This window comes from Gammaproteobacteria bacterium, assembly GCA_019911805.1.
GTDB lineage: Bacteria > Pseudomonadota > Gammaproteobacteria > Thiohalobacterales > Thiohalobacteraceae > JAHJQQ01.
Genome location: JAIOJV010000048.1, coordinates 1 through 114,535 on the forward strand (window position 1 = coordinate 1; position 114,535 = coordinate 114,535).

Consider the following 114,535-nt stretch of genomic DNA (forward strand, 5'->3'; position numbering starts at 1 on the left):
CGGCGTGCCGCTCGAGCTGCCGTCCGCATAACGCTGATAGATGTGTGTCTCGTCGTACCGCAGCCCCGCCTGCCCCAGGGCCTCCGCCACCGCGACGCCGGCGAACGGCTGCCCCGGCGGTGCGACGACATAGAGGGCGACGATCTTTTCTTCCGCCGAAGCCGGCGGCGCGGTGGCGGAGGCCCTGGGGCAGGCGGGGCTGCGGTACGACGAGACACACATCTATCAGCGTTATGCGGACGGCAGCTCGAGCGGCACGCCGGTCTTCGGCGTCGCCAATCTGGTCGAGCCCGGGACCCTGGAACCCGAACTGCTGGCCGGGAAGGGTACGCCCGGCCTGAGCCTGTTTCTGCAGCTTCCCGGCCCGATGAGCCCGCTACGCGCCTTCGACGTGTTCGCCGCGACCGCGCAGCAACTGGCCGGGCAGCTCGGCGGTGAGTTGCGCGACCGCAGCCGCAGCGCGGTGAGCCGCCAGTCCCTCGAGCATCTGCGCGACGAGGTGCAGCAGTACGAACGCCGCCTGCGCCTGCCCCGGTCCCCCTGAGCACGCCATGGGCACCACCACGTCAGCCGTACAGCGCAGCGCTGAACTGCGCCGGCTGCTGCAGCATCACGATCACCTTTATTATGCACTCGACGCCCCCGAGATCCCGGATGCCGAATATGACCGCCTGTTCCGCGAGCTGCAGCAGCTCGAGGCGGAACACCCCGAGCTGATCACGCCCGACTCACCCACCCAGCGCGTCGGTGGCGCGCCGCTGGAACGTTTCGCGTCGGTGCGTCACGCCGTGCCGATGCTCTCCATCCGCACCGAGACGGATACCACGGCGAGCGGCGCCAGCAGCTTCGATGCACGCATCCGGCGCGAGTTGCAGCTGGATGCCGATGATCCACCGGTCGAATACGCCGCCGAGCTCAAGTTCGACGGCCTCGCCATCGGTCTGCGCTACGAGCGGGGCGTGCTGGTACAGGCCGCTACCCGCGGTGACGGTCAGGTCGGCGAGGACGTCACCCAGAACGTGCGTACCGTTGCCAGCATTCCCCTGCGGCTGCAGGCCATCGACGCACCGGTGCTGGAAGTGCGTGGCGAGATCTATATGCGCCGTGACGACTTCGAGCGCCTCAATCAACGGCAGCGGGATACCGGCGGGAAGGCCTTCGTGAATCCGCGGAATGCCGCCGCCGGTTCGATCCGCCAGCTCGATCCGGCGATCGCCGCCGGCCGGCCGCTGAGCTTCTTCGCCTACGGCCTGGGTGAGGTACAGGGCTGGGCCGTGCCGGAGACCCACAGCGCCGTGCTCGACGCGCTCATGGGCATGGGCGTACCGGTGTGCACGGACCGCGCCGTCGTGCTCGGTGCCGAGGGCTTGATGGGTTTCCATCGGCAGATCGCCGCCCGGCGCGACGCGCTCCCCTTCGACATCGACGGTGTGGTCTACAAGGTCAACAGCCTGGCCCTGCAGGCGCGGCTCGGCTTCGTCACCCGCGAGCCGCGCTGGGCGGTGGCGCACAAGTATCCCGCCCAGGAGCAGCTCACCGTGGTGCGCGACATCGACATCCAGGTCGGCCGCACCGGCAGGCTCACGCCCGTGGCCAAGCTGGAGCCGGTGTTCGTCGGCGGGGTCACCGTCACCAACGCCACTCTGCACAACGAGGACGAGGTGCGCCGCAAGGATGTGCGCCGCGGCGACACCGTGATCGTGCGTCGCGCCGGCGACGTCATCCCGGAGGTGGTCAGCGTACTGCTGGAGCGGCGGCCGCAGGACGCGGGCGGCCCCTTCGATCTCTACCAGCGGCTGCAGGGCCGCTGTCCCGTGTGTGGCAGCGCCATCGCCCGTGAGGAGGGTGCGGCCGACTGGCACTGCACGGCCGGGCTGTATTGCCCGGCGCAGCGCAAGGAGGCGATCCGGCATTTCGCCTCACGCCGCGCCATGGACATCGAAGGCCTCGGCGACAAGCTGGCCGATCAACTGGTGGAGCGCGGCCTGATCACGGACGCTGCCGACCTCTACGCGCTGACCGCCGCGCAGCTGGCCGGGCTGGAACGCATGGGGCCGAAATCGGCGGAGAACCTGCTGGCCGCACTCGAGCAGAGCCGTGCTACGACGCTGGCGCGCTTCCTGTTCGCGCTGGGTATCCCGGATGTCGGGGAGGCAACCGCCGCCGCGCTCGCGGCCCACTTCGGTAGCCTTGAGGCGCTGGTCGACGCTGCCGACAGCTACGCCCGGGCGCTCGCCGAGGATGACGACGAGACCGCCGCCGCGCGCGCCCGGCGGCTCCAGGCCGAGGCCCTGCAGCAGGTTCCCGACGTCGGCCCCGAGGTCGCCGAACGCATCACCCGGTTTTTCACCGAGCCCCACAATCTGCGCGTCATCGAACGATTACGCGCGGCCGGCGTAGGCTGGCAGGACGTGAAGGTCGTGCCAGCCGCGGTACTGCCGCTCGTCGGCAAGACCTTCGTCCTTACCGGTTCCCTCGACGGTATGACCCGCGACGAGGCCAAGGCGCGTCTGCAGGCACTAGGCGCCAAGGTCAGTGGCAGCGTTTCAAAAAAGACCGATTACGTCGTGGCCGGTGCCGACCCCGGCTCCAAGCTCGCCAAGGCGCAGGAACTTGGCGTCACGGTGCTGGACGAGGCCGGTCTGCGCGCGCTGCTGGGCGGATGACGCCCTGGCGGGCTGTCGATGGCGTCCTTCGCAAACCCAAAACCCAATGCAGCCACGGAAGCACACGGAAGGCACCGAAATAAAACAAACATGTGAAGCCCGGGCTCAGCACCTGACGGGTGAAGAGGGCTGCTGCGTGATGCGCATGATCTCGTCCGTGTTTTTCCGCGTACTTCCGTGGCAAATACGATTTTCGGGTTAAAGCTGGTGATCCGGCGGCCGATTCCTGTGTCTCGAAGACACCGTCTGAGTGTCCGATGTGGCCCCCATCGAGCACAGGAATGCCATGAGTACCCAAGGACCCACCCGCAGCACACCGTTGCCCCCGCGTTTCAAAGACCTGGTACAGGGCTGTCGCCAGATGGCCCGCACCCACCTCGTGCCGCTGTTCGCGTCGGTATTCGACAATGCCGATGTGGCGCTGCTCGAGTTCGCCTCCAAGGCGGAGAGCAATGCGGCCCAGGCCAGGTTTTTCGCCGCCATGCAGGAGTTCAAACGCAAGCGCGGTGATCTGGAACAGGTTTTTTTCAAAGCCGTGGATACGGGCTTTCGCGATTTCATCAAGGGTGAGGCGGGTGAAGATGGGGCTGGTACGGCGGTACCCCCGGCACTGGGCGGACTCCGCCTGGTGGATAAAGGCGAGGTCGAGGAATCGCTGCCGCTGCAGAACATGACGGCCAAGGCCCAGGCGACCTACAGCGAACCGCTCTATGGCTTGAGTCAGCGGCTGGCGGTCGTGAACGGCGGTACCCGCCTGCAGGATGAGCAGCTGCCCGGCGGACCGGCGCAGATCGCCCGGGCGGCCCGTGATGCCTTCCGGCTGCTGGATATGGATGGCAAGACACGCATGGTCGCCTATGCCGTGTTCGACCGCGCCGTGATGGGTGAGTTGCTGGGCCTGTATGAGGAATACAACCGCCGGTTGGTCAACGCGGGTATTCTCCGCAACCTCAAATACGAGATCCGCAAGCAGCCTGATCCGCGCCAGGTGAAGTCGGGCCCGGGTGCCGCAGGCACTGATTCGGGCGCCGCAGGCGCCGGTTCGGATGCCGCAGACGCTGGTTCGGACGCCACCGGCGCCGGCCCGACGGCCCGCGGCTCGTCCGGGCGGGCCGCGGCTGGAGTGCTTGGACAGACCCTCGGCGAAGAGACCTTCGAGACGATCCGCGAGCTGCTGGCGGTACGCCGCACCGCACGCGGCCGGGAGGCCAGCATTCCGCCACCGACCGAGGCGGTCGCAGCCAATTCGCGGACGGCCATCCTCGGCACCATCGATTCGATCCAGCAGGCGCACAGCGAGGCAGAGGTCACCCGTCGCTTCAACGCCGAGATCTTCGAGACGGTCAGTGTCGATCAGGCCTTGCTCGAAAAACTCAAAATCGCACTCGTCGACGAGCGGCAGCGGCTCTACGGCGGCGTCGACCGGCGCCGTGTCGCCAGTGCCGATGCGGATGTGATCGATCTGGTCGGCATGCTGTTCGATTACATGTTGCAGGATGAGCAGTTGCCCAATGTCGTGAAGGCGTTGCTCAGCCGCCTGCATACCCCATACCTCAAAGTGGCGATCCTGGATCAGCATCTGTTCACCGACCGACAGCATCCGGCACGACGACTGCTGGATGTCATGGCCGAGGCCGGCGCACGCTGGGTGAGCGAGGACGACCTGGAGCGTGGCATCTTCCCGTGCATGCGTCATCTGGTCGAGCGCATTCTGGCTGAATTCAAGGATGACCTCAGCCTGTTCGACGCACTGCAAGATGAGTTCACCACCCATCTGCGGGAGGTCGAACAGAAGGCGGAGATGATCGAAAAGCGTTCGGTCGAGATGGCGGACGGTCAGGCCAGGCTGCAGCATGCGCGCGTACGCGCCCAGGAGGAGATCGATGCACGGCTGCGGCACAGCTTGCTGCAACCGGAGGCACAGGATTTCCTGCGGCAGGTGTGGATGGAAAAACTGACCTTCATCCTGCTGCGGGAAAAATCCGGCGAAGACAGCGCGCCCTGGCGACTGGCACTGACGCTGGCGGACGACATTGTGTTCAGCCTCGACCAGCGTGGCGGCGAGGCCGCGCGGGCGGAGCTGCGTGCGGCACTGCCGGCCTTGCGCGCGCGGCTGCGCGAAGGGTTGGAGGCCTTGCGCGCCTACGGCCGCCGGGACAATGACCGGCTGCTGGCGCAGCTCAGCCAGTGGCAGGACGAGCTGCTCACCCGGGCAGAGGTGTCGGCACAGCCGTCGCTGGAGCCGGTGCCGCCACCGGTAACGGCGTCGCCAGCGGTAAAGGCGTCGCCAGCGGTAAAGGCGTCACCAGCGGTAAAGGCGTCACCAACGGTGGAGGTGGTGCCGCCTCCAGTGAAGAAGGTAGCACCGCCCCGTTCACCCGAGCTGGCAGCGATGCTCGAACGGCTCGGCTCGCTGGCGTTCGACACCTGGTTCGAATTCAAGGAAGCCGGCGGGGTGCGTACCCATCGGTGGAAGCTTGCCTGGCACAGTCAGATTTCATCGAATTATATGTTCGTGGACGCCATGGGGGTGAAGGCGGCCGAATATCCAAAGATGGAATTGGCGCAACGGCTGTGCGACGGCCAGGCACGTATCCTCATCATGGAACACAAGCCGTTTCTGGATCGGGCCCTGGAGAGCATCCTGGCATGGCTTGGACGAGACAAGACGCAGTCGGCCTCCTTGACGGCCGCAAGGGGGGAGTGACATGTCCGAGAAGCGCGGTGCCATACGCAAAGATGTCGCGGCCGATCTGCCGGTCACCGATGTGAATACCGGACGAGTGGTGGGCGAGTTGGTAAACATCTCCAGCACGGGTTTCATGTTGTTCGCCGCCACACCTCTGGCGCCGCACTCGATCTTTCAGCTGAGCCTGCAGGTCCCCAGACCCGTCCACGGCATCGATACCTTGTATTTCGGTGCAGAGTGCCTCTGGTGCGCGCCGGCGGACCGCCCGGAACGCCACTGGATAGGGTTCCAGCTGATTGATATTTCTCAGCAGGAACAGGAGGCACTGGAGTACTTCGTAGAATCCATCTGAACTGCGCGGCTTCACGGCGCGATTGGCAGGGGGTGGCGAAATCACTAAACTAGCGCCTCATTTCGGGCCAGTTGGAGTCGCCATGCAAGTTGCCAAGCACAAGGTCGTGTCCATCGACTACACCCTGACGGATGCACAGGGGGAGGTCATTGACAGTTCCACGGGCGGGGAGCCGCTCGTCTACATCCAGGGCATGAACAACATCATTCCGGGCCTGGAGAATGCACTTGCCGGAAAGCAGACGGGCGACAGCCTGAAGGTTACCGTGCCACCGGCCGAGGGCTACGGCGAGCGCAACGACGCCATGCAGCAGGAAGTCCCGCGGGAGATGTTCGACGCCACCGACACCATCCAGGTCGGCATGCAGTTTCACGCCAGCGATGGTGAACACCAGCATGTCGTGACCGTGATCGGCGTCACCGATACCCATGTCACCGTCGACGGCAATCATCCGCTGGCGGGCGAGACCTTGAATTTCGACGTCACCGTCGTCGCGGTCCGCGACGCCACCGCCGAGGAACTCGACCACGGTCATGCGCACGGTCCAGGCGGACATCAGCACTGATGCTGCAGGTGGGTCCGGTGCGGGGGTGCAGGCGCCCCGCCGCGCTGCCACGATCCACTGAAACCGTCCGGCAGGGCATCCATACCCGGTCCCCGGTCCGATCTCTGAGCGTTGCCCCGCTGGGGCCATGACGCGTGGCACGCGCGGCGGGTGTCCCGCGGATGCCGCGTCACGGTCACGTATCGAGCAGCTCGATCCAGTGTCTCACCGGTACGCGGGCCGCACCTTGCAGGTGCAGCTGACAGCCGACGTTCGCGGTGGCGATCAGTTCCGGGCCGGGCCGTTCGAGATGGGCGAGTTTGTCGTCGCGCAGGCGTGTGGACAGGGCGGGTTGCAACAAGGAATAAGTGCCTGCCGATCCGCAGCACAGGTGACTGTCGCGCACTTCGGTGAGCTCGAAGCCCAGTCTCGTCAGGATACCTTCGACGGTGCCGGCAAGTCGCTGGCCGTGCTGCAGCGTGCAGGGCGCATGAAACGCGATGCGGCGGGGTTGCCGTTGCTGCAGCAAAGGCAGCAGCTCTTCTGCACCGAGCACCTCACCCAGATCGCGCGTCAGCGCGCTGATGCGCGCGGCCTTCCCGGCATAGGGTGCGTCATGGGCCAGCAGCACGCCGTAGTCTTTCACCATCACACCGCAACCACTCGCCGTCGTTACGATCGCCTCGATACCGTCTTCGACATACGGCCACCAGGCATCGATGTTGCGGCGTATGAATGCGTGCGCCTCGGCCGTGGCGCTGAGGTGATGGCTGAGTGCGCCGCAGCAACCGGCCGCCGGCGCGACGACCAGCGAAATGCCCAGCCGGTCCAGCACCCGGGCGGCGGCGGCATTGGTGTTGGGGGTCGTACTCGCCTGCGCGCAGCCGGCCAGCACCAGCATCCGCCGCGCATGGCGCGGTGGCGGCCACGCCCCCGCGTCCTGCCGCACCGGGATCTGGTCCTGTAGTGCCCGTGGCAGGGCGGGGCGTACGGCCTGGCTGATACGCAGCAGCGTACCGAAACGTCCCGCATGCGGGATCAGCGTACGCAGCAGCCGCCGATAGAGTCGTTCCCGCCAGGGACGCGCGATCCGCTGCTCGGCGACGGCCCGGCCGATATCCACCAGGCGACCGTACCGCACACCCGAGGGGCAGGTGGTCTCGCAGGCACGGCAGGTCAGGCAGCGATCGAGGTGCAACTGGGTCGCACGGGTGGCGACCTGGCCCTCCAGCATCTGCTTGATGAGATAGATTCGTCCACGCGGCCCGTCGAGTTCGTCGCCGAGCAGTTGGTAGGTCGGACAGGTCGCCGTACAGAAACCGCAATGTACGCAGCTGCGCAGGATGGCGTCGGCCTCACGGCCTGCGGGCGTATCCAGTACCTCCGGGGTGAGTGAAGTCTGCATAGCTCAGAGATCCGGATAGAGTTTGCCGCGGTTGAGGATGCGGTGCGGATCGAAGGCCAGCCGGAGGCGGCGCTGCAGGACGAGCAGCGTCGCCGGTAGCGGCTGGAATACCGCGCCGTCCTGTGCGCCGCGAAAACGCATGGCATGACCGCCGCCGGCCGCCGCCGTGGCGAACAGGGTGTCGGCAGGCGCCGTGGTCTTCAGCCAGTGCAGGGCACCGCCCCAGTCGATGAGCTGTCTGCCGCCGAGGGCCGGGGTACGCGCCGCCACCGGCATCGAGACCCGCCACAGCTCGCCGCTGCCGGTGAAGAAGGGGCTGCGCTGTTCGCGCAGGGTTTCCCAGAAGCCCGTGCCGGTGGCATCGGTCGCGCCACCGACACGCCGTCGGGCTGCCTCGACGGCGCGCTCGGCGCCGGCCAGACGCACATGCAGACACTCGCCGTCGTAGCACAGACCCGCCAACGGCAGTGGTTCGCGCTGCCATTCGAGCATACGCCCCCTGGCAACCACAGCATCCAGTTCCAGGGCCAGAAAGGCCTCAGCCGCCGGGCGGGGCAGCACCTTCAGTGAGACCTCCAGCAGCACGCCGAGCGTGCCGTAGGCGCCGCACATCAGCCGCGATACGTCGTAGCCCGCGACATTCTTCATGACCTCGCCGCCGAAACGCAGTATCTCACCACGGCCGTTGATGATCTTCGTGCCCAGTACGAAATCGCGCGCCGCGCCGCGGAACGGCCGCGCCGGTCCCGACAGCCCGCAGGCGATCGTACCGCCGAGCGTCGCTGCCGATCCGAAGTGCGGTGGTTCGAAGCCGAGCATCTGTCCACGCTCCGCCAGTGCCGCTTCGACCTCGGCGAGTGGTGTGCCGGCGCGCGCGGTGATCACCAGTTCGGTGGGCTCGTACTGGACGATGCCGCGCAGTCCCGAGATATCCAGCAGATCGCCCTCGATGCGCCGACCGAGAAAGTCCTTGCTGCCGCCCCCGCGGACGATCAGCGGCGCTTTCCGTGCGACAGCGGTACGGATGCTCTCGGCTATCTGCGCTTCTGTTACATTCATCGACATGAGAGCCATTAACCACAAAGGACACTAAGGACACAAAGTAGAATCATGGGAAAATAACGTGGAGGTTTCCTTGGTGTCCTTGGTGTACTTCGTGATGAAAATGTTCAAAACCGCTCCAATTCGGGGTGCTTCAGCTGCCCGCGATGCACGTGCATGGCGCCGAATTCGGCGCAGCGGTGCAGGGTGGGCACGGCCTTGCCGGGGTTGAGCAGACCGTCCGGATCAAAGGCCGCCTTTACCGCGTGGAACTGCTGCAGCTCGGCGGGCTGGAATTGCACGCACATCTGGCCGATCTTCTCCATGCCGACACCGTGCTCCCCGGTGATGGTGCCACCGACCTCGACACACAGCTCCAGGATCCGGCCGCCGAATTCCTCGGTACGCTGCAGCTCACCGGGTTGGTTGGCGTCATAGAGGATCAGCGGATGCAGATTGCCGTCACCGGCATGGAAGACATTGGCGACCGCCAGATCGTATTCACGCGACAGTTCGCCGATACGCCTGAGCACCTGCGGCAGATGACGGCGCGGGATGGTGCCGTCCATGCAGTAATAATCGGGTGCGATGCGGCCCACTGCGGGAAAGGCGGCCTTGCGTCCTGCCCAGAAGCGCAGACGCTCGGCCTCGTCGCGCGCCGTGCGCACCTCGGTCGCGCCGGCGGCGAGCAGTAGTTCGCGTACCTGCAGGATATGCTGCGACACCTCCTCGTTGGTGCCGTCGATCTCACATAGCAGGATCGCCTCACAGTCGGGATAGCCGGCGTGCACGAAATCCTCCGCAGCGCGGATGGCGAGGCGGTCCATCATCTCCAGGCCGGCGGGAATGACGCCTGCGCCGATGATGTCGCCGACGGCCTGGCCGGCCTTCTCGATATCGTCGAAGGCGGCGAGCACAACCTGGGCGCGTTCCGGCAGCGGCAGCAGACGCACCGTGATCTCCGTCAGCACGCCCAGCATACCTTCCGAACCGGTCAGCAGCGCGAGCAGGTCATAGCCGGCAGAATCCAGGGCCTCGCTGCCGATGCACACCAGTTCGCCCTCCGCAGTGAGCATCTCCAGACGCAGGATATTGTGTACCGTGAGCCCGTACTTCAGGCAATGCACGCCACCGGAATTCTCTGCGACATTGCCACCGATGGTGCAGGCGATCTGCGAGGATGGGTCCGGCGCGTAGTAGAGCCCGTACTCTTTGACGGCGTCGGAGATGGCAAGATTACGCACGCCGGGTTGCACCCGGGCGATGCGCTGCTCGGGGTCGATGGAGAGGATCCGGTTGAAGCGTGCGAGGCTCAGGACCAGTCCATCGGCGTGCGGCAATGCGCCACCGGACAGCCCGGTACCGGCGCCGCGCGCAACGACCGGGATTCTGCGCGCATGGCAGAGCCTCAGCACCGCCTGCACCTGCCCGATCGTTTCGGGCAATACCACGGCCAGCGGCAGCTCGCGGTAGGCTGACAGCCCGTCGCATTCGTAGGGCCGCAACGCCTCGTCGCTGGCCAGCACCGCGGTCGCAGGGAGGATCGCGCACAGCGCATCGGCCAGCGTGCGCTGCTGCTGTCTGCGGTCCAGGTTGTCCATGTTATGCGGCATCGTCACATCAACTTTCAGCAGACTGAAGATTTAACCACGAAGGACACCAAGGACACGACGGAACTGAACGAAATTGCTTTGTGTCCTTCGTGGTTGATCAACAGGAGGTGGTGATCCTGTTGCGGTTCGTTGTGCTCACCCCGATTTACGGTGGTCGGCGATCACCGGCCCGGCCAGACGCCGAAACACGGTCGCGAGTGCATCGTCGTCGCCGACATTGCCAGGAAAGATTACCACCGGCAGATTCGGGTATTGGGGGTGATCGTCCGGACAGCGTACCACCGAGCAGCCGGCCAGGATCTGGCCCAGTACCCGGGCCGTGCGCAGCGCCAGTCCCTGGGATAATACATCGTTCGAAGTAATGCCGCCCTTGCTGATGAGGAAGCCGATATCGGCCGGGAGGCGATGAATGATCGTCATCAGGAACGCGGACACCACCTCGCCAAAGTCCAGGCGGGTCTGTTCATCGGTGAAGATCATCTCCTTGCGGCTGGTGAAGATCACCATCGTCAGACGCCGTGCATGTGCGGCCTCGATGCGCTCGAGCACACTGCCGAGCAGTTGCTGGTCCTGGTCGGGCAGGCGCGTGACATCGACCTCGATGGGCGCAACGTCGGGTTCCTCCAGCAGGCGCTGCAACTGGCGCGTGGTCTTGCCGACATGCGAGCCGACCACGACCGCGCCGGGCCGGTCGCTACGCACATAGCGGTGCATGTCTACGGCGGCGACCGGCTGCGGCGGCAGCGCGGCCAGGGCGCTGACGATACCGGCGGCGGCGCGGCAGAGGAAGCGCTTGCCGCACCTGGCAGCCGCGTTCAGGTCCGTGGCGAAGGCGGTGAGATCGGCATGGGTTTCCGCGTCGACTGCGCAGGCGACATTGCCGGAGAGCGCCAACAGACGGTCGAGACAGCCAGCACGGATCTCGTCAAGGCCAAAATGCTCGACCTGGTCGGCACGGATACGCCCATGGGTCTTCTCTTCGACATAGTCCGGCAGAAAGGCGTGTTGGTAGCCGAACACCGAGTCGCGCGCGAACTCGGTCTCGTTAACCGGCACCGGCCGGCCGTCGACGAGCAGGTAGTGCACACCGTCGCGGGTGATGCGCCCGCCCTCGATGAAGGCGGGGATCAGGAAATGTGCATCGAAAGGACCCAGCTCCTCGGCGATGACGTCCGTCTCGACCGGATAGTGGCCACGCAGGGTGGAGTCCGAGCGGCTGATGATGATCGGTTCGACAGCGCGTCCGGTCCGTGCGAGTTCGTCCAGTGCGATCCTGAGATTGCGGCAGACCTCGCGCGTGATGTCTGCTGCGCGGCGGGCAGCCATGCCACGCGTGTTGGTGAGCACGAAGAACAACGGTGCCGCATCTGTCAGCGCCATGTACAACGTATCCACATCCCAGCGCAGCAGCAGCAGACAGCCATGCACCGTCTGCGAGCCGGTCGGATCGTCATCGAGCACCACGAGTCTGGTTGCGGTCATCGGCCTGCCTCGTTTGATGTTGTAAACCACCAGATCATTTGAACCGCCAAGACGCGGAGGACGCCAAGAAAAACCTTTTTTGAACCGCCAAGGCGCCAAGACGCCAAGACATCAAGGATATTTGAACCGCCAAGGCGCGGAGGACGCCAAGAAAAGCCTTTTTTAAACCGCCAAGGCGCCCAGACGCCAAGACATCAAGAATGTTTGAACCGCCAAGGCGCCAAGAACGCCAAGAGAGAGTTGATGATGTAAGGATCAGCCGGTTGTCCAGTGTCGCGTGTTCTCCTGTGGCTGCCTGTCGGTTTTTACATTCAACCAGCTTTATCTTGGCGTCTTGGCGCCTTGGCGGTTCAATACTCTTTCTTGGCGTCCTCCGCGTCTTGGCGGTTCATAGCGGTTCATAGCGGTTCATGAAAGAGTTTAATCACCGTCCCAACAACACCCGCGCCCGTGCCTCGATCACCGGGGCGTCCACGCCGTTGAAATTCATCAGCTCACCGGGCGTGGCGACGGTCTCGCCGCGTTGCCAGCACAGGGCGTCGCGCTTGGTCGAACTGCGCAGCAGCACCGGTTCCAGCGTCGCGCTCGGGCCGCCGCTGACGGCGAGCAGGGCGTCGGCGTCGAACAGCTGCGCGAAACACGTGTCGTCCATGAACTTTCCGTCCGGTTCGCTGACAGTGTCCCAGCTCACGTCGCCGGGGCGATACAGTCGGCGTGGGTTGGCCACGCTGACGATGCGTACGCGCACGCCGGTCTGCTCCAGGCGGTCTTTCGCCGTGAACACCGGCAGCAGGATCATGTCGCCGGCCACCGCCATGACGATCAGCGGGCCGGTGCCATGCGCGGTCTCGTACAGTGTTACGGCACCGTCTTCGATGGCCGCACGTGCCTGTGCGAGGGTGATGCGCACCGGCAGCGCCGTCTTCGAAGCGAAGATGGCGATGGATTTGTTGTGGGTGCCCAGCGCCCAGTCGTAGGCCGCCTGGATCATATTGGCGTCGCACGGGAACAAGGGGTAATGATTGCCGTTGCGCATCATTGCGGCACAATACGCTTCGAGCTCGGGGCGTTGATGTGTCCAGCCGTTACGACCCTGTTCCAACGCACCGGCAGTGAACATGTTCACCTGCGAGGGTGTCCTGCGGCGTAGTTCGGCCAGCGCCTGTGAAACTGTTTGCACGATCGGCCAGCCGTTGATGGCGAAGCTCTCGTAGGACAGCCACAGTGAACGGCCACCGAACAGGGCGATGGCCGCGGCCAGGCCGGCGCACGCGTCTTCGCTCAACGGTTCGTAGACCTGCCCGTGCGGCGACTGGTTGTACAGCGGGTCGGTCGTCGGATGGCGGATCTTCAATGCGTCGTTGATATTCTTCATCGCCGAGGCCTCGTTGCCGTCGGCATTGCTTACGATGAAAGACGGATCGCGCTGGCCCACGGCGGCGACCACGGCACCGAAGGCGGTGGCCGGCACCTGCTGCTCACCGACCGGGAATTCCTGCAGCGGCAGCACGCCGAGATCGGGCAGGGTGCGCTCACGCTCAGTGGCCACGGTCTGGCCCGCGGGACCGCCGCCGGCACGGGTGAGATTCGTGCGTACCAGTTCCCAGGTATCCATGGGCAGTGCACGGCGCTTGAGGCCGTCCATGATGCGCTCGGCATCCAGGGTGTCGGCCGGATACAGGTTATGCGCCTTGGCGCCGAGGGCGTGCACGCCCGCCCCCTTGAGCTGTTTGATGATGAAGGCTGTGAGCCGGCCGCCCAGTGCCTGCCTGGCCGCGCGCTCGATACCTTCGAGCACAGCGCCCTGGAAGGCCAGCCGCTGCGTGGGCGAGAAGCGTGTGCTGTCGACATAGGCACCGTCCTGATCGCGGTCGTCGAAATCCTTGGCATCGACCAGAATCACATCCTCGAAACCATGTGCCTTCCAATAACCGATCATCGCCTCATTGGACAGCAGCGACACCATGGAATGGTGCTCCTGGCTGTAGCCGTTCCACACCAGCACCGGCAGGAAGTTGGTCACCTGCGGGAACGCGGTCTTGAAGTGCATGAACGCGGACATGATGTAGGGCTCGCCCAGGCCGCCGTCACCGAGGGTCACGGGGAACAAGGTGCCGGGGTTGAGCAGGGCGCCGCCCATGGCGAAGTGCTGGCCCTGACCCAAAGGACCGGCCGGGGCGAGCAGACCGGGGATGGCGCCGGACAGGTGGCCGAGCAGACCATGACGTTCGCGGAAGCGTGCGCACAGATCGGCCACGGTGCGGATATCCATCGCCGCGAGTGAGCCGTCGAGAAACATGGCGCTGTAGAAGCCGGGGGCGTGGTGACCCACCTCGGTGACGATGTGTTTGTGACCGAGCATCAGCAGCGCGGCATGGGCCTCGGCCGAGGAGGCATAGCCGCCCGGATGGCCGGAGGCCTTGCTGCCGCAGACCTGCAGGGTGAGGTAGCGCAAGGCGTCGGCTGCCAGCAGGGTCTGGAATACTGCGGCCGGGTCGGCCGGGTCGGTGATGGCGGTCGCGCCTGCGGCGATGGCCGGCGTGGCGGCGAACCGGTCGGCGCCCGGCCAGGGTTGGCCGTAATAGTGGATGCCGTCGCGGAAGTCGCCTGTGGTCAACGTGAGTTCGGGGGTACTGCTCATGGGTGGACTCCTGCTGAAAATCTCAGTTGCACGTACGATACGGGGTCGGCTATGATTCCGCAATCCGCAATCGATTCCGTATCGTGAAATTTATGACAACAAAATCTCCTGAGTCCCACACCGGTTCGGTCCAGGTCATCGATCGTTTGACCGCGCTGTTGGAGGCCCTCGCCCGCCAGCGGGATGCAGTCAGCCTGAAAGTGCTGGCTGCCGACACCGGGCTGCATCCGTCCACGGCCTTCCGCATCCTGGCCGCGGCCATCGAGAACGGCCTGGTCGCGCGCGAGGGCAGCCACTACCGGCTGGGTATCCGCCTGCTGCAATGGGGCAACCGCGTGGCCTCGCACCAGGATCTGCGCCGCGCGGCACGGCCGTTGATGGAGGCCTTGCGCGACCGCATCGGCGAGACGGTGAACCTCACCGTGCGCCAAGGCGACGAAGTGGTCTATCTCGATCGGGCGCTGCCCGAGCGCATGATGCGCGTGGAACAGCGCGTCGGCAGCCGCGCGCCCCTGCACGTGACCGCGGTCGGCAAGCTGATGCTGGGCGAGGGTGGCGCCGACGCGTGCCGGGCATATGCGCAGCGTACCGGTCTGCCGGGCTACACGCGCTACAGCCTCATTGACGAGGAACAGCTGGTGCAGCATGTCTCCGGTTGCCTGCGTGCCGGCTTCGCCTATGATGACGAAGAGGCCGAGACCGGGGTCGGCTGCATCGGTGTGCTGGTGCATGACGACAGCGACGAGATCGTCGCCGGCCTGTCGATCTCGGCGCCCATCGAACGGCGCCGTGATGAGTGGGTGGAACTGCTCCAGGACACCGCGCGCGAATTGTCTGCGCGGCTGGGCTGAGCGGTGATCCGGTCACCTTCCGCAGCCAAGCGTTTCTGGCCACGGAATCCACGGAACAACACGGACAAGGGCAAAATACCGGCAGTCTCACCGAGAATGTACGTCATGTGCGCGATCGGAGCTGGCGTCATTTTAAAAGCCAACTTTTACCGCGAAGGACACAAAGGATTTCGAAATGATTGGTGCTTGGAGTCTGGACAGGTGTTGCGCTACGCCGTCACTCGATTATTGGCCACGGAAACACACGGAACAACACGGAAAGAATCCTAATGGGGAGCCTCTGATTAATTCGTCGTACCGTCATTGCTTCGCTTCGCTTGCAATGACGGATTAATCAGAGGCTTCATAGGTAAACCCCGGATCATTCCCCGCGGTTTGGTTTTCGGGTTTTACACAATGAACCTTTGCCGTGTTGTTCCGTGTGTTTCCGTGGCCAACAGTATTTTTGATTTTTGACTGAGGACTGTGCATGGATCCAAGTTTCTGGCTTGCGCGTTGGGAGGCCAACGAAATCGGTTTTCATCAACCGGATATCAATCCATATCTGCCGCGCTACTGGCCGCGGCTGCAGGCACCGCACGCCGGGCGTGTGTTCGTGCCACTGTGCGGCAAGAGCCGCGATATGCTGTGGCTGACGGGCGAGGGCTACCGTGTCATTGGCGTGGAGATCAGTCCCATCGCCGTACAGGCCTTCTTCGCCGAGAGCGATCTGCAGCCGCAGGTGGATGCAGACGACCGTTTCCGAGTGCATCGGACCGCCGAGATCACGCTGCTGGAGGGTGATTTCTTCGATCTCCGGCAGGCGGATCTCGGCCATCCGGTGGCGGTGTACGACCGGGCATCGCTGATCGCGCTGCCACCGGAGATGCGCCAGCGCTATGCGCGGCAGCTGGCAGCGTTGCTGTTGCCCGGCACCCCCGTGCTGCTGATCACGCTCGACTACCCGCAGGCGGAGATGGATGGCCCACCGTTCGCCGTCACGTCGGCGGAGGTGGCAGAACTCTACGCCGCGCATTTTTCCATCGCCGCGCTCCCCGGTCAGGATATCCTCGCCGAGAGTCCCGGCTTCAAGGCGCGTGGCCTGACGCGCCTGACTGAACAGGCCTATCAGCTGGTGCGTCGCTGAGGGCGGTGTGCCGTCAAGGCGAATCGATCGCCTTGTCCGCCTGTCCTGGCTTGGCTCTTGCAGGTAAATCTTTGAATTACTGTCGGATCTCACGGTCGTTACCGTCACCACGCTGTGGCCAGGGTAGCGCTGCCGTTATTTAAAGACATGATTTTAAAAGATTTACTGAAGAGGTGCTGGCTATGACGAATGACAGCGCAGCGCGACGCAAGCACTGCGGCCGTCGCCGACCGCGCAGGTCCTCTGGCGCCCGCATCGGCTGCATCTGGATCGTCCTCAGCGGAATTCTGGCGGTACCGGCGTCGTTCGCGAGTGCCCCGGCGACGGCGGGCCGATCCGGCGTCGACGCGGTGCTCGTCATCGATAGCTCCGGCAGCATGCGGGAGACCGACCCGCGGCGCTTGCGCGTACCGGCGGCGAAACTGTTCATCTCACTACTGGGCGTCGAGGACCGCGTCGGACTGGTCAGTTTCAGTGATGCCGGCTATCCGGTGACGCGGCTCACGCCGACCACCGGCGCCAATCGCGAGCGGCTGCTGCAGGGTGTCGACAAGGTCTCGGCCAAGGGCGCCTACACCAACCTGCATGCCGCATTGACGGCGGGCGTGGCGCTATTGCAAGGCGATGATCTACCGGATCGCAGCCCTGATCTGGAACGCCGTCGCCTGCTGCTGCTGATGTCCGACGGCCGCATGGATACCGGCGACTTCGAGCGTGACCGGGCGTTGCTCGACAAGATCCGTGGCGAGACACTTCCCGCCCTGGCTGCGGCCGGCATCGAGGTCTACACCATCGCCTTCACCGAGGCCTCGGACATGGCGTTACTGCACGAGATGGCGGCGCGCACCGCGGGCATGTCGCGCCTGGCCTCCAACGATCACGAACTGCAAGCGGCCTTCAGCCAGATCTTCGAGCGTGCCAAACAGCCCGACATGCTGCCCATCCGCGGTGGCGAATTCCAGGTCGACGCGGCCGTTGCCGAGGTCACGGTCGTGGCCTCGAAGGCCACGCCTGCGGTGAAGATCCGCCTGGAGACACCAGAGGGCCGGACGCTCGCTGCGACCGCTGCGGGCGAGGGGGTGCGCTGGTTCGAATCTGAGCAGTTCGACATGATCACCGTGCCGCGGCCGCAAGCCGGCCGCTGGCGTCTGCTGGCCAGCGACGATCGCGACAGCCGTGCCTATATCGTGACCGATCTCGGCATGGATGCGTACCTTGGCGAGACACCCGTCTATGTGGGCAGCGAACAGGCCGCCGAGGCCTGGCTGGTGCAGAATGGCGAAATCATCACCGCAGATGAATTGCTCGCGCAGACGCGCTTTCAGCTGCAGATCTTCCATCCCGACGGCACGCTGAGCGAGGTGGCGCTGGCGGACACGGGCCTGAACGGTGACCGTGCCGGTGGCGATGGTGTGTTCAGCCAGCCCGTCGTCTTCACACAGCCCGGGCAACAGCGCGTGCGGGTGACCGCCAGCGGCGGGACCTTCGAGCGGGAAAAGACCCTGTTCGTGGAGGCCGTGGCAGCAGACGTCGCGGTCGCGCAGACGGCGGCACCGGCCGTCGCAGACGAGCCGGCTACGGTACCTGCAGCAACCGAGCCGGAGGTTGCATCCGCGGCCGAGGCGCAGGCCGCCGGCACAGCGCCCGAATCCGGGATCAATATCGGTCTGGTCGTCTCGCTGTTCGTGTTGGTCAACGCGTTGATCGCCGCGTTCGTCGGCGGCGTGATCTTCTGGCGCCGGCGCCGCGCGGCAACGACGGCACCGGCCGCGCAGGACGTCGACTGAGGCGCGGTGGTGACCGCGCCCGCGTTCTACGCACTGCTCGGCCTGCTCGAGGCGTTGGTGGTCCTGGGCGTGGTCGTGGGGGTGCTGTTCTACCGGCTGCGGCGCAGTCGTGCCGAGACTGCGGCGCTTCGATGCCGTCTCGAGCCGGCCACACCGACGGATGCGGCCACGGCCACGCTGTCTGATTATGCCGGCTTTCTGCGCCAGCAGATTGAGCGGTCGAACCGCCTGTTGGGCGAGACGACCGAGGCCGTCGCAGGCACCGCTGTAGCGACCGCGGCCGATCCACAGACCGACCCCCATATCGACCCCGAGACCGACCCGGAAGTACGGCAGATGCTGGCGCTGCGACAGCAGTTCCTGCAAGTGGAGCTGACCGCTCAGGGCCCAGCCGCCGCGGGAGATACGCTCGCATGGCGGACGCGCCTGGTCGAGGGACTGAATGCACTGGTCACCAGCTGGTGTTCACCGACGGACGCGCCGGAGGGCGTCGCCTCCGCGGCACGTGATGAACTGACCCAGTTACGCGAGCAGATCGCCCACCTGAGATCCGTGATCGACAACCAGCACGCGGTCATGCGCGAACTGCGCGAGTCGCTCGAAGCGCATGGTGGAGAGGACGAGGCGTTGCAGACGATGGTACAGCGACTCGCTGTCGTGGGGCGTGAGGGCGAGGCACTGCAGCTGCGTCTCGGCGCCAGGGCGCGGGAGGAGGAACGGGCGCTGCGTGCCCATCCGGATGCCGAGCCACTGCGCGACCTGGTCGGCAGTCAGCAAAATACCATCCAGCATCTCCGACAGCTGCTGGCGCAGCTCGCCCCCGCAGGCGACACGGCCGAGGCGGTGCAGGCCACCATCGGTACGATCCAGCGCACCAACGATGAATTGAACGGTTGCATTGCGGTACTGGAAGACGAGAACACCATGCTCCGCGCCCGGGTCGAGGATCTGCAGGTACAGCTGGCGGGACTGGATGGGCAGACGGAAACGCCTCCCCGGCAGACCGCGGCCGACACCAACGACCTGCTGAAGACGCTGTTCGACCAACCGGATACCTGATCCGGCGGGTCGGTGACCCCGGTGCGGCCCGGTGCGGCGCCCGAAGATTCCTAGGGAATTCTGAAATAATGTCCGGCGCCGACGATGCGGTCTCGCCAGTAGGGACTGGCGAGGGACTCTACGCTGACGCGCTTGCCGGTGCTCGGCGCATGCACGAAGCGCCCATCGCCCACGTAGATACCGACGTGCGAGATCCGCCGCCCTCCGATGTCGAAGAAGATCAGGTCACCCGGGAGCAGATTGCGGTCGCCGACCGGGCGAGAGGCGCGGAACTGGCGGTCGGCGGTGCGCGGTACCGGGATACCCGCCTGCGCGAAGCTGAAGCTGACCAGGCCGCTGCAGTCGAAGCCGCGCGGGCTGGAGCCGCCGTAGCGGTAGGGCGTGCCCACCATGTTCTTCGCAGTCTGCACCACCGCGCCCCGGGACCCCGACGGCACGGGGTGTGCGGTGCGCACGTCCTCCGGTGTGATCACCGTCACCGGCGGTCGGCTCGCGCAGCCGGACAGCGCCAGCAGTACTGCGGCCAGCCACAGCAGCGGTGGCAGGTGGAGTCTCGGCCGATGAGGGGCTGGATGCAGATTCATGGCTGACAGCGGGACGCGGGTCGCGTACCCTTAGGCGCGCTCGTTGAAGGACATGAGATACCCCGTTTAGCCGGACCACAGTCCAGATTCTTTAGCCTCGACCGATCCCTATGGCCGTCCGCCGCCGCAGTTCGCGCAAGCGAAGATCCAGCCGTCATGCCTCACGCCGCCGCTTCCCCTGGCTGCGGCTGCTGATCGTTTTGTTCGTCATCCTGGCAGGTTACATCGTTTACCTCGACATTATTGTACGTGACCAGTTCGAAGGCAAACGCTGGGCGCTGCCGGCACGCGTCTATGCGCGGCCGCTGGAGCTGTATGCCGGACGACCGCTCACGCCCGATCAGCTGACCGGCGAGCTGCAGCGGCTCGGCTATCACACGGTGCGCGAGCCGACGCGTTCCGGCGAGTACAGCCGCAACCGCGAGACCTTCCATCTCCAGACACGTGGCTTCACCTTCTGGGATGGTCCGGAGAGCTCGCAGCGGTTGCGGGTCGAATTCGCCGGCGGCCAGATCGGCCGGCTGATCGACCGCGCCCAGAACCGTGAGCTGGATCTGGCCCGCCTCGACCCGCTGCAAATCGCCAGCATCTATCCGGCGCACAAGGAAGACCGCCAGCTCGTGCAGCTCGCGCAGGTACCACCGCTGCTGATCCAGACCCTGCTGACCGTCGAGGATCGACAGTTCTACGCCCATCACGGCATCTCGCCACGTTCTGTACTGCGTGCGATGTTCGCCAACCTGCGCGCCGGCAGCGTGGTGCAGGGCGGCAGTACGCTCACCCAGCAGCTGGTCAAGAACTTCTTTCTGAGCAACGAGCGTACGCTGACGCGCAAGGTCAACGAGGCCTTCATGTCGTTGCTGCTGGAGGCGCATTATGCGAAGGACGAGATCCTCGAGGCCTACCTCAACGAGGTCTATCTCGGCCAGGACGGCCCGCGCGCCGTGCACGGCGTGGGGCTGGCCAGTCATTTCTATTTCGAGCGGCCGCTCGAGGATCTCGCGCCCGATCAGATCGCGCTGTTGGTTGGCATGATCAAAGGACCCTCCTATTACGATCCGCGCAGGCATCCGCAACAGGCGCTGGAACGGCGCAATCTGGTGCTGGACCTGCTGGTCGAACAGCAGGCGTTGAGCGCCGCCGAAGGCGCCCGCGCCAAGGCGCGGCCACTGGGCGTGCTCAAGCGTCGCCCGTTGGCGGCCAATGCCTATCCGCACTTCCTGGAACTGGTGCGCCGCCAGTTGTATCGCGATTACCGCGAGGAGGACCTGACCTCGGAAGGCCTGCGCATCTTCACCACCCTGGACCCACAGGCGCAGACGGCAGCCGAGGCGGCGGTCACGAACCGTCTGACGCAGCTGGAGCGCAGCCGCGGCCTGCCGGAGAACAGTCTGCAGAGCGCAGTGATCGTGACGGCCGCCGACAGCGCCGAGGTCCTGGCCGTGGTCGGCGACCGCAATCCGCGCGCCGCCGGTTTCAACCGCGCCCTGGATGCGGCACGGCCCATCGGTTCGTTGGTCAAACCGGCGGTGTACCTCGCCGCCCTGGGTGCGCCGGACCGCTACACCCTGGCGACCTGGGTGGACGACACCCCGCTCACGGTGCCGACGCGCGTCGGCGAACCCTGGGAGCCGAAGAACTACGACAAGCAGTACCGCGGTCGCGTCCTGCTGTTCGATGCGCTGACCCATTCCTACAATATTCCGACGGTACGTATCGGCCTCGATATCGGCGTGGACAAGGTCGTCGCCACGCTGCGCCGGCTCGGTGTGCAGGGCGAACTCCATCCCTACCCGTCGCTGCTGCTGGGCACAGTGGATCTGTCGTTGCTGGACGTGACGCGCATGTACCAGACTCTCGCGGCCGACGGCTTTCGTTCACCCCTGCGCGCCATCCGTGCCGTGGTCGCCGCCGACGGCACACCGCTGCAGCGCTATCCGCTGGAGGTCGAGCGGGTGGCCAATGCGGAGCAGGTATTCCTCCTCGACTCGGCCCTGCAGGCGGTGGCGACCGAGGGTACCGCGGCCGCGCTCGGGGCGCGTTTCGGACGCGACGCCGGCATCGCCGGCAAGACCGGTACCACCGACGAGCTGCGCGACAGCTGGTTTGCCGGCTTTACCGGCAATCAGCTCGCAGTGGTGTGGATCGGGCGTGACGACAATCAACCGATGGGGCTGACGGGCAGCAGCGGTGCGGTGCCTGTATGGGGTGATTACATGGCCGGCGTCGGTGTGCAGCCCCTGGTGCTGTCCCCACCGGAGCGCGTGGAGCTGGTCTGGATCGATCGTGCCACCGGACTGCGCGCCGACGCAGGCTGCGAGGATCGCGTACAATTGCCCTTCCTGAACGGCAGTGCCCCGCAGGCGAACGCGCCCTGCAGCCGGGGCGAGCTGCCCAGACCCATCGACTGGTTGAGAGGTATCTTCCGGTGACGTTGCTGTCGCGACTGTTTCTGATCTCTTGCTGCGTGCTGCTCGCCGCCTGTGCCGGAGTGCCGCAGACCCGCAGCACACCCGCCCCGGTGATTTATCCGGATGGGATGCCGCGAGACAACCGCGGTGTCGAGACCTATCCAGGTGGTGCCGGTGGTGGCGTCGAGACCTTCCCCGGCGCGGAGACCTACCCCGGTGTCCCCGCCGATCGCGGCAGCGTCACTGCCCCTGCACCGGCCGGCAGCCCGGCCGTGATCGCGCTGCTGGACCGCGCCGATCAGCAGTATCAGGCACACGACCTGGATGCGGCCGCCGCCTCGCTGGAGCGCGCCCTGCGCATCGAACCGCGTAACCCGCGTCTCTGGTATCAGCTGGCCGCCATACGACTGGAGCAGGGGCAGTACGGTCAGGCCATACAGATGGCGGGTAAGTCCAACAGCCTCGCCGCCGGCGACACGCGCCTGCAGGTGCGCAATTGGCGGTTGATCGCCGCGGCGCGCCGGGCACAGGGCGATGCCGCGGGCGCGCGCGCCGCCGAGGAACGCGCGAGCCGGCTCGAATAGGCACCACCGTGCCGCCGTCAGGTGGCAGGACCGGCGGTATGCCACGGGCATTCGTGTACAATCACCCCAATTCGTCGCGGGCATCGCCGCGGGCATACCTGCAGGCAGCGGTGAGTTGCAGGGCAGGGGGCCCGACGGGCGCGACCTGAGCCAGGGGGGCAGGGTGACCGTCTACGCCGTCGACAAACTGATCAGCGAAGCGCGCCGGCTGGCCGCCGAGTACCGACGCACGACCGGCAAGCCGTTGCCGGGTATCAGCGCTGAGATCGCCGAGAACGATGCCGCCCGCCTGCTCAATCTGGAGCCCGTGAAGGATGAAACGCTGGGGTATGATGCCGTCGGTCGTGGCGGCTCACGCCAGGGTAAGCGCATCCAGATCAAAAGCCGCACCATCTTTGACGACACCAAGGGCGGACACCGCATCGGCCAACTGAAGACCGGCCAGGACTGGGACAGCGTCCTCCTGGTACTCATGGACGAGGAGTACGAACCCTTCGAGATCTACGAGGCGGAACGTGATGATCTGGTCGCGGCGGTCGCCGACTCCGAAGGCAGCAAACGCGCCAAACGCGGCCTGCTCTCGGTGGCCAAGTTCAAGATCATCGGCCAGCTGGTGTGGACGCGTGAAGAGGGCGAGATCGGCGACGGGGTCTGGGATAACCGCTCCGAGCGTTGATCGCGATGCCGAGCCCGAACAGGTGTTTTGGCCACGGAAACACACGGAAAACGGGTAAGCGTCGTGAGCCATGGTAGCGGCCGGCCGGGTCCTGTGACGGCTGGCACCGTGGCACCTGCCTCACATGGTATCGTCGGTGTGTTTCCACGGCCTAAGCCGGTTTTCAGGATTTGCATCTGCTAAAGCCATTTCAGCCACAGAAACCCGATCTCGTCCCGCAGCGGCTGCTCACCGCCTCCGGGTGATGGAAGCGCTTGGGTGAAGCCTATGATCTTATCCGTATTCTTCCGTGTCTTTCCGTGGCCACTGCGGTTTTTGGGTTGAATGGACCTCAACGACGTCTTCGCCGCCACCGGTTTACTCGCCCGCGCGCTGCCCGGCTACGCACCGCGCGCGGCCCAGCGCGACATGGCCGAGGCGGTCGCCGCCAGTCTCCGTGACGGGGCGACGCTGATCGTCGAGGCCGGCACCGGCACCGGCAAGACCTTCGCCTATCTCGTGCCGGCGCTGCTGTCGGGCCGCAAGGTCATTGTCTCCACCGGCACCAAGCATCTGCAGGACCAGTTGTTCGACCGTGATCTGCCCGCGCTGCGCCAGGCGCTGGGCGTCAGCGTGCGCAGCGCGTTGCTCAAGGGGCGGGCGAATTACCTGTGCCTGCACCGGCTGGACCTCGCGGCGGTGGACGGACGCTTCGCCAGCCGCGCGCAGGCCGCCGAACTCGAGGCGGTGCGCAGCTGGGCGGGACGCACCCGCAGCGGTGACATCCGTGAGCTCGTCGAGGTCGCCGAGGATTCGTCGCTGTGGCCGCGGGTCACGTCGACCAGCGACAACTGCGTGGGCGGCGACTGTCCGAGCTTCAACGACTGCTTCGTCGTCAAGGCGCGGCGTGCGGCGCAGGACGCCGATCTGCTGGTGATCAACCATCATCTGCTGTTTGCCGACATGGCGCTCAAGGAGGAGGGTTTCGGCGAACTGCTGCCGGGTGTGGATGCCGTGATCGTCGACGAGGCCCATCAGATCGCTGACGTGGCCAGCCAGTTCTTCGGCATGAGCCTCGGCAGCCGCCAGCTCACCGGCCTGGCGCGCGATGCGGTGCAGGAACATCTGCGTGAGGCCGGTGACATGGCGGATCTGCCCGCGGCCGCGGCCGCGCTCGAACGATCCGTGGCGGATCTTCGCCTGGCGCTGGGCACGGGTACTCGCCGTCAGCCCTGGGCGGCCGTGGCCGGCGATCGCCGGGTGCGCGCGGCGGTGGCTGCAGTTGGCGAGCAGCTGGAGGTGTTGCGCGCCTGGCTGGAGGTGGCGGCACCGCGCGGTCGCGGATTGGAGAACTGCTGGCAGCGCGCTGAACGTATCGCCGAGCGCCTGCAACTGACTGCCGGCCAGCCGCCGCCGGACCATGTCCATTGGTTCGAGACCTTCACGCGCAGCTTCGCCATCCATTGCACGCCGCTGTCTGTCGCGCCGCAGTTCCGCGCGCGGCTCGAGGCGCTCGACAACACCTGGATATTCACCTCGGCGACGCTGGCCGTGGGCGACAGCTTCGACCACTACATCGCGGCGCTGGGGCTCGACCGGCCACGTACTGCGTGCCTGGAAAGTCCGTTCGATTATGCGCACCACGCACTGCTGTACCTGCCGCCGGATCTGCCCGACCCGCGTGCCGACACCTATACGGCCGCGGTGGTTCGGGTCGCGGGCGCGGCCATCGCTGCCAGCGAGGGGCGCGCCTTCCTGTTGTTCACCAGCCACCGTGCCCTGCAGGAGGCCGCCGCCGCACTGCGCGGCAGCATCGAGTATCCGCTGTTGGTGCAGGGCGAGGCGCCGCGCGCGGAACTGCTCACGCGCTTCCGCCGGCTGGGCAATGCGGTACTGCTCGGTACGGGCAGCTTCTGGGAGGGTGTGGATGTGCGCGGCGCGGCGCTGTCCCTGGTGCTGATCGACAAACTGCCGTTCGCGTCGCCGGGCGAACCCGTGCTGCAGGCACGCATCGATGCCCTGCGCGCGGCCGGCGGCAATCCCTTCGTGGACTTGCAGATACCCAGCGCCGTAATCGCACTGAAGCAGGGTGTCGGCCGGCTGATCCGCGATGTCGACGACCGCGGTGTGCTGGTGCTGTGCGATCCGCGACTGGTGGGCAAGAGCTACGGGCGCATCTTCCGCACCAGCCTCCCGCCCATGCCGGTGACACAGCGGCTGGACGACGTGCAGACCTTCTTTTCCAACGGGGACACGCGCACCGCGCAGGCGTGAAGAGGGGTGTGAGAATGAGCGTGAAGATTCTGGCCCTGGAGACGGCCACCGAGGCCTGCAGTGCGGCACTTTTGATCGACGACCAGATGCTGGAACGCTTCGAGATCGCACCGCGGGGTCACGCACGGCTGCTGCTGCCGATGCTGGACGAATTATTGGCCACCGCCGGACTGCAGCCGGCACAGCTCGACGCCGTCGCCTTCGGCCGCGGGCCCGGCAGCTTCACCGGCCTGCGCATCGCCGCCGGCACGGCCCAGGGCATCGCCTTCGCCACCGACCTGCCGGTGCTGCCGGTCTCGACCCTGGCGGCGCTGGCGCGTCCCGCCCTGTTGCGTGCCGGCGTTGAGCACGTCCTGGCCGCCATTGATGCGCGCATGGGCGAGGTCTATTGGGCGCCCTATGGACGCGGCGCGAACGGCGAGCCGGAGGCGCTGGGTGCGGAGCGGGTATCCGCACCGGAGCGCGTTGACATATCCGGGGTACCCGGGGGTGCCGCATGGTCCGGCGTCGGCAGCGGCTGGGCCGCCTATGCGGCACCATTGCGCGCACAACTGGGCGACCGGCTCGCCGGGATCGATGCCGACGCGCTGCCGCGCGCCGGCGATATCGCCCGCCTCGCCGCGCTCGATTTTGCCGCCGGCCGTGTGGTCGCCCCTGAACACGCCCAGCCCATCTATCTGCGCAACCAGGTGGTACAGCGGCCGGGGGGATGATCCCCGTCGAGAAGGCGCCACGGAAAGCCCGGGCGCATTCCGTGGCCACGAAACCCACGAAAGAATCGTAATGCGGGTCACTTCTGTCCCATTAGTTCTACCCTGAAAACACTCATTTCAGCCACGGAAGCACACGGAAAAACACGGAAAAATGCTGTTAGAATCGTAGGCTTCACACGACATCCCAGGTCACTCGCCAAGTATTGAGACAGAACTTTGTGATGCGGTTTCATTTCAATGCCTTCCGTGTGCTTCCGTGGCAAATATGGTTTTTGTGTTTTTGAGACAGCAGTGAATGCGGGTGAACCGTTCGTGTTTTTCGTGGGACTTTTTTTGACAAACAGGGCAGGGGCGGTATGAACGCATTGGATGAGCTGCTGGAGATGATTCGCGGCAAACCCCACGGGGCCGCGTCGCTGGTGCTGTTCGCGCTGGTCAAGACACTGTCGGCGAAGCAGGGTCAGTACCTGTTCCTGCTGAACAAGCTCAGGGACTTGGACACGGCGCAACGGCAGCTGGCCTACCGGCTGATGGAACGGATGGCCGCAGGCGATAACGAGCTATCGGACTGGCAGGCCAAGGTGCAGGCGATGGAGGACGCCATCCGGCGCGGCTGAACCGCTCTTCAGAGGTAGCTCTTGGCCTCTTCGCCCGGATTGGGCAGGCCCGCGATGCGCCAGAGTTCCCGCCCGGTGTCCTTGAACAGCCCCGCCACGCAATGCGGATCGAGGTGATTCTCCACGCAGACATGGCGTAACGACGGGACCCCGCCGTTGGCATAGTAGTGCCTGCGCAGGCTCTGAATCACCGACCAATGCGCCTCGGTCAGTGGTCCGATGCCATCGCGTTCGGCCAGCTGGCTGGCGATGAGTTCGTTCCATTCCTCGGGGTGAGCCAGAAATCCATCGGTATCCAGCTCGACCGGAATGTCGCGGGCGATGTCCGACATATGCGGGTGCTCCCATAGCGGTACGACGGCCGCCTCGCGCGGTGTCAAGGCGGGGTGCCAGGAGTGGTCCTACTTCTATAGGTGAGCAGATCAGGCACGTCAAGGTACGTTCGGCCTGGGGTTTTACCTGCCATCATCGGGGCGCCATCGATCGAATTTCCATGAGTACCCGCGCGTTGCCGGCGGGGGCCGGGCTCAGTGATGCCCGTCCTCATCCGTAAACGGCCCGTCCTGGTGCTCGATGTAGTTCGCCAGATCGTCGGGATGCACATAGGTCTCGCTGATGACCTTGCCGCGGACGGAGATACCGGCCCGGTGGACGCTCTCGGGATCACCGCTCACGAGTGGGTGCCAGTCCGGCAGGTCGTGGCCCTCGTTGAGCAGCCGGTAGGCACAGGTCTCAGGGAGGAAGTCGATGCCGTCGAGGTTGTCCGGCGTCAGTACCAGACAGTCGGGCACCAGGCGGTTGCGGTCGGCGTAGTGCGTACAGCGGCAACGCTTGTCGTCGAACAGGTGGCAGACCACGCTGGTATAGAACAGTTGTCCGGAATCGATGTCCTCGAGCTTGTGCAGGCAGCAACGGCCGCAACCGTCGCACAGGGATTCCCACTCGGCCCGCGACATCTGTGCCAGGGACTTGGTCTTCCAGAAAGGGGTGGTGCTCATCGTCGGTCTGCGGCAGTCGGCACTGGATCAGGATGGCCCGGATCGAGGCCGGCCGCGTCGAGCAGCAGGTCGGTGATGCCGATACTGGCGCCAAGATAGGGTGCGATGCGGATGTCGGCCTGTGGATACTGCGCCTGTTTGCCGGCCACTGCCGCCGGGATATCGGTGACCACATGACGACCGGCGGAGAGAAAATAGGGCAACACCACCACCGCGGTCGCCCCCTCCCGGATGCATTGCTCGATGCCATCCGGGATGGAAGGTTCGGCGAGTTCGAGGAATCCACAGCGCACGATGGGGATGGCCGGCTGCGCGCGGACTGCCAGTCGCGCGGTGAGTTCGCGTACTTCGTCATTGGATGCCGCGCGGCGACTGCCGTGGGCGACGAGGAGGAGGGCCTTCATGGCGGGCTGCCTGGGATTATGTGTCTGGGGCCATTATCGACCATCGGGGCGCCCCGGGACACACCCGGATATACCGCTATGTTCCGATGGGAAATATGGGCTTTGTCGCGCCCGCCCCACCCCTCGAGGGTGTATCCGCCTCAGGCCTTTTTCAGCAGGACGTAGAGGGCCCCGGTGCCACCGTCGACGGGGCGTGCCGAGCAATAGGCGAGTACCTCGTCGCGCTGGCGCAGCCAGCCACCGACCTTGCCCTTGAGCACGGGTATGCGCTGCTGCGAGCCGTGGCCCTTCCCGTGGATGATGCGCACGCAGCGCCAGCCCTGGGCGAGGCAGTCGTGCAGGAAGGCAGCCAGTGCCTGGCGCGCCTCGACGACCGTGAGGCCGTGCAGGTCGCATTCCGCCTCGCGGGCGAATTGGCCGCGGCGCAGTCGCTTGAGGATGCGCTGCTGCAGGCCGGTGCGTGCGAACCAGAGCTCCTCGCCAGTCAGGTAGTCATCGGGGTCGAAGGCGTCTGACAGGGAGTCGCGCAGCACGGCACCTTCGTCGCGCTCGCGGAACGTAGCCCGCACCGGCGGGCGGGGCAGCCGCGGTTCGACACGGTCGTGGTGGAGCTGCCTGACCGGGCCGACCGCCGTCTGGAAGAGTTCGCGGTCCTCCGGGCTGATGCCCGGCGCGGCGGGGTGTTTGGGTTGTCTGCTCATGGGTCCCGTCTCGGTCCAGGCGGTCAGGATACGTCAAGTGCGTGCGACAGGCGACCGGTCCAGCCGGCTGAATGACGTGCAGTCAGCGCGGTAGTTACCCTGAAAAACCGCAGTGGCTATGGAATCACGCGGGGAAAACACGGATAAGATCATACGCTTTACACCACAGGGTCTCTTACCCGTCAGGTACCGGGCCGCAACCTTGGGACGCCGCGGTATTGCAGCGCCTTCCCTGTGCTTATGTGGCGGAAATGAGTCCTTTTGGGGCTAAAGTTTCCCGGCTTCCGGCCAGGCTATATGCACCGTCGGCGTTCCAGTATAGTGTCGCCCCAATGCGTACCACAGATATGCCAGCGGGCCACACGTCTTCATGAGGATTCTGATCAGCAACGACGATGGGTATCAGTCCCCCGGCATCCGCGCCCTGGCCGAGGCGCTGGCCGAGTTGGGTGAGATCACCGTCGTGGCGCCGGACCGTGACCGCAGTGGTGCTTCCAATTCCTTGACCCTCGATTACCCGATCCGGGCGACCCACATGCCCGACGGCTTCATCCGCATCGACGGCACCCCGACCGACTGCGTTCACCTGGCCATCACCGGCCTGCTCGACGAAGAGCCCGACATCGTGGTGTCGGGCGTGAACGCCGGCGCCAACATGGGCGACGACGTCCTCTATTCCGGCACGGTGGCCGCGGCCATGGAGGGGCGCTTTCTCGGCCTGCCGGCCATCGCCGTGTCCATGGTCGGGCATGCGCCGAGGCATTTCGCCACCGGCGCGCGCGTTGCGCGCGAACTGGTGCTGCGGCTGTGCCGCGATCCGCTGCCCGCGGATACGATCCTGAACGTGAATGTGCCGGACCTGTCCTACGCCGAACTCGCCGGCTTCGAGGCGACGCGCCTGGGGCACCGGCACAAATCCGAACCGGTGATCAAGCAGGAGGACCCGCGACACCGGCCCATCTACTGGGTCGGCCCGCCCGGTGCCGAGCAGGACGCCGGGCCGGGCACCGACTTCCATGCAGTGCGACGTCACTTCGTCTCCGTCACGCCCATCCAGGTCGATCTGACCCGTTATGATGCGCTCGACAAGGTGGCCGGCTGGTTGACCGGTGGCTGAAGCGTAGATGCGTCCGCACATCCGTGGCATCGGCATGACCTCGCAGCGTACCCGCGACCGGCTGATCGACCGGCTGCGCGAGAAGGGCATTCGCAGCGAGGCGGTGCTGGAGGTGATGCGCCGTACGCCGCGGCACCTGTTCGTGGACGAGGCGCTGTCCAGCCGCGCCTACGAAGACACGGCGCTGCCGATCGGCTTCAACCAGACCATCTCCCAGCCCTACATCGTTGCGCGCATGACCGAGGCGCTGCTCGCCGAAGGCATTCCCACCAAGGTGCTGGAGGTCGGCACCGGTTCGGGCTACCAGGCGGCGGTGCTCGCGCAGCTGGTGCCGCGGGTCTATACCGTCGAGCGTATCGACGCGCTGGTGCGCAGCGCACGGCAGCGCTTCCGCACGCTGGAACTGCGCAATATCCAGCTCAAACAAAGTGACGGGTCCTGGGGCTGGCCGCAGCAGGCGCCCTTCGACGCGATCCTGGTCACCGCGGCACCGGCGGAAATCCCGCGACCACTGTTGGAGCAACTGGCCGACGGCGGGCGTCTGGTGATCCCGGTGGGTGGTGCCAGCGGCCAGACGCTGACGGTGGTCACGCGGCGCGGCGATGTCTACGAACGCGAGGATCTCGAGCCGGTGAGTTTCGTGCCGCTGGTCGGAGGCGCGGGCTGATGAGGCTGTTCGACGGGCTGTATCAGCGTGCCATGCGCTGGGCCCGTGCGCCACGCGCGCCCTGGTACCTCGCCGGACTCAGCTTCGCGGAGTCGTCCTTCTTTCCCATCCCTCCGGATGTGATGCTCGCGCCGATGAGCCTCGCACAGCCGGCGCGTGCCTGGCATTTCGCCTTCATCACCACCGTCGCTTCCGTGGCGGGCGGGCTGTTCGGGTATGCCATCGGTTTTTTCGCGCTGGATCTCATCGAGCCGGTGATCCGCGGCACACACTACTGGGACGGCTATCTCAAGGCACGCACCTGGTTCGACACGTGGGGCTTCTGGGCGGTGTTCGTCGCCGGCTTCTCGCCGATCCCCTACAAGGTCTTCACCATCGCGGCCGGCAGCATGGCGATGGCACTCGGCCCCTTCGTGCTGGCCTCCGCCATCGGCCGCGGCGCGCGTTTCTATCTGGTTGCCGGTCTGTTAGCCTGGGGTGGGGCGCGTATGGAACGCGCCTTGGTGCGCTATGTCGAATGGCTCGGCTGGGGTGTCGTGGCGCTGCTGGGGCTGGCGTATCTTGCGTTGCGAGGCTGAGGTGGCGCTGGTCAGATTCGGAACGGTCCTCGAGCATGTGCCGACGGTAGTGGCCGGCAGCGTGCGACAGGCGCTGAGGGTGCGATGGTGAATCCCGCGATCACGATGCCGTATGTGATCCATGGTGCTCACGCTGCATGTCGTCGGACTGATGTGTGAGCGCCGCCGGCGGCTCGGTGCTGTCGTTCTGGTGGGGCTGGCGCTGGCCGGGTGCAGCACCTCCAGCGTGCGCGCCCCGATCGGTGAACGCAGTCATACCGTGTCGAGTCCAGCGACCGGCGTGTACGTGGTCCGCCGCGGTGAAACACTGTTTTCCATCGCCTGGCAGCGCGGCCTGGATTACCGTGCAGTCGCTGCCTGGAATGGTATCCGTTCGCCTTACACCATTTATCCCGGCCAGCGGCTGCGGCTGAATCCTCCCCCCGTCACCAGAACCGCAAAGCCATCGGCGCCAGCCCGTGCGCCTACGGCCACGACACGCGCCACTCCGGCGCCGGCGCAGAGCGCCACCCCGAGTGCGCGGCCGCCGGCGAAGCCCGTACCCGCGCCGCAGCCGGCCGCGGCGATGGGTCCGCCGCGCTGGCAGTGGCCCGCGCAGGGGCAGATCCTGCGGTCGTTCGACGCCAACGTCTCCGGCAAGCGGGGCATAAGCATCGGCGGTACGACCGGTGATCGGGTCCGCGCGGCGGCGGCCGGCCAGGTGGTCTACGCGGGCAGTGGACTTGCCGGTTACGGGCAGCTTATCATCGTGAAGCATAACGATACCTATCTAAGTGCCTATGGACACAATCGCACTCTGCTGGTGAAGGAAGGCGACGTGGTACGTGCCGGGCAGGTGATCGCTGAAATGGGTCACAGCGGCACCAACCGTACACAGTTGCATTTCGAGATCCGACAGAATGGGAAGTCGGTGGACCCGCTCCGCTACCTGCCACGCCGCGGCTGACGCGGGGGGGACTCGACCTGAAAATGGATGAGCTGCGGCCAGGTAGGGCCGCGGCCAGGCGAGGAGGTATGCATGACGAAGAATCACAACCTGCGCAAGGGAAGCGCGGCAGGCGATGCCGAAGGTCGTGGTCCGGCCTTCAATACCCTGCAACGTGTGCCGGATGACCTGAAATCCGAGGGTGGAGACGTCGAACTCGGTGCGGAGGCCGTGGCCGACGAGCCGGATGCCGAAGAAAATATTGTCTTCGAGCCAGGCGACATACCCGGTTCCCACCTGGACGCCACGCGCCTGTATCTGAACGAAATCGGGTTTTCCCCGCTGTTGTCGGCCGAAGAAGAGGTCTATTACGCCCGCCTCACCCAGCAGGGTGAGGAAAGTGCGCGGCAGCGCATGATCGAATCCAATCTGCGTCTCGTCGTGAAGATCGCGCGCCGCTACATGAACCGTGGTCTGGCACTGCTCGATCTCATCGAGGAAGGCAACCTCGGCCTGATCCGCGCCGTGGAGAAGTTCGATCCGGAGCGTGGCTTTCGCTTTTCCACCTACGCGACCTGGTGGATCCGGCAGACCATCGAGCGCGGCATCATGAACCAGACGCGCACCGTCCGTCTCCCGATCCACGTGGTCAAGGAAATCAACCTCTATCTGCGTGCTGCACGGAAACTCGCGCAAATCCTTGATCACGAACCGTCGGCCGACGAGATTGCGACACTGCTCGACAAGCCGCTGCCGGAAGTCGAACGTATGTTGGGCCTCAACGAGCGGATCGCATCCGTGGATTCACCGATCGGCTATGACAACGACCGGTCCCTGCTGGACGCGATCCCCGATGACAACAATTCAGATCCATACGAGCTGCTGGCCGACGACGACGTCTATGCCAACCTGGAACAATGGCTGGAACAGCTCAACGAAAAGCAGCGTGATGTGGTCGAACGCCGCTTCGGTCTGCACGGTCACGAGATCTGCACCTTGGAGGAAGTCGGCAACGAGATCGGCGTCACCCGCGAACGCGTGCGCCAGATCCAGATGGATGCACTGAAACGCCTGCGCGAGATCATCGAACATGAGGGCTTCTCGTCGGATGCGCTGTTCCGCTAGCCGGGAAGGCGGTCGCGAGATACGCGAATAGTCGACGCTCATGCAGGGTGCATCGGCGCAGCCTTGGGCTCGCTGCCAGCCCGGCGCTGCAAGTGAGCTCCGCCATCCCGGATACAGTAGATGCGATGCTCACGGGATGCTGCCCACTGGCTCCTGCAGGCTCACTGGCCAGGCATGCTTCGGCGGCCCCGTTCGTCGCTCCGCCTCCGGCTGTCGCAAGTCAGCTGCGCGACGAACGGGACCGCCGAAGTCTTGAGTCCCACGCAAGAGGTGAATCTGCGCGGGGGTAAACCACGGTGTCCAGCCGCCGGCCGGCAGCCTCGCGCCGCACATTTCGCGGCTAGACGCTCTCCGTCTCCGCCGGCTCGACATCCGGCCCGAGCAGGATCGCGATCCAGCGCGTTTCCTCGTTGGCATCCAGCGCCAGTTTGGCGGTCATGGTGAGCGGCACCGACAGGATCATGCCAACCGGCCCCAGCACCCAGCCCCAGAATACCAGGGACAGAAACACCACCAGCGTCGACAGCCCCAGACCGCGACCCATATAGCGCGGTTCAACGACGTTGCCCATCACCAGATTCACCGCCACATACCCGACCGCGACCAGCGCCGCCGAGTCCCAGCCGAATTGCAGCAGGGCCAGCAGCACCGCCGGCACCGCGGCGATGATGGAGCCGATGTTGGGGATGTAGTTCAGCAGAAAGGCGAGTGCACCCCACAGCAACGGGTAATCCACGCCGAGGATCGCCAGCCAGATGGCGATCAGGGCGCCGGTAGCCAGGCTGACCAGTGTCTTGATGACGGCATACCGTTTGAGATTCTCAGTGAACGCCGCAAAATGCGTGAAGGTCTTCGCCGGATCATCCACTGCCCGGCTGATCTTGTGCGGAAAGCTCGAGGCCTCGAACAGCATGAAGATTACGGTGAGCATGATCAGCAGGGCGTTGGTCATGACGTTACCCACACCCGCCAGCACACCGGTCGCGAGCTGTAGCGCCGCCCCCGGATCGATGATACTGAGCAGCGTCTCCCGCGGCAGGTCGATGCCGTGGGCATTCAGCCAGCCGATCAGGCCGCCCAGCTCGCCCTGCAGGCGCACCTGGTAGCCTGGCAGGGCACGATAGAAATCGTCCAGCGAGGTCCCGGCCAGTACCAGGAACAGCAGCGTTATACCGACGATGCCGACGAGTACGATGGTAATCGCGGCCGCCGTGGGCAGACCGCGGCGTTGCAGCCAGTACATCGGTGGCACACTGATAACGGCAATGAACAGCGACAGCAGGAAGGGCACCAGCATCGCCTGCGAGGCGCGCATGCCGGCGATGACGACCACCAGGGCGGCGAGGATCAGCAGCGTGCGGGCAACGGTCTGGGAGCCATCGGGCAGCATCGAACCACTCATCCTAAGAACTCATTTCAGCCACGGAAGCACACGCAAGACGCTGCAATGAAACAGCGTCGCAAAGCGCCGTCCAGCACCTGACAGGCGTGAGGGGTTGTTGCGTGAAGCATACGATCCTGTCCGCGTTCTTCTATAGTGTTGCCGTGGTGAATACGGTTTTCGGGTTCATTATCGGACGGCGTCGGTCGAGGGTTCAGGAGCCGTCGGCGTTCGCATTATGTGCGCGGATGATACCGGCGAGCGCGTGCAGCATGTCTGCTGCGACATGGTACCGCCCGGCCTCGTTCAGATGACCGCCGTCGTCGGTGTAGGCGCCGACCAGGCTGTAATACGTTATGCCGTCCTTGACGAAGCTCTCACGCCGGCCATCCGGATAGATTGATTCACTGGCAGCGATATCGAACATCGCATCACCGGCGTAGGTGCTGCGTAGCCGTTCATTGAATTCGTTGCGCTTGATGTTGGCGAGCTTGGCACGGTTCGGCTTACCCATGAGCTCGCGGATCCATACACCAGGACCGCTCGCGGTATGGCGCAGCGGCGACGTGACGTGTACGAAGGTGATGTCCGGGTATCGGGTCTTGAGGTCATCCAGGGTGCGGCGGTAATAGCCGAAGATGGTATCCACGTCGGAATCCTCGCCGATGTCGATGTAGCAGAATTTCAGCATGGCATATTCAATCTTGCCGGCCAAGGCATCGACGTGCTGTTTGAAGTCATCGCACTTGCTGGCTGGCTTGGAGTTCTCGCCGATCTTGGAATGCAAGAGGAAGGCATCCGGCAGTTCGGGAATGGTCTCACCCATTTCCACCAGCGTGATCCTGGACCCGTCGACGCCGTTCTGGATTTCCTGCAACCCCTGTATGACATTGCCGCCCACCGACTGGTGGCCGAAATAGATGCGGGCGCCGCTCACGGTCGCCAGGTCCTGCTGAAGTGTATCGGTCATACGGAAGGGCTCTGCGGTCGGTTCGGGTTGGCAGGCGGTCAGCGTCGCCAGCATGAGGATCATGGTAAAGCGGGTCAATGGCTTCATGACGGTGGGTCTCGCGGGTCTGGGTCTGAGTTGAGGTCGGGTGCTGACGAGTATCAGATCATCAGCAAGGCGGCTGCCACCCGCCGCTGTTCGTCGAGCAGGACATTATAGGTGCGGCAGGCGGCCGGGGTATCCATCACCTCGACGCCGATACCACGCCGTTGTATCTCGCCGGTCAGGCGCGGATGTGGAAATCGCAGCCGCGCACCAGTGCCGATGAGCAGGATCTCCGGTTCGAGGGCCAGCGCCAGGGCCAGATACGCGGCGGTGAGGTCCTCGAATGCCCGCGGCGGCCAGTCGCGGATCAGGCGGTCGGGGGCCACGATCATACTGCAGGTCAGGGTCTCGTGATTCACCGTGACCTGTCCGGCGGCATAGGCCTGAATACGGTACCGCCCGGTCGTGTCGTCTTCGGTGAAACGCATGGGGTTCAAAGGACTTGGGTCGAGTGGGTTTGCGTGCCCAGCGTAACACCTTGGCCGGGGAGGATCACCCGCCCCCGTGCGGCCCCGGACCATGACCGCGCCCGTCCACGGACACAGCCTTGTTCTCCCATACATTTCAATGAGTTTTGCCGCTACCTGCTTGTATCCTGAGAGTGATTTCAGTACTCTTCGCAGGCTCATCAGGTCCCCGGCCGTAGTTGGGCTGGGGACGTGTCATCGGCCATTCATCCAGGGTATTGCCGCCTTGTTCGACGAATTCCAGCGCATCAAACGCCTGCCGCCGTATGTCTTCAACATCGTCAACGAACTCAAGGCCAAGGCCCGGGCCCGCGGTGAGGACATCATCGACTTCGGCATGGGTAACCCCGACCAGCCGACGCCGGGCCATATCGTCGCCAAGCTGGTCGAGGCGGCACAGCGCGGCGATACCCACCGCTATTCCGTCTCGAAGGGCATACCGCGCCTGCGCAAGGCCATCGCCGGCTGGTATCAGAATCGCTACGGCGTGACGCTCGACCCCGAGACCGAGGCGATCGTCACCATCGGTTCGAAGGAGGGTCTGGCCCATCTGGCGCTGGCGACGCTGGGCCCGGGCGATGCCGTGCTGGTGCCGAACCCCGCCTATCCGATCCATCCGTACGGCTTTGTGATTGCCGGCGCCGACATCCGCCACGTGCCGCTGGTGCCGGACATCGACTTCTTTGCCGAACTGGAGAAGGCGATCAAGGACTCCTGGCCCAAGCCCAAGATGCTGGTGCTCAACTTTCCCGCTAACCCCACCACCCAGTGCGTGGAACTGGAGTTCTTCGAGCGGGTGGTGGCGATCGCCCGTGAGCACGGTATCTGGGTGGTCCATGACCTGGCCTATGCCGATCTGGTGTTCGACGGCTATGTTGCGCCGTCCATCCTGCAGGTACCCGGCGCCAAGGATGTGGCGGTGGAGTTCTTCACGCTGTCCAAGAGCTACAACATGCCCGGCTGGCGCGTCGGCTTCATGTGCGGCAATCCGACCCTGGTTGCCGCGCTGGCACGTATGAAGTCCTACCTCGACTACGGCATGTTCACACCCATCCAGATCGCAGCCATCACGGCACTTGAAGGCCCGCAGAACTGCGTGCGCGAAATCGCTGAACTGTATCGCAAGCGCCGCGATGTGCTGTGCGATGGCCTGCAGGCCATCGGCTGGCAGGTCGAGAAACCGCGCGGCACCATGTTCGTGTGGGCACCGATCCCGGAACCGTACCGGCACCTCGGTTCGTTGGAGTTCTGCAAGCGGCTGTTGGCAGACGCCAAGGTGGCGGTCGCGCCGGGCGTCGGCTTCGGCGGCTATGGTGACGATCATGTGCGTTTCGGCCTGATCGAAAACGAACACCGTACCCGTCAGGCGGTACGCGGGATCCGCGATATGTTTCGTAAAGACCAGAAAAAACTGCATCCTCAGGGGGATAGGACGTGAAACCGGTAAACGTTGGCCTGCTCGGCCTGGGAACAGTCGGCGGCGGTACCTTCAATGTGCTGCGCCGCAACGCCAGTGAGATCGCCCGTCGCGCGGGCCGCGGTATCCAGATTACCCATGCGGCCGCACGTGACTACGATCCGGCGCGCCTGCCCGGCATCGGCGACATCAAGGTCACGGCGGATGCCTTCGCCGTCGTCGACGATCCGGATATCGACATCGTCGTCGAACTCATCGGCGGCTACACGCCGGCACTCGAACTGGTGCTCAAGGCCATTGCCAACGGCAAGCATGTGGTCACCGCCAACAAGGCGTTGATCGCGCTGCACGGCAACGAAATCTTCAAGGCGGCGCAGGACAAGGGCGTGGTGGTGGCCTTCGAGGCGGCCGTCTGCGGTGGTATCCCCATTATCAAGGCCATCCGCGAAGGCCTGGCGGCGAATCGCATCGAGTGGCTGGCCGGGATCATCAACGGCACCGGCAATTTTATTCTCACGGAGATGCGTGACAAGGGTCGCGACTTTACCGATGTGCTCAAAGAGGCACAGGCACTGGGCTATGCCGAGGCCGATCCGACCTTCGATGTCGAAGGCATCGACGCGGCGCACAAGCTCACCATTCTGGCATCCATCGCCTTCGGTATCCCGTTGCAGTTCGACAAGACCTACACCGAAGGCATCAGTCGCATCACCCGCGCCGACGTGGAATACGCCGAGGAACTCGGTTACCGTATCAAACATCTGGGCTTCGCACGGTATACCGAAAAGGGCATCGAGCTGCGGGTGCATCCGACTCTGATTCCGGAGCGCCGCCTGATCGCCAATGTCGACGGTGTCATGAATGCCGTGTTGGTGAAGGGTGATGCCGTCGGGTCGACGCTGTACTACGGCGCCGGTGCCGGCGCCGAGCCGACTGCCTCGGCGGTGGTCGCCGATCTGGTCGACGTGACCCGCATGCTCACCGCCGATCCCGGCAACCGCGTGCCGCACCTCGCCTTCCAGCCCGACGCACTGTCGGACATCCCGGTGCTGCCCATGGAGGAGATCGATACTGCCTATTATCTGCGGCTGCTCGCCCAGGATCGGCCCGGTGTGCTCGCCGACATCACCCGCATCCTCGGCGACCGCGGCATCAGCATCGAGGCCATCGTCCAGAAAGAAGCCGCAGCGGAGGAGACGCGCGTGCCCATCATCCTGCTGACCCACGTCGTGCGCGAAGGCCAGATGAACCAGGCCATCGCGAGTATCGAGGCGCTGGATTCCATCGAGGGCAGCGTGACGCGCATCCGCCTGGAATATCTGAGCGGGAAGTGATGCGAAGTTTTTTGAACCGCCAAGACGCCAAGGGCGCCAAGAAACACAAAGGCAATTGAACCGCCAAGGCGCCAAGAACGCCAAGAGAAATCAATGTAACGGCTGGTTCATTTTTTTCATCAAGTGTTCTTGGCGCCCTTGGCGTCTTGGCGGTTCGTAAAAGGTTTTCTTGGCGCCCTTGGCGTCTTGGCGGTTCAAAACTACTGACTCAAGGTAACCACTCATGCCCTTTCGTCCCCGTTATACCGGCCTCATCGAACGTTATCGCGACCGTCTGCCGATCCATGACGATACGCGCATCATCAGTCTCGGCGAGGGCAATACGCCGCTGATCCGGTTGAACAACATTCCGCGCAGCATCGGCAAGGATGTAGACATCTACGTCAAGTACGAAGGCCTGAATCCGACCGGTTCCTTCAAAGACCGTGGTATGACCATGGCCGTGACCAAGGCAGTGGAGGCGGGCAGCCGTGCCATCATCTGCGCCTCGACGGGTAATACCTCGGCGGCAGCGGCCGCCTATGCGGCGCGTGCCGGCATTACCGCGTTCGTGCTGATCCCGGAGGGTAAGATCGCCATGGGCAAGCTCGCGCAGGCGATGATGCACGGCTCCGTGGTACTGCAGATCCGTGGCAACTTCGATGCCGGCATGCAACTGGTGAAGGAGGTCGCCGAGCAGGCGCCGGTGACGATCGTGAATTCCATTAATCCGTTTCGCCTTCAGGGCCAGAAGACCGCGGCCTTCGAGATCATCGAGGAACTCGGCCGCGCCCCCGACTACCATTGTCTGCCGGTCGGCAACGCCGGCAATATCACTGCCCACTGGATCGGCTATTGCGAGTATTCCTCGGCCTCCGGGGATCACGTCACCGCCGCCTGCACCTATTGCAACGGTCACTGTGCCTACGCCGGCGGTGCCATCGCCGGCAACCGGCCAAAGATGGTCGGCTATCAGGCCACGGGGGCGGCACCGTTCCTGCGCGGTGCGATGGTCGACCATCCCGAGACCGTCGCCACCGCCATCCGCATCGGCCATCCGCAGTCCTGGGAGCAGGCCTGGAAGGTCAAGGAGGAATCCGGCGGCTGGTTCGACGAATGCACCGACGCCGAGATCCTCGCCGCGCAGAAGCTGCTGGCCGAGCAGGAGGGCGTGTTCTGCGAACCGGCCTCGGCGACTTCGCTGGCCGGCGCCCTGCGCGATGTGAAGCACGGCAAGATCCCCGCGGGCAGCTCCATCGTCTGTACGCTCACCGGCCACGGTCTGAAGGATCCCGACACCGCCATTCAGCAGAGCACCGGCAACGTCCACACCGTCGACGCGACGCTGGATGCCGTGCGCAGGGCGATCCTCGACAAGATGGTGTGACGGGCGACCCCGTGCGCCTGACACTGCTGGTACCGGGCCTGTTCGGGCCCGGCACCGGCCCTGCTGACGGGCGCGCGCCGGGTGGTCCGGGCTTGGCGGGCCTGCCAAACCCGTCAGGCGCACGTCGGACGGCACTCGCGCAACTGCTGACCCGCGCCGACCGGTGGCCGGAGCCGGCCGATGCCGATGCGTTGCGCTACCGGCTCTGCGGCTATGCGCTGCCGGAGGGACAGGACCGCCCCGACGCCTGGCTGAGCTACCAGATGGACGTCGGCGCGACCGTGCCGGACGCGCTGTTACGCGCCGATCCGGTGCATCTGCGGGCCGATCGGTCGCACCTCGTGCTGTTCGATGGTGCGCACCTGCAGATCGTGGACGCCGAGGTGCAGGCCCTGGCCGCTGCTTTCAACATGCACTATGCCGCGGACGGCATGCGTCTGGAATTCGCCACACCGGTGCGTGGCTATCTGCATCTGCCGCGGCAACCGGACATGCGTACCACGCCGCTGGCACGCGCCAGCGGCCACGATATCGACGCGTCCCTCCCCAGCGGACCCGACGCGCGTGACTGGCATCGATTCCTCAATGAAGTGCAGATGCTGTTTCACGAGCACCCGGTCAACCGTGAGCGCGAGGCGCGCGGCCGGCCACTGATCAACAGCCTCTGGCTATGGGGCGGCGGTCCGCCGCTTGCGGCAGAGGCGAGCGACTGGCAGGGCGTGTGGTGTGAGGATACCGTCTTGCAAGGCCTGGCCAGGCTGAACGGTATCCCGTGTGCCGACCCGCCGACGGATGTGCGCGCCTGGCTGCACGAGCTTGTCGGTGGCAACCACCTGGTGTGCCTGGATGGTCTGCGGTCGGCCGTCGCCTATGGTGATGTGGAATCCTGGCTGGCGGAGACCGGGCGGTTCGAGCAGGACTGGTTCACGCCGCTGCTGCAGGCACTGCGCGACCGGCGCTTGCGGGAATTGACGCTGTATCCCGATGACGGTCAGGGCTACCGCATTACGCGTGGGGCCTGGTGGCGCTTCTGGCGAAGGCCCTGACATCCGGTGCCAAGAGCGGCGCGACCTGCAGCCGTGCACCGGCGTCATACACGAGCCGGCACGCCAGCGTGGGCGTCGCCACCCCACGCCGCAGGGATTCCTGCCACCACCGCCCCGGCCTTGAGAGCGAACAGGAACCATATCATTAAAAACACTGATTTCAGCCACGGAAGCACACGGAAAAACATGGGCCGGATCACAGGCTCATACAACGGCCCGCGGTACCTGCCCAGTGTTGGGGCAGGGCTGCATGACGCGGTTTCATTTCCGTGCCTTCCGTGTGCTTCCGTGGCAAATATAGTTTTTGGATTTATGGGACAGTAGTGGAACCATGCATAAACGCATCATTCGCCGCGAACCGAAGGCCGACGCTGCGCACCTGCCCATCGAAATCCCCGCCGTGCTGCGAAGGATATACGCGGCGCGCGGTATCGCCGATCCCCTGCAGCTGGACACGGGCATCGAGCGCCTGCTGCCGCCCCAGCGTCTGGGTGGGCTGGAGCGGGCATTGGATCTGCTGGAACAGGCACTGACCCAGGGGCAGCGCATCGTCATCGTCGGCGATTTTGACGCCGACGGCGCGACCAGTACGGCACTGATGGTACGCGCACTGCGCGCTCTGGGCGCACCGCAGGTCGACTACCTCGTGCCCAACCGCTTTGATTTCGGCTATGGCCTGACCCCGGAGATCGTCGCCGTCGCTGCGCAGCGGCACCCCGATCTGCTCATCACCGTCGACAGCGGCATCGCCTGTCTCGCCGGTGTTGCGGCGGCGCGCGCGCACGGCATGCGCGTGCTCGTGACCGACCACCACCTGCCCGGCGCGCAGCTGCCCGAGGCCGATGCCATCGTCAACCCGAATCTGCCCGGTGATGACTTCCCGAGCAAGCACCTCGCGGGCGTGGGCGTGGCCTTCTATCTCATGGTCGCGCTGCGCGCGCGTCTGCGTACGACCGACTGGTTCACGGCGCGCGACCTGCCGGAACCGAATCTGGCCCGGCTTCTCGATCTCGTGGCCCTGGGCACCGTCGCCGACGTGGTGCCGCTGGACCACAACAACCGCATCCTGGTCGAGCAGGGTCTGCGGCGCGTCCGGGCCGGGCGTTGCGTGCCGGGTATCAGCGCGCTGTTGCAGGTCGGCAAGCGCAATCCCGCACGGGTGGTGGCGAGCGACCTGGGTTTCACCGTGGGGCCACGCTTGAACGCCGCCGGGCGGCTGGAGGACATGGCGCTCGGCATCGAGTGCCTGCTCGCGGACGACGCGCAGACCGCGCTGACCATGGCACGGCAGCTGGACGAACTGAACCGTGCCCGGCGCGAGATCGAGGCCGACATGAAGGCACAGGCGTTGGCAGCACTGGAAGCGCTGCATCTGGAGGCGGGCAGTCTGCCGACCGGGCTGTGCGTTTTTGATCGTGCTTGGCATCAGGGTGTGATCGGGATTCTTGCCGCGCGTCTCAAGGAGAGTCTCCATCGCCCTGTGATCGCCTTTGCCGCGGCCGGCGACGGTGAGATCAAGGGCTCGGCGCGTTCGGTGCCGGGCTTCCACATACGCGATTGCCTGGAGGCGGTCAGCACGCGCCATCCGGGCCTGATCCGCAAGTTCGGTGGGCATGCGATGGCGGCCGGGCTGTCGCTCGCCGAGCAGGACTTTACGCGCTTCCATGCGGCGTTCGATACCGAGGTGAGCCGGCATCTGGGCGCGGACGATTTGCAGGGCGTGATCCACAGTGACGGCGAGCTGCAGGCCGACGAACTCACGCTGGAACTGGCCGAGGCGCTGCGCACTGCCGGGCCCTGGGGGCAACACTTCCCGGAGCCCGTCTTCGACGGGGTCTTCGAGGTGCTGTCACAACGGCTGGTGGGCGACTGTCATCTGAAGCTGACGCTGCGTCAGGCCGGTCGCGCCGGCATCGATGCCATCGCCTTCAACCAGGCATCGATCGGCGATCTGACCGGACGCCGGGTCACCCTGGCCTATCGTGTCGATGCCAACGAGTTCCGCGGCATGACCAGCTTGCAGTTGGTGGTGGAGTATATCGAACCGGTGAGTGAGGCGTGAGGCGTGAGGAGTGAGGCGTGAGGCGTGAGGCGTGAGGCGTGAGGCGTGAGGAGAGAAAGGCAAACCCTTTGTTGGCCACGGAAACACACGGAAAGAGGGCAATGCAAAACCTCGAAAAGCAGACGGCGCAGGGGGTCCCTATATGCGTCGGCGCAATGACCTACACGGTAGTCGACGCGATGCGTTCAGGCGGGCGGCTGTTCAATCCACCCTGGGCTGTTGGTCTTCTCTGGCGGATAGGCCACCGCGCAGCTAGGATTGTCGATGTATCGTCCTCGCAGGAGAGTGTACCGATGAACCACACACGACACGCCCTTGTGACCGTCCTCTGGCTGGCTGCATCGGTGGGGATCGTGCCTGTTTCCTGGGCCCAGGATTTCGGCAAGGCCGAGCGGCTGTACGATGAGCATTGCGCAGTGTGCCATGGGGCGGACCGCAGTGGATACATCGGGCCGGCATTGAATCGTGATGACACCAAGCTCACCCGGGAGCAGGTCAGTGCCAAGATACAGGTGGGGGGCGTTACGACCTTGATGCCGCAGCATCCTACGTGGTTCGGCAAATTATCGGTCAAGGACATGGACCTGCTGGCCACGCTCATAACGAAACGCCCGCGACGCTCCCTGTCCTGGGGGTTGAACGACATACGGGATTCACTCGAGGTGCTGGTCGCCGATGAATCAAGCTTACCCGACAAGCCGACCTATCCGATAGAGGACCTCGATGATCTGATGGTCATCATGGTACGCGGACACTTCGCCGCCGGAGATGCCGCCAAGGTCGTGTTCTTCGATGGTAGAACCAACCGGAAGGTGGGTGAAGTGCCCACCGGTTTTGCACCGCATTTGATGGACTTCCACCCCAAGGAGGAGCGCTGGGCCTATCTTCGGGACGATATCGGCTACATCTTCAAGATCGATCTCTACTCGCTGCAGGTCGTGCGGAAAGTGCGGGCTGGACTGAATGGCACGTCCCTCGCGGTATCGCGTGATGGGCGCTACCTGGCCGCGGGTTCCTACGTCCCGGATACAGCGGTGATCCTGGATGCTGCGACCCTGGAGCCGGTCAAGCTGATGGAGCTGCGTGGCATCGATCCGGATGGCAATATGGTCGAGGCCGACTCGGGCATGATCACCGGCACGCCGTACGCAGATGTCTTCGTGATCGCGCTCGAACAGGCCGGCCACGTATGGATCGTGGATCTGGATAAACCGGACATGCCCATCACCAGGATCGCCGACGTGGGCCGGCATCTGCATGATGCATTTCTGTCGCCGGATGGCCGTTACGTCGTGGTTTCCTCGTACGATGACGATATCAACGCCGTCATCGACCTGGCCGAACGACGTATCGTCAAGAAGATCCCGGCCGGCTGTCAGCCGCACCTCGGCTCGGGTGCCGTGGTGCGCTCGCATGGCCGGCTTCTGGGCATCGGCACCAATATCGGTACACGTCCCTGCGAGCCGTACGAGGTGACCGTGTTCGACATGGATACCTTCGAGGTGGTCAAGCGCATCCCCGTCCTGGGTCCCACCGAGTCACCCGCCGCGCACCCCGATGCCCCGTATATCGTGGTCGACATCGTCGGCACGGGTCCGGCTGCGAATAAGATCCAGCTCATCGACAAGCAGACACTCACGGTCGTCAGGACGCTGACGGTCGCAGGCACACTCGGTCATTCGCACTTCCCGGAATACACGGCACGGGGTGAATATTTCTATGTCAGTGCCAGACAGGGCGGTGATCGGACCGCCGGACGTGACAGTGGCCAGCTGGTGATCTACGACGCACATACCCTGAAGCAAGTGAAGACGGTACCGATGGAGGTGCCCGCAGGTGTGTTCTCACATGTACGCGCGCGCACGGTGGTGGTGGGACTCGAGAGTATGGCGCAGTGACCATCTACTGAAAAACGTTCGGTAATTCCCCATCCGTACGCGGATTCCGCGGCCAGGAACGGGTTTCCCCTCACTTCTCACTCCTCACCCGAAACTGTCCGCCACGATGCTCGCGTACCAGCCTTCGGCATAGACCGCCTCGCGCTTGCGGAAGTTCGCGTCGGCATCAGCGGGACTGACACCGCCCGAACCCTCGACGGCCTCGATCTTGCCGTTCTTGAGGTGATAGACCGCCGCGACCGAGATGCCGTAGTCAGGCGCGACCAGGCTGTAGCAGGTGTTGACGTGGGACGGGATCGGTATGGTCTGCTCCCGCAGACTCGCGATGACCGCGGCCGCGCACATCTTCGCATGGTTGTTGGCGGAGTGCCCCGACTTGGGCATGGCACCGGCGATGCAGGCATCGCCGATCACATGGATGTTGGGATGGAGCGTGGACTCGAAGCTGGCCTGATCCACCGGGCACCAGCCGCTGTCATCGGTCAGCCCGGCGGTGTGAGCCAGGGCACCGGCATGGTGCGGGCAAATGACGTTCACCACAGCCCCTTGATGCGATTCCAGGCCGGCTTGCGTATAGACAGTGCGGGTCTTGACGTCGACGCGCTCGACCTTGCCGCCCTGCGTGCCCGGCACCCACTCGATCATGCCTGGATAGCGCGCCTTCCACGCCGCCTGGAACAGCCCCTGCTTGGAGAAGCTGTCCTTGGTATCGAGCAGCAGCAGCTTCGACCTGGGTTTGTGTGTCTGCAGATAGTGCGCGATCAGGCTGGCCCGCTCGTACGGTCCCGGTGGGCAACGGAAGGGATTGCCGGGGATGGCGATGATGACCACGCCGCCGTCGGGCATGGCCTCGAGCTGACTGCGCAACAGCTCCGTCTGGGGGCCGGCCTTGTAGGCATGAGGGAGGATCTCGGCGGCCTTCTCATCGTAGTCCTCGATGCTTCCCCATTTGAAATCGATACCCGGCGCGACCACCAGCCGGTCGTAGACCAGCGTGTCGCCGTTGTCGAGCGTGACACGGCGCTTGCCCGGATCGATGCCCTGGACGCGCGCGGTGACGACATCGATGGCGTGCGCCTTGAGACCGTCATAGCCGTGGGTGATATCGGTCATGCTGCGTAAGCCACCGAGCACCCAATTGCTGGCCGGGCAGGTGACGTAGTGCGGGCTGGCCTCCACCAGGGTGATGCCGATGTCCGCATCATAGCGGCGCAGATACTTTGCGCAGGTGGCGCCACCGAATCCGCCGCCGACCACGACGATGCGGGCCGGCGCAGCGTGCGCTCCGCGCCATACGGGCAGCGCCGCCAGTGCCGCGCCTGTGCCGAGGTAGCCCAGAAACTGCCTGCGATTGACCGTCATGTCGGACCCTCCTGCGTGGATGCGGGGCTACTGGATACGACTCAGATAATCTGCGATGGACGCGAGCTCCTCGTCGCTGTAGCCGGTGGCATGGCGTCCCATCACCGTGGACGGCCGGCGCCCGTCACGGAATTCCTGCAGGGTGCGGCGCAGGGAGTCGGCCGGGATGCCGGCAATGGATGGGATCGCCCCGGGGCTCTTGCCGTCGGTGCCGTGACAGGTGAAACAGGTGCTCGCGAGTATCTCGCCGCGCAGGATCTCGCCGGTCTCCTGGGTCGCTCCGGGACCGGAGACCGCGATCAGCACTGCGGCCGAACCGAGCAGAAGGACTGGGCGCATGTGAACCTCCAGCGCTACCCGATGATGCGGGGATGCCTCTTTACCGTAGTTCACGGCAGGGAATCGCACAAGACAACTGAGGCGGTTGCCGGGGAGGTTGTCAGCGGCGCGACGGCTGTGGCAGGCTAGCGATGGGATGTCGCTCTCGACCAGGGATGGATCACCGGTACGGCACGGAGTCCGTGTCGACCATCCCTGCTGTGAGGTGCGTGATGCCGTATCCCTACCCGATCGCCGATCTGCCGCGGGAGCGGCGCGATGCCGCCGACCGCCGGAACTTCACCCTGCATACGCTGTGGCACGGTATGCGACGGCAACGGCGGCGCCGGTCACGGCGGGACGGCGAGGCAGCCGTGCTGGACGTCCACCCGCCGCGCTATCGGTACTGGATTCTCGGCCTGCTGGGCCTGTCCTGTCTTGACGCGATCTTTACCCTGCAGCTGCTGCAAAGGGGTGCGACCGAGGTCAATCCCTTCATGGCCTTGCTGATCGGTATCGACCTTCGGCTGTTTGCGTTCATCAAGACGCTGGTTACCGGCATCTGTGCCGGCCTGCTGGTGATCCTGGCGCCGCAGCACGTCTTTCGCATCCGCGGCGACGTATTGCTGCGCCTCGCCGTGCTGGCCTACCTCGTGCTCATCAATTGGGAACTCGCGCTGCTGGGTGGCTTTGCTGGTAGTGCCTGATGGTGCCGGCAGCGGCAGGTATTGTCGGAATAATTAACGAATAAAAAGCGGCTGTCGTATGTGTGATAAGTAACTATTAAACAATGAAAACACATCTGCTGCCCGGCCAAAACAGGCAGGACGCTGTCGGATTAGTTTCCAGTTCAGGCCAGCCCGATCCCGGTGCGTTTAAATAACTTGCTGTAATTCAAGTAAATAGCCTATCATGGTACGGAAGCTGCTTACTCCCGCCAGTGGCCGAGGGGGTGTCTGTGCCGTACCTCATGCATACCCGGGAGAGTGGTCGCTGGGGCACGGGGGTGCGGGCGATCCAGGCAAGAACCCGATCAAGAAGATACAGAATAAGCTCTTAAAGAAGCGTTGCGGAGAGGACAAGAAACCATGTCGATGTTCACAAAAGCGAATTGTACCGCCTTGGTTGCCTGTTGCCTGACCGTGGGGACGGTCGGCGCCCAGGCGGCCCTCGTCAACTTTACGCTGATGGGTACGGTGAACCCCACGGCGGACCCCGGCAACGTATTCGGTGTGAGTCGCGGCGATGACATCACCGTCACCGGCACCTTCGATGACAGCGTCCTCAGTGGCGGGACCGGCACCATCTCCTTCACTCAGGGCAGCGGGAACACCCTGTCGTTTGGTTTCGCCGGTGTATCTTTCACCGAGCAGAGTGACTCCAATTACACCGTCGTCAACAGCCGCCCCAACCTGACCTTCAATGGCGGCGCGTTCACCGGGTTCAATTTCGTGGCGTATTTCGGCGGCGAGGCCGGTCATGAGTTCAACGCGCAAGACTACGCTTTCAATGGCTACGAGTACGGTCATGATATGACCGTCTCCGGCACTTGGCTCCGCTTTGAGACCACGCCCGTACCCGTACCCGCCGCCGTCTGGCTGCTCGGCTCCGGGCTGCTCGGGCTGGTGGGCGTCGCCCGGCGTAGGCGCCTGGTCTGAACGCGACCGGGTGACGCCGGCGCACGACCGGTACCGGCACGGTTCGATATGAAAAAGCGGCCCCCGGGCCGCTTTTTCATTCAAGTCGCTCGAGCCGCTGCGGGACATCGGCTCCGGGACGCTCTCCGTCAGTGGACCGACCGGCGTGTCGCGCAGCCGGTGCACCTCGCGCTGCGGCGTACGTCTGCACTCATTCGACCACCTCCACTCTGAGCCACAGCGTCTGCTGTGTCGCGTCGCGGTTGCGCGTGCTGCGCAGCAGGCCACCGCCTTCCTGCGTGTGCCGCTGATGGGTGCCGCCGAGTTCCAGCCAGTCGCCGAGGCGGCCGCGCACGGTGGTGATCAGTGCGGTGGTCTGGATACGGCCGCTGCCGCGCGGGTCGAGGACCTCGCGCTGCGGGCTGATGTCCACGGTGACCTCGCCGTCGTGGGTACGGGCCAGGGCGTAGAAGCCGGAGCTGAGTTCCTGGTAGTCGATGCCCTCCGTGATGACGACGCGGCCATCGCGGACGTGGCCGCTGCGGGTGGGCACCGGAAAGGCCTCGCCGGTGAGGATATACGCGGGCGTGCCTTCGCGGGCGGTGACTTCGTAGTGGTTGCGCTCGCCACCCTTGTCGCGGGTACTGCGGAGGATGACACGGCCACGGGCCTCGACCGCGCCGGCGGCGGCGCCGAGGTCGACCGTGCCCTGGATCCGCTCGCGTTCGATCTCCTCGTGGGCGGCGCGGCGCACGCTGATACGCAGTTGCCGGGCGGCCTGGTCGAGTTGCGCGATCAGGGCACGCAGCTCCTCCTGGCGCTGCGGGGTGGCGCGCACGATGAGCTGATAGCCGGTGCCGCTCAAGGCCTCGTTCCGATCCAGCAGCGGGCGGATCAGCGGCATGAGTTCCTCGGCGCTGCGATTCTGCAGCGGAATGAGTTCGATGCGATCGGCCGCACGGCCGGTCGCACTCAGCAGCATCAGCAACAGCGTGCACAGTACGGCGAGGGTGCGGGCGGTGGTCACAGGTGCAGGCGCCGCAGATCGGCGTGCGGTTCGCTGCGGCCCCAGACCTCGTCGAAGAAGGCCCGCAGGCGCCGTACCTCCGGTGGCGCCTTGCAGCTGCAACTACCTTCGAAGCGTGCCGCATATGGGCGGTGCAGCAGCCCGTGGTCGTCGACCAGCAGGAAGGCTTCGTTGTTGTCCTGATAATCGGCATGTACCTTGCGCAGCTCGATATAGCTGCTCAGCCGTCGGGCGAGTTCCACCAGACGGTGACCGTCCCTGACTGTGCGTTCGAAGTCCCTGGCCAGCACGCGCACCCGGGCGCGAGGGCTGCTCAGGCACAGCTGGGTGAGGGCGTCGAGGAAGGGTGACTGGTCGTACAACACCGGTTCCAGATCGGGTGTGAACAGGTCGACCTGCCGGCGCGCCTGGGCGGCGAGCAGGGCGGCCACCTGACGGTTGTCGTCGCGGCTGGTGAGCGCGTAGCTACCGGCAGTCGCGCCGAGGACGCAATCACCGTCCGGGCGTTCATTGAACGGGGGCAGGGGCATGGTGGCGTTCCTCCCGGGCGTCTCAGGGGTCGGCCGTGAAACGGGTCATACGGATATGCGGGATGCCGGCCGTCTCGAACGTATCGCCCGAGGCGATGAATCCGTGGCGGTGATAGAACCCGGCCACCGCCGTCTGGGCGTCGACGAAGACCTCGTCGAGGCGGTGGGCGGCCGCGCGTTCGATCAACATCAGCAGCAGCGCACTGCCGACGCCCCGTCCGCGCCAGCCCGGCAGTACGGCCATGCGGCCGATATGTCCGTCGGTCTGCAGGCGTGCCGTGCCGATGGGCCGGCCGGCCATGTCGTAGGCGATCAGATGCGCACAGTCGGGGTCGAGGCCGTCCCATTCCAGCGCCTCGGGGATGCCGAGTTCGCGCACGAACACGGTAGTGCGGAGGGCACGGATGGCATTTTCGTCGCCCGGCCAGTCGGCGGGTGCGACCAGATAACCGGCGTCTTCAGTGTCGGCGGAATCGGCTGTCATAGGCCGATGATGCCGCAAGGGCGGGATTTTTGAAACTGCGTGGTGTTGTCGCTTGACCACGAAGGGCACGAAGGGCACGAAGAAAATCCAAATCCAAACAAATCAGCAAGATGCTGCGCCCCTATTGTCGGGGGTGTGCCTGCGATCTGGAATCCTGTTCACAAAAACTTTGTGTCCGTCGTGTCCTTCGTGGTTCAAAGCAGGATATTCAGATCCTGCGCGCCTGCTCGGCCGCATTGCCGATGTAGCCGGCCGGGGTGAGGTTGCGCAGGTGCTGCCGGGCCTCGGCGGGGATGTCGAGGCCGTCGATGAAGGTGCGCAGGGAGTGCGCATCGATGCCCTTGCCACGGGTCAGTTCCTTGAGCTTCTCGTAGGGCTGCTCGATACCGTAGCGCCGCATGACCGTCTGCACCGCCTCGGCCAGCACCTCCCAGGTGGCATCCAGGTCGGCGGCAATACCCGTCGGGTTGGCCTCCAGCTTGCCGATGCCGCGGAGCAGGGATTCCAGGGCGATGACGGTGTGGGCGATGCCGACGCCGAGGTTGCGCAGCACGGTGGAGTCCGACAGATCGCGCTGCCAGCGTGAGACCGGCAGCTTGGCCGCCAGGTGGGCGAACAGCGCGTTGGCGATGCCCAGGTTGCCCTCGGCGTTCTCGAAGTCGATGGGATTGACCTTGTGTGGCATGGTCGAGGAGCCGACCTCGCCGGCCACGGTCTTCTGCTTGAAGTAGCCGAGTGAGATGTAGCCCCAGATATCGCGCGCGAAATCGAGCAGCACAGTGTTGTAGCGGGCGATGGCATCGAACATCTCGGCGATGTAGTCGTGCGGTTCGATCTGGATGGTATACGGGTTCCAGTCGAGGCCGAGGTCGGTGACGAAGCGCTCGGCGAAGGCCTGCCAGTCGATCTCGGGATAGGCGATCAGGTGTGCATTGTAGTTGCCGACCGCGCCATTGATCTTGCCGAGCATCGGCACCTGGGTAAGCTGCTCACGCTGGCGGCGCAGGCGATAGGCAAAGTTGGCCATCTCCTTGCCGACCGTCGTCGGTGTGGCCGGCTGGCCGTGGGTGCGTGACAGCAATGGCAGTTCGGCGTTGGCGTGCGCCAGCGCAACGATGGCGTCGATGACCGTGTCCAGCAACGGCAGCAACACCTGACCGCGCGCCTCACGCAGCATCAGGGCGTAGGCAAGGTTGTTGATGTCCTCGGAGGTGCAGGCGAAATGGATGAACTCACTGACCGCATCCAGCTCGGTGTTGCCGGCGATCTTCTCCTTGATGAAATATTCGACCGCCTTGACGTCGTGGTTGGTGGTGCGCTCGATGTTCTTGACCCGGCGGGCGTCCTCTTCACTGAAGTTGGTGAAGATGCCGTTGAGGATATGCGTCGCATGTGCGCTCAGTGCCGGTACTTCCGGGATGCCTTCGTGCGCAGCCAGCGCCTGCAGCCAGCGGATCTCCACCAGCACACGGTGACGGATCAGCCCGTACTCGCTGAAGATCGGCCGCAGCAATTCGGTCTTGCCGGCGTAACGCCCGTCGACGGGGGAAACGGCAGTAAGGGATGTCAGGTCCATGGGTTTTCTCTTGAGGTCTTTAGTTTTGAACCGCCAAGACGCCAAGGGCGCCAAGAAAATCAGATGCGAACCGCCAAGGCGCCAAGAACGCCAAGGAAACATAGTTTGAACCGCCAAGACGCGGAGGACACCAAGAAAATCCGGGGTGAACCGCCAAGAACACCAAGGCGCCAAGAATGATTAATTGAAAGGCAAATACGAGGTCGCTTTTACAATAATTTTTCTTGGCGCCTTGGCGTTCTTGGCGGTTCAAAAAGTATTTCTTGGCGTCCTCCGCGTCTTGGCGGTTCCCAATACCAAAACCAAATTATCACGCCGCCAGCTGGCGCAGTACGTATTGCAGGATGCCGCCGTGGCGGTAGTATTCGATCTCCTGCGGGGTGTCGATGCGTACGCGGGCGCTGAAGGTCTGCACCGAACCGTCCTCACCGGTGGCCGTTACGGTGACGCGCTTGGCGGTGCCGTCATCCAGGCCTTCGATGTCGAAGACTTCGCGACCGGTCAGTCCCAGCGACTGCGCATTCTCGCCAGCGACGAATTGCAGGGGCAGGATACCCATCCCGATCAGGTTGGAACGGTGGATGCGTTCGTAGCTCTCGGCGATGACGGCGCGGATGCCGAGCAGGCGCGGGCCCTTCGCGGCCCAGTCGCGCGAGGAGCCGGAGCCGTATTCCTTGCCGGCGATGACGATCAACGGGACGTTCGCGTCGCGATACTTCATGGCCGCAGCGTAGATCGACATCGGCTCGCCGTCGGGCAGGTGCAGGGTGACGCCGCCCTCGGTGCCGGGTGCGAGCAGGTTGCGCAGGCGGAGGTTGGCGAAGGTGCCGCGCATCATGACCTCGTGGTTGCCGCGGCGCGAGCCCAGCGAATTGAAGTCGGCCTGTTGCACACCGTGTTCCAGCAGGTATTTTCCGGCGGGGCTGTCGGGTTTGATGGCACCGGCCGGTGAGATGTGATCGGTGGTCACCGAGTCGCCGAGCAGGGCGAGCGCGCGTGCGCCACGGATATCGGTGACTGTCCCCGGCGTCTTGCTCATGCCCTCGAAGTAGGGCGGATTCTTGATGTAGGTCGAGGCGTCATCCCAGGTGAACAGCTGGCCTTCCGGCGAGGCGAGGCCGGTCCAGCGGTTCTCACCCTGGAAGACATTGGCGTAGATGCGGGTGAAGTCCTCGCGATTCACGGCACTCGCGACGATATCGCTGACCTCCTTCTGCAGTGGCCAGATGTCCTTCAGGAAGACCTCGTTGCCCTTCCGGTCGACCCCGAGGGGATCGTTGTAGAGATCGATATCCATGGTGCCGGCCAGGGCATAGGCGACCACCAAGGGCGGCGAGGCCAGATAGTTCATGCGCACCTCGGCGTGCACCCGGCCCTCGAAGTTGCGGTTGCCGGACAGGACCGAACAGGCCGCAAGCTGGCCTGCGGCGATGGCCTTGGAGACCGGTTCCAGCAGCGGCCCGGAATTACCGATGCAGGTCGCACAGCCGTAACCGACCACGTGGAAGCCGAGCGTCTCGAGTTCCTCGAGCAGACCGGCCTGTTTGAGGTATTCGGTCACCACCTGTGAGCCGGGCGCGAGCGAGGTCTTCACCCAGGGTTTCACCTTCAAGCCCAGCGCGGCGGCCTTCTTGGCGACCAGGCCGGCACTGAGCATCACCGAGGGGTTCGAGGTGTTGGTGCAGGAGGTGATGGAGGCGATCACCACGGCGCCGTCGGTGAGAGTGTGCGTGCCGCCGCCGATGTTCGCCAGCGCCGGCTTGCTGCTGAGATTGCGTTCCGCTTGCAACGCCGCGAGCGCCTCCTTGAACATCGCCTGGGACCGCTTGAGCGGCACGCGGTCCTGCGGGCGTTTCGGGCCGGCGAGGCTGGGCTCGACCGTGCCCATGTCGAGTGCAACCGTGCTGCTGTAAATGGCGTCGGGCTTGCCAGGGGTACGGAACATGCCCTGTTCCCGGGCGTAGGCCTCGACCAGCGCGACCTGGTCGTCGGGGCGGCCGGACAGGCGCAGGTAATCGAGCGTCTCGGCGTCGATGGGGAAGATCCCGCAGGTCGCACCATACTCGGGTGCCATGTTGGCCAGCGTGGCGCGGTCGGCCAGCGACAGGTGATCCAGACCGTCGCCGTAGAACTCGACGAACTTGCCGACCACCCCGTGCTTGCGCAGCATCTGCACTACCGTCAACACCAGGTCGGTCGCGGTCGCGCCTTCCGGCAGCCGGCCGCTGAGCTTGAAACCGACCACCTGCGGGATGAGCATCGACACCGGCTGGCCGAGCATGGCCGCCTCCGCCTCGATGCCGCCGACGCCCCAGCCGAGCACACCCAGGCCGTTGACCATGGTGGTATGCGAATCCGTACCGACCAGCGTGTCCGGATAGGCCTGGAGTACGCCGTCGTTCTCTTGTGCGAACACCGTGCGGGCGAGGTATTCGAGATTCACCTGATGCACGATGCCGGTGCCCGGTGGCACCACCTTGAAATTCGAGAAGGCCTTCTGGCCCCATTTCAGAAAGGCATAGCGTTCCCGGTTGCGTTGGTACTCCAGCTTGGCGTTGAGGTCCAGTGCATCCTTCTGGCCGAAGGCGTCGATCTGCACCGAGTGGTCGATGACCAGTTCCGCCGGCTGCAGCGGGTTGATCCGGTCGGGATCACCGCCGAGGGCCTGCATGGCATCGCGCATGGCCGCGAGATCGACCACCGCCGGCACACCGGTGAAGTCCTGCATGAGCACGCGCGCCGGACGGAAGGCGATCTCGCGGCCGCCGCTGACGTTGGGGTCTGCCTGCGGATCCCAGGACGCAAGGGCACGGATGTCCTCGCGGGTGACGGTCTTGCCGTCCTCGAAGCGCAGCAGATTCTCCAACAGTACCTGCAGTGAGAAAGGCAGGCGAGAGACCTTGAATTCCGCCTCCAGGGCCGGCAGACGGAAGATTTCGTAGTGGCGTCCGGCGACACTCAGGCTGGTGCGCGCAGAAAAGCTGTTAGACATGCGTACTCCTGAAATTTGGTGTGCTGAATCCGTAGCTTGATTCGGTCGCGTCGGGGCGCGTCATTATGCGGTATTTGTCCGGGACCGGCCAGTTCCGCGGGGTGTAGCCCCGCTCCCATGTAAGTGCTGTCATCCGCGTCAAGCTCTGTACTGCGCTGGATGTGTCGGTGTGCCGGGTGGCCGTGATGCAGGGCTGCCAGCCGACAGCTGCAACCCGTGGGTTTGCCCCTTGGCAGATTGGCCTCCTGCGTGAGGCTCGGTGCTCCGGTGGTCCCATTCGTCGCGCAGCCGACTTGCGACAGCCGGAGGCGGAGCGACGAATGGGACCGCCGGAGCATGTCCGCCAACGAGCCTGTAGAGCACAAGGAGCACGGTACATTACGGCCGTCAGCCTAATGCACTTTGCTGCAGCAGCTGCCGGGCGGTATCCAGGATCCGTCGGCGGCCGAGCAGCAGCTGCCAGCGGTTGCCGCCCAACTGGCGCCAGAGGACGGCTGCGCGGATGCCGGCGAGCAGCAGGGCGCGGATCAGGTTCGCCCGGGCGGTATCGGTGAGATAGGCTGGTTCGCCCTGCACCATGATACGCGGCTGGAGCGTGCTGATGGACTGCTGGTACAGCTCGCCGAGCGCAGCGATGACGGTCGCGTGGGTGGACGCGGCGAAATACTCGGCCTGACCGGCGACCCGCCCGATGCCGGTCCGCAGAGTGTTCAGCAGCGCGCTGTCGCGTGCCAGTTTGCGTTCGAGGTGCAGCAACGCGATGACGTACCGGGTGACTTCGAGTTCCTCCGCGGTACCGCCACCACCGAGCCGTGCCAGCAGCGTCTTCAGCCCCGGGCCGAGGCCGATACCGCCGTCAGGCGTGGCGAAGATTGCGGCCGTGGACGGTGCGTCGATCCTGAACAGGCTGTCGATACAGGTCCTGATGTCCGGATCGGCCGCCTGGCCGCGGCGGGCGACCTGCTGGACGAGTTGCGCGGCCTGAAACAGGGCGGCCAGTGCCAGGGTGCGGTCGGTGAAGGTGTGCGTCATGGTGGCGATGTTGGAGCGAATGCGCAGAGTACTCAATCGATGGCTTGGGCGATGGTCGCGCCGCCCAGACAACGGTCGCTTTGGTAGAAGACGACGGCCTGCCCCGGTGTGATGGCGCGTTGCGGTGTGTCGAAGACGACCCGCAGGCCACCGTCGCTTTCACCCCGGACGGTGCAGGGCTGGTCCGCCTGGCGGTAGCGTACCTTGGCGGTACAGCGCAGCGGCAGGTGGGGCCGAACGGTGTCGATCCAATGCGGTGGCCCGGCGCGCAGAGCGGAATGAAACAGCGCCGCATGATTCTTCCCCTGCACTACGATGAGGCGGTTGTGTGCGAGGTCCTTGCCGGCCACGTACCAGGGTTCGCCGCTAGCGCCGCGGCGCCCGCCGATACCCAGCCCCTGGCGCTGGCCGTGCGTATGGAACATGAGTCCCTGATGTTCTCCGACGACCGTGCCGCCGAGGTCCACGATAGCGCCCGGCCGGGCCGGCAGATAACTTGCCAGAAACGCGTCGAAGCGGCGCTCGCCGATGAAGCAGATGCCGGTGCTGTCTTTCTTGGCATGGTTGGGGAACCCGGCCTGCGCCGCGATGTGGCGGACCTCCGGCTTGTGCAGTTCACCCAGCGGGAACAGCGCGTGCGCGAGCTGCGACTGATCGAGCAGATGCAGAAAATAGCTCTGGTCCTTGTCGGGATCACGGCCCTTGCACAGCTGCACGCCCTCATCGGAACGCTCCAGTCGTGCGTAGTGGCCGGTGGCGATGAAGTCGGCGCCGAGGCCGAGGGCGTAATCCAGGAAGGCGTGGAACTTGATCTCCTTGTTGCACATCACATCCGGGTTCGGCGTGCGACCGGCGCGGTATTCGGCGAGGAAATGGGTGAACACGCGATCCCAGTATTCCGTGGAGAAGCTGATGTGGTGGAGCCGGATGCCGAGCAGCCGCGCAACCGCCTCGGCGTCGGCGAGATCCTCTGCGGCAGGGCAATGGCCGGCCGCGTCGTCCTCGTCCCAGTTCTTCATGAACAGCCCCTCGACGGCATAACCCTGTTCCAGCAGGGACAGGGCGGCCACGGCCGAATCGACGCCGCCGGAGAGGCCGACGATGACGCGCCTGCGCCGCTTCACGGGTCCACCTTCGGGGGTTTCCAGCCGCCGCGCCAGGTGTCCAGATCGACGATGTGCGGCGGCTGCCCGTTCGCCTCGAACCAGCTGTCGACGGCGTAGGCCGTGCCGGTACCGAGTTCGGTGACGACGGCGGTGGTGTGCGGCCACCAGCCGACGGGGATGGGCAGGCGGGTGGCCGGTATCGCCACCGCGTGGCGGCGCAGCCAACCCTGACGCGCGAACAGCCGCAGATAGCGGGTGGTGTTGGTCGACTCGTCGATGCAGTCCATCTGCCCCTGCCGGAAGGCCCCGGGGAAGGTTCCGCCGCGGTCGCGATCGGTACCCGTGCGGCTGCCGACATAGCGTTCCAGGGTGGCGATGCCGCGCGCGATCGCAGCCCGTTCCCGAGCCGCGTCGCCCGCGGGGGCGAAGATTCTGCTGAGTTCCGCCAGGACCTCCTCCTCCAGTGGAACGGTGGCAGTGGATGCGCAGCCGTGCTGGAAACACACCTCCAGGAGGCGTCCCGGAGCCGGCAGGACACTGTCCGCCCAATCCGTTGCAGGGACGCCGAGGCCGGCCAGCAGGCCGTATGCCAGCAGTCGCGGACGATCAGTCATCGGGCAGCAGGCTGACCAGCAGGTTGAGCGGGTAGCGGTGCCCGGCCAGGTAGTCGTCGACGCAGCGCAGGACCAGCGGACTGCGCCAGTGCGGCTGACGCGCAACGATCTCGTTGCGGGTCAGCCAGATGGTGCGTTCGATACCAGTGTCGAGGGCAGCGGTGGGGTCGGGCGCGCCGACCCCACCACAGAAGGCCATACGCAGATAGGTGCGACCCGAACCCGGCACCTGCCAGAGGTAGGCCCCCACCAGTGCCTCGGGGTCGAAGCGGCAGGTGGTCTCTTCAAAGGCCTCCCGTCTGACTGCCTGCACCAGTGTTTCGTCGGGTTCCAGATGTCCTGCGGGCTGATTGAGCTGCAGCTGGCCGTCGATTTGCTCCTCGACCAGCAGAAACCGGCCGTCCTGATGCACGACCGCCGCAACGGTGACGTGAATATCAGGGCCCATCGACACGGGTCCTTGTCAGCCGACAGCCCGGCGCGGTGCCGAACGGCGTCCGATCCGCACCCCGGACGTACCCTTTATCTACTTGAATTTGTAGTTGCATCGCTTTGAAACCAAATGGTAAACAACTTTTCTGCGCAGCGGCCTGGGCGGCATCGGGGAAGCGCCGCCCTCGATACCCGCGCGCTTGACATTGCGCGGTGAGAAGGTAATAACTACCGCATGACCTTGAACCGCCTCGTGCGGCTGTGGCATCCCGGGCGCCGATCGGAAGAATATCAGGCCCGGGGGTGTCGCGGTAAAGCAGGGCATAAGAAAACTCCCGGGCGGCGTGAGGCCCCTGCGGATATCACAATAAACATGCGGAGGAGTTGCATCATGTTGCCATCCCTGAAGAAAATCTGTCTGGCCGGAGCAATCTTTTTTACCGCGGCCGGTACCGGCGTCGCTGCCGAGGCCTTGAAGCCGTTCACGCTTGCCTACACCACCACCGGAGATATGCAGCAGGCTGCTGAGGCGGTGAAACAAAAGATCACCGGCGCCGGCTTCGAGATCGTCGGCTCCTATACCCCCTACGAGGGCGCCCTGGTTCTGGCGATCACCAATGATGCCCTGAAGAAGGCGGCCGCCAGTACCGAGTTCGGCGGCTATGTGGCCGGTCAGCGCGTCACGCTCACCCAGGTGGGCGATGAGATCCAGGTGTCCTACACCAATCCGCTGTACTACGGCAACGCTTACCGTGTCGAGGACGATTCCGATCTGCAGGCCGCGGCCGCTGCACTGCAGACGGCATTGGGTGATAAGGAAGAATTCGGCACTGGCAATAAGCAGCTGACCGAGAAGGATCTGCGCAAGTACCACTACATGTTCGGCATGGAATACTTCAACGATCCCAGCGAGCTCGCGGAATACGACAGCCATGACGAGGCCGTCGCCGCCGTCGAGGCCGGTCTGGCGGCCCACCGGGGTGGTGCCAGCAAGGTCTACCGTATCGACATCCCTGGCAAGCAGGAAACCGTCTTCGGTGTTGCGCTGACCGAGGGCTGCAGCGGCGACGAGTACATCATGAGCCGCGTCGATCGCGATCAGCTGCGTTCCACTGGCCACCTGCCCTACGAGATCCTGGTCTCTGACGGCGATGTCTACGCCCTCTATGCACGCTTCCGCATCGCGATCAGCTGGCCGCACCTGCCGATGATCGCCAGCGAGACGGGCGCCACCTTCTTCAACATCATGTGTGCCCCGAATGCCATCGAGGACGCCCTCATCAAGGCGGCTGGCGGCGAAGTCTGAGCCCCCGGGTAATCACTGCCTGACCCGAACCCCCGCTCCGGCGGGGGTTCTTCATTCGGCATCCGTCCCGCATCGCGCGCCCCGGCTACGGATGGTAGAATCCGCGGCCGTTTTCATTGTTTCGGGAATCTCCAATGACCTATCAGCACATCCACGTTCCGGACGAGGGCGAGCGTATCCGCGTCGGTGCCGGCAATGCCCTCACGGTACCGGAACGCCCCATCATCCCCTTTATCGAAGGTGATGGTATCGGCATCGATGTGACGCCGGTGATGCGCAAGGTAGTGGACGCCGCCGTCGAACGCGCTTACGGCGGTCGGCGGACGATCGCGTGGATGGAGATCTACGCGGGCGAAAAGGCCAACCGCCGCTACGGCGACGATGTCTGGTTGCCGGCAGAAACCATCGCGGCTATCCGGGAGTTCGCCGTGGCCATCAAGGGGCCACTGATGACGCCGGTCGGAGGGGGCATCCGCTCACTCAATGTCACGCTGCGACAGGACCTGGATCTGTATGTCTGCCTGCGGCCGGTGCGCTACTATGCGGGGACGCCGAGCCCACTGAAGGAGCCGGAAAAGACCGACATGGTGATCTTCCGCGAGAATTCGGAGGATATCTACGCCGGCATCGAATGGCCTGCCGGCAGCCCCGAGGTGACCAGGCTCATCCGTTTCCTGCAAGACGAGCTGGGCGTCACCAAGATCCGCTTTCCGGAGACCTCGGGCATCGGCATCAAACCGGTGTCGAAGGAGGGGACGGTACGCCTGGTGCGCAAGGCGATCCAGTACGCCATTGACCAGGATCGTGACTCCGTGACCCTGGTGCACAAAGGCAACATCATGAAATTCACCGAGGGCGCCTTCAAGAACTGGGGCTATGAACTCGCGCGCGAGGAGTTCGGGGCGCAGGCAAAGACCAAGGGTGGTCCCTTGAGCTTCACCAACCCCCGCAGCGGGCGGGATATCGTCATCAAGGACGTCATCGCCGATGCCTTTCTGCAGCAGATCCTGTTGCAACCCGAGGCCTCCAGCGTGATCGCCACTCTCAATCTGAACGGCGACTACATCTCCGATGCCCTGGCGGCACAGGTGGGCGGCATCGGGATTGCGCCGGGTGCGAATCTGTCGGATACCGTCGGTGTCTTCGAGGCCACCCATGGTACGGCACCGGATATCGCCGGCCAGGGTAAGGCCAATCCGGGGTCATTACTCCTATCAGCGGAAATGATGCTGCGCCACCTCGGTTGGCAGGAGGCCGCCGATCTGATCGTAGCCGGCGTGTCGGGCGCGATCATGGCAAAACAGGTGACGGGTGATCTCGCCCGGGCCATACCCGGTGCGCAAGCGCTTTCGTCCGCGCAGTTCGGCGACGCGGTCATCGCCAAGATGGCCTGAGGGCAGGGTGATCTAAGGTAAGGCGAACGGCAGATAATAAAGACTCTCACCGCCCCTTGCGTCTCCCATAAGGAACGCAGGGGGCGGTTGGGAAAGCCCTGCTGTTGCGCCCCGCCGGTGCGGGTCGCTGTCAGTCGCCCGGTGCCCGGATCCGCGAGGCCTGGAGCCCCTTCGGGCCTTCGCTGATCTCGAACTCGACCTTCTGGCCTTCCTTCAGCGTACGATAACCTTCGGCCTCGATCGCGGAGAAATGTGCGAACACGTCTTCCTCACCCCCATCCGGAGAGATGAAACCATATCCCTTGGCATTACTGAACCATTTGACCGTACCTGTTGCCATGACTGCGCTTACCTCGCTCACATCTGCGGATTCTCTAATCCGCTTTTATTGTTCCGACCCCGGCCCCTGAAGAACCTGATTCAGCGACGGGAATCTCCTCCTTCCCCGGCGCGCAGGAATGCGCCACTTTCAACTTTCGTCCAACAGTCTAAAATAGTCAAGTATTCAGCGGCTTCAAGCCCCGCGCGCGCGGTTTGCTGCCGCCCCGGTCCGCAGCCGCCCCAAGGCGGGAATGCATGACACTAATTGCGCCCGGCACTCGGACTATGATTAAGTCTGGTTGCATGGGTCCACTAAAACCCCACTGCAGGTGTGAGCCCTGCACCGGCAGGATTCAGTTAGACTTGGTACATGGCGAACGAATTTATGCAGCGTGGCGATGAAGATGGGCTGGCCATTCAGGAGGCGACGCCCAAACTCAAACCGCCGCCGCTCTACAAGGTCGTACTGCTCAACGATGACTACACCCCGATGGAGTTCGTTGTGGAGGTACTGGAAACTTTTTTCGGCATGAGTCGGGAGAAGGCGACCCAGATCATGCTGCATGTCCACACGCGCGGCAAAGGCGTGTGCGGGGTTTTTACCCGGGAAATTGCCGAGACCAAAGTCGCACAGGTCAGCGAATACGCGCGGCATCACCAACACCCCCTGTTGTGCACCATGGAAGAGGCCTAAGGGCGAGGTACATCACTATGCTGAGCAAGGAACTGGAATTCACTCTCAATCTCGCCTTCAAGGAAGCGCGCGGGAAGCGTCACGAGTTCATGACCGTGGAACACCTGCTGCTGGCACTCCTGGACAACCCGGCGGCGGCCGAGGTGTTGCGGGCCTGCGGTGCGGACATGCATGCGCTCAAACACGACCTGGTCAGCTTCCTCGAGGAGACCACACCGGTGCTGCCGGTCCAGGACACGCGCGAGACCCAGCCCACCCTGGGATTCCAGCGTGTGCTGCAGCGTGCCGTGTTCCATGTACAGTCATCCGGGAGGAAGGAGGTCACAGGCGCGAACGTGCTGGTGGCGATCTACAGCGAGCAGGAATCGCAGGCTGTCTATTTCCTCAACAAGCAGAACGTCAGCCGACTGGATGTGGTGAACTATATCTCGCACGGTATTTCCAAGGTCGCTGGCGAACAGAACGAGGAGCTCTCCCTGGGGTCCAGTGAAGAGGGGGAGGCGCCTGAGAGCGGACCACGCAAGCCGCTGGAGAGTTTCGCCACCAACCTCAACGACATGGCCCGCCGCGGCAAGATCGATCCGCTGATCGGCCGCCGTGAGGAAATCGAGCGGACCGTGCAGATCCTCTGCCGACGGCGTAAGAACAACCCGCTGTTCGTCGGTGAGGCCGGTGTCGGCAAGACCGCGCTGGCCGAGGGACTTGCACGCATGATCGTCGACGGCCAGGTCCCCGAAATCCTGCACGATGCGACCATCTATTCGCTGGATCTGGGTGCGTTGGTCGCAGGCACCAAATACCGTGGTGATTTCGAGAAGCGTCTGAAGGGTGTGCTCGCCCAGTTGAAAAAGGAGCCGGGCGCGATCCTGTTCATCGACGAGATCCACACCATCATCGGTGCGGGCGCGGCCTCCGGCGGTGTGATGGACGCCTCCAATCTGATCAAGCCGATGCTGGCCTCCGGCGAGCTGAAATGCATCGGCTCGACGACCTATCAGGAATACCGTGGCATCTTCGAAAAAGACCGCGCCCTGGCGCGGCGCTTCCAGAAGATCGATGTGCGCGAGCCTACGGTTGAAGAGACCATACAGATCCTCAAGGGTCTGAAGACGGCATTCGAAGAGCATCACAACGTGCGTTATTCGCCGAAGGCGCTGCGCATTGCGGCGGAACTGGCGGACCGTTACATCACCGACCGCCATCTGCCCGACAAGGCCATCGATGTGATCGATGAGGCCGGCGCCAACCAGCGCATGCAGCCGCCGTCGAAGCGCAAGAAGACCATCGGCACGGCGGACATCGAATCCATCGTCGCGAAGATTGCCCGTATCCCGCCGAAGAGTGTCTCGTCGTCGGACAAGGACAAGCTGCGCACCCTGAGTCGCGATCTCAAGATGGTCGTCTACGGTCAGGACGAGCCGATCGAGGCGCTGGCCTCGGCCATCAAGATGTCGCGCTCCGGTCTGGGCAACGAACAGAGGCCGATCGGCTCCTTCCTGTTCGCCGGACCGACCGGCGTCGGCAAGACCGAGGTCAGCCGTCAACTGGCCATGACGCTGGGTATCGAACTTATCCGCTTCGACATGTCCGAGTACATGGAGCGGCACACCGTGTCACGACTGATCGGCGCACCCCCCGGTTATGTCGGCTTCGATCAGGGCGGTCTGCTCACCGACGCCACGCTGAAGCACCCGCATTCGGTGCTGCTGCTGGACGAGATCGAGAAGGCGCACCCCGAGGTCTTCAATCTGCTGCTGCAGGTCATGGATCATGGCACGCTGACCGACAACAACGGCCGCAAGGCAGACTTCCGCAACGTCATCATCATCATGACGACCAACGCCGGGGCGCAGGAGATGGATCGGCCATCCATCGGCTTCACCGCTCAGGATCATGCCAGCGACGGCATGGAGGCGATCAAACGGCTGTTTACGCCGGAGTTCCGCAACCGGTTGGACGCGATCATCCAGTTCAAGCCACTCGACCCGACGGTCGTCGCGCAGGTGGTCAACAAATTCATCTACGAACTCGAGGCGCAGCTCGCCGATCGCAACGTCAGCATCGACATCGACGAGGCGGCGCGGTTGTGGCTGGCGGAGAAGGGCTACGACCCGAAGATGGGTGCCCGCCCGATGGCGCGGGTGGTGCAGGAACACATCAAGCGCCCGCTCGCCGACGAGTTGCTGTTCGGCCGACTCTCTCATGGGGGTCACGTCGAGGTACGTGTCGAGGGTGACACCCTGGCGTTGGAGATCGAGACCGAGGCGGAAAAGGCCTGATCATGCGCCGCGCCGGCGGGTTCGGGGCTGTGGGCAGGTGCCCCGGGCGGTGGGTTAGGGCGCCGGCCAGTGTGGATTATCGGGGCGGCGCGATCGTCACGGAAAGGTTGACGGGAACACCTCAACGGGCCCGGTAGGTGATGCGACCTTTGCTGAGATCGTACGGTGTCAGTTCGACCGTGACCTTGTCACCGGTGAGAATGCGGATGTAATGTTTACGCATCTTGCCGGAGATGTGCGCGGTCACCACGTGGCCGTTCTCCAGTTCGACGCGAAACATGGTGTTGGGTAAGGTTTCGATAACCTTGCCCTGCATTTCGATTTGGTCTTCCTTCGCCATGTAAAACCTGATTGTGATGAATGAATCGGGGCATTATAGAGAAAACTGTCTGAATCCGGAACGACTACGGATGTTTTTTAATCGGGCGCCGCGCCACCCGGGTGGCCAGGACTCAGGTCAGTGTCTCCCAACGTTCATTCCGGTAGGCCTGTAGCGGTCGAAAACGACCCTTATACGCCATCTTCGGTGATGCGGCGATCCAGTAGCCGAGGTAGAGGTAGGACAAGCCGAGAGACCGGGCCGTCTCGATCTGTTGCAGGATGGCGAAGTTACCCAGACCACGTGTGCCCAGCGCCGGGTCGTAAAAGGTGTATACGGCCGACAGGCCATCATCCAACCGGTCAGTGACCGCCACGGCCACCAGCCGCCCGCTCAGCCGCATCTCCAGAAACCAGGTGTCACTCCAGCCACCCAGCAGGAACTGGCGGAAATTCACGGGGGTGGCCTCGTCCATGCCGCCGCGCGGATGCCGCGCGGTGAGGTACTCCTGATAGAGGGAAAAATATTCCTCGCTGTAGCCGGCGCTGACGACGGCCGTCTCCAACTCGGCATTGCGTTGCTGGCAACGACGGTCGCGGCGGTGCGGTTGGAAGTCCGCAACAGGAATCCGGACCGGGACGCAGGCGGTGCAGTCGGTACAGGCGGGGCGGTAGACGTGGCTGCCGCTGCGGCGGAATCCGAGCCGGGCCAGCTGGCTGTAGAGCGCCCGGGTCATGATGCCCGGCTGGGCAAACAGGCTGATAGACTCCCGCTCCGGCAGGTAGGAGCAGGTCTGCGGTGGTGTCGTGAAGAACTGCAGCAGTCGTGGTGAATTCATGACTCTGTGCCGGTCGAATCAGCCTGTAACGGTCAGTCTGGCCACGGAGAGATATACGGAATGCGCAGAAATACAGGCACCCAGCCGATCGGGTAGTAGTGATCGGTCATTCATAGTGAATGATAGCGCATACACCCGCCCGGCGACGCCATCCATGCGGTTGCGTGGCTACGAAGGTCTCGCCGAGCTCGCCCCGCTGGCGTGCCCGCCACCACGCAGTTGATCCGCCAGATCGGGATCCAGGACCCAGCTGCCGGTGTGCCCCGCCGCAGTGGTGAGCGTGTCGAGTTGGGCGTTGAAGGCCGTACGCGAAACGAGGGTGGCGCCCAGGCGGGCCAGATGGCCGGTGTAAACCTGGCAGTCGATCAGTTCGAAGCCCCAGCGTTGCAGCTGCCGGACCAAGTGTACGAAACCGACCTTGGAGGCATCGCTGGCGCGGGTGAACATGGATTCCCCGAAAAACACCCGGCCGAGCGCGACGCCGTAGAGGCCACCGACCAGCCGGCCTTGCCGCCACACCTCGACCGAATGGGCGTGGCCCAAGGCGTGCAGGCGGGTATAGGCGGCGGCAACGTCGGGGGTGATCCAGGTGCCCTGAGCGTCGACTCGTGGGGCCGCACAGGCGGTGATAACCGCTTCGAAATCCGTATCCAGCGTGATCTGGAAGGCGCCCCGACGCAGCGTCTTGCGCAGGCTGCGCGAGACCTCCAGCGCACCCGGGGACAGCACCAGGCGCGGATCGGGCGACCACCAGAGGATCGGCTGGCCGGCGTTGTACCAGGGGAAGATACCTTGCCGATAGGCGCGCAACAGGCGCTGCGGCGACAGATCACCACCGACGGCCAGCAGGCCGTCAGGCTCGCGCAGTGCCAGTTCGACGGGTGGGAAGGGGGCATCCGGCGGCCAGGCGTCGAGCCAGAACGGGGCCACTCCGTTCACCGATGCCCCCCTGGCTGTCCCGCGCGGGGGGCGGGGGCGTCGGCCCGGTACGGGAGGTGTTCGCGCAGCTCGTCGATGTAGTCGCGCATGGCCCGATCCTCCCGCTGCAGGAAGTCGGCGATGCTGGCGCGGAAGCGGTCATCCGCGATCCAGTGTGCCGACCACGTCGATACCGGCACGAAGCCGCGGCTGATCTTGTGCTCGCCCTGGGCGCCGGGCTCGAACAGCGTCAGGCCATGCCGGATGCAGTAGTCGATACCTTGATAGTAGCAGGCCTCGAAATGCAGGCTGTGGTAGTCGGCGAGACAGCCCCAATGACGGCCGTACAGGGCCTGTCGGCCACGCAGATTGATGGCGCACGCCACCGGCCGGTCGCCGACGTAGGCGATCACCAGCACGATCCGATCACCCAGGGTGCGGCCGATCTCACGGAAGAAATCCAGGCTCAGGGTGGCGATCCCTGATTTGCGGTCGAAGGTCGAGGTGTAGAAGCCGTGCACGGTGCGCCATAGTGCCGCGTCGGCCTCGTGCCCGTGCACGACGCGCAATTCGATGCCGGCGTCGCTGACGCGGCGGCGCTCGCGTTTGAGCTTCTTGCGCTTGGCGGCGGTGAAGCCACTGAGAAAATCGTCGAAATCACGGTAACCGGGGTTGTGCCAATGGAACTGCACGCCGCGGCGCAGCAGGAAGCCACGCGCCTGCAGGCGTGCGGTATCGGCGGCATCGGTGAACAACCAGTGCAGCGAGGACAGTTCGAGTTCACGGCACAACTCCACGGCCGCACCCGTGAGCAGATCGGCGGCACGTTCGGTATCCGCGGTCGGGTCGAGCAGCAGTCGCGGGCCGGTCGCGGGGGTGTAGGGAATGGCGGCGACGGCCTTCGGGTAATACCGCAGGCCGGCGCGCCGATAGGCATCGGCCCAGGCGAAGTCGAACACCAGTTCGCCGTAGGAGTTATCCTTGAGGTACAACGGCACCGCGCCGATCAGGCGCTCGGCGTCGTAGAGGGTGAGGTGCCGCGGGTACCAGCCAAATCGCTCACCGACGCAATCGTGGTGTTCCAACGCGGCCAGGAAGGCATGCGACAGGAATGGATTTGCATCGCCCGCGAGGCGGTCCCAGTCCGCTGCCGGGATATCATCGAGGGCATCGACGATGCGCAGTGGCATGACCCTACGGCACGCCCGCGGGCGTGCCCGACATCACGGCTTTTCCACGAGCGCGTCGAGGTAGCGCTCGGCGTCCAGTGCCGCCATGCAGCCGGCGCCGGCAGAGGTCACGGCCTGGCGGTAGACATGGTCGGCGACATCGCCGGCCGCGAATACGCCCGGCACGCTGGTGGCGGTGGCATCGCCGTCCAGACCGCCCTTGATGCGGATGTAGCTGTGCTGCATGTCGAGTTGGCCGGCAAAGATCTGGGTGTTCGGGCTGTGGCCGATGGCGATGAACACCCCCAGCAGCGGGATGTCTTTGGTGGCGCCGGTCTTGACGTGCTTGATGCGCATGCCGGTGACGCCGGATGTGTCGCCCAGGACCTCGTCGAGCACGGAGTCCCACTCGATGCTGACCTTACCTTCCTCGACCCGCTTGAAGAGCCGGTCCTGCAGGATCTTTTCCGCGCGCAGCTGGTCGCGGCGGTGCACCAGCGTGACGTGCGAGGCGATATTGGCGAGATAGAGTGCCTCCTCGACCGCGGTATTACCGCCGCCGATCACGGCGACCTGCTGGCCGCGATAGAAGAAGCCGTCGCAGGTGGCACAGGCGGACACGCCCTTGCCCTTGAAGGCCTCTTCGGAGGGCAGCCCCAGGTACATGGCCGAGGCGCCGGTGGCGATGATCAGTGCGTCGCAGGTGTAGACACCGGAGTCACCGGTGAGGGTGAAGGGGCGGTTCTGGAGGTCGGCCGTGTTGATGTGATCGAAGACGATCTCGCAGTCGAAGCGCGCCGTGTGTTCGCGCATCGCCTCCATGAGTTGTGGGCCCTGCAGGTCGTGGGCGCCCCCCGGCCAGTTTTCCACCTCGGTGGTGGTCATGAGCTGGCCACCCTGCTCCACACCGGTGACCAGCACCGGTTTGAGATTGGCGCGCGCCGCATAGATGGCGGCGGTGTAGCCGGCGGGACCCGAACCCAGAATAAGGAGACGGCAGTGCTTGGTTTCGCTCATGTATAATGGCTCCGGCCTGCGCTGGGGCAGTGTTTTTGGACAATATCCAACGCTGACAGATGATTGGGCGCGTCGGGGGTGTGACCCCGGGCGGTTCGGCCGAGGACGGCGCGCGGGTATTCCGTGGTCGTCGGGTATCCTAAGGGCTTTGATTGCGGGGGTAAAGGAGAAGGCATGCGTATCGGAGTCCCGAAGGAGACAATGCCGCTGGAAGGGCGCGTCGGGCTGGTGCCCGCGGCCTGTGCGGACCTCGTCCAGGCCGGGCACGCAGTGTTCGTGGAGGCGGACGCCGGCCTGCAATCGGGCTATCCGGATGCGGCCTATGCCGATCTGGGCATCCAGGTGCTGCCGGGTGCCGAGCGGGTATATGCCGAGGCCGAGCTCATCGTCAAGGTCAAGGGGCCGACCGACGGCGATCTGCGCTGGCTGCGCCCCGATCATACCCTGTTCTGTTATCTGCACCTCGCGGCCGACCGCGCGCTGGCAGGGCGCCTGCGGGCGATCGGTCTGACCGCCGTGGCCTTCGAGACGGTGGAGACTGCCGACGGCCTGTTGCCGTTGCTGGCGCCCATGAGTGACATCGCCGGGCGGCTGTCGGTGCAGATCGGCACCCATCTGCTACTGCAACCGCAGGGCGGCAAGGGCCTGCTGCTGGGCGGCCTGCCGGCGGCTGAGCGCGGCCGGGTGACGGTCATCGGTGCGGGCCAGGCGGGCGGTAGCGCCGCGGCCATGGCGGCGGCCATCGGCGCCGAGGTGACCGTCTTCGATCGCCGGCATGCCCGCCTGCAGGCCATGCGCGCGCTGGGCCCCAATGTGACGGCGCTGTACCCCTATGCGGAAGCCGTCGACCGCGCGGTGCGCGACACGGATCTGCTGATCGGCGCGGTGCTGATCCCGGGTGCCCGGGCGGCGCACGTGGTCAGCCGCGCCCAGGTGCTCGCCATGGCACCGGGCAGCGTGGTCGTCGACATCGCGGTGGACCAGGGCGGCTGCATCGAGACGACGCGCCCCACGACCTATGCCGATCCGACCTACAGCGTCGGTGGCATCACCCATTTCTGCGTCACCAACATGCCCGGGGCGGTGCCGCGCAGTGCCTCGCAGGCCCTCTCGGCAGTACTCCTGCCCTACGTATTGCGCTTGGCCGGCGACGCCGACTGGCGGCAGGACCCGGCCCTGGCGCGGGGTGTGAACATTGCAGGTGGTGAACTGGCCCACCCGGCGGTGCGGGCAGCGGTCGGGTAGGGCCAGGCCCCCCGGTCCCGTGCCGGGGCGGTGGTCAACGACCCCGATCGAACATACAATCCCCTAATTATTCCGATGAGTTAGAGATAGGTCTTGGCACAGGCACGCAAGAAGAATCCCAACGCGGTACCACTCGCACACCACGTCAGCCGCGGCGTGCGTGAGGGGGCGTTGATCGTATTGAGCGCCATCGCGGTGTACCTGCTGGTATCGCTGCTGAGCTACAGCAGCAGCGATCCCGGTTGGTCGCACAGCGGGCCGCGCGGCGCGGTGCAGAACGTCGGCGGGGTCGCCGGCGCCTGGTTCGCCGACGTGTTCCTCTATCTGCTCGGCTTCCTGGCGTACCTGTTTCCGGTCATGGTGGGCTACAGCGGCTGGCTGGTGTTCCGCGGTCAGACCTCGGACGGTGATATCGACTACCGCACCCTGGCGCTGCGCTGGCTGGGCTTCCTGCTGACCGTGGGCACCGGCTGTGCGCTGGCGAGTCTGCACTTCGACATCCGTGCGGGGGTGCTGCCGCTGAGCGCCGGTGGCATCCTCGGTGAGTTGCTCGGCGCGGTGCTCACCGAGCCCTTCAGCCTTGTCGGCGCGACGCTGTTACTGCTGGCACTGTTCCTGGCCGGAGTGACGCTGTTCACCGGCCTGTCGTGGCTCGCGCTCATGGATCGGACCGGACGCTGGACCCTGCGCTTCCTGACCTGGGCGCGCGGCCGCGCCGCCTGGCTGCGCCAGTATCTGGCGACCCGGCGCCGGCGTGCGGCCCGTGAGGTGGTGGTGCAAGAGGAGAAGCTGAAGGTCGAGAGGCGTATCCCGCCGCGCATCGAGCCGGTCCTCAAGAAGGTCGAGCCTGGCGAGCGTGTCGAGAAGGAGCGTCAGGTGCCGCTGTTCGATCCGCCCGCCAATTCCGCGCTGCCGCCGTTGGCACTGCTGGATCGCGCGCGTCCCAGCGAGGGTGGGTATTCCGAGGCGGCGTTGGCGGCGATGTCGCGGCTGGTGGAGATGAAACTCGCCGATTTCGGTGTCGAGGTGCAGGTGGTCGCCGTCAGCCCCGGCCCCGTGATCACGCGTTTCGAACTGCAGCCCGGCTCCGGCGTCAAGGTCAGCCAGATCAGCAACCTCGCCAAGGATCTCGCGCGTGCGCTGTCGGCCATCAGTGTGCGTGTGGTCGAGGTCATCCCGGGCAAGTCGGTCGTGGGCCTGGAGATCCCCAACGAACAGCGTGAGGTCGTCGCACTGTCGGAGATCATCACCTCACAGGACTACGAGGCGGCGACATCGCCGCTGACGCTGGCACTCGGCAAGGACATCTCCGGCCACCCGACGGTGGTCGATCTGGGGCGTATGCCGCACCTGCTGGTCGCCGGCACCACCGGTTCGGGCAAGTCCGTGGCGGTGAACGCCATGATCCTCAGCCTGCTGTACAAGACCCTGCCGACCGATGTCCGGCTGATCATGATCGATCCCAAGATGCTGGAGTTGTCGATCTACGAGGGCATTCCGCACCTGCTCACGCCGGTGGTGACCGACATGAAGGAGGCCGCCAACGCGCTGCGCTGGTGCGTCGCCGAAATGGAGCGCCGCTACAAACTGATGGCGGCGCTCGGCGTACGCAACATCGCCGGCTACAACCGCAAGGTGAAGGAGGCCGAGGAGCGGGGTGAGCCGATCCCCGATCCGTTGTATAAGCCGGAAGAGCAGCTCGATCCCGAGGCACCAGCGCCGCAACTCACGCGCCTGCCCTACATCGTGGTCATCATCGACGAGTTGGCCGATATGATGATGGTGGTCGGCAAGAAGGTCGAAGAGCTCATCGCCCGTCTGGCGCAAAAGGCGCGCGCGTCCGGCATTCATCTGATCCTGGCGACGCAGCGGCCGTCGGTGGACGTGATTACCGGCCTGATCAAGGCGAATATTCCGACACGCATCGCCTTCCAGGTCTCCAGCAAGATCGACTCACGCACCATCCTCGATCAGATGGGCGCCGAGGCGCTGCTCGGGCATGGCGACATGCTCTATCTGGCACCGGGCACCGGTCTGCCGATACGGGTCCACGGCGCCTTCGTCTCGGACCAGGAGGTGCACCGCGTGGTGGATCATCTGAAGGACAGCTCGTCGCCGGATTACCTCGATGAGGTCTTGCGGGGCCATACGCCGGGCGGCGAACTGCCGGGCGAGGCGGGCTTCGGTGGCGGTGACGAGGACAGCGAGTCCGATCTGCTCTATGACGACGCGGTACGTATCGTCACGGAGTCGCGCCGCGCCTCGATCTCGGGTGTGCAGCGCCGGCTCAAGATCGGCTACAACCGCGCCGCACGCATGATCGAGACCATGGAGATGGCCGGTATCGTCGGTCCGCTGCAGTCCAATGGCAGCCGTGAGGTATTGGCACCGCCGCCGCCGGAGGACTGAGTCGTTTTGGAACTGCCGGGTGCAGGCGTGGTGAGCCGCCCTGGCGCCAACAACACCCGGGGAGACAATGCTGGCGAGCACGGCAGCTCCAGCCGTCATGGTCCGGGGTGGTGTCATCACGAGGTACTGAAGTCATGTCGCACTGTACGCGCAACCTCCGCAGGTCGCTCACTGTCCTGCTGGCGTGGACTCTCGCGGTCGGGGCGTTTGCCGCCGACCCCGTCGTCACGTCGATGGACCGTTTCTTCGACGGTCTGCAGACGCTGTCGGCGGATTTCGAGCAGACCCTCTACGATCCCAAGGGCAATCTCACCCAGACGGCCCGGGGGCGGCTGTCCATCCAGCGGCCGGGGCGTTTCCGCTGGGACTATTCGAGTCCCTACCGGCAGTTGGTACTCGGCGATGGCCAACGCCTGTGGACCTACGATGCCGATCTGGAGCAGGCGACGGTCAGGCCGCAGAGCGACGCGCTCGCCGGCACGCCCGCGCTGCTGCTCAGCGCCGACCGACAGCCACGTGAACTGTTCAGCGTGACGTCCATGGCGTCGCGTGATGGTGAACAGTGGTACGAACTGCGGCCGCTCGCCCAGGACACACAGTTCAACCGCCTGCGTCTGGGTTTCCGGGAGGAGTTGCTGGTAACGATGGAGCTGATCGACGGCTTCGACCAGCTGACGGTGTTCCGGTTCAGCAACGAGGTGCGCAACGGCCCGCTGGCGGCGGGCCTGTTTCGCTTCGTACCCCCGGCCGGTGTGGATATCATCGGCGCTGCCGAATGAGCGGTTGCCGTCCGCCATGGAGTGCACCCTAGCGGGCCCTTGCATGTCGAACCCGGACCCCTACCGACCTCTGGCCGATCGGCTGCGGCCGCAGCACCTCGACGAATTCGTCGGCCAGCAGCACCTGCTCGGTGCTGGCAAGCCGCTGCGGCTCGCCATCGAAAACGGGCGCCTGCATTCCATGGTGCTGTGGGGGCCGCCGGGCACCGGCAAGACGACGCTCGCGCGGCTGCTGGCGCACACCGCCGGGGCGGAATTCGTCACCCTGTCGGCGGTGCTCGCCGGGGTGAAGGACATCCGCGCAGCCGTCGAGCAGGCGCGTACCCTGCGTGCGGCCCATGGAAAGCAGACGATCCTGTTTGTCGATGAGGTGCACCGTTTCAACAAGGCACAGCAGGATGCCTTCCTGCCGCACATCGAGGATGGCACCCTCCTGTTCGTCGGCGCGACTACCGAGAACCCTTCCTTTGAGCTGAATAATGCACTCTTGTCGCGCGCCCGCACCTATGTGCTGAAACGCCTGGAGGAGACGGATCTGCTCGATCTCCTCGAGCGCGCACTCGGTGATGCCGAGCGGGGCCTGGGTGGGCGGCGCAGCCACATCGCCGCGGAGCTGCGCCAGCGGCTGGTGCAGGCCGCCGATGGCGATGCGCGCCGCCTGCTGAATCTGCTGGAGATCGCGGCCGATCTGGCCGAGCCCGATGGGGAGGGCGGTGAGTTCATCCCCGAAGCGGTCATCAACGAGGTCGTCCTCGGTGGGGTGCGGCGTTTCGATAAAGGCGGCGAGGCCTTCTACGATCAGATCTCGGCGCTGCACAAATCCGTGCGCGGTTCCGATCCCGATGCTGCTCTGTACTGGTTCACCCGCATGCTCGACGGCGGCTGCGACGCCCTGTATCTGGCGCGGCGCATCGTGCGCATGGCCAGCGAGGACATCGGCAACGCCGATCCGCGCGCGCTGGAACTCACCATGAACGCCTGGGACGCGCAGGAGCGCCTGGGCAGCCCGGAGGGTGAACTCGCCCTGGCGCAGGCCATCGTCTATATGGCCTGTGCACCCAAGAGCAACGCCGTCTATGTCGCCTACCAGCGGGCACAACAGGATGCCAGGGGCTACGGCTCGTTGGACGTGCCGCTGCACCTGCGCAACGCACCGACCAAATTGATGAAGGAGCTGGGCTATGGCCACCGCTACCGCTATGCGCACGACGAGCCCGAAGGCTACGCGGCCGGTGAGCGGTATTTCCCGGAGAACATGCCGGAGCGTCGCTACTACCAGCCGGCCCCACGCGGTCTGGAGATCAAGATTGCCGAGAAGCTGGCGCATCTGCGGGATCTGGACCGCAAGGCCGGGAAGAAATAGCACAGGTCATGGCTGGCCCATTAATTTCTGCCCTGAAAACCTTCATATCAACCACGGAAACACACGGAAAAACATAGATACTTAAGATCACAAGCTTCACACGACATCCCACGTCACCTGCCACGTGTTGGGGCAGGGCTTCGTGACGCGGTTTCATTTCACTGTCTTCCGTGTGCTTCCGTGGCAAATCAGATGCTGGGTTTATGGGACAGCAGTGCGCGTAGGGCTTGTTGCCCATTTCAAGTATCCATAATGCGCCGGATATGTCGGTATCCGGGTGACGGGACCGGCCATGGCAGCAGGGCTACCGGCCAGGCCACGCCCTGCGGACGTATGCCCAGGCGGGAACCGCTGATGTACTATTGGCCCCAACGAAAAACAGAAACAGGATCATGAACCAGCTCGTCGCCATCGCCACCGGCGGCGCCTTCGGGGCGCTGCTGCGTTTCTGGGTCGCCGGCGGCGTGGCCGCCTGGCTGGGGCGGGACTTTCCCTACGGCACGCTGATCATCAACGTGAGCGGCAGCCTGGCGATGGGACTGCTGTACGTGCTGCTGCTGGAGCGCTTCGATGTCAGCCCGCTGTGGCGGGCGTCATTGCTGGTCGGTCTGCTGGGCGCGTTCACGACCTTCTCGACGTTTTCCATCGAGACGGTCAACCTGATCGAGGCGGGTGAGGGCGTGAAGGCGCTGGCGAACGTGATGCTGAGCGTGATCCTGTGCATCGGTGCGGCCGCTGCCGGGCTCGCGCTCGGGAGACAGCTATGAGCACCCTTGCCGTGCGCTGCGTGCGTGTCTATCTCACCGAACAGGACAAATACCAGCGGCTGCTGGCGCGGCTGCACGATGTCGAGCAGGTGCGCGGGGTGACGGTGTTCCGTGGCATCAGCGGTTTCGGCCAGGACGGACAGGTGCATTCCTCGCATCTCATCGACACGGCCCTGGACCTGCCGATCGTCGTCGAGTTCTTCGACACGCCCGAGCGTGTCGACGCGATCGTCGCTCATCTGCGCGAGCTGGTGCCGCCGGGTCATATCCTGAGCTGGCCGGCGCTACTTGAGATCTGAATTTCGCTGATGAACCGCCAAGGCGCCAAGGTCGCCAAGAAAGGCTGATTGGAACCGCCAAGACGCCAAGGCGCCAAGGACGCTAAGCACGCTAAGGAAAACAGATGAAAAACAATCACTGGGTTTATCGAGGGAAATTCTTGGCGTCTTGGCGGTTCAAAGAACGTGGCGTCCTTGGCGCCTTGGCGGTTTCAATCAACAGGCCCTGATGCCATCGGAATACCTACCATGCTGGACCCGAAACGTTTACGTACCGAGCTCGAACACGTCGCGGCGCAATTGGCAAGGCGCGGCCATACGCTGGATGTCGCGCGTATCCGCGCGTTGGAGGACGAGCGCAAGGTCATCCAGGTGCGCACACAGGAGCTGCAGGCAGAGCGCAACAGCCGCTCCAAGACCATCGGTCAGGCCAAGGCCAGGGGGGAAGACGTGGCACCCTTGCTGGAGCAGGTCGCCGGGCTCGGCGTGGAACTCGATACCGCCAAAGGGCGGTTGGACCGGCTGCAGGCCGATCTCGATGCCGTGCTGCTGGCGACCCCGAACATCCCCCATGGTTCGGTGCCCGACGGCACGGATGAGGCGGACAATCAGGAGGTGCGCCGCTGGGGCGAGCCGCGGGTGTTCGATTTCGAACCGCAGGATCACGTCGAACTCGGCGCCGGCCTGGGGCAGCTGGATTTCGAGACCGCTACCAAGATCACCGGCACCCGTTTCGCGCTGCTGAGCGGCGGACTGGCGCGCCTGCACCGCGCGCTCATCCAGTTCATGCTCGACACCCACAGCACGCAGCACGGCTACACCGAGACCTATGTTCCCTACCTGGTCAATGCCGACAGCCTGCGCGGCACGGGACAGCTGCCGAAGTTCGAGGCCGATCTGTTTGCGCTCAAGGGTGAGCAGGCCTACTACCTGATCCCCACCGCCGAAGTCCCGGTGACCAACATCCTGCGCGACGTCATCGTCGAAGCCGACTACATGCCGCGCCGCTATGTCTGTCACACGCCGTGCTTCCGCTCCGAGGCGGGTTCCTACGGCAAGGACACACGCGGCATGATCCGCCAGCATCAATTCGAGAAGGTCGAACTGGTACAGGCCGTCCGTCCCCAGGACTCCTACCCGGCGCTGGAGGCGCTGACCGGTCACGCCGAGGCGATCCTGCAGAGGCTCGGTCTGCCCTATCGCGTCATGGTCCTGTGTACCGGCGACCTGGGTTTTGCCGCCGCCAAGACGTACGATCTGGAAGTCTGGCTGCCGGGCCAGCAGAAGTATCGCGAGATTTCCTCGTGCAGCAACTTCGAGGATTTCCAGGCCCGCCGCATGCAGGCGCGCTGGCGCAATCCCGAGACCGGCAAGCCGGAGCTGCTGCATACCCTGAACGGCTCTGGCCTGGCTGTCGGCCGCACGCTGGTCGCGATCCTGGAGAACTACCAGCAGGCGGATGGGTCGGTGATGGTGCCGGACGTGCTGCGGCCGTATATGAACGCAATGGAAACGATCCGGCCGCTATAAGACACGAGGGGCCACACCTGCCCCGGCCTGCGGCTGCGACCGCTATTGTGCGCGTAGCGGCTTGCGCGCAGCGATGAAGGTCCAGAGTTCCCCGAAGGAGGGCACCAGCACCTTCTGCTCGAGCACATCGCTGAAGCTGCGTTCCACGGCGCGGTGGATCTTCCCGATGAGTTCACCATCGTGTATACCACCGGCCTGCATCGACAATACGCCGCCCGGTCGCAGTGCCGTGGCCATCTGTCCGACGATCTCGGCGATGAAGGCGTCGCGTGACTGATCCTCGCGCACCGGGTCCATGGTGAGATCGTAGACGACCGCATCCAGCGCGCGTGCGTCCCGGATGTACGCGAAGGCATCGCCGCTGAGGATCTCGGCCCGGGGATGGTCGAAGGCGTCTCCGGATATCCCTCCCAGATAACGGCGTGCCAGACGGACCACGGCCGGATCGATGTCGATCAGCGTAACGCGCTCGAGGGCGAGCCCGGTCGCCGCGGCTGCACGCAGCAGTTCATTGAGTACGCCGCCGTCGCCGCCTCCCAGGATGGCGACGCGGCGACAGTCCCTGGCCGCGATCAACGGCGCCGTCATGGCGGTGTTGTAGGCATGGTCGCTGGCGGAAATCTGCAGATCACCATCGATGTGGAGCTGGTTTCCGTAGACGGGGTGGCGCAGGATCGCGATGTCCTGGTACGCGCTCTGGATCCGTTCGAGGGTCTTTGTCTTCGATGTCATGGTCTCTCACCTCGCGCAACATGCTGCCGACGGGGGCTCGTCAAGGCCGTCGTATACCGCCGGCGCCCGCAGCCACCTGCCCGATCTCCAAGCGTAATCAGAACCTTGCATTAGAGTCCTCTCCCGCGCAGAAGGTTCCCGGCGCCGGGGCGGCGGCGTCCACACCGGCCACGCCTGCGCTAGGCCGCAACGGCACCGGAATCCAGAGTCTCGCCGGTAATCGGTACCCCACGTGGGTATCAGTCTGCCTGCAAGTCGCGGGGGCGAATCCGCTGCACCAGTTCAGCCGCGCCTCCCTGCAGTGGCCGCCAGCTGCTCAGGCGCAGGTGTGCGAGGCCGGCGGTGGGCAGATGTTTGTCATCGGTGCCCGCCGGCCGGGGGTCGCGGGCGAGGTGGATGAGCAGATCTTCGAGCCCGGGATTGTGGCCGACCAGCAACAGTCGTTGGGTTTCGGCCGGGGTGTCCGCCAGGAGGTCGAGCAGACGTGGGAGCGGGGCCAGATAGAGCCGCTCGTCCCAGACGACGCGTTCTGCGGGGATCTTCAGGGTCGTACAGACGGCCTCGACCGTCTGGCGCGCGCGCCGGGCGGGAGAGCTCAGCACGCGGTCCGGGATGAGGCCACGGGCGGCCAGCCAGGTGCCTATCCGCGGCGCGTCGCGATGGCCGCGCGTATTCAGCGGGCGGTCGAAATCGTCGCTGCCCGACGTCCAGTCCGATTTCGCATGACGCAGGATCAGCAGTTCTGCGGGGGCGGCGGTCCTGGCGGGCATGGCCGTAGTCAGGCTGCGCCGGAACCACAGCGCATGATGCCGCCGCAGGCCTGCGCCTTGGCCTGATAGAGGGCACGGTCGACGCGCGCCAGGACATCGGACAGCGAGGTACCGTGCTGGGGCGCCTCCCCGAGACCGATGGTCACGCTGTATTCCAGATTGTTGATCCGGGCGCAGACGGCGACCTGCTCCTGGATGCGCTGCGCCACACGTTCGGCCTGCTCGAGCGTGGTATCGGTGAGTATCAGGACGAATTCATCGCCACCGAGGCGCGCTGCGACATCGCTGTTGCGGATCGACTGCCGCAGGATGGTGGAGAAACGCTGCAGTACGGCGTCGCCGGCGGCGTGGCCATGGGTGTCGTTGATGCGCTTGAACTTATCCAGGTCGGCGAACATCACCACCAACTGACCACGGTCGCGGTTCAGATCGTCGAACAGCTGGTCGGTGGTTTCCAGCAGCCCATGCCGGTTCATCAAGCCGGTGAGGGTGTCTATGCGGCTGCGGTGTTCCAGTTGGGCGCGCGACAGCTCGATCCGGCCCATCAGAATATATGCATAGACAAGGATAATGCCGCCGAAGAGATTCAGGAACACCAGACCGGATGAGATCGTATCGCCGCCAGCGGCGTAGCGCAGGCTCAATACCAGCATGGCGGCAGCGAAACAACCGATCAGGGCCTCACGGAAGAACCCCATGCCATAGCGCATGCCGTTGCCCAGGACCACCATGATGAAGACCAGCAACGAGGGTGGGATCGGGTAGGGATCGTTCAGGACGGATACCGACGTGATGGCAATGTCGATCCACATGGCAATGCGGTAGCGCGTGGGACAGACGCGCTCGCGGCTGGCATGCCAGAACAGGACGGTATTGCTGATGAAATACAGTGCGTAGGCAGTATTGAGTTGCGGCGCGTCCATCCAGGTCGGCGCGCCGCCACTGGTGAAGTTGAAGAACAGCACGCCCAGCGCGACGAACAGATAGCGGGTGAGGAATTGTACCAGCTGCTCCGGCCAGCTCGGGAAGCGCAGCTGGCGGATAGTGCCATGCGGATCGATGCGGCGGTCGGGGCGGGTACGACGGTCGGCGACGGACTGGCGGTCGCTCGCGCGGTGACGGTGAGGGGCGCGGAGTGGTTCGTTCATAAGGGTGGTCGGTCAAGCACTGGAAGCGATCCTCCGCTTCGTCCCTGTGTGTCGTATTCCCCGTGCCCTCACCGCAGGGCATCGCCCTGGGAGAAGCACTGGACGTTAGCCCAATTGCCTGGTGTACGCAAGCTCGTCAGGCGGTGTCGGATCCCGGACCGGACTGCAGTGTGCGCAGCTGTGTCTCCAGCTGGCGCAGGCGCGCCTGTGCGCGGCCGGCCCAGGGCGAGTCCACCGGTACCCCGCGCACTGCGCGCGCGGCATCCGTGCACAGGAGGGTCAGCTGGTCGGCATCGAAGAGGGTGAGGGCGGCGGCGACGGCCGTCTCCGATTCGCTCAGCAGGGTGGCGGCGAGTTCGTCTTGGGCAATCGGTGAATCCGGGCGGATCAGGTCGGCCACCAGGGGCTCCTCGAGGAGTTCGAAGTGGAGACGGCGTGCAGTCTCCTCTTCGCGCAGGTTGGCCTGCGCAACGAGATCATTCTCTGCACCGCGCCACACGGCCTGCATCACCATGCCAATGAGTTTCTGCAACGCGGCCTTGATGTCGCCACGTTCGCCCGCCAGGCCACAGCATTGCTCGTAGGCCTGCTCCAGGTCTTCCTTCAGCTTCAGGATAACTTCGCTGTCTTCCTGCGGCTGCAGATCGACCGCACGCTGTACGAGGGTGCGGAATGCCGTCAGGAACCGGGCGGCGTCGGTGCTGTCGCGGCGCTGTGCCTGGGTGATCTCGATCTGGATGACCTGACGGCGCGTGGGATCGAACAGGGGATTGTCGGCACAACGCTGCAGATGACGCTCATGGGCGCCCGGATGGCGGCTGAATTCGAGGCTCACGGCTATGCTCGTCCAAAAGTGTGAGGGGCGCTAGGGCCTGTTAACGCTATTCGCACCGCGGCGTTGCTGCTCCAAAAGCTGCCAGGCAAGGCGCGAGGAGAGAAGTTTGGTTATTCCAAATGAACGACGAGCAACGCGGCCTGGCAGTTTTTGGGGCGCAACCCGGAGGGACGGGGCCCATAGGCCACGAGCCGGTGTTGCGCCTCACTTATGTACGTTCAGTACACTGCGCTCGGCGCGCCTTGGCTCGTGGCCTATGGGCCGCCGTCGCTGCGGTGCGAATAGCGTTAACAGGCCCTAGTATACCGGTCGGTCGGCAGGATGCTATCCAGCCGCGATGATCGTTTATAATCGGCACCCCCGCAGGGCCTCGAGGATCGATCATGGACAGCACGCCGGACGCACACAATCCCGACGCCACGTATCTGCGCGATTATCACGCACCTGCGTTCACGATCGAGCGTGTATCACTGCGCTTCGAACTCGAGGATGAGGAGACCCGGGTGGAGGCGCAACTCCAGGTGGTGCGCGCCGCGGCAACCGCAGCGACCGAGCCGCTGGTGCTGGCGGGCGACGGCCTCCGACTTGCATCCGTTCACCTCGATGGCCGGCGCCTCGCCGCTGTGGCCTACGAGGTGTCGGCCGACCAGCTCGTTCTGCGGGACGTGCCCGATACCTTCCAATTGACCCTGGTGACGCTGCTGCGCCCCCAGGACAACACGGCGCTGTCGGGGTTGTACAAGTCCAGTGGCAATTTCTGCACCCAATGCGAGGCCGAGGGTTTCCGGCGCATCACCTATTTCCTCGACCGGCCGGATGTGATGGCGCGTTACGACACCACGCTGGTCGCCGATCGGGCGCGCTATCCGGTGCTGCTGTCGAACGGCAATCTCGTGGCGAGCGGCGACCTCGACGGTGGCCGGCATTGGGCGCGCTGGGAAGATCCCTTCCCGAAGCCCAGCTACCTGTTCGCGCTGGTCGCGGGGACGCTCGACTGGATAGAGGACGAATTCACCACGACCTCCGGACGCCGGGTGCGGTTGTTCGTTTATGTGCAGCCGCACAACATCGACCAGTGTGCGCACGCCATGGCATCCCTGCAGAGGGCCATGCGCTGGGATGAAGAGGTCTACGGCCGCGAATACGATCTGGATCGCTACATGATCGTCGCCGTCGATGATTTCAACATGGGTGCCATGGAAAACAAGGGGCTGAACATCTTCAACTCCAAATACGTGCTGGCGCGCCCGGATACGGCGACGGATCAGGATTATCAGCACATCGAAGGCGTCATCGGGCATGAGTACTTCCATAACTGGTCCGGCAATCGGGTCACCTGCCGGGACTGGTTCCAACTCAGCCTCAAGGAAGGCTTCACGGTGTTCCGGGATCAGGAGTTCTCGGCCGACATGGGGGCGCGCGCCGTCAAGCGCATCCAGGACGTCGATCTGCTGCGCACCCACCAATTCCGCGAGGATGCCGGTCCCATGGCCCATCCGGTACGGCCGGAGTCCTACGTCGAGATCAATAATTTCTACACCGCCACCGTCTACAACAAGGGGGCCGAAATCGTGCGCATGCTGCACACCCTGGTCGGACCCGACGGGTTCCGGCGCGGCACGGATCTGTATTTCGAGCGTCACGACGGGCAGGCGGTGGCGACCGATGATTTCGTCCAGGCGATCGAGGATGCGAACGGCCTCGATCTGCAGCAGTTCCGGCGCTGGTACAGCCAGGCGGGCACACCGGTGGTGCAGGTCGAACGCCGCTTCGATGCGGCTGCGCGCACCTGTTCACTGACTTTGCGACAGTCGTGTCCGGCCACCCCGGGTCAGCCCCACAAGCTGCCGTTCCACATCCCGGTGACACTGGCGCTGCTGGACGCCGCAGGACACGAGCTGCCGCTGCGGCTGCCGGGTGAAGCCGCCGGGATCCCGGGCAGCCGCACCCTGCAGCTCTGCGAGGAACAGCAGACCTTTGTATTCCAGGACGTTCCCGCCGAACCCGTCCCCTCCCTGCTGCGCGGGTTTTCAGCGCCGGTGCGGCTGGACATGGCGTATACGGAGGCGGAATTGGGTTTCCTGTTGGCGCACGATGGCGATGCCTTCGGTCGCTGGGAGGCCGGCCAGCAACTCGCCGTGCGCCTGTTGCTGGCACTGGCGCGCGATGGCGCGCGACCGCCGGACATCCTCCCGACCGTCATCGAGGCCTTCGGACGGGTGTTGCGTGATCCGGCGCTCGACCCGGCCTTCCGGGCACTGGCGCTGGCGCTGCCCAGCGAGGTGTATCTCGCGGAATTCCTGCCGGTGATCGATCCCGATGCGCTGCATAGCGCACGCCAGGCGCTGCGCCGCGCCCTGGCGACGGCCTTGCAGAACGATTTCGAGACGCTCTACCACGGGCTGGCGGACACCGGCCCCTATCGCAACGACGCCGACGCGATCGGCCGCCGCAGCCTGCGCAATCTCTGTCTGGGCTATCTGCTGGAACTCGATGATGGTGCCGCGCTCGATCTGTGCCTCGCACAGTACCGCGGGGCGGCGAACATGACGGACGCACTGGCGGCCGTGGCCGCACTCGCCCATCGCGAGGAGGCGGTCGCGGAGGCTGCGGTGGCCGATTTCTATGCGCGCTGGCGCGACGAACCGCTGGTGGTCGACAAGTGGCTCGCCATACAGGCCCTGTCGCGCCGTCGCGATACCCTCGCCCGGGTCCAGGCGTTGGCCGCACACCCAGCGTTCACGCTGAAGAACCCCAACAAGGTGTATGCCTTGCTGCGCACCTTCAGTCAGGCCAATCCGGTCCGGTTTCACCAGGCCGATGGTGCCGGCTACCGTTTCCTTGCCGCGCAGATCGAACGGCTGGATGCACTCAATCCGCAGGTCGCGGCGCGGATGGTCACGGTGTTCAACGACTGGCGCCGTTACGACGAGACCCGGCAGGCACAGCTGCGGGGCGTACTGCAAAGGCTTAGAGATAAGTCGAATTTATCTCGTGATACCTTTGAAATTGTTGCAAGAAGCTTGGTAGGATAAGGCTCCTTGGGCGGACTCGCCGCCGCGGGGGCCGGCGTGGCGTTCTGTGAACGCCGGAGCAGATTCTCGGGCAAGACTGGGGTAAATTGTGACTATCCCCAGGCCCGTCCGGGTTCTGATCCCGCAAGATCGGTTCACGGAGTTGGAGGTTTAGCCATCATGAGCATCCCTCATCGTTACGCCCAGGCATCTGCTGTGATCTTGCGTGGATTGGTTCGTGGCATCGTACTGTCGTCCTGCGTGGCCGCCGGCGCGGCCGGCGGCGCAGAGCCGGCCGCGCCGGCAACGGGGTGGAGCCTCTGGAATGCCGCCGGTGCCGAGGCAGCCGACGGTGCCTGGGGGCAGGGGACGCTACGCCCTCCGGCGAGCTGGGCCTGGCACAATGCGCCGCCGCGGCTGGAACTCGCCGCCGGTATCGGACATCGCTTCGCCAGCGGCTTGAACATCGACGTCGGTCTGTCATCCGCTCAGGTCGCCCAGGTCTCTGAGTTGCCAGCCATCGATTACCGGGATTACTTTCTGGGGGTCAGCTATGGCACTCTGGACGGCAAGCTCTGGTATCTCCCGGAGACCCTGGACGGCGAGACCACGGCGATGTACTACGAGGCCGGCTGGAGTCCCGTGGTCAGCGATAAGCTGGCCTTTTCGCTGCGTCTGGGGCAGCAGGTCGGTGGCTCCACGCCGATGGCGGGGTTCGACTCCGGCCTGCCCAATGTCAGTGTGGGCGCCTCCACCCGTTTCCATGGGTATGGCTTGGGCCTGAGCGTGATCGACGGTGGTGGCAGTGTGTTCGGGGGTGATGCGGATCTGCGCTTGATGGGCCGCATCTCCAGGCCACTACGTTAGGTAGGGAAAAATAGTACGATTAACAGCACTTCTACCACCCATAGGATATTCTCATCGCCCCGGGGCTATGTTTGACTACGCGTTTGTTCGCAACCGGCGCCGATCCCTATGGAGTTCTTGCCAGTCTTCTTCAAGCTACAAGGCCAACCCTGCCTGGTCGTCGGTGGTGGTGTGGTCGCCGCACGCAAGGCCGCTCTGCTGCTCAGGGCCGGTGGACGAGTCACCGTCGTCGCCCCCGACCTGGGAGCGGAGCTCGCCAAACGGCGTGATGCCGGGGAGATCACCCATACGGCCCGTAGTTTCCAGGCCGATGACCTTGCCGGCATGCGCCTCGTCATCACCGCGACCGACGACGAGGGCGTCAACGCCGAAGTATCGCACCTCGCCCAGGAACAGGGCATTCCGGTAAACGTCGTCGACAACCCGCAGCTCTGCAGCTTCATCGTCCCCTCGATCCTCGATCGTTCGCCGGTGATGGTCGCGGTCTCGACCGGCGGCGCATCACCGGTGCTGGCGCGCCAACTGCGCGCGCGGCTCGAGACCCTGATTCCGTCGGCTTACGGTCGCCTGGCGGCCATGGTCGAGGAGTTCCGCGATGCCGCCAAGCAACGCTTCGACAATCCGGACGACCGCCGTCGTTTCTGGGAGGAGGTGCTGGAAGGACCCATCGCGGAACTGGTCTTCGCCGGCCGCGAGGCCGAGGCCCGCGCGCGTATCGAGGCGGCGCTTGTCAGGGGCAGCGCGAATGCCGGTGTCGGCGAGGTCTATCTGGTCGGGGCCGGACCGGGTGATCCGGATCTGTTGACCTTCCGTGCCGTACGGCTGATGCAGCAGGCCGATGTGCTGGTATACGACCGGCTGGTGTCGGCGCCGATCCTGGACCTGGCCCGACGCGATGCCGACCGTATCTACGTCGGCAAGGAAAAGGATAACCACGCGGTACCGCAGGAAGGTATCAATCAGCTGTTGGTGGATCTGGCCCGTCAGGGCAAGCGCGTGCTCCGCCTGAAGGGCGGCGACCCGTTCATTTTCGGGCGTGGCGGCGAGGAAATCGAGACCCTGGCACAGCAAGGCATCCCTTTCCAGGTGGTGCCGGGTATCACCGCGGCGGCCGGCTGTGCCGCCTATTCCGGTATCCCGCTGACGCATCGTGACTATGCCCAGTCCTGCACCTTCGTCACGGGGCATCTGAAGGATGACAGCCTGGATCTGAATTGGCTTCAACTGGTGCAGCCGCGTCAGACCGTGGTGTTCTACATGGGGCTGACCGGTATCGAGGTGATCTGCAGTCAGCTGATCGCTCATGGCATGGCCCCGGACATGCCCGCGGCGTTGGTCGAGCAGGGTACGACCCGCAACCAGCGGGTCCACATCGGTACGGTGGCGACGCTGCCGTCCATCGTGGCGGAGGCAGGTGTGCGCGCACCGACCCTGACCATCATCGGCGAGGTGGTGACACTGCACGACAAGCTCGGCTGGTATCGACCGACCGAGCGCATGGAAGGCACGGCCTTCAGCAGCGCCGCGCAGAAGCAGGGGTGAGCGCAGAAACCCCAGTTGATGCGGGACTATACGGGGTCCGCAGGGCAGTGTTTTTGTGACCGGACGTGGTTTTTCGGTATCATTGCATGGCGAAGCACCCGGTCACGTGCCGGGACGGGAGGTCAGCCGTGGACGTCGAACGATTCAGTGTGGAAGAAGGCAGCGGCTGCAGCTCCGACGAGCTGTTCGCGCTGCAGGTGATCGATGACAGTATGGAACCGGAGTTCGAGACCGGCTGTATCATCGTGATCGATCCGGCCGGGGTGATCCAGAACGGCAGCTTCGTGTTTGCCCAGGTCGATGACGAATATATCTTCCGGCAGCTGCTGGTACAGGAAGATCGTCTCTATCTCAAGCCGATGAAATCCAATTACGAGACGCTGGAGATCTCCACGATGCGCGCCATCCAGGGTGTCATCGTGCAGAAGGCGGGCACGCGGCGCAAACACCACAAGCACTACGTCTGACGATCATCCCTTGGGTGACATCTGGTCGGGGCGCAGCCGGGCGGTGAAGTACTCGTCGGCGCTGTCGACATCCAACGGCTCACCGCTACCCCGGATCAGCGGTAACTCATAATCGTTCCAGCCGCGCAGGCCGGTCTTGAGGGAATAGACATCCTGATAGCCCAGCTGCTGCATGACCCAGGCGGCCAGCGCGCTGCGGTTACCCGAGCGGCAGACCACCACCACCGGGCGCGCCCGCGCCGCGACCAGTTCCGGGACCGTATCTTCGTAGTCGTACTCGCAGGCGGCCTCGAGGATCCCGCGCGGTACATTCAAGGAGCCACCGATGTGGGCCGCCTCGAACTCGTAGGGTTCCCGTACGTCCAACAGCAGCACATCCGAATGCTTGCTGCGCAGCTCATCGACATCCCAGGGGAACAACTCCTGGATATGCGGCAGACACTCCGCGACCAGATCGGTCAGGCGCTTCATCCCGAAAAACTCATTTCAACCACACAAACACGCGCGGGAACCGTAATGAAACAGCGCCGTGAACCCCAGGCGCAGTACGTGGAAATCGTGGAGGATTGTGTGCGAAGCATATGAATTTGCGAGTGTTTTGTCGTGTATTTCCGGGGCAAATACAATTTTTGGGTTCATGCGGGTAGAGCTCCGCAAGACTAATCGGCGTTGCGCACGCCCTCGGCGCGGCTGTGACGCAGGCCCTGTTCGACGGCGATGACCGCGGCCTCGACACGCGAATGCACGCCGAGCTTGCGCAAAATCGCCTTGACGTGGAGTTTGACGGTGCCGTCCGAGATACCCAGGTTGCGCGCGATGGCCTTGTTGCTCTGGCCTTCGGCGAGCAAGCCGAGGATCTCGTTCTCCCGCGGAGTGAGATCGGAAAACGGTCTGGGATCGCGGGCAGTAACGCTCTCGCCCTGTACCACCTTGGCCAATACCGGTGCCAGATCCGGTGCGACCACGGTCTTTCCGGCGACGATGTCACGTAGCGCCACGACCAGATCATCAGGCTCCATGTCCTTGATCAGATAACCCTGCGCACCGCTGCGCAAGGCCTCGACCAGGTCTTGTTCGTTGCTGCTGGTGGTGAGCATCGCGATGGCCATCTTGAGACCGCTCTGGCGCAATTGGCGCAACACGCCGAGGCCGTCCATGCCGCCGGGCATGCGCATGTCGAGCAGGACCACGTCGGGGCGCAGTTTTTCGGCCAGTTCAAGTCCTTCCTGGCCATCGCCGACGGCCCCGACAACCTTGATGCCGCGGTGGGCGAGCAGGCCCTGCAGACCGACGCGAAACAGCGTGTGATCATCGATGACCAGTATACGCAGGCTCATCGGGGGATGCCGCCGATCGTTGGGAGGGGCGCGGCCACCTCGGTCACATGGGGTGCGGCCGGTTTGGTCGGCGCGCGGAAGGTCAGCTGCACGCGGGTACCCTCACCTGGTTCGCTTTCGAAGTGAATGCTGCCGTCGATGCGACGGGCGCGCTCTTCCATGATGGACAGGCCGACATGTTCACCGGGGGCACCGGTAGAGCGGGGTGGCTCCATGCCGGTGCCGTCGTCTTCGATCAGCACGTGGAACTGGCCGTCGTCCTGGTTGCGCAGCAGCACGCGTACGGTATGTGCACGGCTGTGTTTGCGCACGTTGCAGAGTGCCTCCTGGACGATGCGCAGTACCTGGATCTCGACATCCTCCGGTAACCCCGGGTTACCCCATTCCTTCTGCAGGAAGATCTGGATATTGGATTCGTTGCGGAAGCGTTCGACCACCTTCTCGATGGCCGGCAGCAGCCCGCGCCGGTCGATCGGCGCGCGGAAGTGGTCGATCAACCCGCGCAACTCTGTATAGGCCTCGTCGAGGCTGTTTTCGATGCGCTCGAGCTCTGCCCACAGTGCGGACTCGTCGCCTTGGTGCAGGGTCTCGTCCAGCACCCGCACCTGGAAGCGCAGGCTGGCCAGGGTCTGTGCCAGTGAGTCATGCAGTTCGTGGGCGATACGGGTGCGCTCCTCGATAATGGTCAGCCGATTGGCCTCTTCATCGACGCTGGCCTTTTCGATCGCCATGCCGAGGTGGCGCCCGATACTGATGAGGAGGAGTTCGTCGTTGCAGTCGTCGCAGTCGTGTTCGCGGTCGACGAAGAGGTTGTATACCCCGAGCGTCCGGTCGCGATATTCCAGCGGCACGGTGATCACCTCGATATCGTCCTCGGGAAAGAACGGCGTGCCGGTCAGACGTTCATGATCGTGGACGCTGGTGTCATTACGAATGACCCCATCGATGGCAACCTGGCCGGACAGGCACAACTGCGAAGGCATGAGCTGTTCACGGGCGACGACCTCGTCGCTGAGGCCGACACTGGCGACCAGGCGCATCTGTTGGTCGTGGGTGAGTAGCCGCACGGTTGCGGCGCGGGCGTGCACGACTTCCTTGAGGGTATGCAGAAAGCGGGTCAGCAGGTCGTCCAGGTCGCGTGAATTGTTGATGCTGGCGGCGACGTCGTAGAGGATCTCCAGGGAGCGGGTTTCATGCTTGATGCCCGCGATCTGCTTGCGCACCTGGCCATCCATATCCAGAGAAAGATCTTGAAATTTATCGCTTATAGTATTGATATCAGTGGATAATTCACTCAGGTTACTGCGTCCAGAGAGGGGGATGCGCGCTGCGAGTTCACCGTTGCGGAGGGCCTGTGCCCAATGGCGTATCTGCGTCAGGGGGGTCAGCAGATCCTGACGGATCACACGGTAGAGGCCCAGCAGGAAGACACTGCCGAGGACCGCAAGCAGGGTCTGGATGATCATGTGCGTAGCGTTGTGGGCGAGCCCCACGAACGGCAGGATCACGAACCCCGCCAGCACGGCAGTAAGCCCGACCAACGATACCCACAGGCAGTTGCAGCGCGGTCCGTGCCCCTGTTTCCGCTGGCCCGGACGCAGCAATAGGGTCCAGTCGGCACGCCCTTGCGCGCCTGCTCGGCCGACTGAGGTGTTGGCAGGATTATTTCCGGGAACCGAGGTCATGGGCACCGCACGCAGAGGCTGAATCGATCGGGGTTTGCGCCCACCACTATACCATCGATGCCGGTGCCGCTCATAACCCACAGCCGCTACAGGAAATACAGTATGTAGCGGACCGACCGGAGGCGCCCCGTAGCCGCCCGGATCAGGCGTCATCCGCCTGCGGTGGCTGATAGTGGGGGTCGTTCGGGTTCATGAAGATGAAATCGGAATGGCCTGGCTCGAGTTCGACGTAGTCCAACGTCATGCCTTCGAGGAGTTCGGTGCTGGTGGGTGCGATCGTCAGCTCGATGCCCTCGGAGGTGAAGGAGATGTCGTCCGTACGCCCTGAATCGTCGAAACCCATCGCATACTGGATGGCGCCGTCGGGTGCACGCTGAGCAGCGATACGCAGCGCCATGCCTTCGGAACGCCCTTGCTTGGCGGCTGTCTTGATTTGTTGGGCGGCGGCAGGGGTGATGGTGATCATGTCGATAGGGCTCCTGTAGGTTGAGCGACGGTATGGTCTCAGCCGCTGCCGGTCGCCGTCACCGGCGCGTGTGAAGCGCGGACATGGGCGACGAAGCGTTCGGCCCAGCGGTGCCGCCGTGTGTCGCGTTGATGGGTGTAGCAAGCCAGCAGATTTTTGTAGATGAGGCCGTCGTGTTCACCGTCGATGCCGGTGCCCCGCAGTACCCGGAAGGCGAAGCGGGCGCCGGGCGCGAGGTTGGTCAGGCCGGAGTAGTGAAACTCATGGGCGGCGATAACCTCTCCCGAAGTGGTGCCGACCGGCCAGGGCATGGCAGCTGTTTCCTGCAGCTTGACGTAGCCACGGCCTTGCGGCCGGTCGTACATCTCGATATCGCCGGGGATCACGCCGACCATGTCCGCCTGCCGGTCTTTCCAACGCAGGCTGCGCGCCAGATACATCAGGCCGCCGCATTCCGCATACGTCGGCAGACCCTGTTCGATGGCGGTGCGGATCGCGGCGCGCATCTCGCTGTTTTTCGCCAGACGTTCCATGCAGGTCTCGGGGAATCCACCGCCAATGAACAGGCCGTCGAGGGCCGGTAGCGTGCGGTCGTGCAAGGTGTTGATCGGCACCAGTTCGGCACCCGCGCGCTCGAGCGCGGTGAGATCGCCGGGGTAATAAAAACCGAAGGCCTCGTCGCGGGCGATACCGATGCGTACCTTGGGTCCGGGTGTTGCGGACGGGGTGAAGGGCGGTTCCGTCGGCAGTGCCGGGGCGCTCGCGGCGATGGCGCGGATGCGGTCCAGGTCGACCTGGCGGCCGATGGTCTCGCCGATATGGTGGATACGATCCACGGTCGCTGCATGCTCGTTGCTGGGAATCAGCCCCAGATGCCGTTCGACGATCTCGAGACCCGCCTCGCGGCCGACGGCACCGACCACGGGGACATCGGTGTAGTGCTCGATTACCGCCCGCAGCTTGGATTCGTGGCGACTACCGCCCAGCTGGTTGAGGATCACGCCGGCGATCCGCACATCGCGGTCGAAGGCCTGATAGCCGAGGATCAGCGGGGCGATCCCACGCGTCATACCGCGCGCGTCGATCACCAGCACGACCGGCGCCTGCAGCAGCTTGGCCAATGCGGCATTGCTGTTGCTGCCATCGAGATCCAAGCCGTCGTACAACCCCTTGTTGCCCTCGATCAGCGCGAGGTCGGCCCGGGCCGCATAATGGCCCACGGTGGCCAGAATCTCGTCGGGCTCCATGGTGTAGAAGTCGAGGTTGTGGCACGGTGCGCCGGAAGCCTGTCCCAGCCACATGGGATCGATGTAGTCAGGCCCCTTCTTGAAGGGCTGAACCTGTACGCCCCGGGCGCGAAAGGCCGCGCACAGACCGAGCGTCACGGTAGTCTTGCCGGAGGATTTGTGGGCGGCGGAGACGAGCAGGTAGGCCATTTTGAATAGATACAAGTTTTAAGACACAAGATACAAGTAAAATAATGCTTCCTTATTTGTATCTTGTACCTTGCATCTTGTATCTTGCCTCTGGTCGCTAGTCGTGACCAGAGGCCACCGGGTCTTCCAGGGATTCCGGCAGGAAGGCGAGGACCTTGACCCCCACGGCGACTGCCAGCAGGGCGATACCGACGCCGCCGATGCCGAGCAGGAATTCCGGCAGGCTGGGCGTATAGGTATTGACGACGCCATCGTAGAAGCTGCTGGAGACGTCCATGCCCGGGAACAGTGTCAGCGGATAGGCCTGCCCGCCGATCAGGATGACGTACATCTGCACCAGGCCACCGAGGATCACCAGGGCACTGGCCCAGCCGATGACGGCGCGGGACTTGCCGAGTGTCGGGTGATAGATCATAGCCAGTGGCAACAGGCTGCCGAGCAGGATCTGGCCGATCCAGAACAATTGGGTGTAGATGCCGCCGTCGACGAGCAGGAAGTACTCCACCCCCTGGCGCTCGGCAATGTACAGATTGGTGATATGGAATGCGATGACGAAATACAGAACTGCCGCAATGAACACCCCCAGCAGGTTCTTCAGCCGGTACAGCAACTGGTTGTCCAGCGGTCGCGCGGTCCAGCGGAAGGCGGCCATCAGCACCAGGATAAAGATCGCCAGCCCGAACGAGAAGGACATGATCACGAACATGGGTGCCATGATCGCCGCATCATAGGCCTCGCGGGCGACCAGGAAGCCGAAGATGGAACCGGTACCGGTGGTCAGCGCCAGTCGCCAGATAAAGGCAAAGAAGCCGGCGGCCGGGGTGAAGCGGTTCATCTTGCGCTCCATCATCATCCACAGGTACACGGCCACGATGGCAATGAAGCCGGTGTAGAGAAAGATGTTCCAGGCGAAGATCGATTTGAAGTTGTAATAGGTCATGGCCACGATCAGGCGATCGGGGCGACCGAGGTCGAGCACCAGGACGGCGAGGCCGCCGATCAACAAGGCGATGGCCAGCAGGCCCGACAGGCGGGCGAGCGGCTTGTAGGCCTTCTTGTTGAACACGGAGCCGATGGAGGCGACGTTGAGTGCCCCCGATGCGGCCACGATCAGGAATACCGCAAAGACGTGCGGTATACCCCAGACGATCTGATTGTTCATGCCGGTGACGTAATGGCCGTGATGTTCCATGTAGTTGGCGGCACCCAGACCGACCAGTACCACGGCGGCCAGCAGTGCCAGCAGACCGTAATAACCAGTACCCTTGTTCAAGACTTCGCGGAAGTGAGTTTTTGCTTTCATGACGACCGTTGTTCCTATCTCTCAGTGCCGGGGGCGACGCATCAGATGCCGCGGTAGCGGAGACCGACATTCAGTCCGAGATCGGCCCGGATCTGAGTGCCACCGTGCTGGGCGAGTTCCTGGGAGATGCGACTGTCGGGATCGTTGAGATCGCCGAACAGCATCGCCTCGCGGCCTTCCACCGCGTTGCAGGCCTCGGCACAGGCTGGGATGGCGTCCGCGCCGTCCCGGTCGATGCGGTGCACACACAGCGTGCAACTCTCCACGGTACCCTTGCCGCGCGGGGCGACCGGCAGTTGATCTTGCAGATCTTCATGAACAAAGGAGCGTGCCTTGTAGGGGCAGGCCATCATGCAGTAGCGGCAGCCGATACAGATGTGCTTGTCCACCAGGACGATACCGTCCGCGCGCCGGAAGGACGCACCGGTGGGGCAGACGTCCACACAGGGGGGATGCTCGCAGTGCTGACACATGAGTGGCAGTGATGCCGCATAGCCGGTGGCCCGGTCCTGCACCTCAACCTTGCGGATCCACTGGGCCTGCTGCTCCGGGGCGGAGTGTACCTCCGTCTCACCCCAGCCGTTTTCCGTCTGGCAGCCACGCACGCACGCGTCGCAGCCCTTGCTGCACTTGTTGGTGTCGATCAACATGCCCCAGCGCTGTTCGCTGGAGACGGGCTGATCCGCCGGCTTGGCCTGTGCGACCTGTTGCAGCAGCACACCGGGCGCGATCATCAGGCCCGCGGCAGCGGCACTACCACCGAGGAACTGACGGCGTGTCGTGTCGATATCATTCTTCTTATGTGTCATTACAGCTTGCCCTCTCCAGCCAGCACGCCCAACGTGTCGGACGACACCGGAGTGTCGACCGCATTCTCGGTGTGGTGGAACGCCTTTCCGCCCAGCGGGTGGAAAGCGGTCTGTTTCACTGGCCGATCGGCATGGCACTGGAAGCAATCGATCTTCACCGCCGCGTACGTATGACAGCCGGCGCAGAAGTGTTCCGGGTTATCGATACGCGCAACCACACCCTCGTCATCCGGCACCACGTGGCAGTTGATGCACTCTACCAGACTGAATCGCCGGGTACGGATGCCCTCGTGCACGGTTTCGTCACGCTGATGCAGAATGTACTTCATGTGGTTCTTCCGCATCTCCTCCCGCGGTTCCACGCAGCCCTGGGTCTCGCTGTAGCGGGCATTGGTCTTCACTTCGGGTAGCGGGTCACTGCTCTGGGCCGCGAGCGGGAGACCCATGAGGGTCATCCCGACAAGCAGTACCAGAGACCGCAGGTCTTGCAACATCACGGCCATTTCCACTCCTGCAGTCAACAGTTACTCACCCAGCGCCATGTCGATGTAGCCGGTTGGGCAGACATCGGAGCAGATGTGGCAGCCGATACACTTGTTGTAGTCGGTGTCCACATAGCGGCCGGTGGTGGCTTCCTTCTTGTTGACGCGGAAGATGGCATCCTGCGGACAATAGATCACGCAGTTGTCGCACTCGAAACACATACCGCAGCTCATGCAGCGCTCGGCCTCGGCGATGGCGGTAGCCTCGGGGAGATTTTTGCGGCGTTCCTCGAAGTGGCTCAGCACTTCGTCGGCACCCGGACCGTATTCCTCGCGCTTGTTGCGTGGGGTGTAGGCAAAGTGGCCGAGGAACAGCTTGGTGTGCGGGATGATCTCCGCGGATGAACGGTCTTCGAAGTTATGCAGGGCCCACTTACCGCTGGAGGTACCACGCAGATCGCCACGTTCCTCGACCTTGAAGTCCAGCGGAGCCAGGCCCGCCTCCTGCAGCTTGTCGAGCAGCCGGAAGCGATCCTTGTCCACCTTCGGGCGCTTGACCTGGTTCTCATTATTCAGATACCGCTCGATGGTCTCGGCGGCGATGGAGGCCTGACCGATAGCGGTGGTCAGCAGGTGCGGACGGATGATGTCGCCGGCGACGAAGTGACCGGTCTTGCCCGGGACCTGATAGAACTTGTCGGCATCCATCAGCCCCTTGCCATTGTCGAATTCTTCCAGGCCGGCGAGATCGCCGCCCTGGCCGATGGCGGAGACGACCAGATCACACTCGATGTCGAACTCAGTGCCTTCGACCGGGATGGGCCGACCCTTCTCGACGGAACACTTGGCCATGCGCAATGCGGTGGCACGGCCGCTGGCATCCCGCACCAGGGCGACCGGCATGACCTCGTTCAGGATGGTCACACCTTCGTGTTTTGCATCATGTACCTCGTGCTCGGCGGCGGTCATCTTCTCGGCCGGGAACAGGGCGGTCAGGGTGACTTCGGCGCCTTCGCGGGCCGCGACCAGGGCGGCATCATGGGCGGTGTGCCCGCCGATGACCTCTTCCGGACGTCCCTTGAGATTGATATCGCTGATCTTGCCGAGGCGGCGGGCCACCGACACGACGTCAACGGAGGTGTCGCCACCACCGACGCAGACCACACGGTCCGCGGTCACTTTCAAGTCGCCCTTGTTGTAGGCCTCGAGGAAAGCAACACCGGTGACGCAGTTCGGGGTCTCATCCCAACCCTCGACGGGCAGGCCGCGACCGGTCTTGCAGCCGATGGTCCACAGGATGGCGCCGAATTCCTTTTCCAGGTCTTCGACCTTGACGTCCCTGCCGACACGGGTGTTGGGACGGACCTCGACATCGCCCATCTCGACGATACGCTCGATCTCGCGATCCAGCACGTCACGCGGGGTGCGGTAGCCCGGGATGCCGTAGCGCATCATGCCGCCGAGTTCGGCGTGATCATCGAAGATACAGCTGGCGATACCGCGGCGGCGCAGATGATAGGCGGCGGCCATACCGGCAGGACCACCGCCGATAATAGCGACCTTCTTGTCGCTGGTGAGCGCCGGAACGTCGAACCGATAGCTGTTCTCGAAGGCCGTGTCGCCGATGAACTGTTCGACGGCGTTGATGCCGACGAAATCCTCGACCTCGTTGCGGTTGCAACCGTCCTCGCAGGGTGCCGGACATACGCGGCCCATCATGGCGGGGAACGGGTTCGAATTGGTCAGGCGGCGGAAGGCATACTCCTGCCAGGTCACGTCTTTCGGCGGCTTTTCGATACCGCGGACGATCAACAGCCAGCCGCGGATATCCTCACCGGAGGGGCAGCTGCCCTGGCAGGGCGGGGTACGGTGCACATACGTGGGACACTTATGGGAATGGTCGCCCTTGAAGATGGCGTCCTGCCAGTTGCCCCATTGGTTGTCACCGTCCTTGAACTTGCGGAACGTGAGTTTCTGCATATCGTCGCGAGAAGTTGCCATGCCTGTTCTCCTGTGAGGTGAACCCGGATGCCGGAATTCGTCGTCTTTCGTATCGGTCGTGTGTAACGTTGTTGGACTACTGTTTGTCACCCAGCACGATGGCATTGCTCACCAGCTGGTGGACACTGACGATCTGATCGAGTGTGAAACCGTAGTAGGGTAAGACTTTGGCGAACTGGCTCTTGCAGATAGCACAGATCGCCGCCATATGAGTCACGCCATGCTCTTCGACGACCTGTTTCAAGGCCTGCATGCGGGGCAGTGCGCCCTTCACGCGAACCTCCATCAGATCGTCAGTCAACAGACCGCCGCCACCCCCACAGCAGAAGGTTCCTTCCAGGATGGTGTCGGTGGGCATATCGTAAAAATTGTTGCAGCTGGCCTTGATGATCTCGCGGGGGATCACGAACTGACCGCCGGGCAGATCGCCCATACGCGAGGCACGTGCCACGTTGCAGGAATCGTGATAGGTCAGCCGCATGTGATCATTGGCCGACTTGTCCAGTGTCAGGGCGCCACGCCGGATCAGGTCGTAGGTGAACTCGCAGATGTGCTGCGGTACCGGGTAACGCGGATCCAGGAAATCGAACGGACCGGCCAGCGTGTTCAGGAAACTGTAGGCAACGCGCCAGGCATGGCCGCATTCACCGAATATGATGCGCTTGGCGCCGAGATCCAGGGCGGCTTCGCGGATGCGCAGAGCGACCTTGCGCATATTCTCGTAGGAGCCGATGAACATGCCGAAGTTCGCGGCCTCGGAGGCATGCGAGCTCAAGGTCCAACTGACACCGGCCTGGTGGAATACCTTGCCGTAGCCGATCAGACCGTCCACATGGGGTTCGGCGAAGAAGTCGGCCGACGGTGTGATCACCAGGATCTCAGCACCTTTCTCGTCCACCGGAAAACGGACATCGACGCCGGTCTCGTCCTTGACGTCCTCCTCGAGGCCCTCGAGGGTGTCGCGCAGCGCAGGTTCGGGCAGACCGAGGTTGTTGCCGATCTTGTGGACCTTGGCGATGATTTCGTTGCAGTATTTCTGGCCCACGCCAACGGCGTCCATGATCTCGCGCGCGGCCATGGAAATCTCGGCCGTGTCGATACCGTAGGGGCAGTAGACCGAACAGCGCCGACACTGCGAGCACTGGTGATAATAGTTGTACCAGTCGTCCAGCACCTCTTTGGTCAGGTCAGTGGCACCGACCAGCTTTGGGAAATACTTGCCGGCGAAGGTGAAATAGCGGCGGTAGACCTTGCGCAGCAGATCCTGGCGCGCGACCGGCATGTTCTTGGGGTCAGTCGTGCCGAGGTAATAGTGGCACTTGTCAGTGCAGGCGCCACACTTGACGCAGATATCCAGGAATACCTGCAGGCTGCGATATTTGCCCAGCAGATCGCCCATCTTGCCGATAGCGACTTCCTGCCAGTTGTCCACCAGTTCACCCGGGAAGCCCAGCGCCTGCTGGAATTCCGCCTTGGCAGGGAACGTCTTCATATGCGCCATCACGCCTTCTTGGAGCAGCGGAATGGTTGGGTATTCTTTGATTTCCGGTGTTTCGAAATTGGCCACGTTGTTTCCTCGAAAGCCTAACCGTCTGTCACTGTCCAGATCCGATCAGATCAGGCCCGTTCGTTGGTTTCCAATTTCGCCGCCCAGGGCGCGAGGTGACGTTTCTCACGCGGATTGTCGACCTGGTTGCGAGTCGGGCTGAAGAACATGCCAGGGGCATGCAGCAGCTTACTGATGGGGAAGATCAACATCAGCACGATGACGAGACCCAGATGGATCAGGATCAGCGGATCAGTGGGCAGCGGCTTCGGATCGAAATAAATCAGACCGAGCGCGAATTCCTTGAGGCTGACGATGTCAGTATGTGCGACGAAACTCATGCCCAGGCCGCTGAGGGCGATGGCCAGCAGCAGCAGCAGGGTGAGGTGATCCGAGGGGCTGGTGATGTAACGTACCCGATCGACGAAGATGCGGCGGCCGAGCAGGCCCAGCAGACCGATCACCATACCGAAACCGGCGTATTTGCCGAAGCTCTGGACCACTTGCAGGGTGACCAGCGGCCACAGGATGTTGTCCGGGCTCATGGCATAGCGAAGGTGCCGAAAGAACGCCAGGAGCAGGGAAAAATGGAAAATCCAGCCGAAGATCCAGGTCCACTTGGTGGACTTGAACAGGCTTTCGAAGAACACGACTTCACGGAAAATGCGCATGATCACGCCGCCCTGTGTGGTGGGGGCAGGTGTCGTTGGAATCTTCAAGGGTGCAGGCGCGGCCGCATATTTGCGGATACGCAACCCCACGCCGATCAGCAGCACGAGGCCCGCAAGGTAAAACAGGGCGGTGTAGGTGACAGTCACGAACGACACCGTCTTCTCCTTACAGAAGTCCTATCGAAAGGGGGGGAGAGCCCCCCCCATATCTTCTTGCCTGTATTCAGATACAACCGGTCGGCTTCGGCAGACCGGCGTATTTGCACGCCTGCTTGGCCGGACCATACGGGAACAGTTCGTACAGATACTTGCTGTTGCCCTTGTCCGCACCGAGCTTTTTGCCGATCGCCTTGGTCAGCACACGGACGGCCGGGGCGATCTGGTACTCGTCGTAGTATTCACGCAGGAAATTGATCACTTCCCAGTGGGCATCGGTCAGGGTGACGTCATCCAGCTTGGCCATGATGGTGGCAGCTTCAGGCTCCCACTGGTTCAGGTCGGTGAGGTAGCCTTCTTCGTCAACTTCCAAGGTCTTGCCATTCATATCGATATTCGCCATGGTCGGTCTCCTCAATGAGTTTGGAGCGTGAGTTGATGGAACTTCAGAGCCAGGCCTGAACCTTGTCGTATTCAGTCACCAGATCGACAAATCCGGCATAATCCACGACGGCGACGCCGTCGATCACCTGGTCTTCTGTCAAGCCCCGAGCCTTGAGGTCAGGGCCAAGTACATAAATTTTCAGATTCCCGAGCGCCTCTTCGATCTTGGGGGTGACTGCGGTGCCCTTGACGGCACCCAGGACACCATCCTCGAACATCAGGACACCGGCCCCGTCCACCGCATGGGTGAGGGCGGTGTCGAGCGAGCGCCTGTCGAAGGGAGATTTGTTTACCGTGTGCAGCATTGCCATCGTCGTTTTTCCTCTCCGGATCAGAAGCTCATGATGACGTCCTGTTCTTCCATGATGGAAGCCAGGGCATCTTTATCCAAAACCTCGACCGGGACGATCAGATCATCGGCAGTCAGGCCGCGTGATTCCAGAGATTCTTTTGCCACATACAGCTTCTCGATATCGTAGCCCTCGAGCGCGCGATAGGTCGGCGAGAAGTTTTTCATGCCGATGCCCTTGGTATCCTGCCCCTTCTTGAGCTGGTAGACACCGTCATCCATGAATACCAGGCTGACGTCCTGATCGAACGCCGCGGCAATCAACACCACTTCCAGGGACTCCAGCGCGTAGATGCTCCCGTAAGGTGCCTTGCGGTTCAGATACATGAATTTCTTGACGGGACCTTCGTCTTCTTCCCACGGTTCTGCCATGTCTATAGCCTTCTGTCAGTCACCAAATACAACCAGGCGTTCTGCCTGGATCCCAGCTTCGACCAACTGGCCGAGGCCGGAGATACGAAAGCCGGGAGCGATATTATCGCCATCCTTGCCCTGGCGCTTGGCCTCGTTCTCGTCGAGGATGCCACGGCGCTGGGCGGCTGCGATGCACACCACCAGGTCCATGCTGTGCTCTGCAGCCAGCTTGGTCCATTCAGCAGTGATATTGCGATCGTCCTGCGGCGGCACGGCGAGACGCGTGCCGTTGTTCACCCCGTCGTGATAGAAGAACACGCGGAAGATCTCATGTCCCTTTTCCACAGCGGCCCTGACAAACTGCAGGGCACTGTCGGAAGCCTGATGCTGGTAAGGCCCTTCGTTAACCAATACTGCTAGTTTCATAGCGCGACTGTCCTTAAAAACAGTGTGTGTCAGAAAGCATTATGTTGCTCGGGTTGTGTTGCGGCCGGATTCTCCGGCCGCAACTCCCACCCCTAACATCGAATACTACTGTGTTCCCACGTCTGTCGCCTTGATCTAGATCTAGTGTCAGAAGCGGATATGCGTCGACGCATTGAGGCTGTTACGAGCCCCCGTCCAGTTGTCGATGTGGTACTTGGTGAACGGCAGCCCCGTGACCTCGAAGAAGCGCGGCCAGCCGATGCGCTCGATCCAGTCATTGATGCGCTCCCAATCACGCGCGCCCTCCCGATAGGCCTTCAAGATCTGCTTGACGATGGCAGTCGCTTCCGGCCAGCGCGGCGGATTGTTGGGGATGCCAGCGGCCACCAGCTTCTGGAAGGTCGGCTTACCACGCGCATTGGAGTGATTGCCGCCGACCCAGACGGCCAGCTTGGTGTGCTCGGCGTCGTTGATCTGCATCGGTGGACAGGGCGGATAGCAGGCGCCGCAGCAGATGCATTTCTTTTCGTCCACTTCCAGCGATGCCTTGCCATTGACCAGGGCCGGACGAATCGCGGCGACGGGGCAACGGGCGACGACGGAGGGGCGTTCGCAGACGTTGGACACCAGGTCGTGATTGATCTTCGGTGGCTTGGTGTGCTGTATGTTGATCGCAATATCACCCTGGCCGCCGCAGTTGATCTGGCAGCAGGATGTGGTGATGTGTACGCGATTCGGCATACGGCAGTTGCGGAAGTCGTCGATCAACTCATCCATCATGGCCTTGACGACGCCCGAGGCGTCGGTGCCCGGGATGTCGCAGTGCAACCAGCCCTGGGTGTGGGACATGCTGGAAATGGAGTTGGCGGTACCGCCGACAACGAAGCCAGCTTCCTCCAGGGCCTGGATCAGCGGTTCGACCTTGGCCTCATCGGCCACCATATATTCAATGTTCGAGCGCAGGGTGAAGCGGACATACCCCTCGCCGTAGGTGTCGCCGATCTCACACAGCTTGCGCAGCGTGAAGATATCGAGGATGCGCTGGGTCCCGGCCTTGACGGTCCAGATCTTGTCGGCACTGTGGGCGACGTGGAGCAACACGCCAGGGCGCGGATGCTCATGGTACTTCCAGTTGCCGTAGTTTTTGATCATTACCGGATGCATGTACTGAAACCCATCGGGGCATCCGGATTCGATTGGCGGACGCATATCTGCTAATGCCATGGTCGTCTCCTGAATTCTGTATCACAATTCTTTGATCGGTGGGGGGCGACCCTGCAGGTCGCCCCTCGGCCTGTGCCGTGTGGATCACGAGAGATCCGTATCGGGCTGTCAGGCGCTGGCACGCTTCTCTTCCTGCTTGCGCGCGAACCACTTCTCGGCTTCCTCGTCCCAGCCGTCCATACGGACGTAGGAGCTCTGGCGCGGGTTGTTGACCATGTTCGGATCAACATCGACGCCGATGCCTTCGAGGAAATTCACAAGACCGATACGCTCGATCATCTCGCCGCAGCGCTCATGCTCCAGCCCGTTCTCGGCCCAGAAGTCGATGATGTTCTCGCCCAACTCGACGATGCGGTCGTAATCCTCTTCGGTCTCCATCTTCATGAAGGGGATCACCACAGTACCCATCAGATCACCGATCTTCAGGGTGCGCTTGCCACCGACCAGGATGGTCACGCCCTTGTCATCGCCGGGGCTCAGGGCCTTGGGCATGACGTTGAGGCAGTGCATGCAGCGAACACAATTGCGGTCATCGACGGTCAGGGTATCGTCGGCGTTCAGTGTCAGCGCCTGGGTCGGGCAACGCGAGGTGACGTTGTCGATGACGTACTGACGGCCCTTCAGGGCGACGAAGGCCTTTACTTCGGTCTGGTCGACCTTCATGTCGTCGCGCCAGGTGCCGATGATCGCGAAGTCGGAACGCTCGATGGCATTCTGACAGTCGTTCGGGCAGCCCGAGACCTTGAACTTGAACTTGTAGGGCAACGCCGGACGGTGCACATCATCGGTAAAGCGGTTCAACAGGCGGCGATGGATGTGATGTTCCGAGCAGCAACTCTGTTCGCAGCGGGCGGCACCGACGCAGGACATGCCGGTACGCACGCACGGACCTGCACCACCCAGATCCCAGCCGTATTCATTGATCTCGTCGAAGAAGTGCTGGGTGCCTTGGGTATCGGTACCGATGAACATGATGTTGCCGGTCTGACCGTGGAAGGTCACCAGGCCGGAGCCGTGCTTCTCCCAGCTGTCACCCAGCTTGCGGAGCATGTCGGTGGTGTAGAAGTTGCCGGCGGGCGGCTGGACGCGGAGGGTATGGAACTCCTTGGTTTCGGGGAAGGCGGTGGCGACTTCGGAGAAGCGGGGAATGATACCGCCGCCGTAGCCGAACACGGACACCGTGCCACCCTTCCAATAGCCCTTGCGCGTTTCGTACGAGTGCTCCAGCTGACCCAGCAGTGAGTTGGCCATACCGCGAATGCGCTCGTTGTCGTGCTGATCTCGTAACCGCTTGATGCCCGATACGAAGCTCGGCCAGGGGCCGTTTTCCAGTTCGTCGAGCATCGGAGTTTCATGGTGTTTGTTAGCCATGGCAGTCTCCTCAGGATTTTGTGATGGCAGGTTGTGCGATGAGATGAGCGGATCAGCCTTCCCGGCTGGCCCAGAACATCCCTGGTTAATCTTAACGCTATTTCCGACTGTAAAACCCTACATGGACAGCCTGTACCCAGGAAATACTAAACTATATCGAGGTTAATACCCCCAGGTACCTGTGCGAAGCAGTCTAGGGCTGTGGTCGCGGAGAAAATACCCTACCCATGGGGTGTTTCGCGGCTGGCAGCCTATCCCAAAAGAGGTAACCGGGCAATCGAACCATCTCCACGCCCGCGGTGACGGATTTCTGTCTGTTGCATACCCCGTCAGGTAATTAAGTGCTCACTTATATGCTTACGTGACCTTCCAGAATGGAATTACCCCGGAAACCCTGGAATATCTGGCCGAAGCAGTCTGTATCGTACACTATGCGCATCGCCGCCGTTTGACCAAGGTGACCGCACCGTTAATGAATACTCTCGATCCCTGCCCATTCCAACCTGACAGCACACGCGCCTATCGGGAATGGCGTGCGCGCAAGCTGGATGCGTATCCGTCGAGCGTTGCGGAACTGATGGTGCCGATCGGCGAGCTCGCGGCGCCATCGGCGGAGGAGTGTGCGGCGGTCGTGGCGGCCTGCCGACGCGCCAATCTGGCGGTGGTGACGACACGGCCGGGGGGGGTCGACAAAGCGGCTGTCCGCGACTTTGGCCGCTATTTCGGCCTCCACGCACTGGATGCCAATCTGCACGCCGACCCTGACGGGATCAGCGCCCTGCACGTCGCAGAGGCCGGTGAGCGACGCGACTACATCCCTTATACCAATCGGGCATTGAACTGGCACACCGACGGCTACTACAACGAACCGGGCCAATGGGTGCACGCCTTCATTATCTTCTGCGCCCAGGACGCGGCCGAGGGCGGCGAGAATCAACTGCTGGATCACGAGATCGCCTACATACTATTGCGTGATGCCGATCCCCGTCTGATCGAAGCGCTGATGCACCCGCGCGCCCTGACCATACCGGCCAACATCGAGCAGGGTGTGGAGATTCGAGGTGAGGAGACCGGCCCGGTGTTTTCGGTTGATTCCAAACGTGGCAGCCTCCATATGCGTTACAGTGCGCGGACCCGCAACGTCCGCTGGCGCGACGATCCGATGACACGGGCCGCCAGGGAATTTCTGGTGAATCTGTGGGAAAACGGCAGTGCGCATGCCTACCACCATCGGCTGATGCCAGGGCAGGGCATCATTTGCAATAATGTGTTGCATAGCCGTACGGCGTTTTGCGACGATCCCGCCAACGGTCGGACACGACTGATGTACCGCGCGCGCTATTACGACCGCATCGCCGGCACCGAGACCACCCGGGGCTGTGCGGGTCTTTCAATGAACGCCCCAATGACCGTATGACGCGGTATTGACCCGGAGGCAGACAGAGCATGCTGTGGTTGAGTGAGATTCTTTTGCAGGAACACGACATGACGTCATTCAAACAGTTGGTCGAGGCGGTCAAGGTTCGCGCCCACAACGGTGAGATGTTCTTCCGGATCGACGTGAAACCGCCGTTCCAGGACACCCCGGGAGACTGGGAGGATCGCCTGGAAGCGGCTTTTTCCTCGGCGTCGCGCTAGCCGCACGCCCGGGAGGTGAGGTAAACAGCCATGTTCTGGCAAGAGGAAAAAGAGACGATACCGGCCTTCGTTGTGCCGGACGACATCGTCGACCTGAGTTTCGCGCTGGGCTGCAAGTGCCTGCCGATGGATCATGCCTATGCGCTGTCCGAGGCCTTGCAGCGGGCGCTGCCCTGGCTGGCGGAGGAGGCCGACGTGGGGTTGCACCTGATTCACGGTGCCGAATCCGGCAATGGCTGGTACCGTCCCGAGGAGACGGAAGACGCCATCATCTACCTGTCGCGGCGCACCCGCATGAGTCTGCGCCTGTCGAAGGAACGTATCGACGCGGCCGCCGCACTCCAGGGGACCGTGCTGGATATCGCCGGTCACCCGCTCGAGATCGGCGCCCCCACGGTGAGGAAGCTCTGTTCGCTGCCCACGCTGTTCGCCCGCCATGTGATCGCCGATGCCGACCTCAGCGAGCCGGCCTTCCTGGAGCAGGCCGCGGCCGAACTCCGCAACCTCGACATCCGGGTCACCAAGCTGATGTGCGGTATGAGCCATACGCTGCGCGGCCCCGACGGCGTCACGCACACCCGCAGTGTGATGGTTGCGGACCTCGACCCCGAACAATCGGTGCGCCTGCAGCAGAGCGGTATCGGTCCGGGGCGCAAGATCGGCTGCGGGCTGTTTATTCCTCACAAGGGTATTAAACCGGTGAGAGAAACACAGTAAAATTGCCGCTCTCGAGGTCGGGCAGGTGCCCATTGAATTATTGAATCTTCATTAGTACATCGCTACAACTAGGGGAAAACAATGGCAATTGAGTTCGACGGGAAATCCATTGAAACCACGGAAACTGGCTTCCTGTGTAATACGGACGATTGGGAGGAGGGGTTGGCCCACGTGATCGCGAAGGAAGAACAGATCGAGCTGACACCGAAGCATTGGGATGTCATCAACTATCTGCGCGAGGCCTATTTCGAAGAGAGTGGCCACCAGCCCAATAACCGCGAGCTGGTCAAGGAGATGGGCAACCGTTGGTCGGCCAAGATCCAGAGCAAGGACCTCTTCGATCTCTTTCCGGGCAACCCCAGCAAGCAGGCGGGGCGCATCGCGGGCCTGCCGGAGAGCATGCGCAAGGGCGGCTATTGATCCCGGTTCACGGGTGCTGCCCGATAGGGATATAGCCTCGCCCGGGCAGGGGCACTATAGTGCTGCCAGCCCGCGCGGGAGCGTTTCATAGTGAATACCAGAGGCACGGCTGATTGTGCCGGAGGCGAGAAAGATGAGCGAAAAATCCAAGTTGATCAAAGAAATGATTGAGCTGCAGAAAAAATTCACGGCCTATGAGCAGGCGCAGGGCGTGACGCAGGAAGAATACTACGCGCCGGAATCCGGCCATCTGCTCGATGGTTATCGTCAGCAGTATCAGAAATTGGCGGATAAGGTGATCGACATCGCCCATGCCGAGAAGGGTTCGCAGCGCTGAGTAACCCGCTTGCGTACTGAAAAAGGCCGCGTGAGCGGCCTTTTTCGTGTGTGTCCCGCGGCGTCCGGTCCCACTGAGCCTTACGGATTCGCGGTACGCTCCCCGTGCCACGCGATCGGATAACGCTCAACAGGCTGTGCATGCCGCCGTTCAGACGTCCGCCCACATGCGCACCAGGTTTGCATAGCTGTTGCTGATCCAGGCGGTCTCCTGCGCCTCGGGCTGCGTAATCAGTAATGCCTCGCGCGCCTGCCAGAGCTGATACAGCAGCTCACGCTGACCCGGGTCGCGCACCATGCTCTGCGCCCAGGTCACTGCCACCAGGCGTTCGCCGCGGGTAACGGCATCGATGCGATGCAGGCTCGACGACGGATACAGGACGGCGTCGCCGGCGGCGAGTTTTATCGGCTGCGCGCCATAGCTGCTGCAGATCACCAGCTCACCGCCGTCGTAATCGGCAGCATCGTTGAGGAATATCGTCGTCGATACGTCGGAGCGGTATTGTTCACCCGCCGGCCCCATGACGGGATCGTCGATGTGATCACCGTACTGCATACCCTCGCTATAGCGCGCGTAATAGGGTGAGGCGATGCGCCGCGGCAGCACCGCCTTCTGATACAGGGGATGGCGGACCAGGCAGCCCATGACGATGTTGTTCAGCGCCGCGTACAGCTCGGCCTCCTGGACCAACTCTTCGTTCTGTTTGACCCGCTGCGCCTCCAGGCCGGCGGATAGTTTGCCATCCCTGAAGCTGCCGCGCGCGAGCAGCGTGCGGACGCGCTGTAGTTGTGGTTCAGGAATGACCTTCGAAATCGTCAGCAACATCGATGTTTCCCCTGGCTTCACGGCTGCGGGTAAAATAGCCGGACGGCGCCGCGGTGTCGATGTATCCGCGCCCGGCCGCACACACACGAGGGAGACACCCGGAAGATGAAACTGAACGTGATGATCGATGATCAGACCTACCCGATCGAGGTGCCGCCCGCCATCGTCGCGGAGGCGGAGGATTTCTTCGCCACGCTCGACCGCGATATGGACAAGGGCTACCAGATGAGCCGGGTCTGGGTCGACAATCCCGATCGGATGCAGCGCTGCCAGATCGTCGCCGACCGCATCCTGGACGCCCTCCATCGCGAGAACGAACAGCTCGGCGTCATGATGGCCGCGTACATCCTCGCGCGCATGCCGGGCGTGACGGAAGTGTACCTGAGCACCGAAGGTGACATGCTCGAACACGAGCTCGTCATCGGCCGCTGAGTCCCGGGGGATGCCGCATGGCCGATCTCTTCAGCATGACGGTGCCGCTGCTGATCCGCACACCGGCCGGCACCCGCCACATCATGATCGAGTATTTTCCCCTGGTCGAAGAGAGCGGCCTGGTCTATTTCGAGCCCTACTGGCATCTGCAACGCCCCGCCTCCCAGGCGATCCATCGCATCGTCGGCGAGGTCCGCGGCGATGGTCCGTGGAAGGTCGGCGACCACGTCGTGACGGTGCTCGGCTGCCACGGGACCGATCCTCAGCTGGCGAATACGTTCTCCGACTGGCAGTCGTATCTGCAGACGGGGGCGCCCGGCTACCCTGAACGGGGTGCGATCCTGGCGCTGGCCGCAGCGCGCGGTGCGCGTATCGTCTGACAGTAGTCGCGGCAGCGAGATGCCTCAGGCCAGGCGCTTGCGCATCTCGTGGTGGGGCAGGGTGCCGAACAGTGTATGCGCCGGTGCGATCACCTCGTAGCCGAGCCGCATATAGAAACCGATACAACTCTCCCGCGCATGCAGCAGGATGGTTCGGGCACCGAGGTGCGCGGCCTGTCCCTCCAGCGCGCGCGTCAGGGCACGGCCGATGCCCTGGTGCTGAAATCCGGGGTCCACCGCCATATAGCGGATCTGCACCGTGCCGCTGCCGACACGGTGCAGGCGTGCGACCCCGACCGGGATACGCCCGCTGCGACAGGCCATGCGATGCCAGCTGTGCGCGTCCTGCGCGTCGCGCTCGCTGCCGCGCGGCTGCTGCCAGGGTGCGCGCAGCACGCGCCAGCGCAGATCGAAATAGCGATCGAAATCCTCTGCGGACGCGGGGCTGAGGATCTGTACGGGGGCGTTCATGATCGCCGTCGCGCCGCGGGTGTGCTCAGGCGAACACGACCCAGGTCGTGGCGAGGTACTTCACACCGTGCTCGAGCGTCACGCCGCGGTGCTCATGGGTCCAGAAGGGTGGAAACAGCAACAGCTTGCCTTCCTCCGGCTTGACCTTGACGCCCTGATAGAGGAATTCGGTCTCGCCCCCCGGCCCGTCGACGTCGTTCAGATACCAGATGGCGACCAGTTGCCGCTGGCTGAATTCATGGCTGCCGCCATCGATGTGCCAGTGGTAGTACTCACCGGGGAGAGTCCGCTGGACCGCATACCCCATGTCCTTGAAGGGCCCCTTGAAGTACGGAAACACCGCACGGAACTCCCGTAGCGCGAGGCCGAGCGAGCGGAACAGACGGGTGTCCACATCCTGCCAGTGCGGCTTGCCGCTGACGACCAGATCCGTCGAGCGCTTGATCCCGGTGTCCTCGTAGACCTGCTGACCGATACGCCCCTGATACTGCTCTTCCTGATGCAGCTCGAAGCGCTGGATGATATCGCGGCAGAGGGTAGCCGGCAGCGCGCCGCGCTGTTCGAAGATGAAACTGTGCGGTGTGATTTCCCGGAGGGTCTGCAGCGCGGCATACGCGGGGTGACTTGCGGTCATGGCTGAGGGAACCTGCGGCAGCGGAGCGAAGGTGGCTCCGCCATTGTCTTACAGAGGGTTGCGGTCGATCAAGGCTTGCAGGCTGGTGTCATCGGCGCCGCCCTGGTGGGCGTCGAGCAGTTCGAGGGCGAGTCCCCGCCAGTGTGGCTCGGCACGTGCGACATAGTCCTCGAGTGCCGCGGTGGTCGTGCCTTTCAGCCAGTTCTCATAGGCGCGTGTCAGCGCGGGAGCCAGCGTCTTGCGCACCGGTGTGAGCATGGCAAAGAAGAAATGCAGGGTCGCGGGTTCACCCCGCTGTACCAGCGCCGGCAGCGTCGACAGGCTGTCGGCGAGGTTGTCACGGATCGCACGCAACGCGAATTCGATCTGCGAGCGTGGCATGGCGGCGAGCATTTCTTCCCAGCGCGGACCGAGGATCTGTCCCGCCATGACCTCGCCGACCTCGTGCAGCAGCAGCGTATCGATCTGTGTGGCGGTCATCCGGTCGAGCGCCGCATCGGCGTCGCCTTCGAAGTCGTAGCACTGAATGGCGCGGCCCATGGCGTTGTCGGGCCGGTTCCAGCGCCATTCCTCGATCTTCTCCCAGATCATGCGGCGCAGGGATTCGCGGCGTACGAAGATCGTCTGGTCCAGGGTCATCGCCGGTGGCGCGGCGAGGTCACGCGCATATTCGTCGGCCGATAACAGGATGGTGAAATCGGCCTGTTCCTGCCGCTGTTCGAGGCGGCCGAGGAAAAAATGCGGACGGCCATACTGGCCGAGTCCCGCACTGTAGACCAGGCCTTCGGAATTGAGGATGCGGTTCACGGCGGTGGCATCGAAGGGATCATAGCGGTCGCCGTTGATGGGCAGATCCGCGAACGGTGTATTCTCCAGGGTCTCCCAAAACTGCTCGCGCTCACGCAACCAGGTGCCGACGTCGTCGTTCGGCAGGGGCGTGGAGAAGGTATAACCCTTCTCCCAGCGGAAGTATTCGCGCATTTTCAACAGATAGACGCAAAGGGTATATTCGCCGGCATGCTGGGCGTCGGAGATGTGACAATTCCGCCGCACGGCATCGAGCAGCGGGGCATGGCGGCGGGACAGGATGGGATCGGCCGAGGGCGGCATGGGGATAGGCTGATTCCTTAGCAGGATAGTATACTGTGCGATCCTAGCACGCGGTCGGCTGGGGGAGGAAATTTCCCAGCCCGCAACCGGTGTGTTGTCACGGTGTCACCACAACGGAATTTCGCTCAAGATCGTACGCTAACTATAGACAGCGTAGTTCAGCCAGTATGGGGGATTTGAGGTGCGACTCAAGACGCGTTGGAGCAAAAAGGGCAAGACCCGTTCGATCCAGGAGGTCGCGGGTGCCCTGGGGTTCAATTTATGGCGCATCGGCCAGGCGGCCCTGCTGAACCTGGAGAACGAGGGCTTCCAGACCGACACCCAGATGCAGCGCCTGGACGTGATACAGGAGTTCGAGGCCTTTCTCATCCACATGTCGGACCGTATCGCCTACGCCCGTATGGACGACGAGGAGCGGGCGGAGTTCATCACCGCCCTGGCACACAAGGTCGCGGACTACGTGCAGGACAATGCCCGTGATTTCGTCGGCGACGGCGACCACCGGGCGCCGTTCATCGCGCGGCTCAACCAGCGCATGGACGACTATGCCGATTTTGCCGTGGTCGATCAGGAACCCAGCTTTCAGCTGTTGCGCTATTTCGGCGATCGGGTCACCGACGTGTTGGGCGAGCGGCAGCGTAAATGGGTGGGTACTCAGGTGATCGACATCGAGGCGCCGAACGCCATGAAGACCCTCAAACGGGCGCTGAACAGTCTGCTCCCGGAACAGAAGCCGGCGGCCTGACGCACCGAAAGGGCGGACAAAAAAGGCGGGTTATACCCGCCTTTTTTATACAACGACTCGGGCTGTGGCTACTTCTTCACCCAGGCCTCGAAGCCGCTGGCGTCGCGCGCCTTGCCCTTCTCGTAGCCGGCGGTGTAGGCGTCGCTGGCACGCTGTTCTTCACGCGGCGGGTTCTGATTGTAGGCGCCGGCCCAGCCCACGATATAATCGCGGTCCACCCCGGCTTTTTCCATCTTGTCGATCGCTTCGTAGTATGGATTACTCATGGTACCTCTCCTTCTCACAAAAGCTTTTTCGTCAGAGTTTACGTCACAAGGCGCCCGCCACTGCGCCCCAGTATAGAGTATAAGGCCTCAACGATCGGCACCCAAGTAGCGCTATCTTATGGTACATACGCCCCTGGTATCGCCCGCCACGCGCACTTCCGTTACCCTGCAGGTATCGGAGCGTCGTCTGTCGTGCTATGCCGGTCGGTGCGGGTTCCATTCCGATCACGGATCGTGCCGGGCAGTATACTGATCAGGCGGACAATACCTGTATATCCCTGTGGGGGTGGGCGGACCGCTGTCGGCCGGGCGTTTAGGCTGCCGCCCATGTGGGATATACACCGACTCAGAAGCCTGAAGTAACATTCTGTTAAGTCAGATAAAACCATTCATGGCGCAGGGTAGGCGGCAGGTGGCCGCCGGGCGCCGGCAGCGGGAGACAGACATGTCCATGTCCGATCAAGACCATATGGATCTCGTCAGCGGGATGTCCGCCTTCGAGGCCAAACACTTCTCGCGTGCCATGCAACTGCTGTCGCCATTCGGCGAGCAGGGCAATGCCGAGGCGCAGCACCGCATGGCCATCATCTACCAGAACGGCCTGGGGATGGCACGCAATGAAGAACTGGCGTTGAAGTGGATGCGGGCCGCCGCCGAGCAGGGCCATGCCCTGGCCCAGCACGGGATGGGCTTCATGTATCTCGAGGGCGAGTGTGTACCCAAGGACGGCGCCGAGGCAGCGCGCTGGTTCAAACTCGCCGCCGACCAGGGTCTCGCCGGCTCGCTGACCACACTCGCCCTGATGTACGAGCAGGGCAACGGCGTCGAGCAGGATCTCGACGAGGCGAAGCGCCTGTACACCCTTGCGGGTTTCGAGGATCGCTGAGGCATGCCGGGAGGGCTGTGAGCATGGATCTGTCGGCTGAAGACGCACTGCGCCTGAACGTGCTTCTGGCCAACGACCTGCATGCCGTGCGTATCGATGAATCGGCCATGGTCGTGCATGGCTACTCGGCGCGCGGCGAATCTGCCGTGCGCCTGAACCCGAATTGCCGCGACGACCCCTACATCAAACGGGTGCGGGAGATGCTGTCCAGCCACGTGCTGGGGTCCCCGGGTGGGTATCCCATCTATCTGCGTCGCTGGACGCGCATGGGCCAGGCTCGCGACGATAGCCTGGAGAAACTCCTGTTGCTCGGCGAACCGGAGGCGGTCGTCGCGGTCGTCCATGCGCGCGGCCTCACCAACGAACTTGCGCGGCGGGCCTGGTGGACGATGCCGACCCCGGACAATGCCCGCAAGATGCTCGCCCGCAGCTGCGTCGCTCAGGACACCATGGGCCCCGTCCTGGCACAGTTCCTGGTCGAGTACCTGCCTTTCGAAGTGGAACCGCAGGCACTGATCGAGAGCGTGCGGCTGGTCTTGCAACCGGGTTTGATCGATGCGGAGGTGCGTACCAGGATCTGGGCCAAGGGCCGCATGAAGAACACCTACTACGTCGGCTTCCTGCTGGCAATCCCGGACGATCTGCCGGAGACGCCAGCACCGCATCCGCTATGGGAGACCGCCGGTCCGGTGTTGCGTGAACTCGCGGCGGCAGGCAACTGTTACGCCGCGCAGCTCGGCCGGATCCTCGATGCGCCCGGGCAGGCCTTCATCGTCACGACCGAAGCGGTGCTGCGCAAGCCGAACGACCAGGACGTGGTCGTCGCGTTGGTGGAGGCGATCCAGGCCTACTTCGCGCAGATTGCCTGTCCCGGGCCGCGGCTGCAGGACATCGATGTAATCATGGCCCAGGCCGAGTCCCGCTGCGCAGGCTGTGAGTGCGACCAGGGTGCGTTACCCACACTCCTCGAGCGCCTGCCGGACCTGCGCCCGCAGGTCCGCGCCATGCTGGCGCTGTCGGCGGTGGGTGAACCCCTGCTGGCACCGGTGTTCGCGCGTACTGATGCCATTGGCTCGGTCATGCGGCGTAAGCTCGAGCCGCTGACGGGACCGTTGCTCGCGGAATTGGCCGTGCTGCGCGGCGGCCACTGAACCGGCGGTGACCCGGCTCTATCTCAACCGGGTCGCGCTCACGCTGGTGGTGCGTGTCGGCGAACAGGTCTTCGCGCGGCATCTGCCCTCGTCTCCACGGGTCGTGGGGGAGACGCTGGCCGAGCAGGTGCGCCGCTACGTCCAGCAGGAACGACTCGGCTACTACCCGGCCCTGGATTATTTCCGTGCGTTGCCGGAGGTTCTCGATCCGTCGCTGCTCGCGGCAGCGGATCACATCACCTGGTTCGCCTGCAACATGGTGCGTGACGAGGTGCGGCGTAAGCTCCGCCCGGTGTTCTCCAACCTGACGTTCGAGTCCATCCAGTCACTGGCCTTCACCCTGCCACCGGTGCGGCCCAACCAACCCAATGCCGGCGCCGATCTGGCGCGACACTACACCCCGGACACCGTCAAGCTGGTGCTGGTGGCGAGTTCCTTTCAAAAGACGGAAATGCCGGAGGCGCTGTCGAAATGGGCCAGCCATCTGGCCTACCGGTGGCTGAAGGAGAGCTTCGAAAGCATCGAAGTCACCAGTGCGCAGGCGCTGTAGGGCGAGGCCTTAGTCAGCCGCGCAGCAGCAGGATCAGCAGCAGAATGAAGCCCACGACGGCGGCGATGGCGAGCGCCGCAGCCTGCCAATCCGAGGTCGAACCCTTGGGGCCGTGCTTGAGCTGATGGCTGGCCGCCGGCCACAGCCGGAACACCATGATGCCGAGCACCACCGCAACGAGGATCTTGAGCCACAGGTCCATGGATGGGAATTATCCGTTGAGGAAAACGCGCGCGGGCCCGGCATTTCTGCAGGGCCCGCGCGGGTCGTCACGGTTGCCGCGATCAGTCATCGCCGCCGGCGAAGACCGACAGCAGGTGCAGCAGGTGGATGAACAGATTGTAGATGTCCAGATAGAGCGCGACGGTGGCACGCAGGTAGTTCGTCTCACCCCCGTTGATGATACGGCTGGTGTCGAACAGGATCAGTGCGCTCATCAGCAGCACCACGACGCCGGAGATGGCCAGCGACAGGGCCGGAATCGCCAGAAACAGGTTGGCGATTATGGCCACCAGGGCGACGATCAGGCCGACGAACAGGAATCCGCCCATGAAACTGAAGTCACGGCGGGTGGTCAGGGCATACCCGGACAGGCCGAGGAAGATGACACCGGTACCACCCAGCGCCGTCGCCACCAGGCGGGGACCGCCGGCGAAGGCCAGATAATGGGTGAGCATCGGACCCAGACCCAGGCCCATCAGGCCGGCGAAGGCGAACACCACGGCGATACCGGCACTGGAGTTCTCGGTGCGCGGCAACACCAGCCACAGCAGGCCGATGGCGCCGAGGGTGGAGATCATGCCCACCGTCGGCGAGACGCCCATGACCATGCCCACACCGGCCGTCAGGGCACTGAACAGCAGGGTCATGGACAGGAGCGCATAGGTATTGCGCAGGACCTTGTTGGTCGAGACGGTGCCGCCCTGTCGAGCAGTCAGCACATGGTCGAATGAATTCATGATCTCAGAAACCTCCGGTTTGAACTGGGTGTCATTGAGGCGATTGGACCACGTCGCCGCAATGGAGTTCAGCATACCATGGCAGCCTGAAACCTCAAACGCGCGAGGCCCGCGCAAGTGCGACAACGCCATGAAAACCATGTATTGTTCGCATCTCCGATGCGGTGGCCGAAGTGGTCGAAAGCAGCGGACTTGAAAACCTGATCCAG

The 114,535-nt window shown here is 64.0% G+C and carries 112 protein-coding genes, 1 tRNA gene and 1 pseudogene (1 of these 114 cut by a window edge); 55 read left to right on the plus strand and 59 right to left on the minus strand.

Translation table 11 applies throughout. From position 1 onward, the window contains the following. Window positions 1–222, minus strand: a 222-nt coding sequence (locus K8I04_04500; protein MBZ0070968.1) for a cell division protein ZipA C-terminal FtsZ-binding domain-containing protein, incomplete at its 3' end; no start/stop codon positions are given. Here K8I04_04500 and K8I04_04505 point away from each other — a divergent pair. The 5 genes from K8I04_04505 (at window position 173) to K8I04_04525 (ending at window position 6,272) form a co-directional block, all read left to right on the plus strand. After that, on the plus strand, window positions 173–544 hold the full coding sequence (locus K8I04_04505) for a cell division protein ZipA C-terminal FtsZ-binding domain-containing protein (GenBank protein MBZ0070969.1): 372 nt from the start codon (window positions 173–175) through the stop codon (window positions 542–544). The genes K8I04_04500 and K8I04_04505 overlap by 50 nt on opposite strands. A 7-nt stretch (window positions 545–551) precedes the next feature. Then, window positions 552–2,666, plus strand: coding sequence for an NAD-dependent DNA ligase LigA (gene ligA, locus K8I04_04510; protein ID MBZ0070970.1), 2,115 nt, complete (start codon window positions 552–554; stop codon window positions 2,664–2,666). 286 nt (window positions 2,667–2,952) lie between these two features. After that, complete coding sequence (locus tag K8I04_04515) at window positions 2,953–5,373, plus strand: DUF1631 domain-containing protein (GenBank protein ID MBZ0070971.1); 2,421 nt, start codon at window positions 2,953–2,955, stop codon at window positions 5,371–5,373. A 1-nt stretch (window position 5,374) separates the two neighbouring features. After that, on the plus strand, window positions 5,375–5,707 hold the full coding sequence (locus tag K8I04_04520) for a PilZ domain-containing protein (GenBank protein ID MBZ0070972.1): 333 nt from the start codon (window positions 5,375–5,377) through the stop codon (window positions 5,705–5,707). An 82-nt stretch (window positions 5,708–5,789) separates the two neighbouring features. Further along, a complete protein-coding gene (locus tag K8I04_04525; GenBank protein MBZ0070973.1) occupies window positions 5,790–6,272 on the plus strand; it encodes a peptidylprolyl isomerase in 483 nt (160 codons plus the stop codon). Window positions 6,273–6,447: 175 nt separating this feature from the next. On the opposite strand, the gene glcF is transcribed toward K8I04_04525, so the two are convergent. The 5 genes from glcF to K8I04_04550 form a co-directional block, all read right to left on the minus strand. Beyond that, window positions 6,448–7,656, minus strand: a complete 1,209-nt coding sequence (glcF, locus tag K8I04_04530; GenBank protein MBZ0070974.1) for a glycolate oxidase subunit GlcF — start codon at window positions 7,654–7,656, stop codon at window positions 6,448–6,450. A gap of 3 nt (window positions 7,657–7,659) precedes the next feature. Continuing rightward, the gene (gene glcE, locus K8I04_04535) at window positions 7,660–8,721 is read right to left on the minus strand and encodes a glycolate oxidase subunit GlcE (protein MBZ0070975.1); all 1,062 of its coding nucleotides are present in this window, start codon (window positions 8,719–8,721) and stop codon (window positions 7,660–7,662) included. Between the two features lie 104 nt (window positions 8,722–8,825). Continuing rightward, window positions 8,826–10,310, minus strand: a complete 1,485-nt coding sequence (locus tag K8I04_04540) for an FAD-binding protein (GenBank protein MBZ0070976.1) — start codon at window positions 10,308–10,310, stop codon at window positions 8,826–8,828. A 135-nt stretch (window positions 10,311–10,445) separates the two neighbouring features. Then, complete coding sequence (locus K8I04_04545) at window positions 10,446–11,792, minus strand: four-carbon acid sugar kinase family protein (GenBank protein ID MBZ0070977.1); 1,347 nt, start codon at window positions 11,790–11,792, stop codon at window positions 10,446–10,448. Between the two features lie 424 nt (window positions 11,793–12,216). Then, the gene (locus K8I04_04550; GenBank protein ID MBZ0070978.1) at window positions 12,217–14,433 is read right to left on the minus strand and encodes a phosphoketolase; all 2,217 of its coding nucleotides are present in this window, start codon (window positions 14,431–14,433) and stop codon (window positions 12,217–12,219) included. A 92-nt stretch (window positions 14,434–14,525) separates the two neighbouring features. Here K8I04_04550 and K8I04_04555 point away from each other — a divergent pair, with 92 nt between their 5' ends. The 4 genes from K8I04_04555 (at window position 14,526) to K8I04_04570 (ending at window position 19,256) form a co-directional block, all read left to right on the plus strand. Then, entirely contained in the window at window positions 14,526–15,284 is a 759-nt protein-coding gene (locus tag K8I04_04555; protein MBZ0070979.1) for an IclR family transcriptional regulator, read from the plus strand. A gap of 469 nt (window positions 15,285–15,753) precedes the next feature. Continuing rightward, window positions 15,754–16,410: a thiopurine S-methyltransferase gene (locus tag K8I04_04560; protein MBZ0070980.1), complete on the plus strand. Its 657-nt coding sequence runs from the start codon at window positions 15,754–15,756 to the stop codon at window positions 16,408–16,410. Between the two features lie 182 nt (window positions 16,411–16,592). Further along, on the plus strand, window positions 16,593–18,197 hold the full coding sequence (locus tag K8I04_04565; protein ID MBZ0070981.1) for a VWA domain-containing protein: 1,605 nt from the start codon (window positions 16,593–16,595) through the stop codon (window positions 18,195–18,197). 9 nt (window positions 18,198–18,206) lie between these two features. Further along, window positions 18,207–19,256, plus strand: a complete 1,050-nt coding sequence (locus K8I04_04570) for a hypothetical protein (protein ID MBZ0070982.1) — start codon at window positions 18,207–18,209, stop codon at window positions 19,254–19,256. Window positions 19,257–19,306: 50 nt separating this feature from the next. Here K8I04_04570 and K8I04_04575 read toward each other — a convergent pair whose 3' ends face one another. Continuing rightward, window positions 19,307–19,840, minus strand: a complete 534-nt coding sequence (locus K8I04_04575; protein MBZ0070983.1) for a C40 family peptidase — start codon at window positions 19,838–19,840, stop codon at window positions 19,307–19,309. 110 nt (window positions 19,841–19,950) lie between these two features. On the opposite strand from K8I04_04575, the gene mrcB reads away from it, so the two are divergent. The 6 genes from mrcB (at window position 19,951) to K8I04_04605 (ending at window position 27,094) form a co-directional block, all read left to right on the plus strand. After that, window positions 19,951–22,272: a penicillin-binding protein 1B gene (gene mrcB / locus K8I04_04580; GenBank protein MBZ0070984.1), complete on the plus strand. Its 2,322-nt coding sequence runs from the start codon at window positions 19,951–19,953 to the stop codon at window positions 22,270–22,272. Window positions 22,273–22,379: 107 nt separating this feature from the next. Then, on the plus strand, window positions 22,380–22,835 hold the full coding sequence (locus K8I04_04585; protein MBZ0070985.1) for a tetratricopeptide repeat protein: 456 nt from the start codon (window positions 22,380–22,382) through the stop codon (window positions 22,833–22,835). 163 nt (window positions 22,836–22,998) lie between these two features. Beyond that, a complete protein-coding gene (locus K8I04_04590; protein MBZ0070986.1) occupies window positions 22,999–23,511 on the plus strand; it encodes a hypothetical protein in 513 nt (170 codons plus the stop codon). A 324-nt stretch (window positions 23,512–23,835) separates the two neighbouring features. Beyond that, entirely contained in the window at window positions 23,836–25,764 is a 1,929-nt protein-coding gene (locus K8I04_04595) for an ATP-dependent DNA helicase (GenBank protein MBZ0070987.1), read from the plus strand. A gap of 20 nt (window positions 25,765–25,784) precedes the next feature. Next, a complete protein-coding gene (gene tsaB, locus K8I04_04600) occupies window positions 25,785–26,477 on the plus strand; it encodes a tRNA (adenosine(37)-N6)-threonylcarbamoyltransferase complex dimerization subunit type 1 TsaB (protein ID MBZ0070988.1) in 693 nt (230 codons plus the stop codon). A gap of 356 nt (window positions 26,478–26,833) precedes the next feature. Then, window positions 26,834–27,094: a hypothetical protein gene (locus K8I04_04605; GenBank protein MBZ0070989.1), complete on the plus strand. Its 261-nt coding sequence runs from the start codon at window positions 26,834–26,836 to the stop codon at window positions 27,092–27,094. 8 nt (window positions 27,095–27,102) lie between these two features. Here K8I04_04605 and K8I04_04610 read toward each other — a convergent pair whose 3' ends face one another. The 4 genes from K8I04_04610 to K8I04_04625 all read right to left on the minus strand — a co-directional run bounded on the left by K8I04_04610 (window position 27,103) and on the right by K8I04_04625 (window position 29,197). Next, window positions 27,103–27,426 (minus strand): TusE/DsrC/DsvC family sulfur relay protein, encoded by a 324-nt coding sequence (locus K8I04_04610; GenBank protein MBZ0070990.1) that lies wholly within the window; start codon window positions 27,424–27,426, stop codon window positions 27,103–27,105. Window positions 27,427–27,621: 195 nt separating this feature from the next. Further along, a complete protein-coding gene (locus tag K8I04_04615; protein ID MBZ0070991.1) occupies window positions 27,622–28,092 on the minus strand; it encodes a YcgN family cysteine cluster protein in 471 nt (156 codons plus the stop codon). Continuing rightward, entirely contained in the window at window positions 28,089–28,496 is a 408-nt protein-coding gene (locus K8I04_04620) for a CbiX/SirB N-terminal domain-containing protein (GenBank protein ID MBZ0070992.1), read from the minus strand. The genes K8I04_04615 and K8I04_04620 overlap by 4 nt, the downstream gene beginning before the upstream one ends. Window positions 28,497–28,636: 140 nt before the next feature. Further along, entirely contained in the window at window positions 28,637–29,197 is a 561-nt protein-coding gene (locus K8I04_04625) for a Smr/MutS family protein (GenBank protein MBZ0070993.1), read from the minus strand. A gap of 370 nt (window positions 29,198–29,567) precedes the next feature. Here K8I04_04625 and surE point away from each other — a divergent pair, with 370 nt between their 5' ends. From surE to rpoS, 5 genes are all read left to right on the plus strand, one after another. Then, window positions 29,568–30,314 carry a 5'/3'-nucleotidase SurE gene (gene surE, locus K8I04_04630; protein MBZ0070994.1) on the plus strand — a complete coding sequence of 249 codons (747 nt, stop codon included), beginning with the start codon at window positions 29,568–29,570 and terminating at the stop codon, window positions 30,312–30,314. Between the two features lie 7 nt (window positions 30,315–30,321). After that, window positions 30,322–30,981, plus strand: coding sequence for a protein-L-isoaspartate(D-aspartate) O-methyltransferase (locus K8I04_04635; GenBank protein MBZ0070995.1), 660 nt, complete (start codon window positions 30,322–30,324; stop codon window positions 30,979–30,981). Beyond that, window positions 30,981–31,559: a DedA family protein gene (locus tag K8I04_04640; protein MBZ0070996.1), complete on the plus strand. Its 579-nt coding sequence runs from the start codon at window positions 30,981–30,983 to the stop codon at window positions 31,557–31,559. The genes K8I04_04635 and K8I04_04640 overlap by 1 nt, the downstream gene beginning before the upstream one ends. A gap of 151 nt (window positions 31,560–31,710) precedes the next feature. After that, window positions 31,711–32,505, plus strand: coding sequence for a peptidoglycan DD-metalloendopeptidase family protein (locus tag K8I04_04645; GenBank protein ID MBZ0070997.1), 795 nt, complete (start codon window positions 31,711–31,713; stop codon window positions 32,503–32,505). 72 nt (window positions 32,506–32,577) lie between these two features. After that, window positions 32,578–33,609 (plus strand): RNA polymerase sigma factor RpoS, encoded by a 1,032-nt coding sequence (gene rpoS / locus K8I04_04650; protein ID MBZ0070998.1) that lies wholly within the window; start codon window positions 32,578–32,580, stop codon window positions 33,607–33,609. Window positions 33,610–33,949: 340 nt separating this feature from the next. Here rpoS and K8I04_04655 read toward each other — a convergent pair whose 3' ends face one another. The 3 genes from K8I04_04655 to K8I04_04665 form a co-directional block, all read right to left on the minus strand. Next, window positions 33,950–34,999 (minus strand): AI-2E family transporter, encoded by a 1,050-nt coding sequence (locus K8I04_04655; GenBank protein ID MBZ0070999.1) that lies wholly within the window; start codon window positions 34,997–34,999, stop codon window positions 33,950–33,952. Window positions 35,000–35,204: 205 nt separating this feature from the next. Beyond that, entirely contained in the window at window positions 35,205–36,047 is an 843-nt protein-coding gene (locus K8I04_04660; protein ID MBZ0071000.1) for a hypothetical protein, read from the minus strand. A gap of 53 nt (window positions 36,048–36,100) precedes the next feature. Beyond that, window positions 36,101–36,673 carry an Mth938-like domain-containing protein gene (locus tag K8I04_04665; GenBank protein MBZ0071001.1) on the minus strand — a complete coding sequence of 191 codons (573 nt, stop codon included), beginning with the start codon at window positions 36,671–36,673 and terminating at the stop codon, window positions 36,101–36,103. A gap of 64 nt (window positions 36,674–36,737) precedes the next feature. On the opposite strand from K8I04_04665, the gene alaC reads away from it, so the two are divergent. The 6 genes from alaC to K8I04_04695 all read left to right on the plus strand — a co-directional run bounded on the left by alaC (window position 36,738) and on the right by K8I04_04695 (window position 45,634). Beyond that, window positions 36,738–37,949 carry an alanine transaminase gene (alaC, locus tag K8I04_04670; protein MBZ0071002.1) on the plus strand — a complete coding sequence of 404 codons (1,212 nt, stop codon included), beginning with the start codon at window positions 36,738–36,740 and terminating at the stop codon, window positions 37,947–37,949. Then, window positions 37,946–39,262 carry a homoserine dehydrogenase gene (locus tag K8I04_04675; GenBank protein MBZ0071003.1) on the plus strand — a complete coding sequence of 439 codons (1,317 nt, stop codon included), beginning with the start codon at window positions 37,946–37,948 and terminating at the stop codon, window positions 39,260–39,262. The genes alaC and K8I04_04675 overlap by 4 nt, the downstream gene beginning before the upstream one ends. Window positions 39,263–39,485: 223 nt before the next feature. Further along, complete coding sequence (thrC, locus tag K8I04_04680; GenBank protein MBZ0071004.1) at window positions 39,486–40,628, plus strand: threonine synthase; 1,143 nt, start codon at window positions 39,486–39,488, stop codon at window positions 40,626–40,628. Then, window positions 40,625–41,674, plus strand: coding sequence for a hypothetical protein (locus K8I04_04685; protein ID MBZ0071005.1), 1,050 nt, complete (start codon window positions 40,625–40,627; stop codon window positions 41,672–41,674). The genes thrC and K8I04_04685 overlap by 4 nt, the downstream gene beginning before the upstream one ends. A 331-nt stretch (window positions 41,675–42,005) precedes the next feature. After that, on the plus strand, window positions 42,006–43,736 hold the full coding sequence (gene recJ / locus K8I04_04690; GenBank protein ID MBZ0071006.1) for a single-stranded-DNA-specific exonuclease RecJ: 1,731 nt from the start codon (window positions 42,006–42,008) through the stop codon (window positions 43,734–43,736). Window positions 43,737–44,029: 293 nt separating this feature from the next. Next, entirely contained in the window at window positions 44,030–45,634 is a 1,605-nt protein-coding gene (locus tag K8I04_04695; protein ID MBZ0071007.1) for a cytochrome C, read from the plus strand. An 84-nt stretch (window positions 45,635–45,718) separates the two neighbouring features. Here K8I04_04695 and K8I04_04700 read toward each other — a convergent pair whose 3' ends face one another. Next, complete coding sequence (locus K8I04_04700) at window positions 45,719–46,996, minus strand: NAD(P)/FAD-dependent oxidoreductase (GenBank protein MBZ0071008.1); 1,278 nt, start codon at window positions 46,994–46,996, stop codon at window positions 45,719–45,721. 27 nt (window positions 46,997–47,023) lie between these two features. Then, the gene (locus tag K8I04_04705; GenBank protein ID MBZ0071009.1) at window positions 47,024–47,335 is read right to left on the minus strand and encodes a c-type cytochrome; all 312 of its coding nucleotides are present in this window, start codon (window positions 47,333–47,335) and stop codon (window positions 47,024–47,026) included. A 212-nt stretch (window positions 47,336–47,547) separates the two neighbouring features. Between K8I04_04705 and K8I04_04710 the strand changes: the two genes are divergently transcribed. After that, complete coding sequence (locus K8I04_04710) at window positions 47,548–48,021, plus strand: DUF5658 family protein (GenBank protein MBZ0071010.1); 474 nt, start codon at window positions 47,548–47,550, stop codon at window positions 48,019–48,021. Window positions 48,022–48,882: 861 nt separating this feature from the next. Beyond that, window positions 48,883–48,972: pseudogene (locus tag K8I04_04715) on the plus strand (VPLPA-CTERM sorting domain-containing protein). Window positions 48,973–49,162: 190 nt separating this feature from the next. Here the strand turns inward: K8I04_04715 and K8I04_04720 are convergent. The 9 genes from K8I04_04720 to K8I04_04760 form a co-directional block, all read right to left on the minus strand. Beyond that, entirely contained in the window at window positions 49,163–49,978 is an 816-nt protein-coding gene (locus K8I04_04720; GenBank protein MBZ0071011.1) for a hypothetical protein, read from the minus strand. After that, window positions 49,975–50,508 (minus strand): hypothetical protein, encoded by a 534-nt coding sequence (locus K8I04_04725; protein ID MBZ0071012.1) that lies wholly within the window; start codon window positions 50,506–50,508, stop codon window positions 49,975–49,977. The genes K8I04_04720 and K8I04_04725 overlap by 4 nt, the downstream gene beginning before the upstream one ends. Before the next feature lie 22 nt (window positions 50,509–50,530). Continuing rightward, entirely contained in the window at window positions 50,531–50,992 is a 462-nt protein-coding gene (locus tag K8I04_04730) for a GNAT family N-acetyltransferase (GenBank protein ID MBZ0071013.1), read from the minus strand. Between the two features lie 208 nt (window positions 50,993–51,200). Next, window positions 51,201–52,568 carry an adenylosuccinate lyase gene (gene purB / locus K8I04_04735; GenBank protein MBZ0071014.1) on the minus strand — a complete coding sequence of 456 codons (1,368 nt, stop codon included), beginning with the start codon at window positions 52,566–52,568 and terminating at the stop codon, window positions 51,201–51,203. A gap of 310 nt (window positions 52,569–52,878) precedes the next feature. Next, on the minus strand, window positions 52,879–55,560 hold the full coding sequence (gene acnA / locus K8I04_04740; protein ID MBZ0071015.1) for an aconitate hydratase AcnA: 2,682 nt from the start codon (window positions 55,558–55,560) through the stop codon (window positions 52,879–52,881). 387 nt (window positions 55,561–55,947) lie between these two features. Further along, window positions 55,948–56,628 carry a high frequency lysogenization protein HflD gene (hflD, locus tag K8I04_04745; GenBank protein MBZ0071016.1) on the minus strand — a complete coding sequence of 227 codons (681 nt, stop codon included), beginning with the start codon at window positions 56,626–56,628 and terminating at the stop codon, window positions 55,948–55,950. Beyond that, on the minus strand, window positions 56,625–57,716 hold the full coding sequence (gene mnmA, locus K8I04_04750) for a tRNA 2-thiouridine(34) synthase MnmA (GenBank protein MBZ0071017.1): 1,092 nt from the start codon (window positions 57,714–57,716) through the stop codon (window positions 56,625–56,627). The genes hflD and mnmA overlap by 4 nt, the downstream gene beginning before the upstream one ends. Further along, window positions 57,713–58,312: a hypothetical protein gene (locus K8I04_04755; protein ID MBZ0071018.1), complete on the minus strand. Its 600-nt coding sequence runs from the start codon at window positions 58,310–58,312 to the stop codon at window positions 57,713–57,715. Before K8I04_04755 ends, mnmA begins: the two co-directional genes overlap by 4 nt. Further along, window positions 58,305–58,760 carry an NUDIX hydrolase gene (locus tag K8I04_04760; GenBank protein MBZ0071019.1) on the minus strand — a complete coding sequence of 152 codons (456 nt, stop codon included), beginning with the start codon at window positions 58,758–58,760 and terminating at the stop codon, window positions 58,305–58,307. Before K8I04_04760 ends, K8I04_04755 begins: the two co-directional genes overlap by 8 nt. A 375-nt stretch (window positions 58,761–59,135) precedes the next feature. On the opposite strand from K8I04_04760, the gene K8I04_04765 reads away from it, so the two are divergent. Further along, window positions 59,136–60,050 (plus strand): hypothetical protein, encoded by a 915-nt coding sequence (locus K8I04_04765; GenBank protein ID MBZ0071020.1) that lies wholly within the window; start codon window positions 59,136–59,138, stop codon window positions 60,048–60,050. Between the two features lie 134 nt (window positions 60,051–60,184). Then, complete coding sequence (gene icd / locus K8I04_04770; GenBank protein ID MBZ0071021.1) at window positions 60,185–61,444, plus strand: NADP-dependent isocitrate dehydrogenase; 1,260 nt, start codon at window positions 60,185–60,187, stop codon at window positions 61,442–61,444. Between the two features lie 130 nt (window positions 61,445–61,574). On the opposite strand, the gene K8I04_04775 is transcribed toward icd, so the two are convergent. Next, window positions 61,575–61,784: a cold-shock protein gene (locus tag K8I04_04775; protein ID MBZ0071022.1), complete on the minus strand. Its 210-nt coding sequence runs from the start codon at window positions 61,782–61,784 to the stop codon at window positions 61,575–61,577. Window positions 61,785–62,135: 351 nt separating this feature from the next. Here K8I04_04775 and clpS point away from each other — a divergent pair, with 351 nt between their 5' ends. Together clpS and clpA are read left to right on the plus strand one after the other, a co-directional pair. Next, the gene (clpS, locus tag K8I04_04780) at window positions 62,136–62,459 is read left to right on the plus strand and encodes an ATP-dependent Clp protease adapter ClpS (protein ID MBZ0071023.1); all 324 of its coding nucleotides are present in this window, start codon (window positions 62,136–62,138) and stop codon (window positions 62,457–62,459) included. Window positions 62,460–62,476: 17 nt separating this feature from the next. Then, complete coding sequence (gene clpA / locus K8I04_04785; GenBank protein MBZ0071024.1) at window positions 62,477–64,738, plus strand: ATP-dependent Clp protease ATP-binding subunit ClpA; 2,262 nt, start codon at window positions 62,477–62,479, stop codon at window positions 64,736–64,738. A 121-nt stretch (window positions 64,739–64,859) separates the two neighbouring features. Here the strand turns inward: clpA and infA are convergent, their stop codons facing one another. The 5 genes from infA to trxB form a co-directional block, all read right to left on the minus strand. Further along, window positions 64,860–65,078, minus strand: coding sequence for a translation initiation factor IF-1 (gene infA, locus K8I04_04790; GenBank protein ID MBZ0071025.1), 219 nt, complete (start codon window positions 65,076–65,078; stop codon window positions 64,860–64,862). 112 nt (window positions 65,079–65,190) lie between these two features. Beyond that, window positions 65,191–65,895: an arginyltransferase gene (locus K8I04_04795; protein MBZ0071026.1), complete on the minus strand. Its 705-nt coding sequence runs from the start codon at window positions 65,893–65,895 to the stop codon at window positions 65,191–65,193. Between the two features lie 168 nt (window positions 65,896–66,063). Further along, window positions 66,064–66,825, minus strand: coding sequence for a leucyl/phenylalanyl-tRNA--protein transferase (gene aat, locus K8I04_04800; GenBank protein ID MBZ0071027.1), 762 nt, complete (start codon window positions 66,823–66,825; stop codon window positions 66,064–66,066). Window positions 66,826–66,830: 5 nt separating this feature from the next. Further along, entirely contained in the window at window positions 66,831–68,003 is a 1,173-nt protein-coding gene (locus tag K8I04_04805; GenBank protein MBZ0071028.1) for a GNAT family N-acetyltransferase, read from the minus strand. A 33-nt stretch (window positions 68,004–68,036) separates the two neighbouring features. Next, window positions 68,037–68,999, minus strand: coding sequence for a thioredoxin-disulfide reductase (trxB, locus tag K8I04_04810; GenBank protein MBZ0071029.1), 963 nt, complete (start codon window positions 68,997–68,999; stop codon window positions 68,037–68,039). Between the two features lie 174 nt (window positions 69,000–69,173). On the opposite strand from trxB, the gene ald reads away from it, so the two are divergent. The 7 genes from ald to serS all read left to right on the plus strand — a co-directional run bounded on the left by ald (window position 69,174) and on the right by serS (window position 77,370). Then, window positions 69,174–70,244, plus strand: a complete 1,071-nt coding sequence (ald, locus tag K8I04_04815; protein ID MBZ0071030.1) for an alanine dehydrogenase — start codon at window positions 69,174–69,176, stop codon at window positions 70,242–70,244. 93 nt (window positions 70,245–70,337) lie between these two features. Continuing rightward, the gene (locus K8I04_04820; GenBank protein MBZ0071031.1) at window positions 70,338–72,653 is read left to right on the plus strand and encodes a DNA translocase FtsK 4TM domain-containing protein; all 2,316 of its coding nucleotides are present in this window, start codon (window positions 70,338–70,340) and stop codon (window positions 72,651–72,653) included. 134 nt (window positions 72,654–72,787) lie between these two features. Continuing rightward, complete coding sequence (gene lolA, locus K8I04_04825) at window positions 72,788–73,432, plus strand: outer membrane lipoprotein chaperone LolA (GenBank protein MBZ0071032.1); 645 nt, start codon at window positions 72,788–72,790, stop codon at window positions 73,430–73,432. Between the two features lie 43 nt (window positions 73,433–73,475). After that, window positions 73,476–74,795 carry a replication-associated recombination protein A gene (locus K8I04_04830; GenBank protein ID MBZ0071033.1) on the plus strand — a complete coding sequence of 440 codons (1,320 nt, stop codon included), beginning with the start codon at window positions 73,476–73,478 and terminating at the stop codon, window positions 74,793–74,795. A gap of 392 nt (window positions 74,796–75,187) precedes the next feature. Beyond that, on the plus strand, window positions 75,188–75,562 hold the full coding sequence (gene crcB / locus K8I04_04835) for a fluoride efflux transporter CrcB (GenBank protein ID MBZ0071034.1): 375 nt from the start codon (window positions 75,188–75,190) through the stop codon (window positions 75,560–75,562). Beyond that, the gene (locus tag K8I04_04840) at window positions 75,559–75,861 is read left to right on the plus strand and encodes a DUF190 domain-containing protein (GenBank protein MBZ0071035.1); all 303 of its coding nucleotides are present in this window, start codon (window positions 75,559–75,561) and stop codon (window positions 75,859–75,861) included. The genes crcB and K8I04_04840 overlap by 4 nt, the downstream gene beginning before the upstream one ends. 228 nt (window positions 75,862–76,089) lie before the next feature. Continuing rightward, the gene (gene serS, locus K8I04_04845) at window positions 76,090–77,370 is read left to right on the plus strand and encodes a serine--tRNA ligase (GenBank protein MBZ0071036.1); all 1,281 of its coding nucleotides are present in this window, start codon (window positions 76,090–76,092) and stop codon (window positions 77,368–77,370) included. Window positions 77,371–77,412: 42 nt separating this feature from the next. Here the strand turns inward: serS and K8I04_04850 are convergent, their stop codons facing one another. From K8I04_04850 to K8I04_04865, 4 genes are all read right to left on the minus strand, one after another. Continuing rightward, window positions 77,413–78,102, minus strand: coding sequence for a spermine synthase (locus K8I04_04850; protein MBZ0071037.1), 690 nt, complete (start codon window positions 78,100–78,102; stop codon window positions 77,413–77,415). 239 nt (window positions 78,103–78,341) lie between these two features. After that, window positions 78,342–78,872: a histidine phosphatase family protein gene (locus tag K8I04_04855; GenBank protein MBZ0071038.1), complete on the minus strand. Its 531-nt coding sequence runs from the start codon at window positions 78,870–78,872 to the stop codon at window positions 78,342–78,344. Between the two features lie 8 nt (window positions 78,873–78,880). Continuing rightward, a complete protein-coding gene (locus K8I04_04860) occupies window positions 78,881–80,020 on the minus strand; it encodes a GGDEF domain-containing protein (protein MBZ0071039.1) in 1,140 nt (379 codons plus the stop codon). 136 nt (window positions 80,021–80,156) lie between these two features. Then, window positions 80,157–80,855: a hypothetical protein gene (locus tag K8I04_04865; protein MBZ0071040.1), complete on the minus strand. Its 699-nt coding sequence runs from the start codon at window positions 80,853–80,855 to the stop codon at window positions 80,157–80,159. A 383-nt stretch (window positions 80,856–81,238) separates the two neighbouring features. Between K8I04_04865 and pepN the strand changes: the two genes are divergently transcribed. From pepN to K8I04_04885, 4 genes are all read left to right on the plus strand, one after another. After that, entirely contained in the window at window positions 81,239–83,890 is a 2,652-nt protein-coding gene (pepN, locus tag K8I04_04870) for an aminopeptidase N (GenBank protein MBZ0071041.1), read from the plus strand. A 159-nt stretch (window positions 83,891–84,049) separates the two neighbouring features. Further along, on the plus strand, window positions 84,050–84,736 hold the full coding sequence (locus K8I04_04875) for a hypothetical protein (GenBank protein MBZ0071042.1): 687 nt from the start codon (window positions 84,050–84,052) through the stop codon (window positions 84,734–84,736). A 108-nt stretch (window positions 84,737–84,844) separates the two neighbouring features. Next, window positions 84,845–86,278 carry a siroheme synthase CysG gene (cysG, locus tag K8I04_04880; GenBank protein ID MBZ0071043.1) on the plus strand — a complete coding sequence of 478 codons (1,434 nt, stop codon included), beginning with the start codon at window positions 84,845–84,847 and terminating at the stop codon, window positions 86,276–86,278. An 86-nt stretch (window positions 86,279–86,364) separates the two neighbouring features. Beyond that, the gene (locus K8I04_04885; GenBank protein ID MBZ0071044.1) at window positions 86,365–86,745 is read left to right on the plus strand and encodes a S24 family peptidase; all 381 of its coding nucleotides are present in this window, start codon (window positions 86,365–86,367) and stop codon (window positions 86,743–86,745) included. Between the two features lie 3 nt (window positions 86,746–86,748). Here the strand turns inward: K8I04_04885 and K8I04_04890 are convergent, their stop codons facing one another. The 17 genes from K8I04_04890 to dsrA all read right to left on the minus strand — a co-directional run bounded on the left by K8I04_04890 (window position 86,749) and on the right by dsrA (window position 102,805). Further along, a complete protein-coding gene (locus K8I04_04890; protein MBZ0071045.1) occupies window positions 86,749–87,216 on the minus strand; it encodes a rhodanese-like domain-containing protein in 468 nt (155 codons plus the stop codon). A 188-nt stretch (window positions 87,217–87,404) separates the two neighbouring features. Continuing rightward, window positions 87,405–88,082: a response regulator gene (locus tag K8I04_04895; GenBank protein MBZ0071046.1), complete on the minus strand. Its 678-nt coding sequence runs from the start codon at window positions 88,080–88,082 to the stop codon at window positions 87,405–87,407. Next, window positions 88,079–89,686, minus strand: coding sequence for a GAF domain-containing protein (locus tag K8I04_04900; protein ID MBZ0071047.1), 1,608 nt, complete (start codon window positions 89,684–89,686; stop codon window positions 88,079–88,081). Before K8I04_04900 ends, K8I04_04895 begins: the two co-directional genes overlap by 4 nt. Before the next feature lie 223 nt (window positions 89,687–89,909). Continuing rightward, entirely contained in the window at window positions 89,910–90,233 is a 324-nt protein-coding gene (locus K8I04_04905) for an iron-sulfur cluster assembly accessory protein (protein ID MBZ0071048.1), read from the minus strand. A gap of 38 nt (window positions 90,234–90,271) precedes the next feature. Beyond that, on the minus strand, window positions 90,272–91,669 hold the full coding sequence (cobB, locus tag K8I04_04910; protein ID MBZ0071049.1) for a hydrogenobyrinic acid a,c-diamide synthase (glutamine-hydrolyzing): 1,398 nt from the start codon (window positions 91,667–91,669) through the stop codon (window positions 90,272–90,274). 97 nt (window positions 91,670–91,766) lie between these two features. Further along, window positions 91,767–92,972 (minus strand): polysulfide reductase NrfD, encoded by a 1,206-nt coding sequence (gene nrfD, locus K8I04_04915; protein MBZ0071050.1) that lies wholly within the window; start codon window positions 92,970–92,972, stop codon window positions 91,767–91,769. A 41-nt stretch (window positions 92,973–93,013) separates the two neighbouring features. Next, a complete protein-coding gene (locus K8I04_04920; GenBank protein ID MBZ0071051.1) occupies window positions 93,014–93,781 on the minus strand; it encodes a 4Fe-4S dicluster domain-containing protein in 768 nt (255 codons plus the stop codon). After that, window positions 93,781–94,278 (minus strand): hypothetical protein, encoded by a 498-nt coding sequence (locus tag K8I04_04925; GenBank protein ID MBZ0071052.1) that lies wholly within the window; start codon window positions 94,276–94,278, stop codon window positions 93,781–93,783. Before K8I04_04925 ends, K8I04_04920 begins: the two co-directional genes overlap by 1 nt. 27 nt (window positions 94,279–94,305) lie before the next feature. Beyond that, complete coding sequence (locus K8I04_04930; protein ID MBZ0071053.1) at window positions 94,306–96,264, minus strand: NAD(P)-binding protein; 1,959 nt, start codon at window positions 96,262–96,264, stop codon at window positions 94,306–94,308. Between the two features lie 76 nt (window positions 96,265–96,340). Beyond that, window positions 96,341–97,831: a (Fe-S)-binding protein gene (locus K8I04_04935; GenBank protein ID MBZ0071054.1), complete on the minus strand. Its 1,491-nt coding sequence runs from the start codon at window positions 97,829–97,831 to the stop codon at window positions 96,341–96,343. Window positions 97,832–97,881: 50 nt separating this feature from the next. Further along, entirely contained in the window at window positions 97,882–98,637 is a 756-nt protein-coding gene (locus tag K8I04_04940; protein MBZ0071055.1) for a respiratory nitrate reductase subunit gamma, read from the minus strand. A gap of 67 nt (window positions 98,638–98,704) precedes the next feature. Beyond that, the gene (locus tag K8I04_04945) at window positions 98,705–99,040 is read right to left on the minus strand and encodes a TusE/DsrC/DsvC family sulfur relay protein (protein MBZ0071056.1); all 336 of its coding nucleotides are present in this window, start codon (window positions 99,038–99,040) and stop codon (window positions 98,705–98,707) included. 43 nt (window positions 99,041–99,083) lie between these two features. After that, window positions 99,084–99,392 (minus strand): sulfurtransferase complex subunit TusB, encoded by a 309-nt coding sequence (gene tusB, locus K8I04_04950; GenBank protein ID MBZ0071057.1) that lies wholly within the window; start codon window positions 99,390–99,392, stop codon window positions 99,084–99,086. Between the two features lie 20 nt (window positions 99,393–99,412). Next, the gene (gene tusC, locus K8I04_04955; protein ID MBZ0071058.1) at window positions 99,413–99,802 is read right to left on the minus strand and encodes a sulfurtransferase complex subunit TusC; all 390 of its coding nucleotides are present in this window, start codon (window positions 99,800–99,802) and stop codon (window positions 99,413–99,415) included. 15 nt (window positions 99,803–99,817) lie between these two features. Further along, window positions 99,818–100,210 (minus strand): sulfurtransferase complex subunit TusD, encoded by a 393-nt coding sequence (gene tusD, locus K8I04_04960; GenBank protein MBZ0071059.1) that lies wholly within the window; start codon window positions 100,208–100,210, stop codon window positions 99,818–99,820. 147 nt (window positions 100,211–100,357) lie between these two features. Then, window positions 100,358–101,434, minus strand: coding sequence for a dissimilatory-type sulfite reductase subunit beta (gene dsrB / locus K8I04_04965; GenBank protein MBZ0071060.1), 1,077 nt, complete (start codon window positions 101,432–101,434; stop codon window positions 100,358–100,360). Window positions 101,435–101,542: 108 nt separating this feature from the next. Then, window positions 101,543–102,805 (minus strand): dissimilatory-type sulfite reductase subunit alpha, encoded by a 1,263-nt coding sequence (gene dsrA, locus K8I04_04970; protein ID MBZ0071061.1) that lies wholly within the window; start codon window positions 102,803–102,805, stop codon window positions 101,543–101,545. A 472-nt stretch (window positions 102,806–103,277) separates the two neighbouring features. Between dsrA and K8I04_04975 the strand changes: the two genes are divergently transcribed. From K8I04_04975 to K8I04_04995, 5 genes are all read left to right on the plus strand, one after another. Further along, window positions 103,278–104,222, plus strand: coding sequence for a TauD/TfdA family dioxygenase (locus tag K8I04_04975; GenBank protein ID MBZ0071062.1), 945 nt, complete (start codon window positions 103,278–103,280; stop codon window positions 104,220–104,222). Window positions 104,223–104,251: 29 nt separating this feature from the next. Beyond that, complete coding sequence (locus K8I04_04980; GenBank protein MBZ0071063.1) at window positions 104,252–104,443, plus strand: sulfur relay protein DsrC; 192 nt, start codon at window positions 104,252–104,254, stop codon at window positions 104,441–104,443. 30 nt (window positions 104,444–104,473) lie between these two features. Beyond that, a complete protein-coding gene (gene cas6, locus K8I04_04985) occupies window positions 104,474–105,160 on the plus strand; it encodes a type I-MYXAN CRISPR-associated protein Cas6/Cmx6 (protein MBZ0071064.1) in 687 nt (228 codons plus the stop codon). 81 nt (window positions 105,161–105,241) lie between these two features. Beyond that, window positions 105,242–105,580: a TusE/DsrC/DsvC family sulfur relay protein gene (locus K8I04_04990; protein MBZ0071065.1), complete on the plus strand. Its 339-nt coding sequence runs from the start codon at window positions 105,242–105,244 to the stop codon at window positions 105,578–105,580. A 133-nt stretch (window positions 105,581–105,713) separates the two neighbouring features. Further along, window positions 105,714–105,917 carry a hypothetical protein gene (locus K8I04_04995; GenBank protein ID MBZ0071066.1) on the plus strand — a complete coding sequence of 68 codons (204 nt, stop codon included), beginning with the start codon at window positions 105,714–105,716 and terminating at the stop codon, window positions 105,915–105,917. 150 nt (window positions 105,918–106,067) lie between these two features. Here the strand turns inward: K8I04_04995 and K8I04_05000 are convergent, their stop codons facing one another. Next, on the minus strand, window positions 106,068–106,742 hold the full coding sequence (locus tag K8I04_05000) for a Fe2+-dependent dioxygenase (protein MBZ0071067.1): 675 nt from the start codon (window positions 106,740–106,742) through the stop codon (window positions 106,068–106,070). A gap of 105 nt (window positions 106,743–106,847) precedes the next feature. Between K8I04_05000 and K8I04_05005 the strand changes: the two genes are divergently transcribed. After that, a complete protein-coding gene (locus K8I04_05005) occupies window positions 106,848–107,174 on the plus strand; it encodes a hypothetical protein (protein MBZ0071068.1) in 327 nt (108 codons plus the stop codon). Window positions 107,175–107,191: 17 nt separating this feature from the next. After that, window positions 107,192–107,554 carry a hypothetical protein gene (locus tag K8I04_05010; protein MBZ0071069.1) on the plus strand — a complete coding sequence of 121 codons (363 nt, stop codon included), beginning with the start codon at window positions 107,192–107,194 and terminating at the stop codon, window positions 107,552–107,554. Between the two features lie 24 nt (window positions 107,555–107,578). Here K8I04_05010 and K8I04_05015 read toward each other — a convergent pair whose 3' ends face one another. Genes K8I04_05015 through K8I04_05025 form a run of 3 tightly spaced genes read right to left on the minus strand, consistent with a single transcriptional unit; the run spans window position 107,579 to window position 109,769 of the window. Beyond that, entirely contained in the window at window positions 107,579–108,025 is a 447-nt protein-coding gene (locus tag K8I04_05015; GenBank protein MBZ0071070.1) for a GNAT family N-acetyltransferase, read from the minus strand. 25 nt (window positions 108,026–108,050) lie between these two features. Next, a complete protein-coding gene (locus K8I04_05020) occupies window positions 108,051–108,659 on the minus strand; it encodes a 2OG-Fe(II) oxygenase (protein MBZ0071071.1) in 609 nt (202 codons plus the stop codon). A gap of 48 nt (window positions 108,660–108,707) precedes the next feature. Beyond that, a complete protein-coding gene (locus tag K8I04_05025; protein MBZ0071072.1) occupies window positions 108,708–109,769 on the minus strand; it encodes a hypothetical protein in 1,062 nt (353 codons plus the stop codon). Window positions 109,770–109,950: 181 nt separating this feature from the next. On the opposite strand from K8I04_05025, the gene K8I04_05030 reads away from it, so the two are divergent. Then, the gene (locus tag K8I04_05030; protein ID MBZ0071073.1) at window positions 109,951–110,514 is read left to right on the plus strand and encodes a hypothetical protein; all 564 of its coding nucleotides are present in this window, start codon (window positions 109,951–109,953) and stop codon (window positions 110,512–110,514) included. 68 nt (window positions 110,515–110,582) lie between these two features. Here the strand turns inward: K8I04_05030 and K8I04_05035 are convergent, their stop codons facing one another. Further along, window positions 110,583–110,780 carry a hypothetical protein gene (locus tag K8I04_05035; GenBank protein MBZ0071074.1) on the minus strand — a complete coding sequence of 66 codons (198 nt, stop codon included), beginning with the start codon at window positions 110,778–110,780 and terminating at the stop codon, window positions 110,583–110,585. Between the two features lie 445 nt (window positions 110,781–111,225). Here K8I04_05035 and K8I04_05040 point away from each other — a divergent pair, with 445 nt between their 5' ends. From K8I04_05040 to K8I04_05050, 3 genes are read left to right on the plus strand one after another with little or no spacing between them, the layout of a single operon-like run. Beyond that, window positions 111,226–111,666, plus strand: coding sequence for a sel1 repeat family protein (locus tag K8I04_05040; GenBank protein ID MBZ0071075.1), 441 nt, complete (start codon window positions 111,226–111,228; stop codon window positions 111,664–111,666). Window positions 111,667–111,689: 23 nt separating this feature from the next. Further along, the gene (locus K8I04_05045) at window positions 111,690–112,817 is read left to right on the plus strand and encodes a sulfur reduction protein DsrS (protein ID MBZ0071076.1); all 1,128 of its coding nucleotides are present in this window, start codon (window positions 111,690–111,692) and stop codon (window positions 112,815–112,817) included. Window positions 112,818–112,824: 7 nt separating this feature from the next. Next, window positions 112,825–113,367 (plus strand): hypothetical protein, encoded by a 543-nt coding sequence (locus K8I04_05050; GenBank protein MBZ0071077.1) that lies wholly within the window; start codon window positions 112,825–112,827, stop codon window positions 113,365–113,367. Between the two features lie 13 nt (window positions 113,368–113,380). On the opposite strand, the gene K8I04_05055 is transcribed toward K8I04_05050, so the two are convergent. Both K8I04_05055 and K8I04_05060 read right to left on the minus strand, forming a co-directional pair. Beyond that, a complete protein-coding gene (locus K8I04_05055) occupies window positions 113,381–113,569 on the minus strand; it encodes a hypothetical protein (GenBank protein MBZ0071078.1) in 189 nt (62 codons plus the stop codon). Between the two features lie 82 nt (window positions 113,570–113,651). Beyond that, window positions 113,652–114,326 (minus strand): Bax inhibitor-1/YccA family protein, encoded by a 675-nt coding sequence (locus K8I04_05060; protein ID MBZ0071079.1) that lies wholly within the window; start codon window positions 114,324–114,326, stop codon window positions 113,652–113,654. Between the two features lie 208 nt (window positions 114,327–114,534). On the opposite strand from K8I04_05060, the gene K8I04_05065 reads away from it, so the two are divergent. Next, a tRNA-Ser gene (locus K8I04_05065) sits at window position 114,535 on the plus strand (it continues 87 nt past the right edge of the window).

Coding starts and splice junctions, on each gene's coding strand:
- ligA (MBZ0070970.1), top strand. CDS start 552: ATGGGCACCACCACGTCAGCCGTACAGCGCAGCGCTGAACTGCGCCGG.
- K8I04_04515 (MBZ0070971.1), top strand. CDS start 2,953: ATGAGTACCCAAGGACCCACCCGCAGCACACCGTTGCCCCCGCGTTTC.
- K8I04_04520 (MBZ0070972.1), top strand. CDS start 5,375: ATGTCCGAGAAGCGCGGTGCCATACGCAAAGATGTCGCGGCCGATCTG.
- K8I04_04525 (MBZ0070973.1), top strand. CDS start 5,790: ATGCAAGTTGCCAAGCACAAGGTCGTGTCCATCGACTACACCCTGACG.
- glcF (MBZ0070974.1), bottom strand. CDS start 7,656: ATGCAGACTTCACTCACCCCGGAGGTACTGGATACGCCCGCAGGCCGT.
- glcE (MBZ0070975.1), bottom strand. CDS start 8,721: ATGTCGATGAATGTAACAGAAGCGCAGATAGCCGAGAGCATCCGTACC.
- K8I04_04540 (MBZ0070976.1), bottom strand. CDS start 10,310: ATGCCGCATAACATGGACAACCTGGACCGCAGACAGCAGCAGCGCACG.
- K8I04_04545 (MBZ0070977.1), bottom strand. CDS start 11,792: ATGACCGCAACCAGACTCGTGGTGCTCGATGACGATCCGACCGGCTCG.
- K8I04_04550 (MBZ0070978.1), bottom strand. CDS start 14,433: ATGAGCAGTACCCCCGAACTCACGTTGACCACAGGCGACTTCCGCGAC.
- K8I04_04555 (MBZ0070979.1), top strand. CDS start 14,526: ATGACAACAAAATCTCCTGAGTCCCACACCGGTTCGGTCCAGGTCATC.
- K8I04_04560 (MBZ0070980.1), top strand. CDS start 15,754: ATGGATCCAAGTTTCTGGCTTGCGCGTTGGGAGGCCAACGAAATCGGT.
- K8I04_04565 (MBZ0070981.1), top strand. CDS start 16,593: ATGACGAATGACAGCGCAGCGCGACGCAAGCACTGCGGCCGTCGCCGA.
- K8I04_04575 (MBZ0070983.1), bottom strand. CDS start 19,840: ATGAATCTGCATCCAGCCCCTCATCGGCCGAGACTCCACCTGCCACCG.
- mrcB (MBZ0070984.1), top strand. CDS start 19,951: ATGGCCGTCCGCCGCCGCAGTTCGCGCAAGCGAAGATCCAGCCGTCAT.
- K8I04_04585 (MBZ0070985.1), top strand. CDS start 22,380: ATGCCGCGAGACAACCGCGGTGTCGAGACCTATCCAGGTGGTGCCGGT.
- K8I04_04595 (MBZ0070987.1), top strand. CDS start 23,836: ATGGACCTCAACGACGTCTTCGCCGCCACCGGTTTACTCGCCCGCGCG.
- K8I04_04605 (MBZ0070989.1), top strand. CDS start 26,834: ATGAACGCATTGGATGAGCTGCTGGAGATGATTCGCGGCAAACCCCAC.
- K8I04_04610 (MBZ0070990.1), bottom strand. CDS start 27,426: ATGTCGGACATCGCCCGCGACATTCCGGTCGAGCTGGATACCGATGGA.
- K8I04_04615 (MBZ0070991.1), bottom strand. CDS start 28,092: ATGAGCACCACCCCTTTCTGGAAGACCAAGTCCCTGGCACAGATGTCG.
- K8I04_04620 (MBZ0070992.1), bottom strand. CDS start 28,496: ATGAAGGCCCTCCTCCTCGTCGCCCACGGCAGTCGCCGCGCGGCATCC.
- K8I04_04625 (MBZ0070993.1), bottom strand. CDS start 29,197: ATGAGCAGACAACCCAAACACCCCGCCGCGCCGGGCATCAGCCCGGAG.
- surE (MBZ0070994.1), top strand. CDS start 29,568: ATGAGGATTCTGATCAGCAACGACGATGGGTATCAGTCCCCCGGCATC.
- K8I04_04635 (MBZ0070995.1), top strand. CDS start 30,322: ATGCGTCCGCACATCCGTGGCATCGGCATGACCTCGCAGCGTACCCGC.
- K8I04_04640 (MBZ0070996.1), top strand. CDS start 30,981: ATGAGGCTGTTCGACGGGCTGTATCAGCGTGCCATGCGCTGGGCCCGT.
- K8I04_04645 (MBZ0070997.1), top strand. CDS start 31,711: ATGTGTGAGCGCCGCCGGCGGCTCGGTGCTGTCGTTCTGGTGGGGCTG.
- rpoS (MBZ0070998.1), top strand. CDS start 32,578: ATGACGAAGAATCACAACCTGCGCAAGGGAAGCGCGGCAGGCGATGCC.
- K8I04_04655 (MBZ0070999.1), bottom strand. CDS start 34,999: ATGCTGCCCGATGGCTCCCAGACCGTTGCCCGCACGCTGCTGATCCTC.
- K8I04_04660 (MBZ0071000.1), bottom strand. CDS start 36,047: ATGAAGCCATTGACCCGCTTTACCATGATCCTCATGCTGGCGACGCTG.
- K8I04_04665 (MBZ0071001.1), bottom strand. CDS start 36,673: ATGAGCCTGCGAAGAGTACTGAAATCACTCTCAGGATACAAGCAGGTA.
- thrC (MBZ0071004.1), top strand. CDS start 39,486: ATGCCCTTTCGTCCCCGTTATACCGGCCTCATCGAACGTTATCGCGAC.
- recJ (MBZ0071006.1), top strand. CDS start 42,006: ATGCATAAACGCATCATTCGCCGCGAACCGAAGGCCGACGCTGCGCAC.
- K8I04_04695 (MBZ0071007.1), top strand. CDS start 44,030: ATGAACCACACACGACACGCCCTTGTGACCGTCCTCTGGCTGGCTGCA.
- K8I04_04700 (MBZ0071008.1), bottom strand. CDS start 46,996: ATGACGGTCAATCGCAGGCAGTTTCTGGGCTACCTCGGCACAGGCGCG.
- K8I04_04705 (MBZ0071009.1), bottom strand. CDS start 47,335: ATGCGCCCAGTCCTTCTGCTCGGTTCGGCCGCAGTGCTGATCGCGGTC.
- K8I04_04710 (MBZ0071010.1), top strand. CDS start 47,548: ATGCCGTATCCCTACCCGATCGCCGATCTGCCGCGGGAGCGGCGCGAT.
- K8I04_04725 (MBZ0071012.1), bottom strand. CDS start 50,508: ATGCCCCTGCCCCCGTTCAATGAACGCCCGGACGGTGATTGCGTCCTC.
- K8I04_04730 (MBZ0071013.1), bottom strand. CDS start 50,992: ATGACAGCCGATTCCGCCGACACTGAAGACGCCGGTTATCTGGTCGCA.
- purB (MBZ0071014.1), bottom strand. CDS start 52,568: ATGGACCTGACATCCCTTACTGCCGTTTCCCCCGTCGACGGGCGTTAC.
- acnA (MBZ0071015.1), bottom strand. CDS start 55,560: ATGTCTAACAGCTTTTCTGCGCGCACCAGCCTGAGTGTCGCCGGACGC.
- K8I04_04755 (MBZ0071018.1), bottom strand. CDS start 58,312: ATGACTGATCGTCCGCGACTGCTGGCATACGGCCTGCTGGCCGGCCTC.
- K8I04_04760 (MBZ0071019.1), bottom strand. CDS start 58,760: ATGGGCCCTGATATTCACGTCACCGTTGCGGCGGTCGTGCATCAGGAC.
- K8I04_04765 (MBZ0071020.1), top strand. CDS start 59,136: ATGTTGCCATCCCTGAAGAAAATCTGTCTGGCCGGAGCAATCTTTTTT.
- icd (MBZ0071021.1), top strand. CDS start 60,185: ATGACCTATCAGCACATCCACGTTCCGGACGAGGGCGAGCGTATCCGC.
- K8I04_04775 (MBZ0071022.1), bottom strand. CDS start 61,784: ATGGCAACAGGTACGGTCAAATGGTTCAGTAATGCCAAGGGATATGGT.
- clpS (MBZ0071023.1), top strand. CDS start 62,136: ATGGCGAACGAATTTATGCAGCGTGGCGATGAAGATGGGCTGGCCATT.
- clpA (MBZ0071024.1), top strand. CDS start 62,477: ATGCTGAGCAAGGAACTGGAATTCACTCTCAATCTCGCCTTCAAGGAA.
- infA (MBZ0071025.1), bottom strand. CDS start 65,078: ATGGCGAAGGAAGACCAAATCGAAATGCAGGGCAAGGTTATCGAAACC.
- K8I04_04795 (MBZ0071026.1), bottom strand. CDS start 65,895: ATGAATTCACCACGACTGCTGCAGTTCTTCACGACACCACCGCAGACC.
- K8I04_04805 (MBZ0071028.1), bottom strand. CDS start 68,003: ATGCCACTGCGCATCGTCGATGCCCTCGATGATATCCCGGCAGCGGAC.
- trxB (MBZ0071029.1), bottom strand. CDS start 68,999: ATGAGCGAAACCAAGCACTGCCGTCTCCTTATTCTGGGTTCGGGTCCC.
- ald (MBZ0071030.1), top strand. CDS start 69,174: ATGCGTATCGGAGTCCCGAAGGAGACAATGCCGCTGGAAGGGCGCGTC.
- lolA (MBZ0071032.1), top strand. CDS start 72,788: ATGTCGCACTGTACGCGCAACCTCCGCAGGTCGCTCACTGTCCTGCTG.
- K8I04_04830 (MBZ0071033.1), top strand. CDS start 73,476: ATGTCGAACCCGGACCCCTACCGACCTCTGGCCGATCGGCTGCGGCCG.
- crcB (MBZ0071034.1), top strand. CDS start 75,188: ATGAACCAGCTCGTCGCCATCGCCACCGGCGGCGCCTTCGGGGCGCTG.
- K8I04_04840 (MBZ0071035.1), top strand. CDS start 75,559: ATGAGCACCCTTGCCGTGCGCTGCGTGCGTGTCTATCTCACCGAACAG.
- serS (MBZ0071036.1), top strand. CDS start 76,090: ATGCTGGACCCGAAACGTTTACGTACCGAGCTCGAACACGTCGCGGCG.
- K8I04_04850 (MBZ0071037.1), bottom strand. CDS start 78,102: ATGACATCGAAGACAAAGACCCTCGAACGGATCCAGAGCGCGTACCAG.
- K8I04_04855 (MBZ0071038.1), bottom strand. CDS start 78,872: ATGCCCGCCAGGACCGCCGCCCCCGCAGAACTGCTGATCCTGCGTCAT.
- K8I04_04860 (MBZ0071039.1), bottom strand. CDS start 80,020: ATGAACGAACCACTCCGCGCCCCTCACCGTCACCGCGCGAGCGACCGC.
- pepN (MBZ0071041.1), top strand. CDS start 81,239: ATGGACAGCACGCCGGACGCACACAATCCCGACGCCACGTATCTGCGC.
- K8I04_04875 (MBZ0071042.1), top strand. CDS start 84,050: ATGAGCATCCCTCATCGTTACGCCCAGGCATCTGCTGTGATCTTGCGT.
- cysG (MBZ0071043.1), top strand. CDS start 84,845: ATGGAGTTCTTGCCAGTCTTCTTCAAGCTACAAGGCCAACCCTGCCTG.
- K8I04_04885 (MBZ0071044.1), top strand. CDS start 86,365: ATGGCGAAGCACCCGGTCACGTGCCGGGACGGGAGGTCAGCCGTGGAC.
- K8I04_04890 (MBZ0071045.1), bottom strand. CDS start 87,216: ATGAAGCGCCTGACCGATCTGGTCGCGGAGTGTCTGCCGCATATCCAG.
- K8I04_04895 (MBZ0071046.1), bottom strand. CDS start 88,082: ATGAGCCTGCGTATACTGGTCATCGATGATCACACGCTGTTTCGCGTC.
- K8I04_04905 (MBZ0071048.1), bottom strand. CDS start 90,233: ATGATCACCATCACCCCTGCCGCCGCCCAACAAATCAAGACAGCCGCC.
- cobB (MBZ0071049.1), bottom strand. CDS start 91,669: ATGGCCTACCTGCTCGTCTCCGCCGCCCACAAATCCTCCGGCAAGACT.
- nrfD (MBZ0071050.1), bottom strand. CDS start 92,972: ATGAAAGCAAAAACTCACTTCCGCGAAGTCTTGAACAAGGGTACTGGT.
- K8I04_04920 (MBZ0071051.1), bottom strand. CDS start 93,781: ATGACACATAAGAAGAATGATATCGACACGACACGCCGTCAGTTCCTC.
- K8I04_04930 (MBZ0071053.1), bottom strand. CDS start 96,264: ATGGCAACTTCTCGCGACGATATGCAGAAACTCACGTTCCGCAAGTTC.
- K8I04_04945 (MBZ0071056.1), bottom strand. CDS start 99,040: ATGGCGAATATCGATATGAATGGCAAGACCTTGGAAGTTGACGAAGAA.
- tusB (MBZ0071057.1), bottom strand. CDS start 99,392: ATGGCAATGCTGCACACGGTAAACAAATCTCCCTTCGACAGGCGCTCG.
- tusC (MBZ0071058.1), bottom strand. CDS start 99,802: ATGGCAGAACCGTGGGAAGAAGACGAAGGTCCCGTCAAGAAATTCATG.
- tusD (MBZ0071059.1), bottom strand. CDS start 100,210: ATGAAACTAGCAGTATTGGTTAACGAAGGGCCTTACCAGCATCAGGCT.
- dsrB (MBZ0071060.1), bottom strand. CDS start 101,434: ATGGCATTAGCAGATATGCGTCCGCCAATCGAATCCGGATGCCCCGAT.
- dsrA (MBZ0071061.1), bottom strand. CDS start 102,805: ATGGCTAACAAACACCATGAAACTCCGATGCTCGACGAACTGGAAAAC.
- K8I04_04975 (MBZ0071062.1), top strand. CDS start 103,278: ATGAATACTCTCGATCCCTGCCCATTCCAACCTGACAGCACACGCGCC.
- K8I04_04980 (MBZ0071063.1), top strand. CDS start 104,252: ATGCTGTGGTTGAGTGAGATTCTTTTGCAGGAACACGACATGACGTCA.
- cas6 (MBZ0071064.1), top strand. CDS start 104,474: ATGTTCTGGCAAGAGGAAAAAGAGACGATACCGGCCTTCGTTGTGCCG.
- K8I04_04990 (MBZ0071065.1), top strand. CDS start 105,242: ATGGCAATTGAGTTCGACGGGAAATCCATTGAAACCACGGAAACTGGC.
- K8I04_04995 (MBZ0071066.1), top strand. CDS start 105,714: ATGAGCGAAAAATCCAAGTTGATCAAAGAAATGATTGAGCTGCAGAAA.
- K8I04_05000 (MBZ0071067.1), bottom strand. CDS start 106,742: ATGTTGCTGACGATTTCGAAGGTCATTCCTGAACCACAACTACAGCGC.
- K8I04_05005 (MBZ0071068.1), top strand. CDS start 106,848: ATGAAACTGAACGTGATGATCGATGATCAGACCTACCCGATCGAGGTG.
- K8I04_05010 (MBZ0071069.1), top strand. CDS start 107,192: ATGGCCGATCTCTTCAGCATGACGGTGCCGCTGCTGATCCGCACACCG.
- K8I04_05015 (MBZ0071070.1), bottom strand. CDS start 108,025: ATGAACGCCCCCGTACAGATCCTCAGCCCCGCGTCCGCAGAGGATTTC.
- K8I04_05020 (MBZ0071071.1), bottom strand. CDS start 108,659: ATGACCGCAAGTCACCCCGCGTATGCCGCGCTGCAGACCCTCCGGGAA.
- K8I04_05025 (MBZ0071072.1), bottom strand. CDS start 109,769: ATGCCGCCCTCGGCCGATCCCATCCTGTCCCGCCGCCATGCCCCGCTG.
- K8I04_05035 (MBZ0071074.1), bottom strand. CDS start 110,780: ATGAGTAATCCATACTACGAAGCGATCGACAAGATGGAAAAAGCCGGG.
- K8I04_05040 (MBZ0071075.1), top strand. CDS start 111,226: ATGTCCATGTCCGATCAAGACCATATGGATCTCGTCAGCGGGATGTCC.
- K8I04_05045 (MBZ0071076.1), top strand. CDS start 111,690: ATGGATCTGTCGGCTGAAGACGCACTGCGCCTGAACGTGCTTCTGGCC.
- K8I04_05055 (MBZ0071078.1), bottom strand. CDS start 113,569: ATGGACCTGTGGCTCAAGATCCTCGTTGCGGTGGTGCTCGGCATCATG.
- K8I04_05060 (MBZ0071079.1), bottom strand. CDS start 114,326: ATGAATTCATTCGACCATGTGCTGACTGCTCGACAGGGCGGCACCGTC.